The 113,096-nt window shown below is 71.1% G+C and carries 107 protein-coding genes and 7 pseudogenes (1 of these 114 running past the window's edge); 57 read left to right on the top strand and 57 right to left on the bottom strand.

The window, feature by feature from the left end:
• A protein-coding gene (locus OG294_RS00570; protein WP_327064350.1) for a DUF6479 family protein crosses the window boundary here: on the top strand, positions 1–64 show its 3' portion. Its footprint begins 218 nt before the window's first position; 64 of the gene's 282 nt are visible here — the last part of the coding sequence; its start codon lies off the left edge, out of view; its stop codon occupies positions 62–64.
• Positions 65–533: 469 nt separating this feature from the next.
• On the opposite strand, the gene OG294_RS00565 is transcribed toward OG294_RS00570, so the two are convergent.
• Both OG294_RS00565 and OG294_RS00560 read right to left on the bottom strand, forming a co-directional pair.
• Positions 534–1,064, bottom strand: coding sequence for a ferritin-like domain-containing protein (locus tag OG294_RS00565; protein ID WP_327064349.1), 531 nt, complete (start codon positions 1,062–1,064; stop codon positions 534–536).
• 60 nt (positions 1,065–1,124) lie between these two features.
• Positions 1,125–1,424 carry a WhiB family transcriptional regulator gene (locus OG294_RS00560; RefSeq protein ID WP_327064348.1) on the bottom strand — a complete coding sequence of 100 codons (300 nt, stop codon included), beginning with the start codon at positions 1,422–1,424 and terminating at the stop codon, positions 1,125–1,127.
• Positions 1,425–1,761: 337 nt separating this feature from the next.
• Between OG294_RS00560 and OG294_RS00555 the strand changes: the two genes are divergently transcribed.
• From OG294_RS00555 to OG294_RS00525, 7 genes and pseudogenes are all read left to right on the top strand, one after another.
• Positions 1,762–3,549 (top strand): thiamine pyrophosphate-requiring protein, encoded by a 1,788-nt coding sequence (locus OG294_RS00555; protein ID WP_327064347.1) that lies wholly within the window; start codon positions 1,762–1,764, stop codon positions 3,547–3,549.
• A gap of 3 nt (positions 3,550–3,552) precedes the next feature.
• Positions 3,553–3,741 (top strand): annotated as a pseudogene (locus OG294_RS00550) (hypothetical protein); the annotation flags it as partial.
• Positions 3,742–3,881: 140 nt separating this feature from the next.
• Positions 3,882–4,055 carry a CsbD family protein gene (locus tag OG294_RS00545; RefSeq protein ID WP_327064346.1) on the top strand — a complete coding sequence of 58 codons (174 nt, stop codon included), beginning with the start codon at positions 3,882–3,884 and terminating at the stop codon, positions 4,053–4,055.
• Between the two features lie 434 nt (positions 4,056–4,489).
• Entirely contained in the window at positions 4,490–5,155 is a 666-nt protein-coding gene (locus OG294_RS00540) for an ATP-binding cassette domain-containing protein (protein WP_327064345.1), read from the top strand.
• On the top strand, positions 5,152–7,095 hold the full coding sequence (locus OG294_RS00535) for a YhgE/Pip domain-containing protein (RefSeq protein WP_327064344.1): 1,944 nt from the start codon (positions 5,152–5,154) through the stop codon (positions 7,093–7,095). The genes OG294_RS00540 and OG294_RS00535 overlap by 4 nt, the downstream gene beginning before the upstream one ends.
• A gap of 300 nt (positions 7,096–7,395) precedes the next feature.
• Positions 7,396–7,602, top strand: coding sequence for a hypothetical protein (locus tag OG294_RS00530; RefSeq protein ID WP_327064343.1), 207 nt, complete (start codon positions 7,396–7,398; stop codon positions 7,600–7,602).
• A gap of 68 nt (positions 7,603–7,670) precedes the next feature.
• Complete coding sequence (locus OG294_RS00525) at positions 7,671–8,627, top strand: TIGR03557 family F420-dependent LLM class oxidoreductase (protein WP_327064342.1); 957 nt, start codon at positions 7,671–7,673, stop codon at positions 8,625–8,627.
• Positions 8,628–9,183: 556 nt separating this feature from the next.
• Here OG294_RS00525 and OG294_RS00515 read toward each other — a convergent pair.
• On the bottom strand, positions 9,184–9,393 hold the full coding sequence (locus OG294_RS00515; protein ID WP_327071816.1) for a hypothetical protein: 210 nt from the start codon (positions 9,391–9,393) through the stop codon (positions 9,184–9,186).
• Positions 9,394–9,687: 294 nt separating this feature from the next.
• The gene (locus OG294_RS00510; protein ID WP_327064341.1) at positions 9,688–10,242 is read right to left on the bottom strand and encodes a MarR family winged helix-turn-helix transcriptional regulator; all 555 of its coding nucleotides are present in this window, start codon (positions 10,240–10,242) and stop codon (positions 9,688–9,690) included.
• Positions 10,243–10,471: 229 nt separating this feature from the next.
• Between OG294_RS00510 and OG294_RS00505 the strand changes: the two genes are divergently transcribed.
• The gene (locus tag OG294_RS00505; RefSeq protein WP_327064340.1) at positions 10,472–11,446 is read left to right on the top strand and encodes an amidohydrolase family protein; all 975 of its coding nucleotides are present in this window, start codon (positions 10,472–10,474) and stop codon (positions 11,444–11,446) included.
• 144 nt (positions 11,447–11,590) lie between these two features.
• Here the strand turns inward: OG294_RS00505 and OG294_RS00500 are convergent, their stop codons facing one another.
• The 3 genes from OG294_RS00500 to OG294_RS00490 form a co-directional block, all read right to left on the bottom strand.
• A complete protein-coding gene (locus OG294_RS00500; protein WP_327064339.1) occupies positions 11,591–12,112 on the bottom strand; it encodes a DUF6328 family protein in 522 nt (173 codons plus the stop codon).
• A gap of 45 nt (positions 12,113–12,157) precedes the next feature.
• Positions 12,158–12,637, bottom strand: coding sequence for a flavin reductase family protein (locus OG294_RS00495; RefSeq protein WP_327064338.1), 480 nt, complete (start codon positions 12,635–12,637; stop codon positions 12,158–12,160).
• A 218-nt stretch (positions 12,638–12,855) separates the two neighbouring features.
• The gene (locus tag OG294_RS00490; RefSeq protein ID WP_327064337.1) at positions 12,856–13,200 is read right to left on the bottom strand and encodes a hypothetical protein; all 345 of its coding nucleotides are present in this window, start codon (positions 13,198–13,200) and stop codon (positions 12,856–12,858) included.
• A gap of 393 nt (positions 13,201–13,593) precedes the next feature.
• Here OG294_RS00490 and OG294_RS00485 point away from each other — a divergent pair, with 393 nt between their 5' ends.
• Together OG294_RS00485 and OG294_RS00480 are read left to right on the top strand one after the other, a co-directional pair.
• On the top strand, positions 13,594–14,670 hold the full coding sequence (locus OG294_RS00485) for an SDR family oxidoreductase (RefSeq protein WP_327064336.1): 1,077 nt from the start codon (positions 13,594–13,596) through the stop codon (positions 14,668–14,670).
• Position 14,671: 1 nt separating this feature from the next.
• Positions 14,672–14,995, top strand: coding sequence for a plasmid stabilization protein (locus OG294_RS00480; RefSeq protein WP_327064335.1), 324 nt, complete (start codon positions 14,672–14,674; stop codon positions 14,993–14,995).
• Positions 14,996–15,453: 458 nt separating this feature from the next.
• Here the strand turns inward: OG294_RS00480 and OG294_RS00475 are convergent, their stop codons facing one another.
• From OG294_RS00475 to OG294_RS00455, 5 genes are all read right to left on the bottom strand, one after another.
• On the bottom strand, positions 15,454–15,609 hold the full coding sequence (locus OG294_RS00475; RefSeq protein ID WP_327064334.1) for a DUF6131 family protein: 156 nt from the start codon (positions 15,607–15,609) through the stop codon (positions 15,454–15,456).
• A 187-nt stretch (positions 15,610–15,796) separates the two neighbouring features.
• Positions 15,797–15,979 carry a hypothetical protein gene (locus tag OG294_RS00470; protein WP_327064333.1) on the bottom strand — a complete coding sequence of 61 codons (183 nt, stop codon included), beginning with the start codon at positions 15,977–15,979 and terminating at the stop codon, positions 15,797–15,799.
• Positions 15,980–16,028: 49 nt separating this feature from the next.
• A complete protein-coding gene (locus tag OG294_RS00465; RefSeq protein WP_442789094.1) occupies positions 16,029–16,289 on the bottom strand; it encodes a DUF4235 domain-containing protein in 261 nt (86 codons plus the stop codon).
• A 438-nt stretch (positions 16,290–16,727) separates the two neighbouring features.
• Positions 16,728–17,756 (bottom strand): YihY/virulence factor BrkB family protein, encoded by a 1,029-nt coding sequence (locus tag OG294_RS00460; protein ID WP_327064332.1) that lies wholly within the window; start codon positions 17,754–17,756, stop codon positions 16,728–16,730.
• 159 nt (positions 17,757–17,915) lie between these two features.
• Positions 17,916–18,284 (bottom strand): PRC-barrel domain-containing protein, encoded by a 369-nt coding sequence (locus tag OG294_RS00455; protein ID WP_327064331.1) that lies wholly within the window; start codon positions 18,282–18,284, stop codon positions 17,916–17,918.
• 761 nt (positions 18,285–19,045) lie between these two features.
• On the opposite strand from OG294_RS00455, the gene OG294_RS00450 reads away from it, so the two are divergent.
• From OG294_RS00450 to OG294_RS00410, 9 genes and pseudogenes are all read left to right on the top strand, one after another.
• Positions 19,046–20,050 carry a YdcF family protein gene (locus tag OG294_RS00450; protein ID WP_327064330.1) on the top strand — a complete coding sequence of 335 codons (1,005 nt, stop codon included), beginning with the start codon at positions 19,046–19,048 and terminating at the stop codon, positions 20,048–20,050.
• A 182-nt stretch (positions 20,051–20,232) separates the two neighbouring features.
• A complete protein-coding gene (locus OG294_RS00445) occupies positions 20,233–21,441 on the top strand; it encodes a phospholipase D-like domain-containing protein (RefSeq protein WP_442789093.1) in 1,209 nt (402 codons plus the stop codon).
• Positions 21,442–21,494: 53 nt separating this feature from the next.
• Positions 21,495–21,711: pseudogene (locus OG294_RS00440) on the top strand (aldo/keto reductase); the annotation flags it as partial.
• A 402-nt stretch (positions 21,712–22,113) separates the two neighbouring features.
• The gene (locus OG294_RS00435) at positions 22,114–23,229 is read left to right on the top strand and encodes an ABC transporter substrate-binding protein (protein WP_327064329.1); all 1,116 of its coding nucleotides are present in this window, start codon (positions 22,114–22,116) and stop codon (positions 23,227–23,229) included.
• 72 nt (positions 23,230–23,301) lie between these two features.
• Positions 23,302–23,529: a hypothetical protein gene (locus OG294_RS00430; RefSeq protein WP_327064328.1), complete on the top strand. Its 228-nt coding sequence runs from the start codon at positions 23,302–23,304 to the stop codon at positions 23,527–23,529.
• Positions 23,530–23,557: 28 nt separating this feature from the next.
• Positions 23,558–25,102 carry a bifunctional phosphatase PAP2/diacylglycerol kinase family protein gene (locus tag OG294_RS00425; RefSeq protein ID WP_327064327.1) on the top strand — a complete coding sequence of 515 codons (1,545 nt, stop codon included), beginning with the start codon at positions 23,558–23,560 and terminating at the stop codon, positions 25,100–25,102.
• Positions 25,103–25,250: 148 nt separating this feature from the next.
• On the top strand, positions 25,251–25,415 hold the full coding sequence (locus OG294_RS00420) for a hypothetical protein (RefSeq protein WP_327064326.1): 165 nt from the start codon (positions 25,251–25,253) through the stop codon (positions 25,413–25,415).
• A 120-nt stretch (positions 25,416–25,535) separates the two neighbouring features.
• Positions 25,536–27,083, top strand: a complete 1,548-nt coding sequence (locus tag OG294_RS00415; RefSeq protein WP_442789092.1) for an FMN-binding glutamate synthase family protein — start codon at positions 25,536–25,538, stop codon at positions 27,081–27,083.
• 72 nt (positions 27,084–27,155) lie between these two features.
• Positions 27,156–28,883, top strand: coding sequence for a thiamine pyrophosphate-dependent enzyme (locus tag OG294_RS00410; RefSeq protein WP_327064325.1), 1,728 nt, complete (start codon positions 27,156–27,158; stop codon positions 28,881–28,883).
• 180 nt (positions 28,884–29,063) lie between these two features.
• On the opposite strand, the gene OG294_RS00405 is transcribed toward OG294_RS00410, so the two are convergent.
• From OG294_RS00405 to OG294_RS00395, 3 genes are all read right to left on the bottom strand, one after another.
• On the bottom strand, positions 29,064–29,648 hold the full coding sequence (locus OG294_RS00405; protein WP_327064324.1) for a DUF3885 domain-containing protein: 585 nt from the start codon (positions 29,646–29,648) through the stop codon (positions 29,064–29,066).
• Positions 29,649–29,789: 141 nt separating this feature from the next.
• Complete coding sequence (locus tag OG294_RS00400; protein ID WP_327064323.1) at positions 29,790–30,356, bottom strand: GNAT family N-acetyltransferase; 567 nt, start codon at positions 30,354–30,356, stop codon at positions 29,790–29,792.
• A gap of 228 nt (positions 30,357–30,584) precedes the next feature.
• Complete coding sequence (locus OG294_RS00395; RefSeq protein ID WP_327064322.1) at positions 30,585–31,103, bottom strand: DUF6480 family protein; 519 nt, start codon at positions 31,101–31,103, stop codon at positions 30,585–30,587.
• A gap of 645 nt (positions 31,104–31,748) precedes the next feature.
• Here OG294_RS00395 and OG294_RS00390 point away from each other — a divergent pair.
• The 4 genes from OG294_RS00390 to OG294_RS00375 all read left to right on the top strand — a co-directional run bounded on the left by OG294_RS00390 (position 31,749) and on the right by OG294_RS00375 (position 35,453).
• Positions 31,749–32,822 (top strand): trypsin-like serine peptidase, encoded by a 1,074-nt coding sequence (locus OG294_RS00390; RefSeq protein ID WP_327064321.1) that lies wholly within the window; start codon positions 31,749–31,751, stop codon positions 32,820–32,822.
• A 533-nt stretch (positions 32,823–33,355) separates the two neighbouring features.
• Positions 33,356–33,478: a hypothetical protein gene (locus OG294_RS00385; protein WP_327064320.1), complete on the top strand. Its 123-nt coding sequence runs from the start codon at positions 33,356–33,358 to the stop codon at positions 33,476–33,478.
• A 209-nt stretch (positions 33,479–33,687) separates the two neighbouring features.
• A complete protein-coding gene (locus tag OG294_RS00380) occupies positions 33,688–34,365 on the top strand; it encodes a DUF6585 family protein (RefSeq protein WP_327064319.1) in 678 nt (225 codons plus the stop codon).
• A gap of 743 nt (positions 34,366–35,108) precedes the next feature.
• Positions 35,109–35,453: a hypothetical protein gene (locus tag OG294_RS00375; RefSeq protein WP_327064318.1), complete on the top strand. Its 345-nt coding sequence runs from the start codon at positions 35,109–35,111 to the stop codon at positions 35,451–35,453.
• 527 nt (positions 35,454–35,980) lie between these two features.
• Here OG294_RS00375 and OG294_RS40970 read toward each other — a convergent pair.
• The 4 genes from OG294_RS40970 to OG294_RS00355 form a co-directional block, all read right to left on the bottom strand.
• Positions 35,981–36,556: a transposase gene (locus tag OG294_RS40970; RefSeq protein WP_442789091.1), complete on the bottom strand. Its 576-nt coding sequence runs from the start codon at positions 36,554–36,556 to the stop codon at positions 35,981–35,983.
• 326 nt (positions 36,557–36,882) lie between these two features.
• Entirely contained in the window at positions 36,883–37,269 is a 387-nt protein-coding gene (locus OG294_RS00365) for a barstar family protein (protein ID WP_327064317.1), read from the bottom strand.
• Positions 37,270–37,621: 352 nt separating this feature from the next.
• Positions 37,622–38,539 (bottom strand): C1 family peptidase, encoded by a 918-nt coding sequence (locus tag OG294_RS00360; protein ID WP_327064316.1) that lies wholly within the window; start codon positions 38,537–38,539, stop codon positions 37,622–37,624.
• A gap of 669 nt (positions 38,540–39,208) precedes the next feature.
• Positions 39,209–40,201: a trypsin-like serine peptidase gene (locus OG294_RS00355; protein ID WP_327064315.1), complete on the bottom strand. Its 993-nt coding sequence runs from the start codon at positions 40,199–40,201 to the stop codon at positions 39,209–39,211.
• Positions 40,202–40,455: 254 nt separating this feature from the next.
• On the opposite strand from OG294_RS00355, the gene OG294_RS00350 reads away from it, so the two are divergent.
• The gene (locus OG294_RS00350) at positions 40,456–41,142 is read left to right on the top strand and encodes a DUF6308 family protein (RefSeq protein ID WP_327064314.1); all 687 of its coding nucleotides are present in this window, start codon (positions 40,456–40,458) and stop codon (positions 41,140–41,142) included.
• A 203-nt stretch (positions 41,143–41,345) separates the two neighbouring features.
• Here the strand turns inward: OG294_RS00350 and OG294_RS00345 are convergent, their stop codons facing one another.
• From OG294_RS00345 to OG294_RS00330, 4 genes are all read right to left on the bottom strand, one after another.
• The gene (locus OG294_RS00345; RefSeq protein ID WP_327064313.1) at positions 41,346–41,741 is read right to left on the bottom strand and encodes a GGDEF domain-containing protein; all 396 of its coding nucleotides are present in this window, start codon (positions 41,739–41,741) and stop codon (positions 41,346–41,348) included.
• A gap of 540 nt (positions 41,742–42,281) precedes the next feature.
• Positions 42,282–42,626: a transcriptional regulator gene (locus OG294_RS00340; RefSeq protein WP_327064312.1), complete on the bottom strand. Its 345-nt coding sequence runs from the start codon at positions 42,624–42,626 to the stop codon at positions 42,282–42,284.
• A gap of 35 nt (positions 42,627–42,661) precedes the next feature.
• Positions 42,662–43,165: a hypothetical protein gene (locus tag OG294_RS00335; RefSeq protein WP_327064311.1), complete on the bottom strand. Its 504-nt coding sequence runs from the start codon at positions 43,163–43,165 to the stop codon at positions 42,662–42,664.
• A gap of 441 nt (positions 43,166–43,606) precedes the next feature.
• Positions 43,607–44,401 carry a TetR/AcrR family transcriptional regulator gene (locus tag OG294_RS00330; protein ID WP_327064310.1) on the bottom strand — a complete coding sequence of 265 codons (795 nt, stop codon included), beginning with the start codon at positions 44,399–44,401 and terminating at the stop codon, positions 43,607–43,609.
• 113 nt (positions 44,402–44,514) lie between these two features.
• On the opposite strand from OG294_RS00330, the gene OG294_RS00325 reads away from it, so the two are divergent.
• The gene (locus OG294_RS00325) at positions 44,515–45,759 is read left to right on the top strand and encodes an FAD-dependent oxidoreductase (protein WP_327064309.1); all 1,245 of its coding nucleotides are present in this window, start codon (positions 44,515–44,517) and stop codon (positions 45,757–45,759) included.
• Between the two features lie 146 nt (positions 45,760–45,905).
• Here the strand turns inward: OG294_RS00325 and OG294_RS00320 are convergent, their stop codons facing one another.
• From OG294_RS00320 to OG294_RS00300, 5 genes are all read right to left on the bottom strand, one after another.
• Positions 45,906–46,817, bottom strand: a complete 912-nt coding sequence (locus OG294_RS00320; RefSeq protein WP_327064308.1) for an SDR family NAD(P)-dependent oxidoreductase — start codon at positions 46,815–46,817, stop codon at positions 45,906–45,908.
• A 472-nt stretch (positions 46,818–47,289) separates the two neighbouring features.
• Positions 47,290–47,850, bottom strand: coding sequence for a hypothetical protein (locus tag OG294_RS00315; RefSeq protein WP_327064307.1), 561 nt, complete (start codon positions 47,848–47,850; stop codon positions 47,290–47,292).
• Between the two features lie 157 nt (positions 47,851–48,007).
• On the bottom strand, positions 48,008–51,559 hold the full coding sequence (locus OG294_RS00310) for an AfsR/SARP family transcriptional regulator (RefSeq protein ID WP_327064306.1): 3,552 nt from the start codon (positions 51,557–51,559) through the stop codon (positions 48,008–48,010).
• Positions 51,560–51,717: 158 nt separating this feature from the next.
• Complete coding sequence (locus OG294_RS00305) at positions 51,718–52,068, bottom strand: hypothetical protein (protein ID WP_327064305.1); 351 nt, start codon at positions 52,066–52,068, stop codon at positions 51,718–51,720.
• A gap of 163 nt (positions 52,069–52,231) precedes the next feature.
• A complete protein-coding gene (locus OG294_RS00300; protein WP_327064304.1) occupies positions 52,232–53,125 on the bottom strand; it encodes a LysR family transcriptional regulator in 894 nt (297 codons plus the stop codon).
• 102 nt (positions 53,126–53,227) lie between these two features.
• Between OG294_RS00300 and OG294_RS00295 the strand changes: the two genes are divergently transcribed.
• Positions 53,228–54,316, top strand: coding sequence for a zinc-binding alcohol dehydrogenase family protein (locus tag OG294_RS00295; protein ID WP_327064303.1), 1,089 nt, complete (start codon positions 53,228–53,230; stop codon positions 54,314–54,316).
• Between the two features lie 227 nt (positions 54,317–54,543).
• Here the strand turns inward: OG294_RS00295 and OG294_RS00290 are convergent, their stop codons facing one another.
• From OG294_RS00290 to OG294_RS00270, 5 genes and pseudogenes are all read right to left on the bottom strand, one after another.
• Positions 54,544–54,954 (bottom strand): hypothetical protein, encoded by a 411-nt coding sequence (locus OG294_RS00290; RefSeq protein WP_327064302.1) that lies wholly within the window; start codon positions 54,952–54,954, stop codon positions 54,544–54,546.
• Between the two features lie 97 nt (positions 54,955–55,051).
• A pseudogene (locus OG294_RS00285) lies at positions 55,052–55,206 on the bottom strand (IS5/IS1182 family transposase); the annotation flags it as partial.
• A 111-nt stretch (positions 55,207–55,317) separates the two neighbouring features.
• Positions 55,318–55,881 carry a dihydrofolate reductase family protein gene (locus OG294_RS00280; protein ID WP_327064301.1) on the bottom strand — a complete coding sequence of 188 codons (564 nt, stop codon included), beginning with the start codon at positions 55,879–55,881 and terminating at the stop codon, positions 55,318–55,320.
• Between the two features lie 262 nt (positions 55,882–56,143).
• On the bottom strand, positions 56,144–56,419 hold the full coding sequence (locus OG294_RS00275; RefSeq protein WP_327064300.1) for a hypothetical protein: 276 nt from the start codon (positions 56,417–56,419) through the stop codon (positions 56,144–56,146).
• Positions 56,420–56,759: 340 nt separating this feature from the next.
• Positions 56,760–57,491 carry an SDR family NAD(P)-dependent oxidoreductase gene (locus OG294_RS00270; RefSeq protein ID WP_327064299.1) on the bottom strand — a complete coding sequence of 244 codons (732 nt, stop codon included), beginning with the start codon at positions 57,489–57,491 and terminating at the stop codon, positions 56,760–56,762.
• 94 nt (positions 57,492–57,585) lie between these two features.
• Between OG294_RS00270 and OG294_RS00265 the strand changes: the two genes are divergently transcribed.
• On the top strand, positions 57,586–58,434 hold the full coding sequence (locus OG294_RS00265) for a LysR family transcriptional regulator (RefSeq protein WP_327071404.1): 849 nt from the start codon (positions 57,586–57,588) through the stop codon (positions 58,432–58,434).
• 223 nt (positions 58,435–58,657) lie between these two features.
• Here the strand turns inward: OG294_RS00265 and OG294_RS00260 are convergent, their stop codons facing one another.
• On the bottom strand, positions 58,658–60,487 hold the full coding sequence (locus tag OG294_RS00260) for an OmpL47-type beta-barrel domain-containing protein (protein ID WP_442789300.1): 1,830 nt from the start codon (positions 60,485–60,487) through the stop codon (positions 58,658–58,660).
• 642 nt (positions 60,488–61,129) lie between these two features.
• Between OG294_RS00260 and OG294_RS00255 the strand changes: the two genes are divergently transcribed.
• Together OG294_RS00255 and OG294_RS00250 are read left to right on the top strand one after the other, a co-directional pair.
• Positions 61,130–61,636 carry a hypothetical protein gene (locus OG294_RS00255; RefSeq protein WP_327064297.1) on the top strand — a complete coding sequence of 169 codons (507 nt, stop codon included), beginning with the start codon at positions 61,130–61,132 and terminating at the stop codon, positions 61,634–61,636.
• A gap of 387 nt (positions 61,637–62,023) precedes the next feature.
• Positions 62,024–62,770, top strand: coding sequence for a hypothetical protein (locus tag OG294_RS00250; RefSeq protein WP_327064296.1), 747 nt, complete (start codon positions 62,024–62,026; stop codon positions 62,768–62,770).
• A 261-nt stretch (positions 62,771–63,031) separates the two neighbouring features.
• Here OG294_RS00250 and OG294_RS00245 read toward each other — a convergent pair whose 3' ends face one another.
• The 4 genes and pseudogenes from OG294_RS00245 to OG294_RS00230 all read right to left on the bottom strand — a co-directional run bounded on the left by OG294_RS00245 (position 63,032) and on the right by OG294_RS00230 (position 65,504).
• The gene (locus OG294_RS00245; protein WP_327064295.1) at positions 63,032–63,883 is read right to left on the bottom strand and encodes an aldo/keto reductase; all 852 of its coding nucleotides are present in this window, start codon (positions 63,881–63,883) and stop codon (positions 63,032–63,034) included.
• Between the two features lie 41 nt (positions 63,884–63,924).
• Positions 63,925–64,086 (bottom strand): annotated as a pseudogene (locus OG294_RS00240) (carboxymuconolactone decarboxylase family protein); the annotation flags it as partial.
• 199 nt (positions 64,087–64,285) lie between these two features.
• Complete coding sequence (locus OG294_RS00235; protein WP_327064294.1) at positions 64,286–64,810, bottom strand: NUDIX domain-containing protein; 525 nt, start codon at positions 64,808–64,810, stop codon at positions 64,286–64,288.
• Positions 64,811–64,949: 139 nt separating this feature from the next.
• Positions 64,950–65,504 carry a PadR family transcriptional regulator gene (locus OG294_RS00230; RefSeq protein ID WP_327064293.1) on the bottom strand — a complete coding sequence of 185 codons (555 nt, stop codon included), beginning with the start codon at positions 65,502–65,504 and terminating at the stop codon, positions 64,950–64,952.
• A gap of 96 nt (positions 65,505–65,600) precedes the next feature.
• Here OG294_RS00230 and OG294_RS00225 point away from each other — a divergent pair, with 96 nt between their 5' ends.
• Positions 65,601–66,518 (top strand): alpha/beta hydrolase, encoded by a 918-nt coding sequence (locus OG294_RS00225; RefSeq protein WP_327064292.1) that lies wholly within the window; start codon positions 65,601–65,603, stop codon positions 66,516–66,518.
• 448 nt (positions 66,519–66,966) lie between these two features.
• Entirely contained in the window at positions 66,967–67,137 is a 171-nt protein-coding gene (locus tag OG294_RS00220) for a hypothetical protein (RefSeq protein ID WP_327064291.1), read from the top strand.
• A 66-nt stretch (positions 67,138–67,203) separates the two neighbouring features.
• Here the strand turns inward: OG294_RS00220 and OG294_RS00215 are convergent, their stop codons facing one another.
• Together OG294_RS00215 and OG294_RS00210 are read right to left on the bottom strand one after the other, a co-directional pair.
• Positions 67,204–68,589: a glutamate-cysteine ligase family protein gene (locus tag OG294_RS00215; RefSeq protein WP_327064290.1), complete on the bottom strand. Its 1,386-nt coding sequence runs from the start codon at positions 68,587–68,589 to the stop codon at positions 67,204–67,206.
• 41 nt (positions 68,590–68,630) lie between these two features.
• The gene (locus tag OG294_RS00210) at positions 68,631–70,163 is read right to left on the bottom strand and encodes a flavin monoamine oxidase family protein (protein ID WP_327064289.1); all 1,533 of its coding nucleotides are present in this window, start codon (positions 70,161–70,163) and stop codon (positions 68,631–68,633) included.
• Between the two features lie 235 nt (positions 70,164–70,398).
• Here OG294_RS00210 and OG294_RS00205 point away from each other — a divergent pair, with 235 nt between their 5' ends.
• The 4 genes from OG294_RS00205 (at position 70,399) to OG294_RS00195 (ending at position 74,060) form a co-directional block, all read left to right on the top strand.
• Positions 70,399–71,220 (top strand): lipase family protein, encoded by an 822-nt coding sequence (locus OG294_RS00205; protein WP_327064288.1) that lies wholly within the window; start codon positions 70,399–70,401, stop codon positions 71,218–71,220.
• Between the two features lie 890 nt (positions 71,221–72,110).
• Positions 72,111–72,356: a transposase gene (locus OG294_RS40965; protein WP_442789090.1), complete on the top strand. Its 246-nt coding sequence runs from the start codon at positions 72,111–72,113 to the stop codon at positions 72,354–72,356.
• A gap of 163 nt (positions 72,357–72,519) precedes the next feature.
• On the top strand, positions 72,520–73,338 hold the full coding sequence (locus OG294_RS00200) for a class I SAM-dependent methyltransferase (protein ID WP_327064287.1): 819 nt from the start codon (positions 72,520–72,522) through the stop codon (positions 73,336–73,338).
• A gap of 188 nt (positions 73,339–73,526) precedes the next feature.
• The gene (locus tag OG294_RS00195) at positions 73,527–74,060 is read left to right on the top strand and encodes a hypothetical protein (protein WP_327064286.1); all 534 of its coding nucleotides are present in this window, start codon (positions 73,527–73,529) and stop codon (positions 74,058–74,060) included.
• A gap of 27 nt (positions 74,061–74,087) precedes the next feature.
• On the opposite strand, the gene OG294_RS00190 is transcribed toward OG294_RS00195, so the two are convergent.
• From OG294_RS00190 to OG294_RS00155, 7 genes are all read right to left on the bottom strand, one after another.
• A complete protein-coding gene (locus OG294_RS00190; protein ID WP_327064285.1) occupies positions 74,088–74,834 on the bottom strand; it encodes a DUF6193 family natural product biosynthesis protein in 747 nt (248 codons plus the stop codon).
• A 133-nt stretch (positions 74,835–74,967) separates the two neighbouring features.
• A complete protein-coding gene (locus OG294_RS00185) occupies positions 74,968–75,282 on the bottom strand; it encodes an STAS domain-containing protein (protein WP_327064284.1) in 315 nt (104 codons plus the stop codon).
• Complete coding sequence (locus OG294_RS00180) at positions 75,282–79,439, bottom strand: SpoIIE family protein phosphatase (protein WP_327064283.1); 4,158 nt, start codon at positions 79,437–79,439, stop codon at positions 75,282–75,284. The genes OG294_RS00185 and OG294_RS00180 overlap by 1 nt, the downstream gene beginning before the upstream one ends.
• 141 nt (positions 79,440–79,580) lie before the next feature.
• Entirely contained in the window at positions 79,581–81,776 is a 2,196-nt protein-coding gene (locus OG294_RS00175; RefSeq protein WP_327064282.1) for a GAF domain-containing SpoIIE family protein phosphatase, read from the bottom strand.
• Positions 81,773–82,192 carry an STAS domain-containing protein gene (locus OG294_RS00170; protein WP_327064281.1) on the bottom strand — a complete coding sequence of 140 codons (420 nt, stop codon included), beginning with the start codon at positions 82,190–82,192 and terminating at the stop codon, positions 81,773–81,775. Before OG294_RS00170 ends, OG294_RS00175 begins: the two co-directional genes overlap by 4 nt.
• Before the next feature lie 527 nt (positions 82,193–82,719).
• On the bottom strand, positions 82,720–83,037 hold the full coding sequence (locus OG294_RS00160) for a hypothetical protein (RefSeq protein WP_327064280.1): 318 nt from the start codon (positions 83,035–83,037) through the stop codon (positions 82,720–82,722).
• A gap of 382 nt (positions 83,038–83,419) precedes the next feature.
• A complete protein-coding gene (locus tag OG294_RS00155; protein ID WP_327064279.1) occupies positions 83,420–85,846 on the bottom strand; it encodes a SpoIIE family protein phosphatase in 2,427 nt (808 codons plus the stop codon).
• 142 nt (positions 85,847–85,988) lie between these two features.
• Between OG294_RS00155 and OG294_RS00150 the strand changes: the two genes are divergently transcribed.
• From OG294_RS00150 to OG294_RS00120, 7 genes are all read left to right on the top strand, one after another.
• Positions 85,989–86,222, top strand: coding sequence for a dTMP kinase (locus tag OG294_RS00150; RefSeq protein ID WP_327064278.1), 234 nt, complete (start codon positions 85,989–85,991; stop codon positions 86,220–86,222).
• Positions 86,223–86,482: 260 nt separating this feature from the next.
• On the top strand, positions 86,483–86,764 hold the full coding sequence (locus OG294_RS00145) for a hypothetical protein (RefSeq protein ID WP_327064277.1): 282 nt from the start codon (positions 86,483–86,485) through the stop codon (positions 86,762–86,764).
• Positions 86,718–87,245: a DUF6879 family protein gene (locus OG294_RS00140; RefSeq protein ID WP_327064276.1), complete on the top strand. Its 528-nt coding sequence runs from the start codon at positions 86,718–86,720 to the stop codon at positions 87,243–87,245. Before OG294_RS00145 ends, OG294_RS00140 begins: the two co-directional genes overlap by 47 nt.
• A 38-nt stretch (positions 87,246–87,283) precedes the next feature.
• Positions 87,284–88,132 carry a helix-turn-helix domain-containing protein gene (locus tag OG294_RS00135; protein WP_327064275.1) on the top strand — a complete coding sequence of 283 codons (849 nt, stop codon included), beginning with the start codon at positions 87,284–87,286 and terminating at the stop codon, positions 88,130–88,132.
• A 264-nt stretch (positions 88,133–88,396) separates the two neighbouring features.
• A complete protein-coding gene (locus OG294_RS00130) occupies positions 88,397–88,585 on the top strand; it encodes a hypothetical protein (RefSeq protein WP_327064274.1) in 189 nt (62 codons plus the stop codon).
• 594 nt (positions 88,586–89,179) lie between these two features.
• On the top strand, positions 89,180–89,545 hold the full coding sequence (locus OG294_RS00125; protein ID WP_327064273.1) for a hypothetical protein: 366 nt from the start codon (positions 89,180–89,182) through the stop codon (positions 89,543–89,545).
• Positions 89,546–89,637: 92 nt separating this feature from the next.
• The gene (locus tag OG294_RS00120) at positions 89,638–90,825 is read left to right on the top strand and encodes a hypothetical protein (RefSeq protein ID WP_327064272.1); all 1,188 of its coding nucleotides are present in this window, start codon (positions 89,638–89,640) and stop codon (positions 90,823–90,825) included.
• 98 nt (positions 90,826–90,923) lie between these two features.
• Here OG294_RS00120 and OG294_RS00115 read toward each other — a convergent pair whose 3' ends face one another.
• Positions 90,924–91,112: a helix-turn-helix domain-containing protein gene (locus OG294_RS00115; RefSeq protein WP_327071403.1), complete on the bottom strand. Its 189-nt coding sequence runs from the start codon at positions 91,110–91,112 to the stop codon at positions 90,924–90,926.
• Between the two features lie 71 nt (positions 91,113–91,183).
• Positions 91,184–91,468: a hypothetical protein gene (locus OG294_RS00110; protein ID WP_327064271.1), complete on the bottom strand. Its 285-nt coding sequence runs from the start codon at positions 91,466–91,468 to the stop codon at positions 91,184–91,186.
• Between the two features lie 691 nt (positions 91,469–92,159).
• Here OG294_RS00110 and OG294_RS00105 point away from each other — a divergent pair.
• Positions 92,160–92,699, top strand: a complete 540-nt coding sequence (locus tag OG294_RS00105) for a hypothetical protein (RefSeq protein ID WP_327064270.1) — start codon at positions 92,160–92,162, stop codon at positions 92,697–92,699.
• Positions 92,700–92,855: 156 nt separating this feature from the next.
• Here the strand turns inward: OG294_RS00105 and OG294_RS00100 are convergent, their stop codons facing one another.
• Together OG294_RS00100 and OG294_RS00095 are read right to left on the bottom strand one after the other, a co-directional pair.
• Positions 92,856–93,956, bottom strand: coding sequence for a quinone oxidoreductase family protein (locus OG294_RS00100; protein WP_327064269.1), 1,101 nt, complete (start codon positions 93,954–93,956; stop codon positions 92,856–92,858).
• 132 nt (positions 93,957–94,088) lie between these two features.
• Positions 94,089–95,702 (bottom strand): CocE/NonD family hydrolase, encoded by a 1,614-nt coding sequence (locus OG294_RS00095; protein ID WP_327064268.1) that lies wholly within the window; start codon positions 95,700–95,702, stop codon positions 94,089–94,091.
• Positions 95,703–95,801: 99 nt separating this feature from the next.
• Between OG294_RS00095 and OG294_RS00090 the strand changes: the two genes are divergently transcribed.
• From OG294_RS00090 to OG294_RS00080, 3 genes are read left to right on the top strand one after another with little or no spacing between them, the layout of a single operon-like run.
• Positions 95,802–96,710 carry a VOC family protein gene (locus OG294_RS00090; protein ID WP_327064267.1) on the top strand — a complete coding sequence of 303 codons (909 nt, stop codon included), beginning with the start codon at positions 95,802–95,804 and terminating at the stop codon, positions 96,708–96,710.
• Positions 96,707–97,768 (top strand): alcohol dehydrogenase catalytic domain-containing protein, encoded by a 1,062-nt coding sequence (locus OG294_RS00085; RefSeq protein WP_327064266.1) that lies wholly within the window; start codon positions 96,707–96,709, stop codon positions 97,766–97,768. Before OG294_RS00090 ends, OG294_RS00085 begins: the two co-directional genes overlap by 4 nt.
• Positions 97,769–97,782: 14 nt before the next feature.
• A complete protein-coding gene (locus tag OG294_RS00080) occupies positions 97,783–98,265 on the top strand; it encodes a MarR family winged helix-turn-helix transcriptional regulator (protein WP_327064265.1) in 483 nt (160 codons plus the stop codon).
• Positions 98,266–98,341: 76 nt separating this feature from the next.
• Here OG294_RS00080 and OG294_RS00075 read toward each other — a convergent pair whose 3' ends face one another.
• Positions 98,342–99,214: an aldo/keto reductase family oxidoreductase gene (locus OG294_RS00075; RefSeq protein WP_327064264.1), complete on the bottom strand. Its 873-nt coding sequence runs from the start codon at positions 99,212–99,214 to the stop codon at positions 98,342–98,344.
• A 131-nt stretch (positions 99,215–99,345) separates the two neighbouring features.
• Here OG294_RS00075 and OG294_RS00070 point away from each other — a divergent pair, with 131 nt between their 5' ends.
• Together OG294_RS00070 and OG294_RS00065 are read left to right on the top strand one after the other, a co-directional pair.
• Positions 99,346–99,792, top strand: a complete 447-nt coding sequence (locus OG294_RS00070; RefSeq protein WP_327064263.1) for a winged helix-turn-helix transcriptional regulator — start codon at positions 99,346–99,348, stop codon at positions 99,790–99,792.
• Positions 99,793–99,861: 69 nt separating this feature from the next.
• On the top strand, positions 99,862–101,829 hold the full coding sequence (locus OG294_RS00065) for a thioester reductase domain-containing protein (protein ID WP_327064262.1): 1,968 nt from the start codon (positions 99,862–99,864) through the stop codon (positions 101,827–101,829).
• A 151-nt stretch (positions 101,830–101,980) separates the two neighbouring features.
• Here the strand turns inward: OG294_RS00065 and OG294_RS00060 are convergent, their stop codons facing one another.
• Positions 101,981–102,313, bottom strand: coding sequence for a hypothetical protein (locus OG294_RS00060; RefSeq protein WP_327064261.1), 333 nt, complete (start codon positions 102,311–102,313; stop codon positions 101,981–101,983).
• Positions 102,314–102,650: 337 nt separating this feature from the next.
• On the opposite strand from OG294_RS00060, the gene OG294_RS00055 reads away from it, so the two are divergent.
• From OG294_RS00055 to OG294_RS40960, 4 genes are all read left to right on the top strand, one after another.
• Positions 102,651–102,893: a hypothetical protein gene (locus OG294_RS00055; RefSeq protein WP_327064260.1), complete on the top strand. Its 243-nt coding sequence runs from the start codon at positions 102,651–102,653 to the stop codon at positions 102,891–102,893.
• On the top strand, positions 102,866–103,288 hold the full coding sequence (locus OG294_RS00050) for an Lrp/AsnC family transcriptional regulator (protein ID WP_327064259.1): 423 nt from the start codon (positions 102,866–102,868) through the stop codon (positions 103,286–103,288). Before OG294_RS00055 ends, OG294_RS00050 begins: the two co-directional genes overlap by 28 nt.
• A gap of 925 nt (positions 103,289–104,213) precedes the next feature.
• A complete protein-coding gene (locus tag OG294_RS00045; protein ID WP_327064258.1) occupies positions 104,214–104,597 on the top strand; it encodes a helix-turn-helix domain-containing protein in 384 nt (127 codons plus the stop codon).
• 322 nt (positions 104,598–104,919) lie between these two features.
• Complete coding sequence (locus OG294_RS40960) at positions 104,920–105,129, top strand: transposase (protein ID WP_442789299.1); 210 nt, start codon at positions 104,920–104,922, stop codon at positions 105,127–105,129.
• Positions 105,130–105,268: 139 nt separating this feature from the next.
• On the opposite strand, the pseudogene OG294_RS40955 reads toward OG294_RS40960, so the two are convergent.
• Positions 105,269–105,526 (bottom strand): annotated as a pseudogene (locus OG294_RS40955) (site-specific integrase); the annotation flags it as partial.
• A 112-nt stretch (positions 105,527–105,638) separates the two neighbouring features.
• Positions 105,639–106,214, bottom strand: a complete 576-nt coding sequence (locus tag OG294_RS00035; protein ID WP_327064257.1) for a hypothetical protein — start codon at positions 106,212–106,214, stop codon at positions 105,639–105,641.
• 279 nt (positions 106,215–106,493) lie between these two features.
• Between OG294_RS00035 and istA the strand changes: the two are divergent.
• The 4 genes and pseudogenes from istA to OG294_RS00015 form a co-directional block, all read left to right on the top strand.
• A pseudogene (istA, locus tag OG294_RS00025) lies at positions 106,494–107,760 on the top strand (IS21 family transposase).
• The gene (locus tag OG294_RS40950; RefSeq protein ID WP_442789089.1) at positions 107,760–107,984 is read left to right on the top strand and encodes a hypothetical protein; all 225 of its coding nucleotides are present in this window, start codon (positions 107,760–107,762) and stop codon (positions 107,982–107,984) included. Before istA ends, OG294_RS40950 begins: the two are co-directional and overlap by 1 nt.
• Complete coding sequence (istB, locus tag OG294_RS00020; RefSeq protein WP_442789298.1) at positions 107,947–108,591, top strand: IS21-like element helper ATPase IstB; 645 nt, start codon at positions 107,947–107,949, stop codon at positions 108,589–108,591. Before OG294_RS40950 ends, istB begins: the two co-directional genes overlap by 38 nt.
• Before the next feature lie 22 nt (positions 108,592–108,613).
• A pseudogene (locus OG294_RS00015) lies at positions 108,614–109,046 on the top strand (transposase); the annotation flags it as partial.
• A 483-nt stretch (positions 109,047–109,529) separates the two neighbouring features.
• Here the strand turns inward: OG294_RS00015 and OG294_RS00010 are convergent.
• Both OG294_RS00010 and OG294_RS00005 read right to left on the bottom strand, forming a co-directional pair.
• Positions 109,530–112,013: a DEAD/DEAH box helicase gene (locus tag OG294_RS00010; RefSeq protein WP_327064254.1), complete on the bottom strand. Its 2,484-nt coding sequence runs from the start codon at positions 112,011–112,013 to the stop codon at positions 109,530–109,532.
• A gap of 69 nt (positions 112,014–112,082) precedes the next feature.
• A complete protein-coding gene (locus OG294_RS00005) occupies positions 112,083–112,583 on the bottom strand; it encodes a hypothetical protein (RefSeq protein ID WP_327064252.1) in 501 nt (166 codons plus the stop codon).
• Positions 112,584–113,096: the final 513 nt, after the last annotated feature.

The raw sequence follows: 113,096 nt of genomic DNA, 5'->3' as shown, positions 1-113,096 counted from the left end.
CCGCGGCGGGGGACCGGGCAGGCCGAGTGCCCGCGGCGGAAGCCACCGACGCCGACCGCGGTGACCTCGCCATCTCGCGAGACGGTCGAGCGTGACAGCCGATTTTCGACCATCACGGCGACACCCGCACAGTGGTCGCGTCCCGGAGCCGTTACCCGCCGGCTCCGGGACGCGACCACTGTGTGTTGGGGGGTAACACGCAGGCGGTGCCTGCCCGGTGCGCGAGAGCGGCTCGCGCACCGGGCAGGCACCGCCCGTCTCCCGGGGCCCTTAGGCAGCCGGTCCGACCTCCTGGCCCCGTCCCCGGGGCAGCGCGCGGGCCGGCCGGTCCCGCCGCGCCCACCGTCGCCTAACCGCTGAGCAGGCGCAGCCGGGGCCGGCCCCGAAGGCGGCGCGCCCAGCCCCCGTTCCTCGAAGTGGCCGAGCAGCGGCACTCCGAGCAGCAGGGCCGGGGCACGAGCAGTGTGCGGACGATCACGAGGCCTTCCCGAGGGGCCGCCTGGTCAGGCTCCGGCCACCCCGTGCCCCCCGGGTCAGGACTCTGCTTCGAGGAAGGTGAGCATGTCCTCGGCGTGCTCCTCCTCCCGCGCCAGGATCTCCTCCAGGACGCGCCTCGTCGTCGGGTCGGCGTCGCCGAGCCAGCCGATCATCTCGGTGTAGGAGGCGACCGCGATCCGCTCCGCGACCAGGTTCTCCTGGATCATCTGCTTCAGGTCGGCGGCCGGGACGTACTCGGAGTGGGCGCGGCCCACCACCCGGCCCGGGTCCAGGTCGGGTGTGCCGCCGAGCTGCGCGATGCGGGCGGCCAGCAGGTCGGCGTGGCCCTGCTCCTCGTTGGAGTGGGCGAGGAACTCCTGGGCCACCGGCTCGGAGTTGAGGCCCTTCGCCATGAAGTGGTGCTGCCGGTAGCGCAGCGTGCAGACGATCTCGGTGGCGAGTGCGGTGTTGAGCAGCTCGATCACCTTCGGGAGGTCGGCCGCGTAGGCATCGGTGACCGGGCCCTGCATGAGGTGTGCGCGAGCCTTGTCGCGCAGGGTCTGGATGTCGGTGAGGAAGTCAGCCATGGGGGTGTCCTCCGGGGAGTCGGATGGGTGTCGAAAGCCGGCCTGGCGGCCGATGCGGTGTCAGGCGGTCGGCTGGGCCAGGCGCAGTCCGCGCGCGAGCAGCCGGTGGCGTTCGTCTTCGGTCAGGCCGCCCCACACGCCGTAGGGTTCACGGGCGGTGAGGGCGTGGCGCAGGCAGTCGAGCCGCACGGGGCAGTCGGTGCAGATGGCCTTCGCCGCCGCTTCGCGCTCGTCGTGGGCCGCGCCGCGTTCCCCGGGCGGGTGGAAGAAGAGGCTGTTCTCGGTGGCGCGGCAAGAGCCGTGCAACTGCCAGTTCCAGTGGTGCTCGTAGGCGCCGGGCAACCGGGAGACGTTCACCATCGCAGAGTCCCTTGCGTTGTCGCGGAAGGTGGCCGCACGCTCGTCTGTCCGGCTTCCCCCGGAACAATCCTCCATGTTCGGGCTTCGGCGACCACGCTCCCGCTCGGTCCGTGGCCATCCCCGAAGGCGCCCGGCCCGTCGCCGACGACCACTCGTGGTACCCACGCCGGGCGTTCGGCCTGCCTGCTCTCCGGCAGCCGTGCACGAGGTGATACCGCCGAGGTCCCCGGGGCGGTGCCACCTGTGGCCGTTTCATCGCCTTTCCAGCGGTTAGCCGTGCCTCGTGGGGCCTCTCCGGTGATCGAGAGGCCGGAGCTGTGCTGTGGAGGAGTGGGCGATGAAGGTTTCCGACCATGTCTTGGAGCGGCTGCGCGCGTGGGAGGTGGAGTACGTCTTCGCCTACCCGGGGGACGGGATCAACGGCCTGCTGGCCGCCTGGGGGCGCGCCGAGGACCGGCCGCGGTTCATCCAGGCCCGGCACGAGGAGATGGCGGCCTTCCAGGCCGTCGGCTACGCGAAGTACTCCGGTCGCACCGGGGTGTGCGCGGTGACCTCCGGGCCGGGGGCGATCCACCTGCTGAACGGCCTGTACGACGCGAAGCTCGACCACGTGCCGGTGGTGGCGATCGTCGGGCAGACCGACCGCAGCGCGATGGGCGGCTCCTACCAGCAGGAGGTGGACCTGCTCAGCCTGTACAAGGACGTGGCCTCGGAGTACTGCGAGATGGTCACCGTCCCCGCCCAGTTGCCGAACGTGCTGGACCGGGCGATGCGCATCGCGGCGACCCGCCGCACGGTGACCGCGGTGATCATCCCGGCCGATGTGCAGGAGCTCGACTACGAGCCGCCCGCGCACGCGTTCAAGCAGGTCCCCTCCAGCCTCGGCGTTCCGCACTACGCGCCGGTCCCGGCCGAGGAGGACCTCGCAAAGGCCGCGGAGATCCTCAACGCCGGCGAGAAGGTGGCGATGCTGATCGGGCAGGGCGCCCGGCATGCCCGTCCCGAGGTCGAGCAGGTCGCCGAACTCCTGGGCGCCGGCGTGGCGAAGGCGCTGCTGGGCAAGGACGCGCTGCCCGACACGCTGCCGTACGTGACCGGGTCGATCGGTCTGCTCGGGACCAGGCCGTCGTACGAGATGATGCGGGACTGCGACACCCTGCTCGTGGTGGGGTCCAGCTTCCCGTACACCCAGTTCCTGCCCGAGTTCGGGCAGGCCAGGGCTGTGCAGATCGACCTCGACCCGTCCATGGTGGGCCTGCGCTACCCGTTCGAGGTCAACCTCGTCGGGGACGCGGGCGGGACGCTGCGCCGGCTGATCCCGATGCTGGAGGCGAAGCAGGACCGGGCGTGGCGCAAGACGATCGAGGACAACGCCGCCCGCTGGTGGGAGGTCATGCAGCGCCGCGCCGAGGTGCCCGCGGACCCGGTCAACCCCGAGTACGTCGTCCACACCCTCGACGCGCTGCTGCCCGAGAACGCGATGGTGGCGGCGGACTCCGGGTCGGCGGCCAACTGGTACGCCCGCCACCTGCGGTTCCGCGGCGAGATGCGCGGTTCGCTGTCAGGGACGCTGGCGACGATGGGGCCGGGCGTGCCGTATGCGATCGGCGCGAAGTTCGCCCACCCCGACCGGCCTGCGATCGCGATCGTCGGTGACGGCGCGATGCAGATGAACGGCCTCGCCGAGCTGATCACCGCCGCGAAGTACTACCAGGAGTGGTCCGACCCGCGCCTGGTAATCGCGGTGCTGAACAACCACGACCTGAACCAGGTCACCTGGGAGATGCGCGCGATGCAGGGCGCACCGCAGTTCGAGCCCTCGCAGAGCCTGCCCGACGTCCGGTACGCCGACATCGCCCAGCTGCTCGGCCTGTACGGCAGGCGGGTCGAGCAGCCCGAGGACGTGGAGACGGCCTGGCGCCAGGCACTCGCCGCGGACCGGCCGTTCGTCATCGACTTCCGTACCGACCCGGCGGTGCCGCCGATCCCGCCGCACGCCACCTGGGACCAGATCAAGGCCGCCGCCCTGTCGGTCCTCAAGGGCGACAGCGACCGGCGATCGGTGGTCCAGCAGGGCGTGAGGGCGAAGATCCAGGAGTTCCTGCCCGGCAACGGAGGGAGCTGACCGGTGACCGGCAGCGAGCGTGTGGATCAGACCGCGCTCGAGCGGGCGCTGCGGGCCGAGGTGGACGGCGAGGTCCGCTTCGACGCGGGCAGCCGCGGGGCGTACGCGACCGACGGTTCCAACTACCGGCAGGTCCCGCTCGGCGTGGTGGTGCCGCGCACGGTGGAGGCTGGAGCAGCGGCGGAGTCCGTGAGCCCCCCGGGGAACGGGCGCCACGACAGCGCGCCCCGGACCGTCGGGTACGTATTCGGGGGATTCATCCCTTCTGGCGGGGGCAGGCGGTGGGCCAACGCAGCTTCGATGCTGTGCCGACCCAGAACCGGAGGCTCGACATGAGTGCCAGCGACAAGATCGAGAACGCCGCGGACAAGGCCAAGGGCGCGGTCAAGGAAGGCGCCGGCAAGGCCACCGGCAACGAGCGTCTGAAGGCCGAGGGCAAGGCCGACCAGGCGAAGGGCGACATCAAGCAGGCAGGCGAGCACCTCAAGGACGCCCTGGACCACTGACCCCCCTCACGCCGTGCAGCGGTGGCCCCACGGGAAACGGCGGGGCCACCGCTGCACGTGCGTGGTCGACCCCCAGCCCCGCAACAGCGCGGCCTCCAGGCCTGCGACGCCACCACGAGGACTGCTCCACGGTTCGGACCCACGAGGCCAAGCCCACCCGTGACGGGACCGCGGTCTGCGACCAGGACGGGCTGCCCCGCACCCCGGCTCCCGCGGTGAACGCCGACTCGCCGGACCGACCCGACCGGCGAGGTTACGGTGGCGTACGGCCGTGCGGGCGCCGCCGAGGCGGCCTGGACGGGAAACCGGGGGAGGAGCACGGACTGGTCCGGGAGAACCGTCGGGTGGCGACGGCCGGGTGTGGATCCGCCGAACCGGGTTACCCGTCAGTCGTGAAGACGACTGGCGACTGCGTGAATGCACGGGGAATCAGCGTGCACGGGCCCCGGGGCCCGGTGTTCGAGAACGTCGACCTCGACGTGCCCGCCGGCGGCCTGCTGGTCGCCCACGGCCCGGCAGGGTCGGGCCGTACGGCACTCCTGCTGGCGCTGGCCGCACGGATGCGGCTGACCACCGGGGTGGTGCGGGTGGGCGGAGCCACCGCGCCCGGGCGCGGTGCGCACCGGATCCGCCGACGGGTCGCCATCGCCAGGGCCGACGCCGCGCTCGAGCTGGAAGGGCGGCTGAGCGTTGCCGAGTTGGTGGCCGAGCGCCGCTGGACCGACCGCGCGGTCACGGTGCGCGGCGTGGTGACGGCGGCCCGCCTGCTGGGCCTGCGGCTACGCGGCTCGACCCTGGCCGAGGACTTGGATCCACTGGAGGCACTGCTGTTCGCAACGGCCCTCGCGTTGGCCGCCGGGCCCGCGGCACTGGTGGTGGACAACGTCGGCCGGGGCTGTCCCGATCCGGACCGCCACCGCGCCTGGCAGGCGCTGCAGGCCGTGTGCGCCACCGGGTGCACGGTGCTCTCCTCGGCCACCCAACCGCCGGAGGACCCCGCACCGGGCACCGTTCTGCTCGACCTGCCCCGGCGCAGTGCGACGCGACTGCCCGCCCCGCGCCCGGCCCGCCGCCCCCGCGATCTGGCGGCCCGCGGATGACCGCGCTCAGGCTGGCCTTCCTGGAACTGCGCCGCTTCCGCGGACCGTTGCGCCGCCTGGTGCCGCTGGTCCTCTGCCTGGTCCCGCTGCTGTACGGCGCGATGTACCTGTGGGCCAACTGGGACCCGTACGGCAAGACCGACCGGATCCCGGTGGCCGTGGTCAATCTGGACCACCCCGCGACGAGTTCCCGCGGCCAGGTGGTCGATGCGGGAGACGAGCTGGTGCAGCAGCTCAAGGCCTCCGGAACCTTCGCCTGGCGCTTCGTCGACCGGCCCACCGCCGCCGCCGGACTGCGCTCGGGCCGGTACGCCTTCACCATCGAGATCCCCACCGATTTCAGTACCCGGCTGGCCAGCGCGGGCGATTCCCAGCCTCAACCGGCCGGCTTGCGGATGGAACTCGACGACGCCAACAACTACATCGCCGGTGTGATGACCGAGACCGTCCAGTCCAAACTGGAGGCGCAGATCGACGCGGCCACCCACCAGGCCTACGTCCGCAGCCTCTACGGCCAACTGTCCGAGGTCCGGCAAAAGTTGACCACCGCCTCGACAGCCGCCCACCAGCTGGCCGGCGCCACCACCACGGCCCAGCAGGGCAGCTCGGCCCTCGCCGCCGCCGGCAGCACCACCGGCACCGCGGCGGGCCAGGTGGCCACCGGCAGTCAGCAGATCAGCCAGGCCATCAGCCAGGTCGACACTGCGGTCACCACACTGAACTCTGCTGCCACCGGCCAACTCCCCACCGTCGCCGCCTCCCTGGCGACCGCCGCCCAACTCGCCGAACAGGGCACCGGCGCGGTGCACACCGGGACCAGCCAGATCCACCGCACGACCTCGCAAGCCGTCGCCGACCTCCAGCAGTTCGCCACCGCCAACCCCCAACTCGCCCAGGACCCGGGCTTCCAGAAGGTCCTGGACGGCATCCGGCAGGCCGACGCCACCGCCGGGCAGGTGGACGGCCAGGCAGCGGCCACCGCGGACGCGGCACCGCAGGCGGTGACGGACGCCCAGCAACTCCAGAGCCAGGTCGCCACCCTCCAGCAGCGCATCGCCGCCCTCAACACCCCCCTGCGCCTGGTCGACTCCGGCAGTCGGAGCGTGGCCGCCGGTGCCGCCACCCTCACCACCGGCCTGAACAGCGCGCAACAGGCGGCGGATGCGGCCAAGAGCGCGGCCGACCAGGCCAACAGCGGCGCCACCCAGCTCTCGCAGACCGTCGACGCCGGCCTCGCCGACATCCCCGACCTCGACGACCAGCAGATCTCCGCCGCCTCCCAGGTGCTCGGCACGCCCGTCCACATCGACCGCGAGAACCTGCACCCCGCCGGGGTCTACGGGCGCGGCATGGCACCGTTCTTCTTCGGCATCGCCCTGTGGGTGTTCGGCCTCTTCGCCTACCTGCTGCTCCGGCCGACCAACCGCCGTGCACTGGCGGGACCGGCCCGCGCCCGCAGCATCGCGCTGGCGGGCTGGCTGCCGGCAGCCGCCCTGGGGGCGGTGGCCGCCCTGGTCCTCTACGGCGTGGTCGACCTGGCGCTCGGCCTCCATCCGCTCCACCCGCTGGCCACGATCGCCCTGCTGGTCCTCGCGGTGGGCTCCTTCGTGACGATCGACCACTTCCTGCGCACCACACTGGGGATCGCGGGCGACGTCCTCTCCCTGGTCCTGCTCATCCTCCAGCTCACCGCCTCGGGCGGTCTCTATCCGGTGGCCACCACGCCCGCCTTCTTCCAGGCACTGCACCCGCTGCTGCCGATGACCTACCTCATCGACGGCCTGCGGGTGACCGTCTCCGGTGGCCTGACCTCGCACCTGGTGCGCGACGCCGCCGTCCTGGCCGCCTGCGGTGTCGCCTTCCTCGCCCTCACCACCCTGGTGACCCGCCGCCGGCGCCTGTGGACCATGGCCCGCCTCCACCCGGACATCGAGCTGTGACCACGCCCCAACCGGCACCGGCGTGTCGATGCAGAGTGGCGCCTCGCGCCGGCGCGTCACCCGGGCGATGCGGCGGGCCGGGCCTCCGGGACGCCCCTACCAGGACAGCCCACAGTCCTGGATGACCGCCGAAGGCGCTCCGCCGCCGCTTGCCGCCACCCCGCCGGGCACCTCCCAGGGTCGGCCGGCCTCCTCGCTCATCGGTCCGGGCGACATGCGGCACGGCTGACCGGCCCGGGGCCCGGGGTGTCTGGCCAGGGTGGCGCTGCCGGCGTCCAGCAGCTCCAGGAGGCCGGTCCGGTGAAGATGCGCGATGCCTTCGAGAGGGTCCGGGTGGCGCAGCAGGGCGCTCACCCGTTCGGCCCAGTCCGTCGCACGGCCGACGAGGTCGTCGATCTCACCGTTCTTCTCACCGGTCTCCTGCCACGGGCGACTGCGGCGCTGAAGGGCTCGCCTCGGGCTGTGGTGCTGTCGCCGGATGCTCGAAGGATCTTCGGATTAGCGTGATGGTCAAGCGCTGCCTGGGGTAGCCGCCGTTCAGAAGTCAGGGAGACGTTTGGAGAGGAGCAGGTTCGATGACCGAGTACGGCTACTTCCTGTCGTGTGAGGAGTTCACCCCGGCGGAGCTGATCGACCAGGCCCGGCGGGCGCAGCAGGCGGGGTTCACCCGGCTGGCGATCTCCGACCACTTCCATCCGTGGAACGACGCGCAGGGCAACAGCGCGTTCGTGTGGTCGATGATCGGTGCGCTGTCGCAGGCCGTGAGCCTGCCGGTCACCACCCTGGTGACCTGTCCGACGGTGCGGCTGCACCCGGCGGTCACCGCACAGGCCGCCGCCACCTCCAGCGTCCTGCTCGGCGGACGCTTCGCCCTGGGCGTCGGCTCCGGGGAGGCACTGAACGAGCACATTCACGGCGACCGCTGGCCCTCCTTCGAGCTGCGGGCGGAGATGCTGGAAGAGGCGGTCGAGGTGATGCGCGAGCTGTTCACCGGCCGCCTGGTCAGCCACCACGGCCGGCACTACACCGTCGACAACGCCCGTCTGTACACCGCGCCCGAGCAGCCGCTGCCGGTCCTGGTGTCCGGATTCGGGCCGAAGGCCGCCGGGCTGGCCGGGCGGATCGGGGACGGCTTCGTCACCATGACCCCGGACGCCGACCTGGTGGGCGCCTTCCGGGAGGGCGGCGGCACCGGCAAGAGGGTCGTGGGCGGGGTGAAGGTGTGCTGGAGCAGCAACCGGGACCAGGCCGTCGACGTCGTGCACCGCCTGTGGCCGACCGAGCTGCTGCCCGGGGAGCTCGCCCAGATCCTGCCGACCCCGGCCCACTTCGAGCAGGCCAGCCGGCTCGTCACCCGCGACATGGTGGCCGAGGCCGTCACCTGCGGCGACAAGGTGGAGGAGCACGTCGAGACGGTGCGCGCCTATGCGCGAGCCGGCTTCGACGAGGTGTACGTCGGACAGATCGGGCCGGATCAGGAGGTGTTCTTCGACGCCTACCGCGAACTGGTCCTGCCGGCCCTGCGGTCCTGACCAGGCCGAGGAGCCGGTCACCGCCGATCCCGATCGCTGCGTGGCTGCGGGCCATCGCTGGGAAGCGCCCGACGGTGAGTGAGCCCGCCAGGCCCGGTGCCGGTGCGGAGGGCCACCGCCGGTGCGTCGCCAAGGCGTTCACACGGATGGCGGCCTGCGGGGAGCTGGACCTGCCGCTGCCCGGCGCGGGGGCGGACCCGTGCCCGTCGGGAGGCGCTCACCCGCTGGGCTCAGTGGGACCTGTCTCTGACCCGGCTTGCCGAGGGCCACACGGACGCCGTCGCGATTCTCGCCGAACTCGACGCCCCGAACGGAGAATTCCTGCCCTCAGGTGCGGACAGCGCCCGCTGGGGGGTGTGGGCGGCCGAACCGCCCGGCTGCACCCTGGAGGCACGCCGGGTACCGGGCGGACCGCGGATCGCGCCACGAGATGCGGCGGGCGCCGTCTCGCTGCCCGTTCCGGTGCCCGCACACCGAGCCGGCCCGAACACGGGATGTATTCGGGCCGGACGGTTGCCATGCTGGGGGCCGTCGCTCCCACGGCCCGCCGCGTTGGTCAGTCCTCCGTCTCGCCAGGTGCGCTCAGCGCCTTGGCGATTCGCCTTCCTGCTCCGACGGCCACGTTGACGCAGGTGACAGCGGCCAGAGCGGCGAGGAGGTAGGACTGCCGCAGCAGGGCGAGGACGGTCAGCGCGAGGCTGACGGCGGCCATGCCGACGCAGAGGGCAGCCACGAGCTGCTCACGGTGCTCCCTGAGTCTCAGCATCGTTCGGGCCAGATCAGCGGGAAGCAGACGGATTTGGGGTTGTCGCGCCCGCCATGACGAGGGCCACGACCGCGGCTGTGGACCTGCGTGATCTGCCGAGCCTGGTTGCCGTGGGCGGGAGGGCTGCCGATGAGCTGCGCCAGCTCTCTCGCGCTCTGCCAAGTGGGCCGTCTCTGGGAGGAACACGTCCTGGACGACGGTGAACAGCCACTCCTGGCCGAGGACGGAGCCGAAACGGAGATCTGACGCTGTCGCAGTTCCTCCCGATAGCTTCTCGACGGTTTCCCGACAGCGTCAAGCCCCGGCGTCGTCGCGGCGGCGCCGGACCGTCGTGGCCGAGCGGGAGGGCTGGGCCCGCATGTGGTCGCGGACCCGCGCCATGATCTCGGCCAGCTGCGGCAGGTCGTCGCCGGTCAGCGAATCGAAGAGCAGGCGGCGGGCCAGTTCCACGTACGGGGGCAGGACCTGGTCCAGCAGCGCGCGGCCGGCGTCGGTGAGGGTGACGGCGGTCGCGCGGTCGTCGTCCGGGTCCGGGCCGCGGGTGATCAGCCCGGCCTTCTCCAGCAGCCCGGCCTGATAGGTGATCCCGCTGCGGCTGTAGACCACGCCGTCCGCCATCTGGGTCATGGTCTGCGTCCCGCCCGCGTCGCGCAGCCGGACCAGGAGCTGGAACTGCACGAAACTGATGCCGGCGATCTCCCGCTCGCCAGTACCCGCGGCGACGCCACGCATACGGACCTGGTCGTGCGAGGCGGGCTCGCGCACATGGGAGAACCCGGTGCCGGGCCGATCGCCTTCGCGTGGTTCGATCAGGCGCTGGCGTCCCGGTCCTGAGACGACGGCAGCCACGTTCCCCACGCGGTGATCGCCCTGACAGGCACGCACGATCTGACACCACTTGGCTTGATGTTCAAGGTTCAAGCTCAGCCGGTGGCCAGCCGGTCCGAAGACCAGCCGGCCGCCGTCATACCCACGGCAGCGCACGGCCCGCACCGCCGCACCCGCACCCGCATCGCTCGCGTCAGACAGTGCCCTGGTAATACCTGGGTTCCGACAAGTTCTGGACAAGGATTGGAACATGACCCTCATCGCCATCGAAGAGCACTGGCTCACCCCCGATCTGACCGCCGCCCTCAAAGCTGTGCCGCGCCCGGACGAAAGTCTCGTCCTCAACGAGATGGGCGATAACCTTCAGCGCCTGGAAGACCTGGGCGCCGGGCGGATCGCCGCCATGGACGCCCAGGGGATCGACGTGTCGGTTCTCGCTCTGACGCCTCCCGGCACCCAGCCGTTGCCCCCAGAGCAGGCCGTGCGGCTCAGCCGTGCCGCGAACGACCTGGCCGCCGCGGCTGTGGCCGGCCACCCGAGGCGGTTCCGCGCGCTGTCGACGTTGCCCATGTCCGCACCGGAGCACGTCGCCGACGAGCTCGCCCGGGCCGCGGGAGCCGGGCATGTCGGCACCATGGTCTACGGCCGCTCCGGCGACCGCTTCCTGGACGACCCGGCGTACGAGGACTTCTTCGCCGCCGCGGCGGAGCTGGGACAGCCGGTGTTCATCCACCCGCAGATCCCCTCCGACGCGCTGCGTGACGCCTCCTACCGCGGCTTCGACGCTATGACCGATCTGGCGCTGGCCACGTTCGGCTGGGGCTGGCACATGGACGCCGGCACCGCGGCGCTGCGCCTGATCCTGCGCGGCACGTTCGACCGGCACCCGAAGCTCCAGGTGGTGCTCGGGCACTGGGGCGAGATGCTGCTGTTCTGGCTGGACCGGGCCAACAGCCTGTCTCGCATCGCCGGCCTCCAGCGTTCGGTGTCGGACTACATCCGGTCGAACTTCTACATCACCGCCTCCGGCATGCTGAACCCGGCGCTGTTGCGGCACGCCCTGACGGTCACCACTGTCGACCGGCTGATCTTCTCGACTGACTACCCGTTCCAGCGCCCGACCCACGACGACATCACCGCCTTCGTCGGACACTTCACCTCGGAGGAGGACCGGCGGAAGTTCAGCTGCGGCAACGCGGCGGCGCTTTACGGCATCGAGCTCTGATCAACCTCAGGCAAGGTCCGCGGCAGGCAAGGACCGTGACAGCCTGAAGTGCCCCATGATGTCGGTACTGATCGCCTGCCGTCGCTGGGCCGTTCGCCGGCTTCGGGTGTCATCGGCATCTGCCCGCACCGGGACCGCACGCGATCAGCGTTCCGTCTCCTGGCGCTGACGGGCGGCCGTTCGGCGCAGCACGACCTGGGGCAGGACCAGCCAGGCGGTGGTGAACCAGAGCAGGACGGCGGCGCTGAGGATCCACGCCACCGTCGCGTTGCCGGTGGCGGTGCGCAGCAGGAGCAGGAGCGCGGCGGCGATGGTCAGGGCCAGGGTGACGAGGCCGGTGGCGATGAGCCGGCCGGCGACGTGGACCAGTTCCGGTTTCATGCCGTGGCCGGCGAGGAAGCGGTGGAAGGCGACGGGTGCCACGAGCGCGCCGGTGGCGATGGCGCCCAGGACGACGGTGGCGTCGTAGAGGTTCTTGTCGAAGTCGGGCAGGCTCGCGAACCGGGGGGTGAAGGCGACGCTGAGGAGGAAGCCGAAGAGGATCTGTGCGCCGGTCTGGCACACGCGTACCTCTTGGAGCATTTCGCTCCACAGCCGGTCCGCCCGTTCCTGAGGTGTCTCCTGCCGGCCGGTCCCGGCCGCGTCTTCGCCGCTGGCCTGTGCCACCGTGCGCCTCCCTCGTCCTGTGCCACCCCGACAGCCCGACTCGCTCTATGCGGGGTGTCCGGCGTCGATGTCCTTGGCGTCGTGGAACGTCAGCGGCCTGCCGTTCGATGCGGTCGCGGTGTCGAGAGGTTCGAGGAGGAGGCCCAGGTGGTCGCCCCAGTCGGCCCGGTCCAGCACACGGCCGGCGAACCAGGCCATGGCGCCCGCCAGTACCGGAACTCCGTACGGACCGGCCTCCCACGACGTGGCCGCGAACTTGTCGACCTCGTCGCCCGTACGGCCGCCGAAGAGCTCGGCGAGCTCGTGTCGGTCTCCCGGGAGCAGGTGGACCACCAGCACCTGCGAGCGTGATGCGACGGCGTGGGTGCGGTTCGCCTTGGAGATCCACACAGCGAACCGGGGTGGCTCGATCGAGCACTGGCCGGCGAAGCCGACCAGGCACCCCGCGCGCTCCTGTCCGGCCGCCGCGGTGACGACGTACACCGGGTAGTCCAACAAGGCGGTGAAGGATTCGAATCGACCCATGATGCTGTTTCTTCCCTCGGATCTGGCAGCTATGGCCGGGGGCTCCGAAGCCCGTCGCCGGCTGCGGGGGACGGGTGGAGGGCGCGTCGCTGGAAGCCGCCGTGCCTACGGTGTGCGGGCCTCTGCCGTCGCCCTGCACGCCCCCGGTGGACAACCCGGCCGGCGGCTCTCCTCTCGACCCGATGCCAGGACGCGGATCGGCGAGCGGCCCTGGCTCCTCACGGCCGGTCGTCGTGGAGACCGCAGAGCCAGGCGAGCGCCTGGTAGGAGCCGAGGACGTAGCCGGCGTCGGTGCCATCGCGCAGGGCCGTGCGCAGCTTCACGGCGGCGCTCCGGCACTCGGCGAGGAGTTGATGGCGGCAGGGCCCCAAGGTCCCGGGTGACGGGACAGCGGTCAGGGGTGCTTCGGGCTGGGCTCCGGTGGCCCACTGGTAGGACGCCAGCACGCCGTGCTCGAAACCGGTGCACGGCGAAGGCCGCCGGCTGACCCCCTTGATCGCCTCGAACACCTCGTCCTGCCCGTGCGCCCCTACGGCGGGCGCAGTCGTCTCGTCTGTGGTCATGTCAGCAAAGTACGTCCGCGAGCCATCGGCCGCCTCCCCGCCCGGCCGGGCCCCGCGCGCCCCGCCCATGTCAGGCAACCGTGATCAGGCGACCGTGCCGGACGGCACCCGCCAGCGGCGCAGGCACCATGGAGGAGGACCTCCACGCCGTGCACCCCCGGCAACCGCTGCCCGCCCCGGCCCCGCGGTGCTGCGGGCCATTCCCTCAGTGTGCCAGTAGTTGGTGTCGAGCAGTGTGCCGTCGACATCGAACAGCGCTGCGGCCGGCATCACAACCTCCCTCACTCACTCACGCCCGGGACCGGGGATCCCCATCGGTTCGACGCTACGACTCGCCCCGGCGCCCCGCACGGCCACCCGTTTGCCGTACCGGATCGCGGACAGGCGGACGGCATGGACGATCGGGAAACCACACCACGCACCGTCGTGATCACCGGGGCCAGCGGCGGCATCGGCCGCGCCTGCGCGGTCGCGTTCGCCGCCCGCGGGGACCGGCTCGCACTGATCGCCCGGGGCCGGGCCGGCCTGGAGGGGGCGGTGCACGAGGCCGAGCGGGCAGGCGCCGCCAAGGTGATCGCCATCGAGACGGACGTCGCCGACGCCCAAGCGGTGGAGGCCGCCGCCGAGCAGGCCGAGGCGCAGCTCGGGCCGATCGACGTGTGGGTCAACGACGCGTTCGCCTCCGTCTTCGCGCCCTTCACCGAGATCGCCCCCGAGGAGTTCCGGCGCGTCACCGAGGCCGCCTACCTCGGCTACGTGTACGGCACCCGCGCCGCCCTGAAGCGGATGCTGCCGCGCGACGCGGGTGTGATCGTGCAGGTCGGTTCGGCGATCGCCTACCGCGGCATCCCGCTGCAGAGCGCGTACAGCGGCGCCAAGCACGCGATCCAGGGCTTCAACGAGGCGCTGCGCTGTGAACTCCTGGCCTCCGGCACCGGGGTGCGCACCACGATGGTGCAGATGCCGGCGGTCAACACCCCGCAGTTCGACCGGGTCCGCTCCCGCCTGCCCGAGCGGGCGCAGCCGGTACCGCCGATCTACCAGCCCGAGGTCGCCGCCCGCGCCGTGCTGCACGCGGCCGGTCGTCCCCGCCGGCGCGAGTACTGGGTCGGCGCCAGCACGGTGGCGACCCTGGTGGCGAACGCGATCGTGCCCGGGCTGCTGGACCGCTACCTGGCCAGGACGGGGTTCGACTCCCAGCAGGACGGCCACCGGCGCCGCGTCGGCGAGCCGGACGACCTGTTCGAACCGGTGGACGCCGGAAAGGACTTCGGGGCGCACGGCCGCTTCGACGACCGGGCCCACGCGCGAAGCCTGCAGCAGCAGGCGGCGCACGCGCCCGCCGCCGTCGCCGCCGGGCTGCGGCGGGCCGCCGGACGGGTGGGAGCGGGTTTGCCCGCCGCCGCGACCGGGTTTCTTACACGGATGCGGGGCAGAGGAGCCCTGCTGTCGTCGGAAAGGAGGGCGTGACGTGCCCAGCGGATCGAGCCCCAAGCGGGAGCGGCAGTACGAGCACATCAAGGACAGCGCACTGGACCGCGGTGCGAGCGAGAAGCGCGCGAAGGAGATCGCCGCCCGCACGGTGAACAAGGAACGCGCCCGGCACGGTGAATCGAAGACCGCCAGCCGCAGCTCGCTGCAGGACATCTCGTCCTCCCGGCGTGGCGGCCAGCGCTCGCACAGCGGCGCCCAGGGCCCCACGAAGGACCAGCTGTACAACGAGGCCAAGCAGCGCAACATCCACGGCCGCTCGAAGATGAACAAGAAGGAACTCGAAGATGCCCTCGGCCGATAGGAGCCCCACCATCATGGGCACCGTTCCCGTGCCGCCCGACCCTGATACCAGCCCGGTCCCGCCGCCCCAGCCCCCGCAACCGCCGCTACCGCCGGAACCCGTGAGGCCCCCGGGCCCGCCCGCGCCGGTGGAGCCGCCGGTGCCACCGGACCCGCCGGCGCCACCCGGCTCACCCGTACCACCGCCCGAGCCGTACCGCCCGCCCGAGCCCGGCCCGGAGCCGGCGGCCCTACCGCAGCCGGGCAGCCCCCGCCCGCCGGAGCCGCCCGACTGAACCCGGGCCGCGGCGACGCAGGCCGGTGACGCCTGGACGCGCCAGCCGTCGCCGGGCTTGGGCTGGCGGCGCGGGCGTCGACGCCGACCGCCCGTCGCCGGGCCCGGAGCGACCAAGGCGGGTGTGCCCCAGCCGTCCCGGGCCCGGCGACGATGCTGTCTCGAGGTGTGCAGCCGACCGGTGTTCACCAGTAGTGGCGGCGACCACCGACCTCGTGGCCCACTGCGCCCATGACCCACAGAAGTAGGCCGATGAGGGCCAGGACGATGCCGATGGTCCACAGGATGGAAATACCGGTGACGAATCCGATGACGAGGAGGATGACTCCGAGAGCGATCATGATGAACTCCGTTGTTGGCTCCCCCCGCCGATGCACTTCTCCGCCGGTGCGGAGAAGGATTCACTCCCTTCGCTGCCGGACCTGACTGCGCGCGGACCGCTTGCAGGCACTCGCGCTCGCGGCATGACGCGCGAACGCCCCGCTCCGCCCCGCCGCTCTTGCCATCGGGCGGCTCGACTACGGCCGATCAGTCGGCCGGGGGTTGCTGCGGCCGCCCGCCAGCATCCTGCTCAGGGGCAGGACGGTCGGCTCCAGCCTGGTCGTGCCGGGCGTGCTCGATGTGTTCCTCGTTCTTCTCGTCGACCTCGTCCTTGAGATGCGAGAGGTCCTTGGACTTCCGGTGGGCTTGCTCACGGTCGAACTCCGTCAACGGACTTGCCTTCCTGCGTCGCCGGTGGATACCTGCCGGGGCCGGGGCGTCAGTCGGGCCATGCGCCGGTCAGGCGATGGGTTCCGACCGCGCCACTGCGGTCGATCGCGGCCCTGACCAGAGCGAACACCGCCCCCTGCAGGGCGGCGGCGGTCAGGACTTCCTTCCAGGTGCGGTCCTGGTCAGTGGCTTGGGGTGCTTCCGCCTCATGTCCGAGCAGAGCCCACAGGCGCTTGAAGACCGCACCCGCGATGACCCCACCGAGGGCGCCGAACAGCAATCCGAGCGGCTTGTAAAAGATCTTCACCATAACGATCTCCCGGTACATGCGACCGCCGTGAGGACGCGGCTGCCTGGCGTCTGTCCGAAAATGGCGCGGCCAACCGCCGCCAGGGACGCAGGTTGCCTGGGGGATCAGATGGCGGGCAGGTCGGTGAGGTCGTCCACGTGCTCTTCCGCCCCGGATTAGCGTGCGCTGCGCACGCATATGGTGATAGGGTCAATGTGAAGCGTGCGCAGCGCACGCAGTTGCTGCGACGGCACGAAGTACGCCGACCGGACCATCGGCACCGCCCGCTGACCTCCGCCACTCCCCGCCGCCACACCCCGCCGTCATGGCCGGCAGCCAGGGCATCGCGGCCGCGCAAGGCCTGACGGGTCTGGCTGGCACTGCCACAACGCCGGGCCATCAGAATGTCTACGGCGAGTAAGCCTGGCCTATCGGCGGTCAACTCCCCTCCGCCACAGGTCAACCAGGCGGAGTGGGGTTGTCTCCGGCAGCGTTTGCCGAGCGGCATTCGCAGTCCCGCGTACCGGGCCCCAGGATCGGGCCGCTCCCCGCGGTCGGCCGGATCAGCTCGGCGTTGAACTTGGCTCCGATCAGGAGCACCAGGTTGCAGATCCACAGCCAGACGAGGAACACCACCAGGCCCGCAAGCGAGCCGTACAGGCGGCGGTACGTTCCCGTCTGAGATGCGTACAGAGCGAATCCGGCCGACGATGCCAGCCACAGGCCCACCGCCAACGCGCCGCCCGGCGCCATGCGCCGTACCGGCCTCGAGACTGCCGGGCCCGAGCGGTACAGGACCAGTACCAGCGTGACGGCGATGATCAGGAGAACCGGCCACCGCAGGGCATCCCAGACAGCAATCGGAGCGTTCCCCCACTCGAACAGCCGGCCCACCCGGCGGGCCAGAGTCCCGGTGAACACCAGGGCCAGCGCGCTGACCACCAGCAACAGCACCAGCACCAACGCCGTGAGGACGATCCGTGGAGCCGTTCGTCGAACGGGTCGGGCACTGTCCAATCCCTCTATGGCGTACAGAGCTCGACGGAAGACCCCGAGGTAGCTGGATCCCGACCACAGGGCCCCGGCCGTGCCGAAGAAGGTCAGCAGCCAGGCGGCCGACCGTTGCTGGGCCATCTCCTGCAGAGCGCTGCTCAGCAGCTCCCGCGACTGGACCGGCGCGGCCCCCGCGATGTGCCCGATCACGCCGGCAGTGGACGCCGGCTGGGACAGACCGAATACCGACAGGACGACGAGGAGCACCGGAAAAAGGGCCAACACGGTGTAGTACGTCAGCGCGGCTGCCCAGTCGGTGAGGTTCTCCTCCCACACAGCTACCGGTGTACGTCGCAATGCCGCCCAGTAGACGGCGGGCCAGGCGGGGGCCTCGCGGGCAGCAGACGCGGAGGCGTCTTCGCCCGGACCGTCGATCCCCGCGACCACCCCCCGCTCCGCCGCCTTCCCGCTGAGCCCGCCGACGGCGTGCGCCATGGGCTTTGGTCGTCGGTCCCACAAAGCAACTCACATCCCAGCGGTAGAGCCATCGGGCGGCAACGGACCAGCGCACGGGGTGTTTTTGGTGGCGGCATCAGAGTTGCCGCGCGTCATCCGGGCCGGTCCTGGCCCCTGCCCATCCGCGCGTGCTGCGACTCAGAACGTGAGGCCGCCGTAAAACGGGCTGTAGTAGCTGCCGTACGCTTCCCGGGACCCGGCGTCGGTGTCCTGGTGCTTGTCCTTGTCGAACTCCGGGCCGTTCTTGATCTCGTCCTTCGTCCGGTCCACGTAGATCCTCTTGTCCTCCTGGTCGACCCGCACGACGGTTCCGGCGGGCAGCAGGACGTGCTTGCCGAAGATCCACGGGCCGGTGTCGACGACGAGGTACTGGGAACCGACCTCGTCGGAGTGCTTGTCGACCTTGCCGATCGGCCCGTCGGTCGCCTCGACGTGGAAGTCCACCAGGTCGGTGCCGGGGACCTGGCCGGAGGTCGAGCGGAACTCCCAGATGTCGATGCTGCTCATGCTTGTTCCCCTTCTCATAGGTGCCCACCGAGCTGTTCTCGGCCGACGCGTCCTTGGCTGCCCCGAATGCCGCGCCTCACACCTGACGGGTCGTGAGCCGTTGCGTTGCCGGTCAGCTGGCGGGGACGGGCACAGCCGACCGGGGGATTGAACGCCGCGCCACGACGGACGTGTCACCCTCGTCCGGCCGCCCCAACCGCCCCAACCGCCTCAACCGCGCCATCCGCGCCATCCGCGCCATCCGCGCCAACCGCGCCAACCGCGCCGACGCGAGCGGCCCGCGGATCAGCAGCGGACCCACTCTCGGCACGAGGAGCAGCGCAGTGCGGGAGAAGGCGCCGAACGGGCTTCCGAGTGTTTGGCGCCGTCAAGAACGGTCAGGTGCTTGTACAACCTCAGGTGCCTGTACAACCGGTGTCCCGGTCCGTGTGCCGGGCGCCGCAATGGTCGCCGACCCGACGGGAGAACAGCATGCCCATCAATCCCGGCCCCCCGGAACCAGGGCCCGAGCGCACTGCCGACGACGAACCGCACGTCAACCCTGGTCCCCCCGAGCTGCAGCCGACGGACAGCGGCGACCGGCGGAACCGCAACCCGGGGCCGCCCGAACGCCGTTCGCACGATTCGGCCCAAGGCCCGGACGCCGGCCCCCCGCACGCCAACCCGGGGCCGGCCTGAGTGCGGCTGCTCGGGAAAGGGCCGGTCCCACAGAGTCGGCGCCGTCCTCCGTCGGCCGGTAGAACGTTCACAGGATCCCTTGAATGACCGCATACCTCCTGGCTGTACTGTTCCTCGCGCTCTTCGGTCTCCGTGTCCGTCGCGACCGGCGCCGCTTCGGCAACGGGGTTCTCCTCGGCCTCGCGTTCGCGCTCCTGACCGTCGGCCTGCTGGGCGAACTCGACCGGCTCCCGACCGCCCTGACGCGCATGGCAAGCGGCGCGCTTCCGGTCGTCGCCACGGTGGCCAGCGTGGTGACCGCGACGATCCTGGTGGCCAACGGCATCACGGTGATCCGCAAGGAGGGCGGCCAGCCGGCCAATCTGCTCTCGTTGTTGGCCGGCGTGGGCGTCTTCACCCTCATCGCTCTGGTTCTGGTTGCCGTACGAGCCCACAGCCGTCCACTGCACATTGCCACGGCAGCCGTGCTGCTGCCGGTCGGCTACCTCTCGTTCCTCCTGCTGTGCTTCGTGGGCTACTCCCTCCTCTACGGACGGCTGACCGTCCGTCGCTCGGTCGACTTCGTGGTCGTCCTGGGCTCGGGGCTGATCAACGGCTCCGAGGTACCGCCGTTGCTGGCCAGCCGACTTGACCGCGGACTCGCCGTCCACCGGTCGCAGAGCGCGCGCACAAGCTCGCCGACGATGGTCGTCTCCGGTGGCAAAGGGTCTGACGAGCGGAGGCCGGAGTCGCAGGCGATGGCCGACTATCTGATCTCACGAGGAGTGCCGCTCAAGCAGATCGTGCAGGAGGACCGGTCGACCAGCACGGAGGAGAACCTGGAGTTCAGCCGGTCCCTGATGGAACAGGTCCGGCCGGGTTACCGGTGCGTGATCGTCACCAACAACTTCCACGTGCTGCGGTCAGCACTGACCGCCCGTAGAGCAGGCGTGCGCGGTCAGGTCCTCGGCGCGCCCACGGCGGCGTACTACTGGCCCAGCGCGATGCTCCGCGAGTTCGCGGCCGTCATCCTGTCGTACCGGATGGTCAACGTCGGCATGTGTGCGCTGCTCGTCCTGCTCGGCGCGGCAGACAGCTGGCGGGCCTGAGGCGCTCCCGGGCACGCGCGTCGGAACCAGGCGCGTGCCCGGGAGCGCCTCAGGCGGCGCCGAGCGCACTCACCGGTCCGGGGGTGTACCACGGCCAGTCGGCCAGGCGGGCCGGGACAGAACACAGTTCGCGTTCCGGCCGCTGATTCGATGATGCTGCCACCACCATGTAGGGAGAACACGTGCTGCACGAGAGCGACACCCGGCCCACCGACCAGCCCTCGGAGGATCTCGCCACACGGAAGCAGGCCCTGCGGCGGCGCCTGGAGCGGCTGATAGGAATCGCCGCGACCGAGGGCAACGAGCTCGTGCCGTTGCGCAACGGGGACGAGATCTTCCCCGCGATGCTCCAGGCCATTCACGAAGCCCAGTACACCGTGGACATGACGACGTTCGTCTACTGGCGCGGCGACATCGCCCACCACTTCGCCCACGCGCTGGCCAGCAAGGCACAGCAGGGCATCCGGGTGCGACTGCTTCTGGACGGCTTCGGCAGCCGCCTGATCGAACGGGACCTCCTGGACCTGATGGACGCCGCCGGCGTCCAGGTGGCCTGGTTCCGCAGGCCGGCCTGGCTCTCCCCGTTGAAGCAGAACCACCGCTGCCACCGCAAGGTCCTCGTCATCGACGCCCGAACGGCATTCACCGGCGGCGTCGGCATCGCCGAGGAATGGTGCGGCGACGCACGCAACCCGCAGGAGTGGCGCGACACCCACGTCCAGGTCCGCGGGCCGGCGGTGGACGGCATCGCAGCCGCCTTCGCCCAGAACTGGGCCGAATGCCGCGAGGACGCGCTCTACGACGCGGCGGACCGGTTCGGCGAACACGAACAGCCGGGCGACGCCGTCGTCCAGGTCGTCCGCGGGTCGGCCAGCGTGGGCTGGCAGGACATGCAGACCCTGCTACGCGTCGTCATCACCTCCGCCCAGGAGCGGCTGCGTCTCGCAACCGCCTACTTCGCCCCCGACCACTACTTCATCGACCTGCTCTGCACAGCGGCCTCCCGGGGCGTGCAGGTGGAGATCCTGCTGCCCGGGCCGCACACCGACAAGCGCGTGTGCCAGCTCGCCGGCGAGCGCTTCTTCGAGGAACTCACTGCGTGCGGCGTGAAGATCTGGCAGTTCCAGCCAACGATGATGCACGCGAAAGTACTGACCGTGGACGGTATCGCCACCCTGGTCGGGTCGACCAACTTCAACCGCCGTTCCCTCGACCACGACGAGGAGATCATGCTCGCCGCCGTCGACGAGAGGTTCACCGCGCGCCTGGACCAGCACTTCGACGAGGACCTCGCCCGCAGCGAACCCCTCGACCCGGCGCGCTGGCGTCGCCGCTCCGCAGGCCGACGCGTGCTCGAGGCCTCCACGGCACCGATCCGACATTTCCTGTAAAAGATCCCGCTGGTAGGGGCGCCGTCGCGAGCGCCGCGAGCCTCACCGGGCGGATGCACGACGTGGTCAAGTCCGGGAAGGTCCGCTACATCGGAGCCTCCTCCATGTACGCCTGGCAGTTCGCCAAGGCCCTGTACCTGGCTGACCTGAACGGCTGGACCCGGTTCGTGTCGATGCAGGACCACTACAACCTCATCCACCGGGAAGCAGAGCGGGAGATGCTCCCGCTCTGCGCCGGCCACGCGCAGCGGAACGTGCCCGTGGGCGCCGAAGAAGCTGACGTCCACCGACCGCTCCTGAGCTGGGTCGATTGGTTGACCTGACGGCCCTCCTGCCGTACTGATCCGTGTCGCGATCTGGCTGAAGCTGGGCATGCCGAGATCGATCACTTGGTGGTCGACGACGCCGGAAGTCCTTCGGGGGTTGACGTGAGGTCAGGCACAGGCGGAGTGAGGATCGCAGGGTCGGTCCGGCGAGGTGGAGGCCGCAGGTGCAGTCAGGGGGCACCTGGAAATAATCGGTTGCCAGTTGGCGATGGTGGTGGATGCAATGTCCGGCGTGATCATTTAGGTGCGCCCGCCACGGCGAGATGAGATGAACGCGTACCACCGGGCCTTGCCGCTCTGCGCACCGGGCGGACTGCACCGACTCGTCACAAGGGAGACGCCACGCATGAGTACGCCACCATCGCCGGCTGGGGCGGAGCGGACTGACGGATCGTCCATCCGGATCGGCGCTCTCGTTCCGCTGACTCGGCCCGGCTGGGTCGAGGCGGGCCAGCACTTGCTCGCCGGACTGGAGCTGGGCGTTCGCGAAGTCAACGAAGTCGGCGGGATCAGCGGAAGACCACTTGAGCTGGTGGTCCGAGACACCGCGGCTGATCCACAGAGGGCCGCGGCGGCCGTGGACGAATTGGCCGGCCTGGGGGTGGCCGCCTTGGCGGGGGAGTACCACAGCGTCGTCGCGCGCGCCGCTGCCGGCAGGGCCGACGCCCTCGGCCTGCCGTTCCTCTGCTCTTCAGCGGTTCTCGACGCGCTCACCGAACAGCCGACGGAATGGGTCGCGCGCCTCTCCCCGCCGCAGTCCCGCGGCTGGCAGGTCTACGCGGACTTCCTCCTCGGCGCGGGCCACCGTCGCATCGCCGTAGCGGCCCAGCCGAGTGTCTACTGGGCAACCGGTACCCGCATTGTGCGGGACCACCTCGCTGCACGCGGCGGCACCGTCGTCGAACTCGACATGAGTGCGCTCACCCCCGCGGACGTGTGCGACGAACTCGCCGACAATCGGGCGACGGCCCTTCTTCTGCTGGTCGGCCACCCGGATCCGGCAGTGCCGATCGTCAAGTCCGTCCGCGGCGACCAGCGCCTCGCCGAGATCTTGATCGGTGCTCCGGCCGGGCAACCGGAGTTCGCCGAATGGGCGACATCGCTGGGCGACGACGGCGCCGGGGTCCCGTTCTTGCGCTACTTGCCGCCCGAGGGCCTCAGCCCACTCGGTGCACGAGTCGAGAAGGCCCTGCGCGAGCAATTGGGCGAAGCGCCCTCCTTCGTCGCCTTCGAGGGCTACGACACGGTCATCGTCCTCGCCGATGTGCTGCGTTCTCACGGTGCGGACCGGGCACGCATCGCCGAATCCTGGCCGCGCGTCGTGGTCGTAGGCACCCGCGGGCAGATCCAGTTCTCCCGCGCGCCGGGCACCAGCGTCTGGCAATGGGCTGGGACGCCGATCCAAGTCGTTGATCGAGATCCGGCGGAACCCGATCGCTTCCGGATCCTTCACGCCGGCTGAGCCGAGGAGAGCACGGAGGTCCGACTTCCCGGATCTGTCCAAACTCGACTCGCCAAGGCGCTGGCCTGCCAGTTGCCCGCCGAGACCGGCGTGCCGCTGTCGCGCTGGACCTGCCCGGAGTTGGCTGCCGAGCTGACCGCGCGCGGGATCACCGACACCGCCTCCGCGTCCACGGTGCGCCGCTGGTTGCGCGAGGACGCGCTCAAGCCCCGGCAGTACCGGTCCTGGTTCGGCAACGGGACCGCAGCGGGGGAGGAGTGCTGGTGGATGGGCCGGGCCCGGCCCGTCGCCGAGACCTGAGCCATCTGCGTGTCAATCAGGCGGGCTCGTGTCGCCGGTACTTGTCGGTGCGTGCATGCGGAGCGCTCAGAGGGGTAGCCGAGCACTCATGGGACGGATCGCGGAACTCGACAGCAGGCTTTTCACGCGGGTGGCGCGCGCACGACTGCGCGGCGTCGATGTCTGGTTGCCCCGGCTGAGCCGGTCTGCGAACCACGGCGTCCTGTGGACGGCCTCGGCGGGGCTGCTGGCGGCCAGTGGTGACCGCGCCGCTCGCAGGGCCGCGCTGCGCGGCGTGGGATCGCTTCTCCTGGCCTCGGCGGCGGCCAACCTGGTGGCGAAGTCCGTCACGAGACGTCAACGGCCGCTGCTCAACGACGTACCACTGGTTCGCAGGCTCGCCCGGCAGCCCTTCACCACGTCCTTCCCGTCGGGGCACTCGGCGTCGGCCGCCGCCTTCGCCACCGGTCTCGCGCTGGAGTCACCGGCGCTGGGCGCGATCGCGGCGCCCGTGGCGGGCGCGGTGATGGCCTCCCGGGTCTACGTCGGCGCGCACTATCCCAGCGACGTGATCGCGGGGGCTGCCCTCGGCGCCTCGATGGCCGCACTCACGCTGCGCTGGTGGCCTCGTCGGGCCGACAGCCCGGCCAGCGCCGCACGGCCGGGCGTCGCCGTCCCGGCGCTACCACGTGGCGAAGGACTGAGTGTGGTGGTGAACAGCAGATCGGGCAGCTCGCTCCTGCCAGGCTTTGACGCCGACCCCGACGGCGTGGTCGCCGAGCTGCGCGAGCTGTTGCCGGCGGCCGACATCCGGGTGTGCGGCCACGAGGATGACCTGGCGAAGGTGATGGCCGAAGCCGCTGAAGGCTGCCGGGCGCTGGGCGTGTGTGGCGGGGACGGGACGGTCCACCTGGCCGCCTCGATGGCGTCCGAGCGGGGCCTGCCGCTGGCGGTGTTCCCCGGGGGCACCCTCAACCACTTCGCGGTCGACCTCGGGACGCACAGCCTGCGCTCGACGGCCGAGGCGGTTGAGGCCGGCAGCGGCGCCGCCGTGGACGTGGGCCGGGTATCCCTTTCCGGGGACAGCCACCTGTTCCTCAATACCTTCAGCCTGGGCGTCTATCCTGAACTCGTCTGCATCAGAGAGAAGTTGGAGAAGCGTCTCGGCAAGTGGCCGGCGTTGGCCGTGGCACTGGTCCGCGTGCTCGCCACTGCCGAGCCTGTCCGGATGGAGGTCGCGGGAGAGCCCCGACAGGTGTGGCTACTCTTCGCGGGCAACGGATCCTACGACCCGCCGGGCCTCGCCCCCAGCCACCGCAGCGCGCTGGACGAGGGGAAGCTCGACATCCGAGTGGTGGACGGCAGTCACCCGTTCGCCCGGACCAGGCTCGTCGCCGCCTTCCTCTCCGGCACTCTCGCCCGCTCCCGGGTCTACCGCGCGGCGCGACTGTCCGCACTCGACCTCACGAGTCTTCACGACATCACCCACATGTCACTGGACGGCGAGATCGTGGAGGCCCCCGACCGCTTGCGGCTGAGTAACGCCGCCAGGGGCCTGACCGTCTACCGACCCGAGCGACCCGCCATACCGTGACCCGGGACGGGGCCCGAACCGGGTCAGGATTCGCGAGGTCGTTCTACGAGCTTTGATCTGCACCCGGGCGATCTGTCGTACCAGGGGTGTGAGCTGACCGCCCTCCTGGTCGGCGGGGTTCTGCCCGATCGGGGGCCCGGCGGTCGTCGTGCCTCCAACGGCCGTGCTGGGCAACGTGCTGACCTCGGCGATCGCGGTCCTCGTCGGAGGCGCGCTGCCAGGCCTCGCCGGCGCGCTCGTCGCGGTGCCGGCCGCGGTCGCGCTCGGCCTGGTCCTTGACGAGTACGTCTTCCCCCGCACGGACAACGCCTGACCCGACGGGCCAGGCCCGGGCCGCTTCCGGGGTCTGCGGCGCCGAAGGTGGCTTGGCCGCCGTGATTCGGGTTAGACGGTGGCTGTGCTGAAAACATTGTGGGTTGCTCTGCTGGGCTTCGTGGCCGTCGTCGCTGTCGTGGCGGCTGCGCTGGTGTCGCCGTGGTGGTGGCTGGCGGCCGGTCCGCTGGTGGCCGTGCTGCTGTTGGCGGGATGGGACCTGCTGCAACGCAGGCACGCGATCCTGCGGAACTACCCGGTGCTGGGCCATCTGCGGTTCGCCCTGGAGGGCATCCGTCCGGAGGTGCAGCAGTACTTCGTCGAGCGCAACGTCGACGGGCGACCCTTCGACCGTGACACCCGCAGCATCGTCTACGAGCGGGCCAAAGGAACCGACGCGGAGGAGCCGTTCGGCACCGAACTCGATCTGTACGAGAGCGGCCGCGAGTTCCTCCTCCCCTCCATGGCCCCGCGCGCGGTGCGCTCGGACCCGCCGCGCGTGCGGATCGGCGGCCCGCACTGCTCCCAGCCCTACGACATGGCGCTGCTCAATGTCTCGGCCATGAGCTTCGGGTCGCTGTCCGCCAACGCCGTGCTGGCCCTCAACACCGGTGCTGCGCTGGGCGGATTCGCCCACGACACCGGCGAAGGCGGGCTCTCCGAGTACCACCTGCGGCCCGGCGGCGACCTGGTGTGGGAGATCGGCACGGGCTACTTTGGCTGCCGGACCAAGGACGGCGCCTTCGACGAGAAGCAGTTCGCCGAGAAGGCCGCCCACCCGCAGGTCAAGTGCGTGTCACTGAAGCTCAGCCAGGGCGCCAAGCCCGGCATCGGCGGAGTCCTGCCCGGCGCGAAGGTCAATGCCGAGATCGCCGAGGTCCGCGGCGTCCCGCAGGGCAGGACGGTCGTCTCGCCGCCGTACCACAAGGCCTTCTCGACACCGCGCGAGCTGGTCCGCTTCATCGCGCGGATGCGCGAACTGGCCGAGGGCAAGCCCACCGGCTTCAAGCTCTGCGTCGGCTCCCGCCGCCAGTTCCTCGCCGTCTGCAAGGCCATGCTGGAGGAGGACGTCACCCCGGACTTCATCATCGTCGACGGCGCCGAGGGCGGCACCGGCGCGGCCCCGCTGGAGTTCGCCGACCACATGGGCATGCCCCTGACCGAGGGCCTGATGACCGTCCACAATGCTCTGCTGGGGGCCGGACTGCGGGACCGGATCCGGATCGGCGCCAGCGGCAAGGTCGCCACCGGCGGCGACGTGGTCAAGCGGCTGCTCCAAGGCGCCGACTACACCAACGCCGCCCGGGCCATGATGTTCGCCGTCGGCTGCATCCAGGCCCAGCGCTGCCACACCAACACCTGCCCGACCGGCGTGACCACGCAGGACCCGCGCCGGGCCCGGGCGCTGGACGTCGGCGACAAGTCGCAGCGCGTCGAGCGCTTCCAGGCGGCGACGGTCAAGAGCGCCCTGCAGATCATGGCGGCCATGGGCGTGGACGAACCGTCCCAGCTGCGCCCGCACATGCTTCGGCGCAGGATCGACCCGCAGACCATCCGCTCCTACGCCGAGCTGTACCCGCAGCTCGCCCCAGGGCAACTCATCAACGACGCCCCCGAAGCCTGGGCCCAGGACTGGCACGCCGCGCACCCCGACCACTTCACCGCGTGACTGGGCGACCTGCCCGAATGAGAAGCGTGAACACGAGGCCGTGCTTCACCGAATGAACCGGAGGACCCGCCCATGGCACGCACCGTTGCCCAAGTGATCGTCGACGCCCTGCAGGAACTGGGCGTTCGCCATGTGTTCGGCGTCGTCGGCGACGCGCTGAACCCGCTCACCGACGCCATCCGCACCACCGACGGCGTCGCCTGGGTCGGCTGCCGCCACGAGGAGGCCGCCGCGTTCGCGGCCGGCGCGCAGTCCCAACTGTCCGGACGCCTGGGCGTGTGCATGGGCACCGTCGGCCCGGGCTCCGTGCACCTGCTCAACGGCCTCTACGACGCGGCCAAGAGCCGCACCCCGGTCCTCGCCATCGCCGGACAGGTGCCCCTGGCCGAGCTGGGCAGCGACTACTTCCAGGAGGTCGACAACGACCTGCTCTTCCGCGACGTCGCCGTCTACCGCAACACCGTCACCTCCCCGGACCAGATGCCGCGCATGCTGGAGGCCGCCGTCCGCGCCGCGATCAGCGAAGGCGGCGTGGCCGTCCTGACGGTGCCCGGGGACCTCGGCGACCAGGAGCTGACCGACGACCGCCCCGCACGGTTCCCCTGTACCCGTCCCGTCACCCGCCCGGATGAGCCGGGTATCCGCGAGGCGGCCGAGATCGTCAATGCGGGCTCCAAGGCCACCCTGCTGGTCGGGCGCGGCGCCCGCGACGCACGCGAGGAGGTCCTGGCGCTGGCCGAACGGCTGGCCGCGCCGATGGTCCTCACCCTCAAGGCCAAGGAGGGCTTCGAGGGCGAGAACCCGTACCAGGTCGGCCAGACCGGACTGATCGGCAATCCCGCCGCCGCTTACGCCCTCGACACCTGCGACACCCTGATCATGCTCGGCACCGACTTCCCCTACCGCGACTGGTACCCCACCGACTGCAAAGTCGTCCAGATCGACCTTCAGGAAAGCAACCTGGGACGACGGATCCCGGTCGACGCGGGCCTGGCCGGCGACGTCGGCGCCACCCTGCGGGCACTGCTCCCGCACCTGGACGCCGCCAAGGACCGCTCCCACCTGGAGTCCACCCGGGAGCGATTCGACAGCTGGCGCGCCTCGCAGCAGCGCCTCGCCGACCCCGGCCACGACAGGCACCTGCTCGGACGGCTGCGCAGCGCGCTGGACAACCGCAGCCACGAGATCCGTCCCGAGGCGCTGGCCGCCGCCGTGGACGCCTGCGCGAGCGCGGACGCGATCTTCACCTCCGACACCGGCATGGCCACCGTCTGGCTCTCCCGGTTCGTCACGATGCACGGGCAGCGGCGCCTGCTGGGTTCCTTCAATCTCGGCTCGATGGCCAACGCCATGCCGCAGGCCCTCGGGGCCCAGCTGTGGGCGCCGGACCGCCAGGTCGTCGCGTTCTGCGGGGACGGCGGCCTGAGCATGCTGCTCGGCGACCTCATGACGATCAGGACCTACCAGCTGCCGGTGAAGCTCGTGGTCTTCGACAACCGCCGCCTGGGCATGGTCAAACTCGAGCAGGAACAGGCCGGACTGACCGAGTTCGGCACCGAGCTGGACAACCCGGACTTCGCCGCGGTCGCCACCGCCCTGGGGCTCACCGGCATTCGCGTCACCGACCCCGCCGAACTCCAGGACAGCGTCCGCCGGGCCTTCGACACCCCAGGGCCGGTCCTGCTGGACGTCCTGACCAATCCTCAGGAGCTGGCCGTCCCCGGAAAGCCGACGGTGCAGCAGGGCTGGGGCTTCGCCATCGCCAAGGTCAAGGAGATGCTGCAGAGCAACGAGGACTGAGCGGACCAGGCGCGTCGACGCCTCGACCACGGCGATGTCCAGGAACGGCATTGCCTCGCGGACCGTGCGGCCCAGGTGCATCTCGATATCCGTCGACGCGCTCCACCGAGCAACTGCCGGTGGCCATAGCCCTCCGGCCGCCCACCGCGTCCCTCCAGCCACCCAGGGACCGGCATCGCCTCAGAGCGATCTCAGTAGCGTCTCGCATGCGTGGCAGCGTCGGTCGGACAGTCCTGGCGGATACCAGGGCTCGCCCGGTCGAGCCGGCCGGTAGTGGGCGTGCTCCATCGGCTCGGTTTCGAGCCCGCAGAGAGTGCGCGGAAGCGGATCCTCGGGCACGTCCGGGTCGGCACCCGCTGCGTGCACTGCGATCACCACCGGCTCCACACCATCCGGACCAAGAGCCTGATCCTGCTCCAGCTCAAGCAGCACGACGATTGTTGCCATGCTTCGAGAGTCGAGCACACCGACGATGCCCACACTCGGGGTGAGCTTTCCGTGGCGCGGCCGAGGAGGGGTGGCATCGAACTCGAAGGAAGCGACCGGGCCGAGCGAACGCAAGGCCGAGCACTTCCTCGCCTTCGCCGGTATCGCGGCGATGTGCATCTGTGTCCGCAGGCCGGCCGGCTGGACCGGGCCCGGCGTGTTGTAGCGGTCCAGGACGATGGCGTACTCGTGATCGTCCTGCGCGTACCGCTTCGACTCGGGAAGGCTGTGAAAACGCACCCACACCTCCCGGTACGGGCCGCGGAGCTGGTGAGCCACGGGGGGACAGTCGGCCCACCGCGGCTGCCACAGCTCCGTCAGCGGGGTTCGCCCGATCTCGGACACCTGCAGAACACGTTCTCGCCTTGCCCTGCGACCGTCGACCATGATGCCCGATGCATCCAGCCAGAAGGAACGTCGTCATGAACCCGCCGACAGCCGCCACTCCCGCCTGATCAGCCCGTAGACCCACGAGTCGGAGACGTCGCCGTTGACGACGCAGTCCTCCCGCAACGTCCCTTCCCGCACGAAACCGAGTTTCTCCAGCACGCGGGCAGATGCCACGTTGCGCGTATCGGCCTCGGCTTGGACGCGATTGAGGTCCAGCGTGTCGAATGCCCACCGCAGTAGGGCGCGCGCGGCCTCGGTCGCGTAGCCGTGGCCCCAGGCCGCATCGTCGAAGCAGTAGCCGAGCGACGCGCTGCGGTAGTCCGGATTCCACCTGCTCAGGCTGCACCAGCCGATGAACGCCCCGTCGGAGACACGATCCACGGCCAGCCGCGCCCCGGTGCCCTCCTGTGCCATCTGCCGGCAAGCCGTGATGAACTGCTCGGCGCGCACGCGTTCGCTCCACGGTGGCGCGTCCCAGTAGCGCAGCACGTAGGCGCTGCTGTGCAGTGCGAAGAGGTCGTTCGCATCCGCGTCTTCGAAGGCACGCAGTCGGAGGCGAGCGGTGTGCAACGAAGGGGCGGGAAGCGACCTACGCATGTTCAGTCTCCTGATCGGTGGCCGACCAATCAGACATCCGATACGGGGCACTCGCAAGGGGTTTTCTCGGCGGGCCGGCAGAACGCCGTGTCCGCTCATCGTGCGACCGAGAGTGCGCAAAGGGTGATGGGCGAAAACATGCATGATTGTGTCGCAATACGCGATTTCACGCGCGAATCTCTCTCGAGCCGACTTCATCGCAAGCGTCGTTCGGCGGGCTCGCCCACCTCACCAGGCGAAGATGCGAGCGACCAGGAAGACGACCACGCAGAGCACCAGCAAGCCGATGACCACCAGCGGCCACGGCCCCCACGCCTGCCGCAGCTCCACCGGCTCGGGCACCGAGATCCCGGCCGTGGTGCTCCCCTCCGCCGGCGGGGTCTCGGTCGGTGCAGGCCCGGCCCGCCGCCCTCGCCCGCCTGCCGCCTGCCCGCTGTCGGTCCCGGCCGCCGTGCCGTCCTCCTCCAACGCGTCCAGTACCTCTGCCAGCAGCAGCTCCAGCCGGCCGCTGCCTGCGCCCAGTGCCCGCCCGTAGGCGAACTCCCCGTCGTGGGAGAAGAGCGCGACCAGGGTTCGTCCTGGCCGGGTCAGCCGCAGCCGGCCGCCCGCACCGCCGTTCCGGCCTTCGGGCTCCCACACCATGTGCCAGCCCCGCGCTGCTGCTCGGCTCCTGACCAGGGTCTGATCAGTGCTCCACCGTGGCTCCATCCCCGCACCGTGCGGGGCCGGTATCCCGTTCTCTGCCATGACTGCTCCTGCGGCCGGACCGGAGGGTGCAGCGCCGCACCCTCATGGCGCGTGGACTCACCCGCCGTGGACCCTGCGCATACCCGGCGATCGCGCTTCACACGCGCCGCGAGCAGCTGTCATCGCCCCGGCCTGCGCAGCGGCCGATACCGCGACTGACGGCCGCAATCGCCAGGCGCCCGAAACAAGCGAGCACGGGACAGCACGGAGCGGCGGCGACGCGGCCGCTGCAGCTCCACGGGGTGGTTGGGGCGGACCGGGCGAGCGGGACCTCGGGGAGATCGCGACGCCGCCGCCCAACCCCGACGCGGCAGGCGTCGCCGCTATGCCGCATTGCCCGACGGTGTTGGCCGGTTGCGGCCCCACGCCGCCGCCGCATGCGGCGAACGCGACCATGCCGATCCACCTCATCAGCAGCGCGTCACCCGGGGAATGGGCGTCGCCCTGTCGCATCGTCACCACGCCCGCCGCGGTCGGCGTGCAGTGGCCGAGCCCGAGTGCCGGTTCGGTTGCCAACCCTACTGGACCAGCTGAACCGGCCCCGGGCCCGGCCCACCCTCTAGCGTGGCCGTCAGTGGGGGAGACCACTGACTCTTCTGGAGGTGGGCCGTGCGCCCCGAGTTGACATGGCGTCAATCCGATCCGGTGTCCGAGGACGGCCCGGCGGAGCGCTGTCTCCCGCGACCGGGCGCCGTGCTCTCGCTGGCCGCGGCGGCCGTCCTGCTGTTCGCCGGTGCCGGGAGTGCCGCAGCCAAGCCGACGGGCGGTCCCGCCGTGTTGTCGGTGAGCAGCTCCGCGTCGGCCGCCCGGCAGAGCGCGACCACCAGCAGCAGTTCCCCGGCGAGGCTGTCCGACGGGACCATCGTCGACTCGCCGGCCGCCGCGGGCAAGGTGCAGGACTACTGGACGTCCGAACGGATGAAGAACGCGATCCCGCGCGACGTGCCGGAGCCCGGCACACCGCCCGCCGGCAGCGCCGCCCCCGCTGCCGTGCCGACCGGCGAGGCGGGCAGGATCGAACCGGTCACGCCGACCGTCCCGAGCCGGGCCGGGACGAGGGCCCCGCTGATCACCGAGTCCGCCGAGGTCGGCAAGGTGTTCTTCACCGACCCGAGTGACGGGAAGGACTATGTCTGCAGCGGCAGCGCGCTCAACAGCCCCTCCAAGCAGATGGTGGTCACGGCCGGCTCCTGCGTGCACGGCGGCCAGGGCAGGACCTGGATGACCAACTGGACCTACGCACCCCGATACCGCTCCGGGGACCGTCCGTTCGGCACGTTCGCGGCCAAGCAGTTCCGCACTTTCAACGCCTGGATGGACAGCAGTGCCCCCGGCCGTGACGTGGGCCTGGTGACCACCTGGCCGCTGAACGGCACCCGCCTGGTGGACGCCACCGGCGGCCAGGGCCTTGCCTGGAACTACCCGCAGAAGGTGGACGTCACCATCCTCGACTACTCGACCGACCGAAGCGGCGGCGAGATCCAGCAGTGGTGCACCGGCCCCACCGCGCAGGGCTACTTCAGCGGGACCATCGGGATCTACTGCATGTTCGGCGGCAGGGCGAGCGGCGGACCCTGGCTGCAGCAGTTCGACGACTCCAGTGGCATCGGCTATGTCAACGGTGTGATGTCCGCCATCGACTGCTCCGGCTGGAACCAGAGCCCGTACTTCGACAGCGCGGTGAAGTCGATGGTCGACGCGCAGGGCAGCGTCACCTGACGCCGCACCGGCCACCCGCACCGCGGCCGCCCGGCGCAGCCTCGCCCCCGGGCGGCCCGTGCGTATCCTCACTGCCGCGAGGAGCACCGAGTCGAGTACGAATGCCAGCGCGCCCCGGCAGACCGCCGCTGAATCGCCCGGTTGCGCAGCAGCAAGGCCCGGCGTTGCCGACCGGCTGATCTTCCGCTGGGCACGCCGACCGACGTCCGAAGCCTGAGACCCCGACGTCACAGGACAGCCCTCAGGAGGGGGAGTCATGTCAGGCGGTTGACGCGCTGCCCGCGCGCGTGCGCAGCCAGGCGTCGACAGGGTCGGCGGCTCCGAGGAGCGCTCGGCGAGCGCGGCCCGGGCCCTGCGGATGTGTCCCCGCGCCACAGCGGCCCAGACCCGGTCACGGCCAGGGTGGCCGCGCCGAGGAACGGGGCCAGCGTCACCGCCTGGTGGGCGCTGTCGAGGAGCGCCTGGATCCCGGGCAGCGGGGCGGTCCTCATGCCGGCACCGGCTGGAGCCAGAGGCGGTCGGGGATGTGGAGCATGGTGACCTCCTGGTCGAGGACGGCGGAAGACCTCTTCACCCACGCCAAGCCGGAGCGCGGGGCCGGTTCGGACATCGCCGACCAAGGCTTTGCCAATCCGTCACCCAATCGCGTGTGGTGACGGCGGATCAGCAGGTGAAGTCCAGCCAGCTCTGTCCGGTCTCGGCGACCGGGCCCATCGGCGGCCAAGGCGGCGGACACAACGCCTCTGAGAAGGGAGAGCGGACGGCTACAGCACCGCCCTGGTCACGACGGCCCGAGTCCGGGGGGCTATCGGCCGCGGCGGGGCTTGAACTACCTTGATCCGTAGTCGAATCAGGGGGTCACCACATGGACGAGGTCTTCGCCGAGCAGCCGAGCACGTCCGCCGCCGTGCTCGCCGGGCGCCGCGGTCTGGGCGAATGGGTCAGGACGTTCGCTTCGAAGCAGGGCTGGAAGCAGCGCAAGTGGCAGGCGTGGCGGCTCTACGTCTACACCGGCGGCCTGGTGGTGAGCAGCTTCGACGGCTTCGAGGCCGCGTACGACTGGGGGACGACACGGGCGCTGCGGTACTACCGCAGCGTCAACGGCGGCCTGGTGGACGCCCGCTACACCCTGATCGACCCGAGCGGCAACGCGCTGAACATCGGGCTGGGCACCCGGACCCTCCTCAAGCGGCACAAGGAGCAGTTCGGCATCACCGAACTGGTGAGCGGCGCGCCGTTCCAGTACCCGGGCGACTGGGGTGACTACCTGCTGCGCGGCATCACCCGGGCGCAACTGCCCGGGGTGCTCACCCGCATCGCGCGGGGCGAGACCGTGGACTTCGGCCCTTTCACAGCCGACCGCCACGGCCTGACGGACCACAAGCGCACGGCGGCCTGGTCGGACATCGTCAAGATCAGGACGAACGACGGCCGCGTGTCGTTCGACGGCATCAACAAGCTGCTCGCCGTGGGGCCCGGCTCGGCGGCGGACATCCCCAACGTCGATCTCTTCCTCAACCTGTGCCACGAGCTGAAGGGCTGAGCCCTACCCGCGTGACGCCCCGAGCGACACGACACGCTCCCTCGGCGGCGGGGAACCCGGCCGGCCGTCCCTGCGGTAGCGCGCCGAGAGGCAGGATCTGATCTGACCTGTCATCTGGGACGGCCGCGACCCGCGGTGATGAGCGCGTGTCCGGGCGACTTGTCGGCGGGCTCGTCCGGTCGATCTGTCAGATTCCTCTTCATGTTCCTGACCGGACGGCCGTGCTGACGGTGACTTTCCAGAAGCCGTTGCTGTACCGATCTCGCTGTACATGAGTTCAGTTGTGGCGGCTCGAAGAGGTGATCCTTCGACACCGCAAACCCGTGACATGCGGGTTCGACCGTGAAGTGCCGCTGACCAGGCGAAACCACTTTCGGTGGTTCGCGCCGGTCGGTGGCACTTCTGGCTCTCGAGTGCCCCCCAGGTGTGCCCTGCAACGCGCTCATGCTGGTCAAGGACTCGTATCGCTGTGGACATCGTCCGACCGGGCGGCCGGTCCGACAACAACGGCTGTCCCCGCGCCCACCGCGGCTCAGGCAACAGCACGGTCGGACCAACGATCCAGTGATTGGGAGAAACGGCCCGGCCTGGTGGGTCTGTGAGGACCCGAGAGTATGGACGCCCGCCACTTGGCGGATTCGGCGTGACCCAAACGAGCGACAGAGCAACGTACGGGCTCTGAGAGCTCGCCGAACAGGACACCTTGGGAGGAAAGCCCCACTCCCAACTCCAAGGATGCCTCCATGCGTTTCCGTACTTCTCTCGCCGTTGCCCTGGGCGCGCTCACGCTCGCCGTCAGCCTGCCGACCTCGGCCCACGCCGCGACCGGCCAGTTCTTCTTCACGTACAACCGCGACGGCAAGACCCTCGAAGGCTACCTGCGCGACCCGAGGGCGCGTTATTGCATCACTCTGGAAGAGGTCGCCAAGCCGGACTCGACGCCCGCATACTCCCCTCGCAACCGGACCAACTCGATCGCGACGGTGTACACCGACGTCGACTGCGAGGGCGAGTCCTTCCCCCTGAAGTCGGGCGGCGGCCACGGCGGCGCAAATGTGAAGTTCCGCTCCGTCGTCTTCAACCAGTAGGCGGCGCCTGACCGCGTGCGCTCGCAGCACGGTCCACCACACGCCAACTCCTTCGAAGGGGTAGCGCCGGCCGGCCGGGAGTCTCGATCGGGTGAGTGTGGCGACAACCGTGCATGAGAGCAGGGCCTCTTGGTAGCTCGAACGGTGTCGAAGCCGACGAGCCCTCCAGGAGGCCCTGGTGTCGCACGCGTACGGCATCACCGGGGTGGAGTCCACTTCGGCAACTCTCGCGTGTGACTCCGGTTCGGGAACGCCGGCGACCACGGGGTAGGTGGGCGCCGCTGTCCGACGGACATGTCGGATGCGGAGTGGGTGATGGTCCGGCCCCTGCCCGGCCACGACCAACTCGGCCTGGAAACGGTCTGCCTCCTTCCGCAGTGCTGCGACACGACGGCGAGCGGTCAGCTCATGCTCTTCCAGCAGCCCCACGACCGCCGGCATCTCCGGCCTCCACCAGAGCGACGACACGACACGTCACCACTCCCCGGGGCCGCCGCTCCCACGCCTGAACAGCGGAAACAAAGCCCTCAAGCCCGGAAGGACAAGAGCCTGGACCGGGCTTGTTCTGCGCACCCACACCCCCAGCCCGGAGTACTGGAACTGCCTCCACGTCCGGGACACTTCGGGCGCCGACGACGCCCCGCTGATCCAGCACCCTGGCAACCTGGCCGGAACGCTGTCCGGTGACGGCATACCCGGACGGAGAAGGCGGTTTGGATCCCGCGCTGTCGGCGCGGATGAGGACCGGGGGTGCCGTGGCGGTCGGCGTTGGGGATCTGCGCGAGGGCTTGACCAAGAAAACTGATGTGGTCGGCCGGGGTGTTCGCCCCGGCGTTGCCCGGTCGCAGGATGCCGGCGAGGGCCGCGCCGGTGCTGTCGAGGAAGCAGAGCATCGGGTGATAGCCGAAGCCGCGTTTGTAGACGGCGGCGCACTGCTCCCCCTCGGAGTGGCAGGTGACAAGGGTGCCATCGATGTCCAGGACCAGGCCCGGTCGTTCACGCCCTCCGGTGCGCGATGCGGGTATGCGGCCTCCGGTCTCGTCGGCTTGCAGCCAGGCGGTCGGGGCGGAGGGAGACGGGGCCGAACACGTCGCGCTGGTCACGCACACGGCCCGGTCTGCGGTCGCTTCGCTGTGGCACGCCTCGTCGACCTGGGGTGGGAACAGGTCGACGGGCAGCCGGGGTTCGAGGAGGTCACGGACCGCCCGCTGTGCCGGGTGGGCTGCGGGCGCCGCGGCGCTTGACGGGGACGCGGTGGGAGCGACGATGGCCGTCAGGAACAGGGGGCGGCGGCCAGGCGCCGCAGACTTCTGTGTCCGGTCATGTGAGGTGAACGAGGGGGGTGGACCTCCCAGATACGCGAAATACACCTGCACGGTGCAGCGTGAGGGCCGGAAGTCGGCGCCCGGTCCGCCGCCGCGGCCGCAGGTCAGCGCAGTTGGAGGGCGCTGGGGGCGTGGTCCTCGATGATCTGGACCAGCCAGTCGAATACGGTCGGGCCTTGTCCGGCCCTGGCGGCCCGCAGTTCGTCGGCGACCTGCGGGCGGTTCGAGGGATGACAGCGGGCCAGGCGCAGTTCCAGCTGGCGGGCCGTCTCCGCGTACCCCAGGGCACCTCGGGAGACCTGGTGGTCACGCCACTCGATGCGGAAGTCACCGTCATCGGGGGTGCCGAACCCCCCGAAGAGGCAGTCCGCGAACGCATCGAGGTTTCGCCCGAAGTAGCCGCCCGGCCCGTTCACGGCCGCACCGATCTCGGACCAGAAGTCTTCGAGGGTGTGGATCCGGGTCCCGTCCAGCAGATAGGTCGTTGTCACGGAGCCGAGCCTAGACCGACCGGCACATGATGGGCGGAGGAAGAAGCGGCGTCCGGGCCGAGTCTGGGCAGTGCTGACGAAGAAGTCCATGCATGTGGTCGGTGACCGACCAGCCGAGCACCCTGCGGCTGAAGCCGGCCGGCACCGTGGCCAGGTGGAGGAACTGTCCACCTGGCCACGGTGCCGGCCGGCTTCATCACCACGCTGCACGTCGTCGGCTGGTTCACCCCTCTCGGGGTGACCGCCTGCATCCCGGGTGTGCGGCACGCCGGGGAACTTCAGCGGCCCGCTTCACCCGGGAACCCGCGGGTCTGTCCCACCGCGTGGGTGGTGGGGCAGACCCGCGGGTGCGTCAGGCGACGAGCTTGCCCATGGCGTGGGCCTCGTCGACCACGCCCGCGTTGAAGAAGCTCCACGGGAGGTTGGCGAAGCCGCCGTTGCCCCAGCTGCTGGTGCCCCAGCTGTTCTCGATCGTCACACCCTGGTCGTTGTAGGCGACGATGGTGATCTCGTGGCCGCCGACCACCGGGTCGCTGCTGGTGTCGCCGGGCGTGTAGCTGTAGTCCGACGCCGTCTGGGAGTTGAGGTCCATGAAGCTCTGCTGGACCGAGAAGCCGATCGGCACCGGCTCGCCCTGGGAGATCGCGTCCTCGATCGCGGTGCGTGCCGCGTCGCCACTGGTGGGCAGCTCGACGAAGCCCGAGAGCTTGTAATTGGCCGCGTTGGCCGTCTCGTTGGCATCCGGCTGGGTGGTGAAGTCGGTGGTGCCCTGCCAGTAGTCGGACTGGGTGTCGATGCCCTGCTGCTGCTCCATCGGCAGCGCGACGCTCGCGTAGGTACCGGTGTCGTTGCCCTGGGCGATCTGCGAGTAGATGTACATCGGGGCCATCGGTGCGCCACTGATGCCCTGCTCGTTCATCAGGACGCCGTAGCCGGTGTAGCCGGTGGCCCAGGTGACGCAGGAGCCGACCTGGCCCTGGTCGCCGGGGGAGAGCGCGTACTGGGTCAGGTCGGCGCTGGCGGGCGCGGCGCCCGAGCGGGCGAACGGCGCGATCGCGCTCAGGCTCTGGGCGGTGGCCGTAGCGGGGCGCATCATGTGCTGGTGGGCCTTGAGAGCCGTCAGGTCGAGGCCGGTGGCGAAGTGCTTGTGGTGGACGTGGTGTCCGGCCGGCCGCGCGTTGGGGGTCACGGCGGTGGCGGTGCCGGCCAGGGCCAGGCAGGACGACAGTGCCAGGGTGCCGGCGATGCCGATGGCTATGCGGGAACGCATTGATGAGCTCCTTGTGGGGGCGCCGGCTGTTGGATTGCCGGCATGCCGCACCGCGCCGCGTGTGGGGGCGGCTCGGTACGGTGAGCGAAAAGTGGGGGTTCGTTCGCTCCGGTTGACGCGACGTCAGTCGGAGCGCTGCTCACCGTAGGGCCCGGAGCCCCTGCCTGTCATGGGCAGAACATGAAAATGGCGGGAAGTGGACAGGATTCTCTCAGGGTTTGACAGCAAACTCACAGGAAGTTAGATTCCGGTTCTGGCCGTCCGCCCGCGACAGTGACGAAGCGTCAGCTCAGGGCTGGTCGGGAGCCTTGCGGCCGGTCCCAGGGGCGCCCGCTCCACACGCCGCATCGGGTGCGCCGCTCGGGTGCCGGTCGGTATCGCGTCGGCGTCGGAGAAGAAAGCGCTGACTGCGCCATCGAATTGGTGCGTCAACCGGCCACGAGGGGCTTCAAGAAGAGCGGTGCGGCAAGGATCTGACGACCCGGATCTCTGCCACTCCTGCTCCTGTTGCCCGCGCCCGGTGGCGAGAATGCGCCGGCGGACGCAGTCCGTGATCGCCGGGGCGCCGTCCAGCTGATGCGAGACGGTGGGAGGCCGGCCCGTACGGGTCGGCCTCCCACCGTGCTCCGCGATTCCGGTGGCGGACCGCCGGGGATGCCCGGGTGGGGCTCAGGAGGTCGGGCCCGCCGGGGGTGCGCCGGTGGTCGCGGCTTCGTACAGGGCCCGGGTGGCGGAGCCGAAGTAGGCGCTGTAGGACACCTGGGGGGTGTTGCCGCCGGTGTGGTAGCCGCCGATGAGTCCGACCACCGCCCATCCGCCCGGCCACGGCACCAGCATGGGGCCGCCCGAAGTCCCGCCCACGAAGCCGTCGCACGCGATGCGTTCGAAGGTGCCGGGATCCGCGGGGTCGTCGCTGACCCACCGGGTGGTCCAGCTCAGGCACTCCAGGGGCTTCTGCGCGCCGGCCGGGTACCCGATCATCCGTACCGGAGCGTGCTGGTAGCCGGTGCCGGTGAGCAACTCGACTGAGCCGGCCGCGTCCTGGATGCGTACGCCGTCCTGGTTGGGCTCGGTCACCGCGAAGGCGAAGTCGTACGCGGCCCCGGCATGCTCACCCTGGTCGTAGTACTCCTGCGAGATGTAGACGCCGTCGTCCTTGACCGGGAAGATGCCGAGCGGCGTGAGCCCGTCGTGGTACTGCGGAACGAATCCCAGGTGCCGCTTGGGGGAGGCGCCGGAGGATCCCGTGAGGCAGTGTCCGGCGCTCAGCACCAGGTCGTGTCCGGGGCTGCGGACCACGGAGCCGCTGCAGGTGCGGCCGGTGCCGCCGGCGTCGGTCCAGAAGAACGTGCCGGCTTGCGGGATGCCGTCGAAGCTCCTGCTCGGAGGGATGAACTCGCCGGGCTGCGGCCCGTCCGATGCGGGCGCCGCGGCCACTGCGGCGGGTTCGGTCCGGTCGGGCAGCGCGGCCGTCATCCGGGCCGCGGTCCAGTACGTGCTGAGCTGCTCCGCATCCGAGCTGCCCGCGCTGGGCGTTGCGGCGGAGGCCGCCGGCGCGAGCCCGGCGCCCAGCAGCAGGGCGGACGCGACTGCCGCGGCACGCCTGACGGCTCGCGTCCTCTTCGGTGACGGGGTGACATGACGGGCGGGAAACTTTGTCATGTCCGCAGTATCGGGTCCGGGCACGGTCCGGCGGGCGTCTTTCGCGATCGCCACGCGAATTCCTGAACGGCATGGGTGAGTGCGGCCGTTGCCGTACACCCCGCCCGGCCCGGGGGCCGGGATCCGCCGGCCGGTGACCGGGGCTTCGGCCGGGAACTCCGCCGCCGGCTGACGGCCGCTCAGCACGGCCGCCCGGCGGATAGCCTGGGGCCCGCGGGCCGTGCGGCCCCTCGACGACGAAGGACGGACACCCCGTGGCCTCTCCCGCCGGTTTCTCCGTCGCGTCGCTGTCCCCGCTGGGGCAGCGGCTGCGTGTGCTGCTCGGCGCCGATCGCGTCGTGGACGACCTGCGCCGGTACTTCGGGGTCGGCCTGCCACCGGGCGCGGCACCGTTCACGGGCAGCCGGTTCGAGCACCTGGGCGGCGGGGGAGACCGGCCCGGGACCGCCGACCGGATCACGGCGGAGGACCTGGTCGCGGTGCAGACCCTGTCCGTCACCGTTCCGGCGCCGGTCGCGCTCGACCTCCTGGAGGGTTCCCTCGGCGTGCGGCTGTCCGCTCTGCTGCGGGCCATTCCAAGGGAGCAGGAGATGACCGGAACCGATCCGTCCGACCTGGCCCCCGGTTCACCGGCGGACCGGGCCTGGCACCTGCTTCGTGACCGGCCCGATGTCGGATGGGTCATCGCAGGGAAGCTGCTGGCCCGGAAGCGTCCGCGCCTGCTCCCGGTCTACGACCGAGTGGTGCGGTGCGCGCTGGGCCGCCCGCCGTCCTTCTGGCTGTCCCTTCGGACCGCGTTGTCCGAGGACGACGGTTCGCTGCACCGGAGCCTGCTCGACCTGAGGCAGGCCGCGGGTCTGCCACGGACGGTCAGCGCGCTGCGCGTGTGCGACGTGGCGGTGTGGATGGGCCACCGCGCCCTCGGCCACGCCTGCCGCTGACGGTCCGTCAACGGATCACCGCGCGCCGGCCCCGGGCCGGGTCCCTCGCCGCCACCGATCGATCTGCCGGGCGGCTCAGGCGCCGATGGTCCCCAGGTCGTCGAGCGCCTGGCTGCCGGGCAGTTGCTTGTCGTAGCGGGGGTGGCGCCTGTCGTGGCGCTGGTGGCGCCGGGAGGAGCGCAGCCGGCTCAGGTCCGGCTGGCTCAGGCCCAGCCGCTCGAGGAAGCGGTGGACGGCGGAGCAGGCGATGCCCTCCTCGTGGTGGCGCCGCTGCCACCGGTAGGTGTCGGTCCTCTTGGTACGGCCTCGGCGGCCTCGGCCCTTGCCTCGTACATCTTCTGGTCCGCCCGGCCCAGTGCCGCGGACAGGTCGTGGGATCGTGTCACCCGGGCCGTTCCCAGCGACGCCCCGACCGTGAGGGACACGCCCTGGTGGGTGACGGGAGCGCAGATGGTGGTGCGCAGCGCGGTCAGCCGGTCCTGCAGGTGTGGGTCCCGCCGTGCGAGGACCACGAACTCGTCGCCGCCGAGCCGTGCGGCCACCTCCTCGGGTGCGGTCCAGAGGGCGATCCGCTGCCCCACTGCGGTCGTGGAGCTCACGTAGGCCATGGTTGGTTGTTCCACCTCTCCTGACATGGAGTGAGGGTCTGTCCGGGGGTCGACGTCCGGGTGGATGCGCAGCCGCTCCCCGGGGTGCGACCTGCGTCATCGGCTTCACCTGCGCGACCTGCGTGCCTGCCGCGCCGACGGCAACTCGTGCCGGTACCAAGGGAGCGGGGCGGACGGCTCACGAGCGTGCACGGCAGCCGAACCGCTCCGGGCAGCGGTGAGCGACGCCGGGTCGACCTGCGGCCTCGGTTGTGGCGCTGCACGGTGGACGGCCGCTCTGCAGGGTTGACGTCCGGGGTGCGGCGGTCCGGTAGCTGGCCTGTACGCGGATGCGGTTCCCGGGTGCATTGATCGGCGGTGTTCAGCGCGGCCGGGACGCTGCCGGTGTGTCCACCTGCGGGGTCCCGGTCGCGGGCGGCGCGCGCCGGGTGCCACTGGGTGCCGGGGCTCAGGCCGCCGAGGCGACGGAGCGCAGCCGGGCGGCGGAGCGGGCGAGGCGGAGCGCGGCGATGAGGGTCGGGCGGCATGGGGTCACTGCGGGTCGGCACCGGGGCCCACGCCCGTGTCGGCGTCGTCGTCGGGGTGGTTCGCGGCGGCCTGCTCGGCGCGGTCTGCTATCTGCTGGAGCGCGGCCACGTGTGCGCGCAGCCGGTCCCGGCCGCCGGCGGTGGCCCGCACCCAGGTGCAGCGCCGCTTTCCGACGTAGCCCTTGCGGATCTCGACGAGGTCGGCGCCGCTGAGCGTGGTGAGCTGCTTGGACAGCGCCGAGTCGCTCAGCCCGGCATGGTCGCGGACGAAGGCGAACTCGCACCAGGTGGTCGCGGACACCAGCGAGACGATGGTCAACCTGGTCGGATCCAGGAGGAGCTGATCCAAGCCGGGGACGATGCCGGCGGCCGGTCCGGTCGCGCTCATCGGGTCGCCGCGCGGCGGGCCAGCCGCCGCAGTACCGCGCTGATCAGCAGGCCCACGGCAACGCTGAGGAGGGCGTACGGAAGCGCCACGGTGGTGTACGGGTGCTCGCGGATCCAGGCGGGCATGCCGGAGCCGGTCAGCATGCGGTAGACGGCGGGGCCGGCGAAGTGCTCGACGACGACAACGATGAGGCCCACCAGTACGACGGGCAGCCAGGCGTACCCGGGAAGGGCACTGCGGTGCAGGGTGCCGGAGGCAGCGGCCACGCGCGGGCTGCGCCGCCCGGCGACGACCCAGGCGACGGCCAGGGCACCGAAGCCGAGATTTGCGACCACCACGGCGGCGGAGCCGAAGTCGTTGGCGGCGAGGACCGGGGCCACGACAGCGCCGGCCGCCGCCCACAGCCACCAGGGCGTGCGCAGCGATTGGGCGGCGTCGAGTCGGACCTCGCGGACACGGGCCAGCGCTTCGCGGGCCTCGGCGGGGCTGGGCGTACTCATGCTCTTCTCCCCTCGGCGATGACTTTCCTATGGGGAAAGTAGCGCTCACTTTCCCCTCAGGCAAGTAGGCGGCGAAGGACACGCCCGCTGGCGCTGCAGGTGCTACCCCCCCCACGTGGCAGGTCGGTTTCAGTGGGCGGTGAAGGGCGCAGGCCGCCGTGAGGGGTGCAGGCCCGGCCGGGCACAGGTGGCTGACGGTGGCCCCGGCGACCCCTCGGTCGTGCCTCGTCGACCGGCCCGCCACGGGCCCGCAAGCAGCGCGCCGCCCGTCAGGGGGCGCGCGCCGTGCACCACGCGCCCTGCTGTCGGCGAACGCGGCCTTCGCGGCGGTGTGTCCGATCCGGCGCCGGTGCCCGCCTCGGCACGGGCCGCAGCGGCAGAACGCCGGGTGGGCGGGACCCGCCGCGCCCGGGCGCTACTGCACTCAGTAGCGCCCGGGCGCTACTGCACCTGCGCGAGGGCGCGCAGGTAGGTCTCGGTGAAGAGTTCGCAGACCTCCTCCACCGGCGGCAGGTCGCTGCCCATGGTGGGTCCGATGACGGGCCGCAGCAGCAGGTGGGCGAGGATCGGTCCCAGCAGCAGGTGCGTCAGGAGCGGCAGCGGCATCTCGCGCAGCCGGCCCGCCGTCACGTGGGGGAGCAGCAGCCGGTCGAGGCAGTGGTACAGGCGCGGGTAGTAGCCCCGCATGGCGTGGGCGGCGGGTCCGTCCGGCCGGCTGAAGAGGTCCGCGAAGAGGGCCGGGATGACCCGGGGCTCACGCTGGAACGCCGTGACCACGGCGTGGCAGAGCTCCCGCACGGTGTCCTCCAGCTGCTCGGGCGGGTCGGCGGCGAGCGCTTCCAGCTCGGTCAGGGGGCCGAACCGCTCGTAGACCGCCGCGAGCAGGCCGTCCCGGCCCTCGAACACCGTGTGCAGGCTGGGCAGTGAGCACCCGGCCCGCTCCGCGACGGCGTCCAGGGTCACCGCGCCCAGGCCGAGCTCGGCCGCCAGGTGGGCCGTCGCCTCGATCGCGCGCTCGCGCACCGGCGGCCGGCCGCCAGGATCGACGCCGGACTGTCGCACCGCCTCGTCCAGCGCGCCCCGGGAGCCGCCGAGCCTGCGCAGCAGCGTGCTGCGCGAGACTCCGGCGGCCGTGGCGATCGCCGTCAGCGGGAGGTCCGCGACGTCCGTGCCGCGCTTGCGCGCCTCCGCGAGGGCGGCAGCCACCAGGTCCTGCAGCTGATCATGCTTCGACATGTGGACCATGGTACTGCTTGACGCCTGACACTGTTCCAGAGACACTGTCTAAGAAAGTTCCAGGCGGAATCCCGCTCCTGGACCGATGCACTCGCAAACGATGGGAGGGAGCCATGACTGTCGTCATCTCGGGGGGTGGACCGGCCGGCATGATGCTGGGCCTGCTGCTGGCACGGGCCCACGTCGAGGTCACGGTGCTGGAGAAGCACGCCGACTTCCTGCGCGACTTCCGCGGCGACACCGTCCACGCCTCCACCGTGCGCTTAATGGACGAACTCGGCCTGGGCCGGGAGTTCGCCGCGCTGCCGCAGAGCAGGCTCGGCGACATGGAGCTGCCCGTCTCGGACGGCCGACGCGTGCGGATGACCGACTTCGCGCGCCTGCCCGCGCCGTACAACTACATCGCGATGGTCCCGCAGTGGGACCTGCTCAACCTCCTCGCCGAAACGGCCCGCCGCGAACCCGCCTTCACCCTGCGGATGAACACCGAGGCGACCGGACTGCTCCGGCAGGGCGGCAAGGTCGTCGGCGTCCGCTACCGCACCCGCGACGGAGAGGAGGGCGAGCTCCGGGCCGACCTCACCGTCGCCGCCGACGGCCGCCACTCCGCGCTGCGGCAGGACGCCGGCCTGGTGCCGGAGGAGCTCCCGGTCCCCTTCGACACCTGGTGGCTGCGGCTGCCCAGGCACCCCGAGGAGCAGGCCGAGGAGAGCAGGCTGATCCCCTCCTTCGGGACCGGAGCCTTCGCGCTGAGCCTCACCAGGAACGACTACTTCCAGATCTCCTACTCCACCGCGAAGGGGTCCGACGCCCGCCTGCGCGCCGAAGGCATCGAACGGTTCCGGGCGCGGATCGCCGAGTTGATGCCCCGCTACGCGGACCGGGTCGACCACCTGTCGAGCATGGACGACGTCCACCTGCTGGAGGTCCGGCTCAACCGGCTGCGCCGCTGGTACACCGACGGCCTGCTGCTCATCGGCGACGCTGCGCACGCGATGTCCCCGGCCGGCGGAGTGGGGATCAACCTCGCGATCCAGGACGCCGTCGCAACGGCCGCCCTGCTCGCCGAGCCGCTGCGACGCGGCCGGCTGACCACCGCCGACCTGGCCAGGGTCCAGCGCCGGCGCCGGGGACCGATGATGATCATGCAGCGGCTGCAGCTGATGCTGCAGCAGTCCTTCTTCGTCCCGGTGCTGCGGGGCAGCCGTACTACTGCGCCCGGCCCGGTGGTCCTGGCCGCCCGCCACCTGCCCGCCTTCCGCCACCTCGTCTCGCGGCTGATCGCCGTGGGGCCGCGACCGGAACACGCCCCGGCCTTCGCCCGACGCTCCCCGGTGGGGGCAGAGGCGGCGCAGTAGCCGATGCGGTGGCCGGGCGGCGTTCGCCGGGGAGGGCCGCTGCTGCGGCCTGGTTCCTGCCGCCCCCACTCCCGCCCCCCGCCTACGAGCCGGACTCGGCCAACCGCGCGACGATCCCGGTGGGTTGTCGGCGTGCTCCCTCGGGGTCAGGAGGAGAGTGTGTCGCGCACGCGGGTCCGTTCGGCTCGCGAGACGGCGGCGGGGCGCCCGGCCGTCATGCCACCGTCGACCGCGAGGTCCTGCCCGGTGACCAGACGGCTGGCGTCGCCGGCGAACCACAGTGCCGCAGCGGCCACGTCGTCGGTCCGGACGGTGCCGGGGATCGGTTGGCTGGAGTCCAGCAGTGGCTTGAACGCCTCGGCTACCGAAGCGGCCGTGGCGTCAGCAGCCGATGCGTCGGCTCCGGCGCCCTTGGCGAAGATGCCGGTCGGCACGAAACCGGGGGACACGCTGTTCACGCGAACCTCGTGCTCACCCAGGTCCACCGCCGCGCACCGGGTCAGGTGGAGCACCGCGGCCTTGGCGGTCGAGTAGTCCAGGCCGGACCAGCCGGCGATCTTTCCCGCCAGGCTCGCCACATTGATGATGCTTCCCGAGCGCTGGGCGGCCATCTGCCGTCCGGCGTGCTTGATGCCCAGCATGACGCCCGTGACATGGACCGCCAGCGTCCGTGCGAACACGGCCGGGTCGAAGTCGGTGACCGACGCCATGTTCCCTGGCCCGCCTGCATTGTTGACCATGATGTCGAGCCGCCCGTAGCGCTCGACGGCGTGGGCGACCAGTGCCTCCACGTCCGCCTCCACCGACACGTCGCAGCGCACGAAGGTCGCCGACTCGCCCAGTGCCGCGGCCCGCTGCTGTCCCTCCCGCTCGCGGCGCCCGGCGAGGACGACGTGGGCGCCCTCGGCGGCGAACACCTCCGCAATACGGGCTCCAATGCCGCTTGTCGCCCCGGTGACGATGGCGACCTTGCGGTGCAGACTCTTCAAAACGCAACTCCGGTGTCGGGTCCGAGGCGCAGGCAACAGGACCGGGTAACGGCAAGGGTTGATCATCATGATCGGCCATCAGGGATCCCTGAACAAGTCAGCGCCATCCGGCGATCGGGATCGGTCGCCGGATGGCGCCGCCGCCCCTGCTCGCCGGACCCGGTCGCTGATCACCCGGTCGCTCGGGTCGGACCCGCCCGTCGGCCCCTGCGGATCGGGCCGGTGAGAACCGGTGGCGGCGGCGGCGACGGTTGCTGGTGGGCCCTCCTGGCTCACGGGGGCCGGCGTCAGGTGGGACCCGGAAGGACCCGCGCCGTCTGTCACGGAGTCAGGAAGAGAATCGCCGTCATGGTGCCGCGCGGTGTGGGTGGGGAGCCCGCCGCGCTGATCCACTTCTCCATGCGGGCAGTGAGGCCGCCCGAGGCACGCGCACCACCGGGGCAACCGCGCAGCCAGAGGTTGCCCTCGCCGCATGAGTTTGCCCCCCGGTGGCAGCGGTGCGTGCACCTGCTGCTCTCTCGCCGAGCACGAGGAGGAGCACTCAGAGCATGGGGGGCCAGTGCATGGTGTTGAGGTTCCGCGTCAGGAGGCGTTCCTGTGCGTCGATGTCGTCGAGGATGGCCCGTCCGGCGGCGACCAGGGCGGGGAAGGCGGGCTCGTCGGAGTGCAGATGGGGAGCCACTTCGCTGACGGGGATGCGCTGGAAGGCGAGCAGTGCCGCGCCCTGGAGGGCGGCGATGAGGTGCGTGTCCTTGCTGTGGGCGAGGATCCATCCGTCCGGGCAGCTGGAGAGCCAGAACGTGCGGCCGCTGTGATGGACGGACACGCCGTGGGGACGGTCGCCGTCGACGACCTGGTCAACGAGTTCGAGGGGTCGTTCGGCGGCGAGCTCCGCGAGGGTGCGAGGGTGTTCGAGGCCGGCGTCGATGAGGGTGCGGATGGTGTCGGCACGGGACTTGCCAGCAGCTCCGGCCCGGTCGTCGAGGCGCCGGAGAGTGTCGAGCGGGAGGCGAACATCGATCTTGGGGCCGACTTCGGGGCGGCCGCCGGGATTTGTCGGCGGGATGGGGCCCATCGTGTCCCTCGGGATAGGTTTCCGCATGCGTCAACCATACGGGGGTTTCCGCATGCGTCAACCCCCGTGAGTGACGATGCGCCACTCAGCACCACCCGAACACATCGATCCCAAGCCGTTGACCCGCAGAAGAAGATGGGAAGCAGCGTCTGAGCGAGGCAGAGCCGGTGGAGGTGACCAGGGGTCAGCCGCGTTCGCTGTCGCAGCCCTCCAGGTGCGCCCCGATCCGGGCGGCATCGGGCGTGCCCAGCGGTTCGGCGAGCCGCAGGGCCTCGCGCAGCCGGGCGTGACCGCGGTCGGCGTCGCCGAGGTGGCACAGGCAAGCACCGATGCCCTCCAGCGCGAGCACCTGCTGCAGCGGAAAGGCCATGGGCCGGACGATCTCCAGCGCCCGCTCGTGGTGAGCCAACGCCTGCTCGGCGGCCCCGACCGCTGCCCCGGCCCCTTCCCCGGCCTGCCCACCGGCCGGCGCACCGACGATCGTCGGCCCGCCGTCCGTCGGCCTGCCGTCGAGGGCCATCAGCAGCGCCACCCGGCCGATCTGGTTGAGGACCTCCGCCTCGGCCGGACCGGCCAGCTCGCGCGAGACCGGCAGCGCCCGGTCCAGCGCGTCCGCGGCACCCGCGTGGTCACCCGTCGCGTGCCGCGCGAGGGCCAGGCAGGCCAGTGCCCGGGCGTGGCCGAGGTTGTGCTCGCTCTCCTCGAAACCGGTCACCGCCTTCTCCGCGTACTCGACGGCGGTCCCGGCGCGTCCGGTCTCCAGCAGGAGATGGCCCAGCTGCAGCAGTGCGTTCAACTCCCCGCGGACCAGGCCGTGTTCCCGGTCGAGGTGCAGCGCCTCGCGCAACGCGGCCTCGGCCTGCTCGTAACGACCCGTCACGCGCAGGACGTAGCCCAGGTTGATGAGCGTGTTCGCCAACCCGTTCTGGTAGCCCATTTCGCGGTAGATCTCCCCGGCCGCCTGCTGGTGCTCGGCGGACAGCGCGTACTGCCCCGTGAACTGTTCCACCGTGCCGAGGCTGAACAGCGTGTTCGCCTGGCCGAAGCGGTTGCCCAGCCCCTGGAAGAGGGCGAACGCCGCACGGTGGCCGGCGGCGGACTCCTCGTACTGACCGAGGATCTCCTGGACCGCCGACAGGGCGCTGAGGCTGTTGGCCTCCCCGAGCCGGTAGCCGAGGACACGGAACAGCTCCAGCGCGGGTCGCAGGTGCGTCACCGCCTGGTCGTACTGGGTCAGCAGGTAGTGGACGTACCCCAGGTTCAGACCGGCGGTGGCCTCACCCCGCCGGTTGCCGAGCGCCCGGTAGCGTTCGAGCGACTGCTCGTTGCTGCGTGCGGACTCCTCGCACCGGTTCTGGAGGTACAGCACGTCGCCGAGGAGGCCGAGCACGCGCGCCTCGCCGAGCCCCTCGCCCGTCTCCAGGTACAGCGCGAGGGCCTCCCGGTAGCGCTCCTCCGCCAGCGTCAACTCGCAGGACAGTGAGTCCAGTACGCCCAGATTGGTGAGCGCGTCCGCCCGCCCGGTCCGGTCGCCGGTGCGGTCGGCGACCTCGAGGGCGATGCCGTGCAGCACGCGCGACTGGTGCCAGCGGCCCTGACCGCGCAGGAACTCGTGCATCGCCACCGGCAGGGCGATGGCGTGCTCGGGGCGCCCGTGGGCGGCGGCGTACTCGACGGCCGCGTGCAGGTTGACGCGCTCCGCCCGGAGCCAGGCGTCCGCCTGCGCCAGGTCCGCGAAGTCCGGGACGGTGTCCGGGCGGGCGCCCAGGGAGCCCCGCGGCACCGGGTGGTGGCGGGCGATGTGCTGGTCGGCGGCCTGCGCGCCGGCCAGGTAGTGGTCCAGCAGCCGGTCCACGGCCGCCGCGCGTGCGCCCGGCCCCTCGCCTCCGCTTCCGCTCCCGTCCCCGTCCCCGTCCCGGCCCCCGTTCTCGGCGAGGTCGCGGGCGTGCTCGCGGATCAGGTCGTGCATCCGGTAGCGGCCGCGCACCGGCTCCTCGATCAGGTGGTGGTCCTCCAACTCCTCCAGCAGCCGGCGGGCCGTACGCAGATCGGTGCCGGCGAGGGCGGCCGCGGCCCGGGCATCGATGTCGTCGCCGACGTGCAGGCCAAGGCTCCGGAGCAGGCCGCGCTGATCGGGGGCCAGGTCGCGGTAGGAGAGGTCGAAGGCGGCGGCCACCGACAGGCCCTCGGCGCGCAGGACGGACAGCCGGCCGCTGGTCGCCCCCAGGTCCGCGAGCAGGTCGGCCACCGTCCAGCTCCGGTGGTGGCGCAGCCGGGCCGCGGTCAGGGCCAGCGCCAGCGGCAGGTACCCGCACAGGCGCACCAGCTCACGGACCGCCGCGTCCTGGGCCGTCAGCTCGGGGCGCCCGGCCTTCGCGATGAACAGGGCGGCGGCCTCGTCCGCCGGCAGCACGTCGAGGGTGACGGGCACGGCGTCCGGCAGCGCGGGCAGCCGCCGTCGGCTGGTGACCAGCACCAGACTCCCGGGGGTGCCGGGCAGCAGCGGAGCGACCTGCCTGCTGCTGCGGGCGTCGTCGAGGACCAGCAGGATCCGCTTGCCGGCCAGTCGGCTGCGCCACAGGCTCGCCCGGGCGTCCAGACCGGCGGGTATCTGCCCGGGCCCGATGCCCATCGACAGCAGCAGGCCGAGCAGCGCGTCGGCGGGTTCGACGGCCGGAGTCCCGGGCGTGTGGGCGTGCAGCGGCAGGAAGATCTGGCCGTCCGGGAACCCGGCGGCCAGCCGGTGCGCGGCGTGCACCGCCAGGGCGCTCTTGCCGACGCCGGGCATGCCGTCCACCGCGTGGATCCCGATGACGCCGGCCTCGTGGGTGATGCTGGCCTGGCAGGCCTCGAGCAGGTGGTGCAGCTCGGCCGAGCGGCCGGTGAAGGAGGCCACGTCCCGGGGGAGCCCCGAGATCGCCGTGGCGGAGGTCGCCGGTGCTCCACCGGCCGCTCGACCGAGAGGACCGCCGCGTTGCGGGGCGGCACCGCCGAGGACTTCCTGGTGGGCGGCCTGCACGGCCCGGCCCGGTTCCAGCCCCAGCTCCTCGACCAGGGCCTCGCGCAGTCGGCGGTGGACGTCCAGGGCTTCCGCCGTCCGCGCGCTGCGGTGCAGGGCGAGCATGAGCTGGCGGTGGAACGCCTCGCGCAGCGGGTGCTCGGCGGCCGCCCGGGTCAGTTCGGGGATCAGGCCCTGGTGGCGGCCGAGCTGCAGTTCCGCCTCGAAGTGCCACTCCAGGGCCTGCTGGTGCGACAGGGTGAGCTCGTGGATCCGCGCCGTCGACGCGTCGGCCAGTGTGGGCAGGTCGACGAGCGGGGTGCCCCGCCAGAGCGCGAGCGCCGCGGCCGCCTCCGCGCCGGCCCTCGCCCAGTCCCCGTCGGCCACCGCGGCCCCGGCCGTGTCGAGCCGGCGGGTGAAGACCGCGGCGTCCAGCTCGCCGTCCCGCACCTCCAGCAGGTAGCCGGGCGCGGCGGTGCGCAGCCGCGACGGCTCGCCGGGTGCGCAGGCCGCCGCCAGGACCCGGCGCACCTGCACGACCTGGTTGTTCAGCGCGGTGCTCGCCGTCGCGGGCGGATCCTCTCCCCACAGCGCCGCCACCAACCGGTCCCGGGACACCGCCTCGTTGGGCTGCAGGAGGAGCATCGCGAGCAGCAGCCGAGCCTTCGGCGAGGAGAGCGGGAGCGCCAGGCCGGCGCTGTCCTGGACGGTGAGCGGGCCCAGCAGGCTGAAGTGCATCCGAGCATCCTAGGCACGCTGCCGGCACCGTCCTCGCCCACCCCACCGGTGGCAGCGCAGCGTCGAAGGTGATGTCGACGCTGCGGTGGCGTCCGAGGCGCTACACCGGCACCGGACCCTCCCTCGACCTCCCACCACCGACACGTGAAGCGCCGATGTCAGTAGTCCTGGCCGGCCTCGCGCAGCAACTCGCGGAAGCCCGCCGTGGTCCGGTCGCGGAAGCCGATGAAGAACTTGTTCGCCAAGGGGACGGCCCACCTGCTGCCCCGACCGGCCACGTTGAAGACTCGATGCGTGACCCGGGTGCGCCCGGCCTCCTCGGTGACCTCGTACTCCCCGCGATACCACCAGCCGCCCTGATAGGCGAAGCGCCCGTGCTCCCGGTCGATCTCGACCCGGGCCGGATCCAGCCCCACGACTCCGCCGAACCGGCGTGCAATGAGGTCCAACACACGGTCGGCCGAAGCGTCCACAGTGTCGGTGAGCACGATCATCAGCTTCCCCGTCATGGTGCCAGTCTGCCAGGACCGCCTCTCCACGCGTGGTGCCGCTGGTGGACCGGTGGAGATGCCCGCACGTCCCGGCATACCGACACGAGCTCCTGCACCTCAGTGACGACCGTGCCGGGTTCAGTTCGCCCACCGCCACCGCCACCGCCACCGCCACCGGGTATCAGGCGGACGAGACGATTGCCCGGGTGACGGCGGTGATCGCCGGGGCCGGGCGGCCGGGGAGCCGTGCCACCAGAACCCGGCGGATCTCGGGAGCTGCGCCTTCGACGTGCAGCAGGCTCACCCCGGGCGGCAGCACCGGCGAGAGCCGGGTGGGCACCGTTGTCACCCCGAAGCCGCTGGCGACCAGCTGAAGCTTCGTCAGCCAGTCACGCGCACTGTGGACGATGCGCGGCCGTCCGGGCAGGCCGGGCCAGACGCCGAGCAGCGGCTCGGAGTTCGACGCCGGGGTGGCGATCCACGGCGCGTCGACCAGTTCGTCGACGTGCACCGCGGTGCGGCCGGCGAACTCTCCGGTCGAAGGCACCGCCACGACGAGTTCGGTGTCCACCACGGTCTCGACGTGCAGGCGCGGCGACTCGCCGTCCAGGGGCCGGTGGGGCGGGCGGGACGTCAGGACGGCGAGGTCGATCGAACCCGCGCGAAGCGCCCGGACCAGGGCGGGCGTGGTGCCCTCGCTGGTCGTGACCGTGATCTGCGGGTCGGTCGCCGCAAGGCGGGCGAGCGAGGGAGGCAGGATGGCCGCGCCCGCGCTCAGGAACAGTCCGAGCCGCACCAGTTCGGTCCGCGGGACGGCGCCGGTGAGGTCGCGCTCGGCCTCCGTCAGGCAGTCCAGGATCGTGCGGGCGTGCCGCAGCAGGGTCAGACCCGCGGGGGTGAGCCGCACACCGTCGGGGCGGCGCTCGAACAGGGCGGTGGCCGCGCTTCGTTCGAGGGAGGCGGCCTGGCGTGAGACCGCCGACTGGGTGTAGCCGAGCCGGGTGGCCGCCGCGGTGAAGCTGCCGGACTCGGCGATCTGCCGCAGGACCCGCAGGCCTGTGCTGGAGATGTCCATGCGGTATACGCATACCACAGATGCTTGATCGTCGCTTCCCGCATGCCTGCCGGACTCCTAGTGTCGATGGCGACGAACACGGACGAACACGGAGGCCAGCACGTGCGAGCAGCAGTTCTGACGCAGTTCGGCGCCCCGCTCACGGTGCGGGAGGTGCCCGACCCCGAGGCCGGCGGCGGCGAGGTGGTGGTCGAGGTGCTCGCCACCTGTGTGGCCCCGTACGCGGCCGAGGTCTTCAGCGGCAAGCGGAACTACCCCCTGGTCCCTCCCGTCGTGCCCGGGATCGGCGGCGTGGGACGGATCGTCCACGTGGGCCCGGACGCCACCCGGCTGCGCCCCGGCGACCTGGTGTGGTGCGACTGCACCGTGCGCTCGCGCGACGACGCCCTGACGCCCGACATCACGCTCCAGGGCTGGAGCTCCCGCGGCGAGGGCGGCGCGCGGCTCGCCCGCCACCTGCACGACGGATCGTTCGCCGAGCTCATGCGGGTCCCGACGGAGAACGTCTTCCCGCTGCCCGCAGCAGCGGGGGAGGACCCGGCCCGCTGGGCCGCGCTCGGCGTGCACGTCATCCCGTACGGCGGGCTGCTGGCCGGCGCGCTCGCCGCCGGTGAGACGCTGCTCGTCAGCGGGGCCACCGGCAACCTCGGCAGCAGCGCGGTCGCGGTCGCGCTCGCCATGGGAGCGGGCCGCGTGGTGGCCCCGGGCCGCAACCGGGCCGCGCTCGACCTCCTCGCCGACCGATTCGGCCCACGCGTGCGCCCGGTCCCGCTGACCGGGGACGAGGCCGGCGACCGCGCGGCGATGTCCGCGGCGGGCGACGGCCCGATCGACCTGGTGATCGACCTGCTCCCGCCGAGCGCACCCAGCTCGGCGACGCGCACGGCGGCCATGACCGTGCGCGAGTACGGCCGCATCGTTCTCATGGGAGGCGTCGGCATGCTCGGCGGCGACGACCTCGCACTCCCGTACCCATGGATCATGCGCAACTCGATCACGGTGCGCGGCCAGTGGATGTACCCCCGTACGGCGAACGTCGGCATCATCCGGCTCCTCGCCTCGGGCGCGCTGGACCTCGCCCCCGAACGGGTCCGGTCGTTCGGCCTCACCGCCGTGAACGACGCCGTCACCTACGCCGCCTCGCATGCTGGCCCGTTCGACCGCACCATCCTCACCCCACCGGCTCGCTGACAGGACCCAGCGATCTCCCCGGTTCAGCGGCCGCGGCCCACCGCCCCCAGGCGCGCAGGCCCACTGGATGCGAACCGATCGGACACGCCGGGCCAGATCACCGGACGGGTGGGGAGATCCCCCGTCCCGGGGGCATCCGCCTGAAGGGCGTGGGCACCTGTTCCGATGCCGGACCGGACGAGGCGAGGCACTGATATGCAGTCAGATGCGACGCTCACCGGGGCTGGTCAGTGGTAGATCCGCGCTGCCCGCACCGAATCCTGAGCAATGTTGGCGATGAAGAGGCCGAAGTCGAAGTCTTCGGCCTCGACGAACGGGGTCAGGTCGTTCCCCAGGTCATCCCACTCCTGCGGGGCAGGGTAGTGAAGCTTCAGCTCGTGACTGATGGTCAGGAGGCATGTGGTGGCGACGACCCGATGCTCGATCTTCGTGGAGCCATCGAGTTCGACCCGCAGGGCGCCCATCCGTAGCCAGAGCACCTCCGCTGCCCGGTACAGCACTGTTCGATGGCCACTCAAGGTGCCGTAGTGGCCCTGGGGCGGCTCCCCGGACCCGAGGGCTCGCTCGGGGCCGAGCTCACCGGTCTCCGGGTCGAACCGGGCTCCCGACCCGAAGTCGTCGTAACGGGCGACCAGCATCGTTACCTCTTTCCTGGACGTGACCCGAGGCCCTGGCCACCAGTCCGTGTCGCACTGATCATTTCCAGATTCGGTTGCCGTTGTCGCGGACGCAGGCGAGCCGGTCGGACTCGATCAGGGTGCCGTCCGGGATCACGTGGGTCATGGCCTCGCGTCGGCACCGGTCCAGGGCCTCGTGCAGGTCCGGGGCTTGGCAGGCGAGATGTCGATGCCCTCGTGGAGGTAGCGGTAGCCGGCGGCCTGGGAGATGCCGGGCGTGGCGACACAGGTGACCGATGTGAAGCCGCTGGTGGTTGCGGGCGTCACCGGCCGGCCCGTTCTTCCGAGGCTCGGCGGGCTCGGCGGGCTCGGTGGACGAGCCGGCTAACGCGCCACGCGGTGGCGGAGGTAGACGACTCTCGAGCTGAAGGTGCGGGTCTCGACGAGTTCGAGATCCACCCGGCGCTGGCCCTGGGGAAAGAACGGAATGCCACCGCCGACCAGCACCGGGTGGACCATGGCCCGGTACTCGTCGATCAGATCCGACGCAGCCGCCTCGGCGGCGAGAGTCGCGCCGCCGATCGCGATGTCACCCTCTCCCGGCTCGGCCCGCAACCGCTCGATCTCCTCCGCCACGCTGCCGGAGGCCAGGCGGGCACGGCCCTGCACCGCCGACAGCGTGGTCGAGAACACCACCTTCGGGAGCGGCTTCCAGAGCGCGGCCCACTCGCGCATCGAGTCGTCGAGCGATGGATCCTGGTCGGCGGTCTCCCAGTACAGCATCGTCTCGTACAGCCGTCGCCCCAACAGGTGGACGCCGACCTCTCGAATCTCGTCGATCCAGAAGCGGAAGACCTCCTCGTCGGGCGGCGACCAGTCGAAGCCGCCGTCCGGCCCGACGATGTAGCCGTCAAGTGAGACGCCCATCGAATAGGTCACACTGCGCATCAGAAGTCCTCCTCGGTAACGGGTTCGACTGTACGACCGCCGGACGTCGCAGCCGCATCGCGGCTCGCGGGACCTCCCTGGGCCGAGTCACCTCACGGGATCATTTCGTTGGGAAAACCTCAGTCGACACTCGAACCCAGGAGATGCTGCGCTGCCGGGGACGGGAGCGGGCCCGACGATCAGAGCACCCGTCCCCTGCTGATCATCGACACCTGGTCCGTCCGCATGGCGGCCGGTGATCGAAATCAGTGGTGAACGAAGATCAAAACGGAACCGGCAGCCCAGCCTCGCGCAGCTTGGACAGGGCGGCGGACATGCACTGCTGCACACTCCTCCCATCAGCACGCAGGCCATGCGCCAAGGGGCCCCCACTGGCGGCGAACGTCCATGCCGGCGCGTTGTCGGCCACCCTCTCGGCGTCCACCCTGATCAGGGCATTCACGCCCTGCTCGCCCAGCCATTCCAGGATGAGTAGCGTCACGTCCTCGACGCCACGATCCTGGTCGATCTTTGGCCAGCGGCCCCGGTTGCCTGTCATTGCCCAGACTCTACCGAGGGCCCCGCAGCAGTCGGCGCGACCAGTGGCCAAGGCCGGAGGATCAGTGCCCGACTTCCAGCATGACGAAGACCTGCGGTGGCTGGAGTGCCCGTGACTGGGAAGGCGAGTGGGCCCAAGAGGCCATCCAGCGGATCACCACCGAGAACGCCACCCTCAAGCAGCGCATCCGCCAACTCACCGCCGACAAGCGGTCCTTAGCGGTGCGGCGTGCTGCCCCGGGCGCCGAAGCGTTCGCCGGGACGGCCCGCCGAAGTCGAGGGACCTGTTCAGGCCCGCAGGTGAACCCGCCTCACCCGGTGGGTGATCGCCGCCGTGCAGATCACCAGGGAACGACGCCGGCGTCGTCGAAGAACTGGCCGGTCGGGCCGTCGTCGGGCAGGGTCGCGAGCTTGATGGCGATCGCCGCGCCCTGTTCGGGGGTGCGCACGCCGCGGAAGCCGTTGAGGTCGGTGGCGACGTAGCCGGGGCAGCCGACGTTGATCAGGATGTTCGTACCACTCAACTCCCGGACGTACTGGAGGGTGACGGCGTTCAGGAACGTTTTTGACGGTGCGTACGCCACGGACACCGGACCTGCCGTCTGCTCGGCAGCGGGTCCTGACTGCCGGGTGAGGGAGCCGACGCTGCTGGACATGTTCACGATCCGCGGTGAGGCGGAGCGGCGGAGCAGCGGCAGCATCGCGTTGGTGACGCGGATGACGCCGATCACGTTGGTCTCCACGACCGTTCGGATGGTGGCGGGATCGACCCGGGTGGGTTCCTGGGGCATGCCGCCGGTGATGGCGGCGTTGTTGACGAGCACGTCGAGGCGTCCGGCCTGTTCCTCGATCAGCCGTGCGGCGGCGGTCGCGCTCGCGTCGTCGGTCACGTCCAGGGGGACGCCGAACGCGTCGGCGCCGGCTGCGCGCAGTCGCTCCACCGCGGCTTTACGGCGCTCATCGTCGCGGGCGCCGACGCCGACGCTCCAGCCGAGGGCGCCCAGGCCCGCGGCGATCTCGTAGCCGATTCCCTTGTTGGCGCCGGTGACCAGCGCAATCGTTCGTTCGCTCATGGGCACCATGCTGCTCTCCGGCCCCGGCGGAGTCCAAGACCGATCGGGTGGGCAACGATACCGTCCAGGTATTGATCCGGGATACCGTGGCGGTATGGAGACCCGGGAACTGCGATATTTCGTCGCTGTCGCTGAAGAGCTGCACTTCGGGCGCGCCGCGCAGCGGCTCGGGATCGCGCAGCCGCCCTTGTCGCGGGCGATCCAGCAGCTCGAACGCCGGCTCGGGGCAGCGCTGCTGGATCGGACCAGTCGCACGGTCACGCTGACCGAGGCCGGCGCGGTGCTGTTGGTCGAGGGCCGGGCGGCGCTCGACGCGGTCGACGCCGCCGAGCGCCGGACCCGCCGCGCCGCCCTCTCCGTGACCGGCCCTCCCGGCTTGGTCCTCGTCACGAAGGCCAGCGCGTCCAGAGAACTGCTGGCGAGACTGCTCGACGCGTACGCCGCCGAACCCGGCGCGGTTCCCGTCGACGTCATCCTGTGCGGTCCGGCCGAACAGGAACGACTCCTGCGCGAAGGCCGGGCCGATGTGGCGCTGCTGCACCGGCCGTTCGACTCGACGGCCGGTTTCGACACCGAGGTGCTCGGCACGGAGGGCCAGGTCGCGGTCCTGCCGGCCGGGCACCCGCTCACCGTCCGGGCCCACGTGCAGATGGCCGACGTCACCGGGCTGCCGGACCTGCCCCTGCCACGCTGGCCCGACCCCGACGGCACCTACCCGCCCGGCCCCGGCCCGCAGGTCCGCGACCACGCACAGTTGTTGCAGCTTGTCGCGCTCGGCCGCGCGTGCGCGGTCTCACCGGAGTCGTGCCGAGCACAACTGCCCGGTGACCTCGCCGCCGTGCCCGTGCTGGACGCGCCGACAGTCACCACCGTGATCGCCTGGCCACCGCACAGCCGGTCCAGAGCCGTCGCCGACCTTGTCCGGACTGCGACATGTCTCTAGCTCGTGCGTTGACCACGAACGTTGCCGGGGTTGTTCAGCCGGCGCTCGTGGGCGGATCCAGCGCCTGGCCCGGGGCACCGTCCAGGACACGGCAGTGCCCGGCCGCCTGGGCCCGCCGAAACCCCGCTCCGCTCCGCGGGAGGGCGGCGGCTGGAGCGGGGCTGGTCGAGGGGCCGGTCGGACCCGGGCGGTGCGGTTCAGCCGGTGGCTGCCGTCGTCACGCTCACGAGTCCTGGCCCGACGGGTGGCTGTGGTCGTGGTCGTGGCCGTGCTCGCAGTCGATGCGCAGGGTCAGGGACTGGTCGGCCTCCTGGTTCTGCGCGAAGTCGATCGAGCGGTACAGCAGTTCGTGCCGGCCGTCCGTGGTCAGCGCGATCGGGCCGGTGTAGTCCGTCCAGCCGGCGCCGTCGAGGTTGTACTCGGTCCGGCTCACGCCCGAGATGTCGTCCGTGGCGCTGAGGGTGACGGTCACGTCCGTCGTGAAGTAGTCCTTTCGGCCGTCGGCCGGGTCGGTGGTGGCGGTGGTGACCGGCGGCGTGGTGTCCAGCGGCAGGACGCCCTCCTCCTGCTCCATGGTCGGCTCGTTGTTCGGGGTCGGCGGGTCCGGGAGAAGGGGGGCGCTGGGCAGGCCGATCCCGCCGGCGCGCAGCCGCAGGGCGCTCCAGTCGTCGTGGCCGGAGAGCCGGGTCTTCTGCCCGTCACCGTTGACGTCGGCAGTGACCACGCCGCGGTTCTGGACGCCGTTGCAGTTCCAGTCCACCCAGCCCTTGCTCCGCGGTGTGGTGATGTACGGGCCCTTCGGGTCGTTCTGGCAGTAGTGGACGACGTCGTAGTCCTTGCTGCTGAACGGGTAGGTGTTCTCGTCGATGAACACCTCGTTCAGGCTTCGGGCGTCGCGGGAGTAGTCGGCGATGCCGGTGGTCGTTCCGGCGGTCAGGCCTCGAACGGAGTACGAGTAGTTCATCACGCTGAAGTACTGCGGCTTGTTGTTCGGGAGGTCCGCGTCACCACCGTGCCGCAGGTCCAGGTTGTGGCCCAGTTCGTGCATGAAGTCGACAGCCTGTGCGGCGATCTGGGGGACGTCGGGGGAGAGGGCACCCAGGCTGAGGATGAAGTCACTGCCCGGGAGTTCGGCGATGCCGAGGGTGGTCCAGCCGGGCGCCAGGTGGTCGGCCGAGATCGCGTAGTGGAAGATCGGGACCCGGCCGGAGCTGACGAAGCCGCCCTTCTCCGCCTTGATCGTGTCGAAGGCGTCCCACAGGTAGTTGCCGTTGCCGTCCACGGTGCCGAGGTTGGTCGTCTCGGTCAGTTGCCGCGCCTTGCTGAGCTCGCCCCAGGTGGCGTTGGTGTCGAAGTTGAGGATGCTGTCCGGCCCGGCGTCGATGTGCAGGTTGATGCCGGTGGTCGGCGAGTGCTTGTTGTACGGGGAGTTCTTGAACGCCTCGACCACCTGGCGGATGGCCTGCGGGTCGAGTGCGTGGCTGTGGGTCTCGTCGGCCATCCAGTCGAGCTGGACGAAGATGTCCGGCTTGTTCACGGTGGCGCCCATCTTGGGCAGGTCGATGAACTGCGGGGCGCTGCCGTCGCTGGGAGTGATGGTGACGCCGTTGCGCTTCCAGTCGTCGGGGATCCCGTCGCAGGTGGTCGAGTTGCAGTCGAAGGTGAACTGGACCGTCGGGTTCGAGCCCCCGCCGCCGCTGTGGCTGATGACGTAGCCGCCCGGTGCCGTCTGGGTGTAGCTGTTCGCGCCGGTGGTCGGGCTGTCCCAGCTCACCTGCACCGTGCCGACGGTCTCCCCGGCGACCCGGAAGGAGGCGTTGCCCGCGCTGCCGTTCGAGCCGAGGCAGGGCTCGGACGACCAGCTGGCTGAGGTGCCCGCGGCGATCTCGCTCGGCTGACTGCCGATCAGGCAGCCCCTGGTCATGGTGAACGTCGCGAGTGACAGGGCGCGGTCGCTGTTGTTGGTGAAGTTCACCGTCACGCTGCCGCCCTCGCGCCGCGTGGCGGCGGCCGGCGAGATGACGGCGGCGAAGGTGAGCATGGCCAGCGCCATCACCAGCACGGCAGAGAGCCTGGTCCGCGGTGCGCGGCCGGGTCTGCCTGCCCTGCCCGGTTCCCCGGCTACGGAGCGTGCATATTCTGTATCCATACCGTCACGCTAGGGTGCGCGCTGACAGCGGACTGGCACGACCTGACGGGTTGTCACCCTCTCGGACGCGCTCCGCTTGCCATCCGGGCCGGGTGAGAGCACACCGGGTGGCGCTCTGCTCGATAGGGATCAAGGCGGGGATCGCGACGGCGGCGACCCGCGAACCGACTGCGGCCGGCCGACGCATTCCGCGCGTGACGGCGGCCGACCGCCGCGAGCAACGGACCGCCGCCGGCAACGGACCGCCGCCGGCAACGGACCGCCGCCGGCAACGGACCGCTCGACGGGCCGGTTGCCGGGCCGGAGCGCGGGTGGGCGCGCCACATCGGAATCCGACCGACGCGAGGTGATCGACATGACCGGGCTGGACGGCCTGACCGTCGCGTTCCTGGTGGCCGCCTCCAGAGCCGGCTCGCTCTGGAGGCGGGCCGGTCCGTCCGCCGCTGCGCCCTGGCCGTCGCCCGGTTCGCTGAAGTGCTCGGGCAGGGTACGGATGACCGGACTGTGTCGCCGATCGGGTGGTGCCGATTCTGGCAAGATGGCCCCGTGTTCGATTTCGACATTGCGCGATACCAACCACAGTGGTTGAACGGCCGTGACGCCGTGACGCGCCTGCACGGGCGTCGTCTGGGTGCTCTGCGCGGTCGCACGTTGACTCGGGTCTGGATGGCCTGGGACCTGCAGGATGATGAGTGGTTCTGCGACTGCCCCGTGCTGCTCGACTTCGAGGGTGAGCAAGTCGAGATCAATCACTGCAAGTTCGACGACATCGCCCTCAGCTGGGCGACGATCGACCCTCACCGTCCGGTGCGCTGGCCAGGATTCGAGCTGGCCTGGCGTCCGGAGCCGCTGGCCGAGCTTCGGGCACTGCGAGGCCTGACCCTCCGGAGCGTCGAACTGCTCGAATGGACCGGCGACGATGTGGCCCAAGGGAGCGTGGATGTGAGCTTCGTCTTCCACGGCGGTCGGGTGACCGTCTTCAACGCCCTCGACGAGAACGGTCTGAACTTCACTGCGCCCGTGCCGCAACAACGGCTGCACGCTCTCCGCTGACTCAGGCGCCGGGGCAACGGGCATGGCCGGTGTCACACACTCAGCGCCAGGGCCCTTTCTTGACCCTGGCAGTGGCTCCGTGTCGGCCACTCGGATCTCCGGCTCGCAGTAGCGCCGGTTCAGGGAGCCCGTGCCGGTGTCTCGGCCGGAGGAATGCGACGCGAGAGGCTCAGTCGGCATAACGAGCGGTCCGTACCCGGCGGGCCGCAACATCGTGCACGCTACGAGGATGGAGGCGATGAGCGCGGCATCAACGGTCGGGGGCAGCCCGGCCTTCGGCCGCGAGGCTTGACGGCTCCGCTCGTGCGAGTCGTTTCTTCCGCCGACGGGTGCGTGCCCGACAATCAGGTACCACTCCGGTGCGCACGACTGAGCAGGGGATACGACATGAACAGGGCCGATCTCGCCGCGAAGTACACCTTCCTGGAGACCGCGGACCTCGACCACCTCGACGGTAAATCAGACAGTGAGCAGGATGCGTACGCGTTTGCCCGGCTACAAGCGATGCTCAGCGGGCCGCAATACTGCCTGGGTCCCGGCGGGGCACACATGCCCATCGGCACGCTGCGCTTGGACGACCTCGCCGGCAAGACCTACGTCTACCGGTGCGGCCCGGGACTGCTTGGGACGGTCGACTGGATCAACACCGGAGAGAAGGCCGGGCAGGGGCCGTATCGTGGTGTCCGTGATCCGGCATCGGACTTCACCATCCACAAGGGCGACAACGGCAATTTCTCCCGCGTGAAAGCGGCACTCACGGGCCAGGTCGGCTGGGACGGGCAGTACCAGAAGCTGACTGTCACCTTCGAGGCGATTCCGCAGTACTGGAACGAACTCCTGTGGGAGGAAGAGGGCCACAAGGGGATTGTCACTGCGCTGAGCATCACCCTCTCCATCACCGGGCCGGGCGGCTCCGTCGTCACGTCCGAACCAATCACCCACAACCAGAGCGGCACGGGCGATCCGATCAAGTTCACCATCACCCGCGAATTCAAGAATCTCCCAGTGGGTGACTATCGACTCGCCGTGTCAGGCCAGAAGACCGGCGGGCGGCGGACCAGAGTCAACAGCAAGGAGACCGGTCGGGTGGCGATCCAGGAGCACGTGGTGTCGTGCACCATCGGGCGTGAGTAGCGCGGCATCAGCGGAACGCCGGGGCGCTACGGGCTCGGTGGGCCCGCAGCTCCCCGGTCGGGGTGCCGGTCATGGCGTCGGCAAGCGGGGCCGCGCGCGGGATGGTGCGTCGGCCCGGCGGTGCGTTGCGGCGCCGGGATTGCGATCACGGTAGGGGCTCCCAGGCGGATCGGCTGCAGGGGGCGGCGCTGGGCGGACGCCCGGCGCCGTGTGCCGGAGCATCCGAGGCCGGCCCGGGCGCGGCGGGTGCTGCCGTTCCGTTCAGCTGTCCAGGCGGCGCTTGCTGAGCCAGGCGACCATCTCGGGGTCGTGGTGGTCGAAGAACAGGGTCTTGCCGGTGTCGAGGGCGGCGATGGCGGCCATCTGGTCATCGGTCAGTTCGAAGTCGAGAACGTCGATGTTCTGTGCCATCCGCTCGGGGTCGACCGACTTGGGAATGGTGACGATGTCGCGTCGGATCAGCCAGCGCAGCACGACCTGGGCCACGGACTTGCTGTGGGCGTCGCCGACCCTGCTGAGGACGGGGTGGGTGAACAGCTCGTTCCTGCCTTCGGCGAAGCCGCCCCACGCCTGGTGCTGGACGCCGTGCTCGCGCATCAGGTCGTGGTCGGCGGTGCGCTGGAAGAAGGGGTGGGTCTCGATCTGGTTGACCTGCGGGGTGATCTCGTTGTTGAGGATCAGGTCCAGGAGGCGGTCGGGGTAGAAGTTGGCGACGCCGATCGCCTTGGCCAGGCCCTCGCGGTTGGCGGCCTCCATGGCGCGCCACTGGCCGTACACGTCACCGAAGGGCTGGTGCATCAGGTACAGGTCGACGTGGTCGAGGCCGAGCTTGGCCAGGGAGGTCTCCAGAGCGCGCCGGGTGTTGTCCTGGGCGGGCGCGTCCTGGACCCAGAGCTTGGTGGTGACGAACAGCTCCTCGCGGGGGATGCCGCTGTTCTTGATGGCGTGGCCGACAGCCTCCTCGTTGCCGTAGGCGGCGGCGGTGTCCAGCAGCCGGTAGCCGGCGGCGAGGGCGTCGGCGACGGCCTGCTCGGTCTTCTCCGCCGGGATCTGGCAGACGCCGAAGCCGAGGATCGGCATCCGGACGCCGTTGTTCAAGGTGACGTGCTGCACGGGACTCTCCAGGGGGGCTGGTAGCGGAAGGTGACGGTCGGTCAGCCGATGGGTTCGGTGACCGTGGCCGGGAAGCCGGTGGCGCTCATGGCGGCGGGCCAGCCGGCGTAGCAGGCCGGGTGGGTGATCGCCTCGGCGGGTTCGTCCGGGGCGAGGCCGTTGTCGAGGGCGCGGCGCAGATGGCCGGTCGGCCGGGCGTCGCGGCCGAGGGCGACCGTCGGCCGAGACGCTGTCGGCGGTGATCACGCCATTGCCCACACCGCCCATTACTCACCGGAAGGAACGGCCGCACCCGCTCCCCGTCCGACGGATCGCCGCGTTCCCAACGCCCCATGCCCGGAACAGCGAGCTGATCAGCGACGGTCACATGATCGGCCGGGCAACTCCTGGGCGCGGCCACACTCACCAGGCAGGGGAACCCGATCTCAGAAGCGTCACGTACTGTCGAATGCGCAGCGCGTCATCGGGGAAGCAGCTGTCCCAGCCCTGGTCCAGCCGCATCCAGGCCGCGGGCTGCCCGTCCTCCGCGATCAGTGGCTGTTCCGGGTCGCCGATCGCGGCATAGGAGAGGGACAGCGTCTCCGGCAGATCCGGGCCGAATGACCGCACCGCCACCGCGGCGGGCCGCTCCAACAACCGCGGCCGTAGCCCAGTCTCCTCGGCCAGTTCCCGGGCCGCGCCATCACGCGGACACTCTCCGGGCTCAACCTTGCCACCTGGCGGGACCAGCCCGCGCCACGGATGCCTGACCAGCACGATCTGCTCCAGGGCTGTGTCCAGGACCCACACCTCGGCGCCCAACGGCTCCACGGCGCCAACCAGCGCAGAGCGCAACCAGGCCCTGGCCCGGTCGAACTCCAGCGTCGCGCTCCCGGCGTCAGCGACGGCAGCATCAAGCGGACGCTGCTCAAACACGCTACGGATCATTGCGACAGGCTATAGACCGTCACCGACACCACCGGGCTGCCGCGGTGGGCCGCAGCAACGGCCGTCGCCGCGGCGGCCGCGCAGACCGCCACGCCACATCGAACAGTCTCCGACACCGATCACAACTCCGGACCAGACCCTAGGAGGGCGGTTCGCCGGTCCCGTCCGGATCGGCCGCCAGTGCCTCCCAGAACGTCACATAGCTCTGCTCGTGAGCGATTCCGAGTGTGATCAGCCGGGTGCGGGCCGGGGTGTCCGGGGCGTGGGGGTCGAGGTGGTCGCGGAGTTCCTGGTACGTGTCGCGCCACTGCCGGTGCTGCGCTGCCTGGGCCGCCGCCAGCTCTGCGACCTGGCCGGGCGCGCCCAGGTCGGCGAAGGTCAGCTTGAGCAGGGCGGGGTTGCGGGTCTCGGGCTCGGGTGTCGCGGGGTCGGCGAGCCAGTGCCGCAGGGCATGCCGGCCGGCGTCGGTGAGGTGGAACACCCGGCGCCTGCGGCCGTGCTCCTCCGCCTCCTCGCGCAGCAGCCCCAGCTCGGCCAGGCGGGGTGGGTCGCGGTAGAGCTGGGCGTGCGGGAGCGGCCAGTAGTGGCCGACGGAGCTCTCGGCCTTGGCCTTCAGGTCGTACGGCGTCATCGGCCCGTTCCGGGCGATCAGCCCGAGCACGACGAGCTGCGACGGCGTCAGATCCTTCGCCACGGCGTTTCCTCTCTCATTTTTATCCATTGACACCGTATCAATGAGATCATTACCTTCATCGTGCTGCAACCATATCAATGAGACCATGGAGCCTCGATGCGCCTGCACCCCGAGATAGCCGGTGTCCTGGACGGTGTCCCGCCCTTCGACCCGCTGGCCGACCCGCCAGCCACCCGGGCGTACCTGCGGTCGCTGCTGGCCGCGAAGCCCCCGGCGGACGACCCGCGCATCGCCGTGCGCCACACCGTGATTCCGGGCCCGGCAGGCGACCTCACCGTCCGCATCTACCGCCCGACCGGGGCGAGGGGCGCGTGCCCCGGCGTCCTCTACTTCCACGGCGGCGCCTTCATCGCCGGCGACCTCGACACCGGCGACGGCAACTGCCGCGACCTCTGCCTGGCGGCCGGGGCCGTGGTCGTCTCCGTCGACTACCGGCTGGCCCCGGAACACCCGTACCCCGCCGCCTTCGACGACTGCTACGCGGCCCTGTGCTGGACCGCCGACAACGCCGCTCGCCTGGACGTTGACCCCACCCGCCTCGCCGTCGCCGGCCGCTCCGCCGGCGGCGCCCTTGCGGCGGCCCTCGCCCTCGCCGCCCGCGACCGAGGCGGCCCGACCCTCGCGTTCCAGCTCCTGCTCGTCCCGGCCCTGGACGACCGCTGCGCCCTCCCGTCCATCGACGAGTGCGCTGACAACCGGATCGTCGACGGCCGCGTCGTACGCGGCATGTGGAAGCCCTACCTGGCCTCCACCGAAGCCGACCCCTACGCCGCCCCCGCCCGCGCCGAGGACCTCAGCGCCCTGCCACCTGCCTACCTGGAGATCTGCCAGGCCGACGCCCTCCGCGACGAGGCCCTCAGCTACGCGAACCGCCTGATCGCGGCCGGCGTCCACACCGAACTCCACGTGGTCCCCGGCGCCTTCCACCTCTTCGAGGGCTACGCCCCGACCAGCCGCCTGGCCCGCCGCGCCACAGCCACGTGGACGTCGGCGGTAGCGGCAGCGCTGACCTGAACCATCGACGCCGGCTGCCCCGCACGCACGCACGACCTGGCCCGAGCACGGCCGCACGTGGCCACCGCGGCCCTCGCCCAGGCGCCGGGGCCCGGCGGAAGCAGCACGACTTCGTCGAACGGCGGGCGGCCCCGGGCAGGCAGGGCGGTGCGACCAGGGCCTGCGGCGACCCGACGATGGCCTCCCCGGTCGCCGCCGCCGCATTCGACATGGCCGACCGCTTCTCCCTGGGCCCCGTGGCGGCGCCGGGTGAAGGCCGGATACCGGCGAAGGGGATGAGGAGCAGGGGAGCCGGCGCGCGGACGGGATCCCGGCAACCTGATGCTGCGCGCCGACGTGGCGGGTCATCCGCTGCCCGGCGGCCCGGCGGCCCGGCGGCCCCGCTGCGCGGTGCGACGGCCTCGTCGCCCTGCTGGCGGCCTCGCAGATCTCCCTGCGCGAGCACGTCGTGGCCTGTGAACTACCCCGCGCACTGGACGAGTTCGCAGCCGATGCGGGGCTGCGGCACGACATCGGACGCTGGACGCTCCAGCTCGAACGCATCGTGGCGGGCAGCCTGCGCCGGCATCAGCAGACGCACCGCTACCACGATGTCGAGCTGTGGCGCCCGTCCTCCTGAGGCTCCCGGGCCTCCGATCCTCGCCGGCCGGAGCCCAGTGGCCGCGCCGCGCCGCGGACTTGTCCATTACCGAAGTGGTCGAGCCCGCACGCGGAATGCCTCGACGTACCTGCGGGGGTCACGGCGCAGGTCGCTCTCCCAGCGCGCCGTGCACTGCTCGGCGAACGTCCGCCCGGTGGCGAGGACTTCGTCGAGCGGGTCGAGGTAGTCCAGCACCCGCCGGGGCTCAAGTCCGGCCTGAACGCGGGCGGTCAGGCCGGCGCGGGCGAGGCGGAGCAGCTCGGTGGCGAGGTCGCTGACGCGGTCGCCGCCGAGCGTGGTGCGCAGGCCCTGGCTCGGCAGGGCGTCGAGGGCGCCGCGACGCTCACGCAGGGTGTAGCGGCCGAGCAGGTCCCAGGCGGCTTCGCGTGACGGGGGGTGGTAGCTGAGGCCCACCCACAGCGCCGGGATCGAGGGAATGTGCTCGTAGGGCGGCCCGTCGGCGCTGCGCAGTTCGAGGGTCCGGCGCACCCGGACGTCCGTCCAGATCTGCGACATGTGGGAGGCCCAGTGGTCGAACGTCGCCATCGTGCCGTCGTCGAAACCCTGTTCCAGGAGCGCGGCGAACGGCCGGTCGGGGGCGGGCCGGTAGCGTCCGTCCGCGGTCCGGTAGTAGATCATGGGGATCCGCAGGGCCCAGTCGATGACGTCGTCGGCGCCGACGTCGGGCCGCAGCGCGGGTGGCAGGATGCCGCAGCGGCGCGGGTCCATCCGCAGCCAGGCGCGCGAGCGGTGCGACAGCAGTCCGTTCGCACGTCCGCCCTGTAGCGGTGAGTTGACGAGCAGTGCGGCGACGACCGGGGAGGCGGCCACCTGCATCCGCAGCTTCTGGGTGAAGTCCTCGGGGGAGAGGTAGTCCAGGTGCACCTGGGTGGAGAGGGACATCGACATGATCTCCGTGCCCCGGCTGCCGGCTTCGCCGATGCGGGCGAAGAAGTCCCGCATGATGGCGCCGCGGGTCATCGGGACCCAGGAGACGGTGTCCAGGCGGTCGAAGGGGAGGGCGGAGCCCGGCAGCAGGGCCAGGCCGAAGCGGCCCACGAGTTCGGCCAGGCGCTGCAAGGCGGCGCCCGCGTCGTCCACGGCGAGGGCCAGACCGTCGGCGGGCGCGGACGAGTACTCGAGCTGGCCGCCGTGTTCGAGGGTGATCTGGCTCCCGTCCGCCAGCAGGACGCCGGTCAGCCGGCCGGCGTCCTGCTGGCGCTCGCCGCCCCACTCGGCGAGCACCGCCTCCAGGACGGCCAGCACGCCGTTCTCGCCCAGGTAAGGGGCGGCGCGCCCGGTCTGCGGGTCGACCAGGCCACTCTCGATCTCCAGCCCGACCCGCTCGCGGGCCCCGGCGCGCGGGACGAATAGCGACCGCAGGTCCTCGCGCTCCAGCCGGGAGGCCCCGCTCGCGCGGCTCCCGTTCACGCGGCTCCCGTTCGCGCGGCTCCCGTTCACGCGGCTCCCGTTCACGCGGCTCCCACCCGCGCGGCGACCTCGGCGTGCCGGCTGCGGTCGAGCAGCAGGCCGACCGCGCCGAGGGCGGACTGGGCGGCGCCCTGGCACCACGCGTGCGCCCCGGAGAGGTGCTCGCCGGCGAAGAAGATCCGCGGGTCGCCGACCGGGTGCGGGGAGCCGAGCACGGTCAGGTAGCGGGTGTGCTCGCCGGGCGGCAGGTGCGCGAAGGCGCCGCCGCCCATGCCGACCTGTTCGTCCCAGTTCCAGTGCACGATGTCGTCCACGTCGTCGCCGATGCCGGGGTGGAGCTGTTCCAGGCAGGCCAGCACCAGCCGGTCGCGGTCGGCCGGCGGCAGCGCGGCGGCGCGGCGGGCGTTGGCCCCCCAGAGGTAGGCGCCGAGCAGCACCGACGGCTCCTCGGACCGCCGCGGGTCCTGGGCGACCCACCGGAGGGTGGCGCTGCCGTCGGCCCCGTCCCGGACGGGACGGGCGTTGTCCGACGGGTACCAGCACTGCTGGATCGGCAGGTCGGTGAAGCTGCCGCCGCCGAAGATCCCGTCCTGCGACTCCCACCTGCGGCGCGTCAGGTGCAGCAGCGACTTTGAGCTGCTGGCGTAGCTGATGCCGCGAACGGCGTGGCGCTGGGGGTGGGGCAGACCGGGCAGGAAGGTGATCTGGTCCAGCGCGGGCGCCGGCACGCAGCAGACCACGAAGTCGACCTGCTCGGTGGTCGGATGGTCCATCCGCCTGCCCCGGACCAGCACTCCCTCGCCGGTCAGCACGAGTTCGCTGATGTTCGTGGAGAGTTGCAGGGTCCTGGGCCGCAGCGCGCGGACGAAGGCGCGGGTCAGGGAGTCCATCCCGTCGACCAGCTCCAGCTGGCCGGCGTGGAACAGGCCGAAGTAGTCGACCAGGACCTCCAGCAGGGAGGACTGCTCGTAGTGGGCCAAGCCGCTGGCATGGCCCACCAGGTCCCAGGCGTCCTGCGACAGGTTCTCGTGGACGAACTGCCACAGCGACACCGAGATCAGCCGGTCGAGCGCCGGGTCGTCCCAATGGCCCTCCAGCACGCGGCGCTTCTGCCCGGTGGTCAGCGTCTCCCACACCGCGCCCAGGAGGCGGTCCAGCAGCCGGGTCGGAGCCTGTTTCTCCGCGTCCCGAAGCGCGAACTCCGGGAACAGCGCATGCACGTCCCGGGCTCGCACCCGGTGGCCGCGCAGGTGGTAGTAGGCACTCGGATTGGCGTTGACGAACGGCCGGGTCCGCAGGCCGAACCGGGAGACGTAGTGCAGGACGCAGTGGTGGTTGCCCGGGATGCGCATGGCGCCCAGGTCCGCGTGCGTGCCGTCCCAGAAGCGGTGGGTCCGCACCCGCCCGCCCGGCTGGCGCGAGCGCTCGTACAGGACCACCTGGAAGCCGCAGCGCTGGAGCTCGTACGCGCAGACGAGGCCCGCGACACCGGCCCCGATCACGGCGACCCGTCCGGAGGAGCCGCCGACCCGGTTCACCAGGGCGGGCGGAAAGGCAAAGCTCTCGTCGAACATCTGCGCCCTTCCCGTCGGCTCGGTGCTGGGTCACGGCTCAGCCTGGACCAGCCCGCTGCCGCGAGCCAGCGGACCGCACCCGTCCGGAGAACGGCACGGCGTCGGGCGGTCCCACCGGGCGGCCTGCGGCGCGGCGGCAGCCCTTGAGCGGCTGGTGCGTGTACGACGGGGGCGAGCGCCGCACGCGACCTGCCTGCACCGGGCGCGACCCGTCGAAGACCGGAGAGGTTCCTCCATGCCCGTACCGTCCACGATCGACCATGGCGCCAAGGGGTACAGCGTTCCCCATGCCTACTGGCTGGCCAGGGCCTGTGACCTGGCCTACAAGGACCGGGCCACCATCGAGGAGCAGGCGGCGTCCTGGGGCTTCGGCCAGGTACGCCACCACGAGACCCGCTTCACGCCGCCGTTCCCGTTGCAGGACACCCAGGCGTACACCATGGCCGGCGACCGCATGATCATCACCGCGTTCCGCGGCACCCAGCCGGCGGAGATCCGCGACTGGCTCTCGGACGCCGAGACGCCGCCGTGGCCCGGCCCGGCGAAGACCGGATACGTGCACTACGGCTTCGCCGAAGCACTGGAGTCGATCTTCCCGTCCGTCCGGGACGCCCTGGCGGAGCTGCGCACCGAAGGGCAGAGCGTGTGGTTCACCGGCCACAGCCTCGGCGGCGCGCTGGCCATGCTCGCCGGCGCCCGGATGTCCCTGGAGGAGCCCCGCCTGCAGGCGGACGGCGTCTACACCTTCGGCCAGCCCCGCACCTGCGACCGGATCCTCGCCGCCGCCTTCAACAAGGGCTTCAAGGACCGCATGTACCGCTTCGTCAACAACAACGACATCGTGCCGCAGCTGCCACCCGAGCCCGTCTACACCCACGTGGACAACCTGCGCTACATCGACTCGGCCGGCCGGATCCACGACTCCATGACCCTGCAGGCCGGCCTGGCGGACCGGGCCAAGGGCCTGACCGCGGACGCCTTCGCCCCCGCCAGCGCCGGCATCCGCGACCACTTCATGCACAACTACCTCGCCGCGCTGGAGAAGAACCTCCCCTGACCGACACCCCCCACTGCCCCCCACCGCCCTCGGCCGCGCGAAACCTCGGTCCCCGGGTGCTGCGAGGACGACAGGCCCGGCCTGGCCGCGGACCTGGTCGGACCTGCCCGTCGTCCCGCGTCTGGGCATCGGCACTGCCGCCTCAGCCGCGCCGGGTGACAATATCGGTCACGTCGATTGGAACAACCATGCGGCCGTCACCGGCGACGGAGGCGGCAGGGCCTTCCAGGGTGGCTCGCAGTTCTCCGCCGAGGGCGCCGTGGGCTGCTGCGGCTGACAGCCGCTCCGGCCCCCGGCCGGGGCAGAGTCCACGTTGAGCTCCTCGCGCCACCGCAAGCAGCTCCTGCCCGTCTAGAACGCCCTTGGTCGTCCGCTTAGGTGAATTCTCGTCCGCAGCCCCCTCTTCGGTAAAGCGGGGAGCCTTGTGGCGGGCCCCTGCGACGCGGGCAACGCCAATTGGCGTTCGTACGCGCGCCCTGCGCCAGGAGCAACAGCCACGTTCGACAGGGAAAGCTCCGTGAAGGGCGGTCCAGATGCCTGCATCAACAGCGACCAGCAAGGAAGAACAAACCTCCAGTCGGGCTTGCAACGGGGGCGACGCTCAGCGATGGCTACTGCAACCTGATGCGGCGGTGTCGGGTCCAGCGGACTGCATACAGCGTTTGGGGCGGTGCGCTCAGTTCTGGGTCGCCGCGCCGGAATGCCCGCCCTGGGGGGACCAGTGAGCATCACTGAATGTAGTCGAGTTCGCGGCTAGGGACTGATCTGAATTCAGATCATGATTGGGCCGGTTCGGGTTCCTCGGCGGGGTGGCGGCTGGTAGAACGAGTGCATGACGCGCGGGAATCTGACGGACAGTGAGTGGGAGTTGGTCGAGCCGTTTCCTGCCGATGGCGGCGACGGGGCCGATCCCGGACCTGCGGCGGCAGTTCGATGCGATCATGTGGCGGTTCCGGGTGAGCATTCCCTGGCGGGACGTCCCCGAGCGGTACGGCAACTGGTCGACGTCATCCTCGTCGGGATACCGATTCCGGGCACGCGCCGCACATGACCGGCCGGCGGCGCTTCGGCCGTTCCGGCGGCGGCCGCACCGCGCTGGACGACGACCGGGTCGGGCGGCTGGTGCTCCGGCGTGATCGCGCCGGGCGGCACGCGGGGCTGAAGTGCCCGGGGCCGGGGGTGATCAGTGTCGCCGTCCGGGGCGCGGGTGTGCGGTGTGCGGTTCACCGGGAAGGATGTGGCCGTGGTAGGGCGGGTCGGCGACCGCTTCGGGGAAATCTCGCCGTAGGCTGTGGCATTGTGCATGAACAGTCGAAGAAGCGTGAGGCCGCGATGCGGCTCAGGCTTCGTGGGACATTCGATGCCGATGCCGGCGCCTACCATCGCGGACGCCCCGGTTATCCGGCGCGGGTCTATGAGATTCTCTCTGAACGTTGCGGCTTGGGGCCGGGCTGTCACGTACTGGAAGTCGGACCGGGAACCGGCCAGGCGACTGGGGAGCTCTTGGCCCGGGGCGCCCGAATCCACGCGGTGGAATTCGGTGAACAAATGGCCCGTCAGCTGCGAGGGGCTTTCCATGGGAAGCCGTTGAGCATTGCCGAGGGCGACTTCGACCTTGTGCCGATTCAGCCCGCCACCTATGACCTCGCCGTGGCGGCAACGTCCCTGCACTGGCTCGATCCCTGTACTGCGGTACCCAAGATCGCGGATGCGCTCAAGCCGGAGGGCTGGCTGGCCGCCTGGTGGACGGCCTTCGGCGATCCCGAGCGCCCGACGGCATTTCGTGCCCACGTGGAACGCATCCATGCCCGGCACCTGCCGGAGAAGGAACGCGGGACCGGTCACCTTCCCTATGCCCTGCGTATCCAGGACCGCGTCGCGGACCTTCGCGCCGCCGACAGATTCGGCCCCGTGGAGGTGACGACCCTCAGGTGGGAGGCGGTGTTCAACCCCGCACAGATTCGCCGGTTGTTCGCGACCTTCTCCCACCTCCTCGATCTGCCGCCCCATCGACGGGAGATGGTCCTGGACAAGATCGCACAGGCTGCGGAGAGCCTCGGCGAACCTGTCGTCGAGCCCTGCGTCACGACTCTCTTCTTGACCCGTCGGACCGTTTAGCTCGGTTGGGGAGTGCCATCCTCGACCCTGCTGAACCCACCCTGCTGAACCCACCCTGCTGAACCCACCCTGCTGAACCCACCCTGCTGAACCCGCACACCCCGCACTGCGGCCGGCATGCTGCCTCGGCGGCATGCCCGTCCCGCACACCCAGGACGCCCACGCCCTGACGGGTCGCCATACCGGATGTGCTGCGAGGGCTGGCCGCCGCGGAGGACTACCCGGAGGCTCGCCAGTGGGGCGACCGCCTGTTCGACCTGGTCTTCCACAGTCGCTCCGGCAGCTACCTGCTCCCGGCCGCGCCGGTGGTGCCGCTCTTGGTGCGGCTCAGCTGCTCGGAACGGGCGGGGGTGCAGGCGGTGGCTCTGGGGTTCCTGGTGCACCTGGGCACCAGCGAGAGGTCCCGGGCGGAGCGCTGTTCGGCGGGCGAGGACCTCGAACGGCGTGTCTCGGCCGCGGTCCAGGCGGGCATGCCCACGTACTACGCGCAGTTGGAGGCGCACGACGCGTGGGTGCGTTCGGCGGCGTTCGTGCTGATCACCGTCCTGGAGCACGCGGCCTTGCTGCGGTTCACCCTCGCCGCCGTCAGCGCCGGCCTGACACTGCCGTGGAGCTCCGGCGTCGTCGAGGGCCACGTCGACCGAATCAACATGATCAACGCCAGATGTACGGCCGGGCCGGTTTTGGGTCTGTTGCGGAAACGGGTCCTGCTGGCGTCCTGACCACCTTCCGGGTCGATGGTGGCGCTGTCAGGAGTCTCGTGCAGGCTGATCGGACGACGTCCGGAGCAGGTCGGCGGGGATCCGGTCGACGGCGATGGCGATGGCTTCGGCGGCTGTGGCGGCATGGTGGAGGTCGGGGCCGTTCCACCACTCTCTGATGGTGTAGTCGCCGGTTCCCCAGGGTGAGCCGATCGAGACGAAGGACGGGGTGGAGTACGGGACGTCGGGCTTCTCGGCGAAACCCAGTGCCCAGTGGCTGGTGTAGGGGTAGAGCCTGCGGAGCTTCGGTTCGGCATGGGCGGACTCGATGAGGGCCTGGTACTGCGGCCAGTCGGCGCGATCGGCGTCCTTCAGCAGCCACTGCCACTCCGAGGCGATGACGTCGGCGGGGTTGTTGTCGGGGACCTCGAAACGGCCGGTCAGAAGGTCGAAGGTCGCGGTCCTCCTGATCTCGTCGAGGCCGGCCCCCTCGGCCCAGCCGCGGATCACTTGGGGAAGCTCGCGTATGTCCTTGGTGCTGCCGCAGATCATGAGCCTGTTGTTGGACGAGCCCCAGAAGGTCCAGTTCCGCTCGTGATGCCATGCCGCGACGTAGGACGAGTGGCGATGCGGTACGACACTGGTGATCGTGGCATGACGCAGCGGATCGGACGGGGTGACGGCCAGGGGAAGGGACATGCCTTGGGCCGCGGCTTCGCTTCGGAGTGCTGCAGCGAGGCTGCCGTGGGCGGCCACATCCGGGTAGAGGACGGCTGGGTCCGGTTCGCGACTCATGATGTTCCGATCCTCATGCCGGTGTGGTGCGCGGGGTCGGCCATCAGAGGTGGCCAGAGGGGGAGGCGGAAGGCGGGATCTGCCAGTCACCGTCTGCCCCGCACCGCCCCCGCGCGATTCGCCGAGGTGGTGCTCAGCGCGTGGGTTCGTCGCCGAGGCCGTGGACGGTGGTCAGTTGCGTCAGACCGGAGATGGCGAGCAGGGGTGCCAGGAGCGGGCCGGTGATCAGGTGGATCTGGTGCGCACGGGCGAACAGGACGGTCAGGCCGGCGCTGTCCAGGTACTCGACCGCACGGAGGTCGACGACGAGCGGGGTGGCGGCTGCGACCTGCTCGTCGATGGCGGCGGCAAGTGTGTCGACGTTGCTCATGTCGATCTCGCCGACGGCGCGCAGCACGGTCGAGCCGTCGGGGTCACGGCCGGGGGTCAGGGTGAGTGCGGTGGTCATCAGGAGATCCTCGTGTGCATGTCGACGACGGTGCCGGCGATGCCGGGGGTGATGGTGACCTGCTGCATCAGGGCGTTCATCAGGGCAACGCCGCGGCCGCGGTGGGCGTTGGCTTCGGGCTGGGGCACTTTCCAGGTGCCGGTGTCGGCGACGGTCAGCCGCAGATCGGCGGCGGTGGCGGCGGCGCGCAGGTGGATCCGGGCGCCGGGAGCATGGCGGTGGCCGTGCTCGATGGCGTTGGCGCAGGCCTCGCCGGCCGCGACCAGGACGTTCTGCACGGTGTGGGTGGGCAGCCCGCACTGGTCCAGCCAGGTCCGCAGCGCCTTGCGCACGGGGGCGAGTTGCCCGGACTCGGCCGGGAAGGAGACGTCCAGGGGGGCCGGGTGCCGGTACAGCAGCAGAGCGACGTCGTCGTCGAATCCGCCGGCGGGGGCGAGGGTGCTCATGATGGCGGTGGCGAGGTCCTCCACCGGGGTGGCACGCCCCTCCTGGACGGCGGTGCTCGCCTGATCGATGCCCTCGTTCAGGGGGCGGCGGCGCCGCTCCACCAGGCCGTCGGTGTAGAGCAGCAGGGTGGAGCGGGGCGGCATGGCGCAGTGGGCCTCGGGCCGGTTCTGGCCGACCCTGACGGCCAGCGGAAGGGCCCGGCCGTCCTGCAGGAGCCGGGTGGTGCCGTCGGGGTGGGCGAGGATGCCGGGCGGGTGGCCGGCGCTGGAGTAGACCAGGTGGCCGGTCGCGGGGTCGAGGATGCCGCAGAAGATGGTGGTGCAGATGGCGCCGGGGACGTCGGCGGCGAAGCGGTCCAGGGCGGTGAGGGTCCGTGCGGGTGAGGGGTCCTGGAGCAGCAGGGCGCGGCAGGCGCTGCGGAGTTGGCCCATGACGGTGGCGGCCTTCAGGCCGCGGCCGACGCAGTCGCCGACCACGATGCCGATGCGGCCCCCCGGAAGGGCGACGGTGTCGTACCAGTCGCCGCCGACCTCCAGCGGGCGGGCGGCCGGCTCGTAGCGTACGGCGAAGCCCTGGGGCAGGAGGGAGGGGCCGAGGATCGAGCGTTGCAGGGCGATCGCGGTCTCACGCTGCTGGTCGATCTGGTGGGCCCGGGTGAGTCCCTGAGCGAGCCGTCCGGCCAGCAGGGAGAGCAGCAGCAGGTCCTGCTCGGTGAAGGACCGCCGTTCGCCCTGATCGATCCACAGCACCAGCGGCCCCTGCGGGTGTTCGAGGACGATTCCGGCGCCGCCCGCCGGGCCGGCGCTCGGGGCGAGCGGGGGTTGCTCGCGCAGTGCGGCCAGGGTGTCGCGGCGTGCCGCCGACAGGTCGCGCCATGCCAGTTGCGGGTCGGTCGCGGTCAGGACCGGCTCGCCGCCCTCGGGGAAGACCGCGGCGAGGACCTCGTCGGCCTGCCACACGTGCCGCAGTTCGGCCAGGGCCGCGTCGAGGGCGTCGGGCAGGTTGGCGGCTTCCGCCAGTCGCGTGCTGAGTGCGGCGAGGGCCAGCTCCCGCCGGGTCGCCTGGCGCTCGGAGGTGACGTCGCGGAAGGTTCCGACGATGACGCGGCGGCTCGTGTCGGGGTCCTGGACCTGGTTGAAGGCGGCCGTCACCCACAGCCGACGGCCGTCGCGGTGGGTGACGGGGATGGTGCAGCTGCCGCGTTCCTGGCCGACGAGTCGGGCGAACGCGTCCTCCACCTGCCGATGGCCCTCGGGGTCGACGCCGGGGTCGGGCCACCAGGGGTGGCGCCGGCGGTAGGGCAGCCCCTGGGGTCCGTAACCGAGGATGTCGGTGAACGCGGAGTTGATCTCGATGACGTCGCCCTGCTCGTCGCAGACGAAGAACGCCTCCTGCAGGGAGTCGACCAGGGCCGTGCGCCAGCGCGCGTGGCGGTTGCGCAGCCTGGCCATGTCGATGTTGGTGCGCACCCGGGCCAGCAGTTCCGCGGCGCTGAACGGCTTGACGAGGTAGTCGTCGGCGCCGGCGTCGAGGCCCTCGATGGAGGACTCCTGGCCGGCGCGGGCAGACAGCAGCAGGACGGGCACGGCCGCGGTGCGGGTGTCCGCGCGCAGGGCCGCGACCAGTTGCAGGCCGTCCAGCCGGGGCATCATGACGTCGCTGATCAGGAGGTCGGGCGCCCGGGTGCGGATGGCCTCCAGGGCGGCCTGGCCGTCCGGGACGGGCTCGACGTGGTAGCCGGCGCCCCGCAGGAGGCGGCCGAGGTACTCGCGCATGTCGGCGTTGTCGTCGGCCACCAGCACGCGCGCGGGGGCGGCCGGTTCGGACGGCTGTCCGCCCGGTGCGTCGGTCGTGCCCTCGGTGGCGCCGGCAGAATCGTCCCCCGGCAGCCAGCGCAGAGCCTCGGCGATGTACGGGGCGGCGGCCGACCCCTCGGAGCGCCCGGCCGGGACGAGCGCGTCGGCGGGCAGGTGGGCGTGGCCCAGCGCCAGACGGATGGTGAAGGCCGTGCCCTGTCCCTCCGTGCTGCGGGCGGTGATCGTCCCGCCGTGCAGCTCGACGAGTTCCTGCACCAGGGCCAGCCCGATGCCGCTGCCCTCGTTGGAGCGCGAGCGCGCGTTCTCGATGCGGTGGAAGCGCTCGAACAGGCGCGGCATCTCGCCTTCGGACACTCCGATGCCGGTGTCGGCGATCGTGACGACCGCGTGCTCCCCCTCGCGGCGCAGGGCGACGCGGATCGAGCCTTCGAAGGTGAACTTGAGGGCGTTGCTGAGCAGGTTGAGGACGATCTTCTCCCACATACCCCGGTCGATGTGCACCGGCTCGGCCAGGGGCGGGCAGTCCACCTCGAAGGCCAGGCCGGCCCTGGTGACGGCGGAGCGGAAGACGCTGGCCAGCTCGGCGGTCACCGCGGCCAGGTCGACGGGCTCGAAGGCGGCCTGCATCCGGCCGGCCTCGATGCGGGAGAAGTCCAGCAGCGTGTTGACGAGCTTGCCCAGGCGCAGGCCGTTGCGGTGCATCGCGTCCAACTCGGCCCGCAGCTGCGGGTCGACCGGGGAGAGCCGGCCACGCAGTTCCTCCAGCGGACCCATCATCAGGGTCAGCGGCGTGCGGAACTCATGGCTGATGTTGGAGAAGAACGCGGTCTTGGCCCGGTCGAGCTCGGCGAGTTCGTCGGCACGCTTCTGCTGGGCCTGGTAGCTGCGGGCGCTGCCGATACCGGCCGCGACGTGCCCGGCGGCGAGTTCGAGGAATCCGCGGTACCCCTCGTCCAGCGCCCGGTAACGGTTGAGTGCGGCCACCAGGAAGCCGTACGGCGCGCCGCCCTGCTGCAGCAAGGGCAGGACAAGCGCCTGGGTGGGCGCCTCCGTCCAGCCGCCGGTGGGCAGGTCGGCGAACGCGGGGCCGCCGAGCGTCAGCAGGACCGGCTCTCCGCGGCGTACCGCCGCCAAGGGCCACAGCGTCGCCGGGCCGTCGGCCGGCAGGACCGCAGGGGCGATGGTGTGGCCCGCTGGGATTCCCGTCGTACTGGAGAGGCGGGCGGAGCCGTCGCCCTGGGACAGGTAGGTCAGGGTGAAGGGAAGGTCGTACGGGTTGCGGTCCAGCTGCCGGGCGGTGAAGGCGAGCATCTGCTGCTCGGTGCGAACGACGCTGGGGTCGGACCCGAGGTCGCGCAGGGTCGCCATGCGCCGCTCGCCGATGACCCGTTCGGTGTCCTCGCTGACCACGCACAGCATGCCGACCACGCGGTCGTCGTCGTTGCGCAGCGGACTGTAGGAGAACGTGTGGTAGCTCTCCTCCGGATATCCCGAGCGTTCCAGGAACAGCCGCAGTGCCTCGTCCCAGGTCGCCTGTCCCGTGGTCAGAACGGTGTCGATGCGCGGACCGATGTCGCTCCAGATCTCCGCCCACACCTGGCTGGCCGGCCGGCCCAGCGCCCAGGGGTACTTGTGGCCCAGGGTGTCGCGCCGGTAGGCGCTGTTGCAGAAGAACGTCAGCTCCTCTCCCCAGGCCATCCACATCGGGAACCGGGAGGAGAGCAGGATGCTGACCGCCGTGCGCAGGCTCTGCGGCCAGCCGGACGGGACGCCCAGCGCGGTCGCGGCCCAGTCCACCCTGGCGAGATCACGGCCGACCTCGTGGTCACCGTCGAACACATCGACCCCGGCCACCGCCGGTGCTCGGTGCTCCGCGCCCTCAGGCTGCCCCATCCGATCCCGTCCTCTCCCTCGAGCGGCCACTGCCCATCGGCACCTGAAGCACACCCGTTCGAACTCTACGGTGCCGACGTCGGACGCACCGCGATCCCTGTGACGCACGGACCCCGCCGGCTGCGGCCGACGGGGCGCCCCTCACTCGGCGGTGATGACGAGCACTGCCTGGTCGTCGTCCTCGGCTGCGGTGTCGCTGAAGGCCCGCATCGCCGAGACCAGGCTCTCCAGGACGACGTCGGCGCCGGCGCCGGGAGGGGCGGCGGCCACCGCGGCGGCGAGGCGTTGCTCGCCGAAGAGCACCCCGTGCTCGGAGCGGGCCTCGGTGATCCCGTCGGTGACCGTCACGAGGCTCTCGCCCGGCTGCAGGCGCAACTGCGCGGCCTGGAGCCGCAGGCCGGCATCGACTCCGAGGAGCATCCCCTCGCTCTGGACCTCCTCGACCCGGGCGCCGGTGCGCAGATGGAGCGGGGCGACGTGACCGGCACGGACGAGGCTGACGGCGAGGCCGTCGCCGGCCGGCCGCAGCTCGCCGTAGACCAGGGTCACGAAGCCGGTGCCATGGCTGCGGGGGCGCTCCAGGAGGGCGGTGTTCACCGCGGACACCACAGCGGGCGGGTCCGGCACGAGGCGGGCGACGGCACGGGCGGTGTTGCGAACCAGCGCGGTCGTGGTGGCGGCCAGCGCCCCGCGCCCGCAGACGTCGCCGATCATGAAGGCCCACCGGCCGTCGGCGATCGGGAAGACGTCGTAGAAGTCCCCGCCCACGTCGAGGCCCTCGCCGGCGGGACGGTAGTGGGTGGCGATCCGGGCGCCCGGCACGTCCGGCGGGTCGGGCAGCAGGAGTCCGGCCTGCAGGTCGCGCGAGAGCTGCACCCGGGCGGTGTACTGGCGGGCGTTGCGGGCTGCCAGGGAGGCGCGGCGGGTGAGCTCCTCGGCGAGGGCCACCGTGTGTCCGTCGAGGGTGTAGTGATTGTTCGTCAGCAGGGTGAGGGCGCCGAAGGGGCGCCCGCGGTCCAGCAGCGGGACGCACAGGTAGCCAGTGACCGCGAGATCGCTCCAGGGACCAGGGCCGGTCGGCGGACGGCGGGCGACCTCGGTGGTGCCCGAGGCCAGGACCCGCGCCACGGTGTTCTCGGCGTCGTACACGGGCGTGTGCGAGGCCAGGACCCGCTCGCCGGCTGCGTCCACGCCGGCGGTGGCGATCCGCCGCAGCCGCCCCTGGTCGACCACGTCGATCGCGCAGAGCGGGGCGAGCACCGGGACGCACAGGCGCGCCAGCCGCTGCAGGCTCTGGGTGAAGTCGAGGTCCTGGGACACGGCGGTGCCGGCGTCGAGCAGGAAGGCGAGACCGTCGCGGGCCGCCTTCTCGCTGGCTTCCGCCGCCGAGCGGGCCACCTCGGCGCGATGGCGCTCCACGGCCAGAGCCGCGGTGCCCGCGAACACGGCGCTCAGCGCCAGGTCCGCCTCCTGAGGAGCCCGCGGCGAGCGGTGGTACATGGCGAAGGTGCCGAGCAGTTCGCCGTCGCGCCCCATGATCGGGGTCGACCAGCAGGCCGCGAGGCAGGCCTTGGCCGCCAGGTCCCGGAAGTCGTCCCAGAACGGGTGGGTGGCGATGTCGGTCACGATGACCGGCTCGCGCCGGTGCGCGGCCGTTCCGCACGACCCGACGCCCTCACCGGTGGCGATCCCGTCGATGGCCTCGTTGTAGAAGGCCGGCAGGCTGGGCGCGGCACCGTGCCGCAGGCGGCGGCCGTCCGGATCCGCGAGGAGCACGGAGACCAGGACACCCGGCGTCGACTCCTCGATCGCCCGGGCCATGCCGTCCAGGACCTGCTCCACCGGAGCGTCCCGGGCGATCTGCTCCAGCAGGGCCCGGTGCTCGGCGGCCAGCCGCTGCGCGTGCTTGACCTGGGTGATGTCCACACCGACGACGGTGACTCCGACGACGTTGCCGCCACTGTCGCGGCGCGGCTCGTAGGTGAAGTCGAAATACCGTTCCCGGACTTCTCCTTCGGGGCCCAGGAGGATGCGGGCATCGCGCTCGGTATGGGCCCTGCCGGTGCGGTAGACGGAGTTGAGCAAGGCGATCAAGCCCTGGTCGGCGAGCTCCGGCACCAGGTCAGCGATGGCGATGCCGGTGCGGCGGCGCGCGTCGCCCCCGATCGCGTCGAAGAAGGCGGCATTCGCGCTCTCCAGCACGTGGGCCGGACCGGCGAGGGAGGCGAAGGCGGCAATCGACTCGCCGAACAGCCCTCGGAGATCCCGCTGCCCTCCCGCAGGACCCCCGCGGTGGTGGACCGCCGAACGATGGGGTGCCTCGTCGCTCGCGGTCATCGCCACTGCCCTTCCTCGGTCAGCTCCGACGGCACGGCGGCGCCGGCCTCGTCCGACCCGTCCCCGGCCTGCGCGGCGACGTCCTTCAGCGCGGCGGCGACGGTGTCATGGCAGGTGAAGAGCGAGCTCAGGCCGGTGATCTCGAACATCCGGCCCAAGTTCGCGGGAATCTCGGCGATGCGGAACGACCCGCCGGCCCCCTGGACCGCCGTATAGCACCGGATCAGGGCCGAGACGCCGGTGGAGTCGCAGTAGTCCAGCGCGGCGCAGTCGGCGATGAGCACGTTGACCGGGCCGTCCTCCTGCACCGCGGCAAGGGCCTCGTCGACCTGCACGACACTGTGGTAGTCCAACTCGCCCTCCAGCGCCAGCACGACGACGCCCAGCCCGACCCTGCCCATGTGCGCGTTGAACACCGACACTCTCCTTCTCGTTCCGTGACCGGCCGCGCGGGCGGCCTGCACTCATCGTAGAAGCACCGGAGGCGCCGGCGGAGACGAGCAGGGATTTCAGGACCAGGTCTGCTCGTTGAGGCGTGGTCGCGCCAGTCCGAAGGCTGCCAGGTCCGCCGGAGGAGGTCGGGATCGAGCCTCACGTCCGGCACCTTGAGGAGGGCAAGCTCCTCCGCGCTGCCCCAGTGGCACTCGCAGTTGGCCTCCTCGGGGTGAGCGGTCACCCCGCGGAAGACTGCGAGGCCCTCCATGGCCGCGTCGAGGCGAGCCTTCGCACGTAGAGCGTGCATGTCGGTCATCGGCGTCTGCCTTCGAGGATTCCGCAGGAGCGCACCCGGCGAAGATCCCCACGCTACCGGCCACCGGACCGGTGCGATCCAGCGGGGACGCCCTCTTCTGCAGTCGGCTCACCGCCGCTGCTTGCGGCAGACAGTGTCAGTCAGTGGTGGCGCGTCGGGGGCCTCGGCCCGCGGGGCCGGCTGTGTCTGCCGTCAGGCCCCGGACGAGGAGATCACGGTCAGGCTGATCGAACGGCCCAGACGGAAGCGCGAATCCCGCAGGCCGACGCTCCGTGCCAGCAGCTGGTGGCGACTGCCGGGCGGCACGTCGAGGACCAGCGGGGCGCTGCCGATCCCGCCCCACCAGGAGAGTCGCACCAGGTGGGTCCCGGGCGCGACCGGGAATTCCACCCGTGTTCCGACGCGGATCCTGCCCGCGACCGCGCCGTCGATCAGCACCCTGAGGGCGGACATCGATCCTTCCAGCTGCTCCACCATGCGGTAGAGGCTGATGATCCCGTAGGTGGACACGAGCCGACTCCTCGCTGCGGACCTCTTCCCCGGCGACATACCGGGCATGACTTTATCCGCCCTGCCGCGCCGTCATCCAGCAGCTTGTTCGTTGCCGCGCCAGCAGCTGGCGCGTGCTGTGCCCTGGAGGGGATGGGTGCCTTCCCCTGCGCGTGGCGGGGCTGCTGCAGCTGAGCGTGAGAGGAAGCCGTCGTCACCGTCTCGTCGCGCGGTGACCTGCGACGTTTTGCTGTCGCAGGTCACGAGACGGCCCAGTACCGGCTGTGACGCAACCGCCGCTGCGGGCGGGCGCCGCCTGCCTGCGTTGCGCCATCGTGCCCGGCTGTTGTCGGCCATGAGAGCAGAGGCGCGGGCGGACCAGGAAGGAAGCGCTGACACCATGTCAGTGGGGGAGCCGCTGTTCGAACCACACGATTTTGCCGCCGCCCAGGCGGGTGGAGCCCCAGGAGTCGGCGCATTTGGCGACCAGTTCGAGGCCGCGCCCGCGTTCCTCGTCCGGGCCGATCCTGCGGCGGCGGGGCAGTTGGGGGCTGTCGTCGCCGATTTCGCAGCGCAGCACCAAGGTGCGGACCAGACGCAGGGTGATGGGCTTCTTGGCGTGCTGGACGGCGTTGGTGACCAGCTCGCTGATCATCAGCTCGGTGTCCTCGGCCAGCTCGTCTAGCCCCCAGCGGCGCAGCGCGCGGCCAGCCAGCCGGCGGGCCCGGCCCGGGGTCTCGTTGCGCGGCTGGAGGTACCAGTAGGCGACGTCGTTGGCCGGGATCCCGTCGAAGGCTGCGGCGAGCAGGGCGATGTCGTCGCCGCGGTCGCTGGACTGCAGGATCTGCAGCGCCTCGTGGCAGAGTCGCTCGGGAGTGAGCTGATTCGCCCCGGAGAGCCGGTCCCGTAACCGCTTCAGACCGACCGAGAGCGGCTGATCTTGGGTCTCCACCAGCCCGTCGGTGTAAAGCAGCAGCGCCGAGCCGGGCGGTGTCTCCAGCTCCTGGGAGACGAAGTCCACCCCGCCGACCCCGATCGGCGCGCCCGCAGGGAGCTGTTCGAGCAGCTCGGCCCGTCCGTCGGGATGGATCAGCACGGGCGGCATGTGCCCGGCGTTGGCCAACACGATCCGGTTGGCGATCGGGTCGTAGACGGCGAACACGCAGGTGGCCAGGTGGTGCTCCCGGCCGAGACTCTGGGCCAGCTCATCCAGGTGGTAGAGCACTTCGTGTGGCGGCAGGTCGAGGGCGGCCAGGGTCCTCGCGCTGGTCCGCAGCTGGCCCATCACAGCCACCGAGGTCAGCGAGTGGCCCATCACGTCGCCGACGAAGAGTGCCACCCGGTTGCCGGGCAGCGGGACCGCGTCGTACCAGTCGCCGCCCACAATCTCTTCTGACTGGCCAGGAAGGTACTGGTGAGCCAAACGCACGCCGCTGGGCTGGGGCAGCCACAAGGGCAATAGCGCGCGCTGGTATTCACCGATGATCTGCCCCCGCTGCTCCGCAGCGCGGAATTCTGCGGAGCCGGCGAGGTAGAGCCGAGCATTGTCCAACGAGAGCGCGGCACGATCGGCCGCTTCCCGCAGGAGCGAGACATCCGGCTGTGCGAAGGGAGCCTTGCCAGGAAGCCGCAGGAGATGCACGACGCCGAGCATGATGCCGCGGGCGGAAAGCGGCAGCGCCACGACCGAGCAGCCAGCCACAAGGGGGACCAGACTGGTGTCGCCGCCGAGCGCGACCGCGTAATCCTCCGCCAGGTCCTCGCTGATCACTGGGACCAGCGCCTCCTGGCCGCTCCGCAGGGCCAGACCGATCGCCGTACTCGCGGGCACCAAGGGAAGCGTGCCGTTCTGCAGGACCTCGCCCCAGTTTCCGGACTTGGTATCCCAGGTATAGGACATCCGCCTCAGCAGCGAGTCGCTGTCCGGCGGGTCGGTGGGCAGGTTCGACTCCCAGAAGAGCCGTTCCAGCAGGTCGACGCAGACGAGGTCAGCGAGGGAGAGCAGCATCTCGCTCAGCTCACGGGCAGTGGCACCCAGATCCAAGGTGGTGCCGACCCTGCCGCCCACATCGCTGAGCAGTGCCAGACGAGTCAGTGCGGCGTCAGAGATCTGACCTTCGGCCCAACTCGCACGCTGCGCATCAAATTCAGCCTCCAACCCCAGCAACTGCTCCTCGAGGCGCAGGCACCTGTCCTCGCTCTGGCCCTTCAGGTCCCGGGCACGCGCCAGCTCCTCACGGAGCCCCTCCACCTCGGACAGCAGCCCAGACAACTCGTCGCGCAGCCCGCCGGCTGCCCCTGACAGCTGGACGCGCTCGATGACAACCAGGCTGTCGGGCTGACCAACGGCCAGGTCAGCCTCCAACTGCCGGTACCGCTGCTCCGCTCGGTAGGCCTGCTGCTCCGCGTCCTGCAACGCCTTCAACAACGTCCGCTCCCGCAGGCCCGCCCGGGCAAGCTCGCGCTCAGCCGCACCCAGCCGCTCGCGGAGCACCTCAACCTCGTGTCCCGACTTGCTCCGAACGGACAGAGCCGCCATCCGCAGTCGGTACGCCTGTTCCTGAACCTCGGGCGTCACCGGTCGCCCGTATTTCTCGGCGACATGGCGCAGGAGATCATCGACGAAATCCCGAGGCGCGATGCGTTGGCCACTCAGATAGCGCGAGACCGAGCCCTTGTCGCGGTTGCAGCGCGCTGCGTACCGGGTGATCGATGTCGGCGCGAGGGCTCGCAACAGCTCGCTCAGGAACTGGGTGAACGCCTCGACTGCCGGTTCGAGAGCTTGCCCCGGCTCCACCGGTTCCGGTGGCGGTAGCCACTTCTCTAACAAGATCACTCCCTGTGGCTGCCCACGCGTTGCCGCCACTTGGCAACGCGTGCCGCCACTCGGCAACCCGTACCACCGTGCGCAACGCCACTCCCTACTGGGAGCCTAGGGGAAGGCCCAACGACCCCGCAGCGAAAGGCAGAAGATGTACCACGCACTCACCCGCCACCTGGCGGCCTGTCAGCGGACCGTTCTCGTCGCACTCGCCCTGTGCCCGATGATCCTGGTCACCATGGCTGTCGTGCCCGCCCTCATGGTCCTGCCGTTTTTGGCCAACGGTCACCAGCGCGCCACCGAGATCATCTTCCAGCTTCGGCGATGGACCCGCATCGCCCTCGACCACAGCCGCACCTCCCCGACGACCAATGAGACTCAGTAGTGGATCCGCACCGACGCCGGCCTCAGCCAAGGGGGGCTTCTCGTTCATTCCGCTCGCACAGCGGGCCTTGGAACGGTCCATCGCCCTTCCCGCCAGGTAGACACCCGATCCGACCCGTGGGCCCGGGGCCGGAAGTTCTTACCCCGGGGGACGTGGGGCCCGGGCCGCCCGGCTGCGCCCGCGTGCTCTTGACGGTGCGTCAGCCGAGCGGAACGGTGGAGGCGCAAGGATCCGCAACCGGCTTGGCACAAGGAGCGGTCATGGCACTACGGTTCAGGGGCATCGACCCGGACACGCCCAACGGTGGGTCTCCGACCGTGTGGTTGGAGGACGAGAAGGCGGAGATCGTCATTCCGGGCTGGCTGCCCGAGATGGAGATGTACCGCGTGATCAGCGAAACCGAGTGGGTGGAGGGCCACCTCACCGGCGTCCCGGACTACGAAGGCGTCATCCGGATCCCGGTCCGAATGATCCCGTTCCTGCGAAAGGTGCGCGATGAAGCCGAGCGTTCCGGACTTTGGCGCCCTGCTGAGGAGCGCTGAGCGCTCCGCCTGCCACCTGGAGATGCGCGACACCTACATGGACGACCCGGTGTTCGCCGACTGGCGAGCCGGCCTCCCGGTGGACCGGCCCGAGGCGTATGACCTGCCGGAGGAGTACACCTCCTGGGCTGCCCTGGTGCAGGAGACGGTCGGCCGCGGGGTGGTGATGCGCCGGGCTCGGATCGTCTCGGAGCCGGTGACCGCCTACATCCGGTGGGAGCACGCGATCACCGAGCGGCACAACGTCGCGCTCGGTGAACAGGTCCGCTGGCTGCCCAGGTCGAAGGCCTCCGACCTCGCGCTGCCGGGCAACGACCTGTGGCTGGTCGACGGGGGCCTGGTTCTGTTCCACTGGTTCACCGGTGACGGCCAGTGGGCCGGTCACGAGGTCACCGCGGATCCGGCCGTGGTGAAGATGGTGACCGGCGCCTTCGAGGCGGTCTGGGACCGGGCTGTCCCGCACGCCCGGTACGCCGTCTGATCAACCCGTCCACCACCACCCCCCGGGCAGCCAGCACCATGTCGTCGTCCCCGTCGTCCAGCGTCATCGAGGCGCGCAAGGCGCTCGCCAACCGCCTGGTCGGCCTGCGCAAGGACGCAGGCCTGACCGGTGACGAGCTGTCCGCCCGCTGCGGGTGGCACCCTGCCAAGACCTCCCGGATCCAGAGCGGCAAGTCCGCCCCGTCCGAGGACGACCTGCGCGCCTGGTGCATCGCCTGCGGTGCCGGCGACCAGGTCCCCGACCTGATCGCCGCCGCCCGCGCGGTCGACTCCATGTACACCGAGTGGCGCCGCATGGAGAGCAGCGGGCTGCGCGCCGCCCAGGAGTTCGTGGCCGCCCTCTACCGCCGCACCGGCTTGTTCCGCGTCTACGCCAGCCGCGTCATGCCGGGCATGGTGCAGACCCCCGAATACACCACCGCAGTCCTGCGCTCGATCCTTCGCGCCCGCGTCGAAGTCGACGACGTCGCCGACGCGATGGAGGCCCGGCTGGAGCGCCAGCGGATGCTGTTCTCCGGCCGGCACCGCTTCGGCCTGCTGATCGAGGAGTGGGTGCTGCGCGCCGCGGTGTGCGACTCGGAGACGATGGCGGCTCAGCTCGGCCAGCTGCTAGCCGTCTCTTCCAGCCCGTTCGTCAGCGTCGGCGTCATCCCGACCGGGCCCGACCGGCCGCACCTGCCGGTCGAGGACTTCTACCTGTTCGACGAGGCGGAGGCGGCCGTCGAGCTGACCTCCGGCTATCTGCGGATCACCCAGCCGCGCGAGATCGCCGACTACGTGCGCACCTTCACCGACCTGGCGTCCATGGCCGTCCACGGAGCCGGGGCCCGTCATCTGATCACAGCGGCGATAGCCACTCTCGGGTGACTTCGCGCAAGATGGCGCAACCTCGTTGAAGGCCCCCGCCGCTACTCCCTACCGTCGAACCGTCGCCCGCCGTGACGGACCGGACCCCCGGACCCCGGCGGGCGAGTTGGGGCCGCTGCGCCCGCCTGCCCCCCCGTCGGGTGGGCGCAGCCGTCACCGCCGACGAGAGAGCGGAGTACCCGCCGTGGCCGCGCACCCCATACCTCGCCCACCGGTTCCGGCTGCGGCCGCGCCGGGGCGGCGCCGGCGGGTGCGAGGCGCCCGGTGACCACGACCGTCGAGACCCCGACGCGGCCCCCGGTCGCCGACGCCGCCAGGGCGCTGCTGCTGTACGAGCCGCAGTCCGCTTCGGCTGCCCGGCGCCTGGTGCGCACCGCGCTGCGCGGGTGGGGGCTGGAGGACCGCGGCCCGACCGTCACCCGCGAACCGGGGCCCGGCGGAGTGGACCCGTGAGCGGCTCCTTCGCCGTCGAAGAGCCGGCCCCTGTCGGCCCGGTCGTTGAGGCCGATCTGCAGCACCGTCGGCGGTTGGAGGAGAGCGACGAGGCCCGCCGCCGCCGGCAGCAGGAGCAGGGGGAGGGGGAGGGGGAGGAGGAGGGGGAGGAGCGGCCGCCCTGGACCGTGCCCGGGAGGAAGGGCAGCCCGCCGCTGAGGCGGTCGGCCTGTCGCTGGACCTCGGTGTGCGTGACGGCGAGTGAGTGCGGCGCGGTCTGCCCCGTGCTGCTGGCCGTCGAGCAGTCCTACGCCGAGCTGGACACTGGAGCGCCCGGGCACGGGGGAGCCTGGACCTCCTTGCTGGAGAAGTTCGGCGGGGTGTACCGGCTGCTGCCCCAGGGGCCCACCCACCGCCGGACCGATCGGCTGACCCCGTCCCGCCCCAGGGGCCCGCGCCTTCGTCTCCGGGGGTGCGGGCCCCTGTCATGTGCGAACACTTGTCCAAATGTGCAGGTCAGGGTCCAACTCACTTCAACGCAGCCGTAGTTGTCAGTGGTGGGTGCTGTACTCGGCGGTTGTGCGGGGAGCACTCAACAACCCTCCTGGGGGAGTCATGACCAAGACCGTTCCTGTTCGCGGCCACCGCAGGGCCGATGGCACGTACGTGCGGGCCCATACCCGGAAGGTCAACGGCAGGACCGCTGCAGTCGGTGGCCGCGCCACTGCCGCCGACGGCGCCTTCACCGTTCCCGTTCGCAGCCACACCCGGGCCGATGGCACGTACGTGCGGGCCCACACCCGGCAGATCAGCGGCACGACGGTCGCCGTTGCCGGCGGTGGCGGCGGGGTGGCCCTGTTGATCCTGTTGCTGCTGTTCGGCGTCGGCAGCCACGGCTCCGGTACCACTACCAGCAATCCCAGCCCCGTGATGACCAGCACCGTCCAGAGTGTCCGGGTCGGAGCCGCCCACACGCCCTGACCCTCGCCTTCAGGCCAGGGTCCGGACCGTCCGCACGGTCCGGACCCTGGCCGTTTGCGCCGCCCGGCACAGGCCGGCGCTACTGTGCCGGTATGACGATCACCGGGGAGGACCAGGAAGTGCGGGGCCAGGTGCTGCTACTGGCCGCAGCCCCCCAGCGCAGCCGCCGACGGCTGCTCGACCCCGAACCGGGCGCGATCGCGATGGCGAACGTGCCCGTGCGCAGCCTGCTGCCCCACTGGCGCGGGCCCGCCGACCTGGTCCAACTCCTCGACCCGGCCGAGCCGCAGGCCGTCCTGGCCCGCCTGCGAAGCGCTGCCGCCGTCCGGGGCCCGCTGCTGCTCTACATCTGCGGCCAGCTCACCCGCGACCACCGCCAGCATCTGGTGCACCTTGCCCTGGCCCGCACCACCGAGACCACGATCCGCTGCACCGCCCTGCCCTGGGCCTGGATCGCCCGCGAGCTCGCCGACCGCCGGCCCGCCACCACCACGGTGATCCTCGACCTGGTGGCCGATCCCTCCTGCCTGCCGATGTGCGACGCCGACCTCGCCCTGCCTGCGCACGTCGCCCGATGGGGGGCCGTCGCCCCGCCGATCAAACGCGGCCCGCGCCAGGCGCCCGCCTACACCCGAGCCCTGAGCGAGCTGCTTCGCAACACCCCCGACCGCCAGCACCTGGCCCACCTGCACCCGCTGGCTGCGGGCCAGGCCCGGCTGGAACGCGGCACCGTGCTGCTCACCCCGGCCGAGCCCGTCGCCGTCGAACTGCCCCGGCCCCGGCCGGCCGCGGCGGCGCCCACCGCGCCGCCAGCGCCGAGCGGCGAGCCGGTGGACGATCCGCGGCCCGCGATCGCCCGCGCGCTGCGCGCCGGCCACCACCACACCGCCGCCGAGCTCGCGGCCCACTGGGAACACGCTGTTCTGCGCTCGCAGGGGCGCGCCACCCCGTCGATGGGGGACGTGCTGGAGGTCCAGGCCACTGTCGCGACTGCCGCCGGTGGCGGCGCCCGCGCCGCCGACCGGTGGCTGGCCACCTGCGAGCACCGCCTGCAGTGGACAAGCCCGCGCCAGGAGACGGTCAGACTCGCCGCCCGCAACGCACTGGCCTGCTGGCAGGCCCTGGAGGACGGCGAGCCGCACCTGGGCGAACTGGGCCGGCGCCTGGCCATCGTCCTGCGCACGGTCGGTGCCCAGCACCCGGCCGGTGCTGTCGAAGCCCGCCTGGCCGAACTGCAGGAAACCGTCGTCTACAGCCCGCCACCAGGATGGAACCGGTAGCTCGGGCCGACACGGCCGTCCGCCGCCGACGGGTGCGGGAACCCGCGGGGTCTGCGACCGTGTCACAGGCCGCAGACCCCGCGGGGCGCTCGGTGCCGTCAGGTCGTGAGCCGGGCGGTGTCCCTGACGGCGGCGTAGTCGAGCACGGCCTGTGCGGGCACCCGTAACGCCCGGCCGACCCGGACGGCCGGCAGCTCACCGCTGTGGATGAGGCGGTACACCGTCATCTGGACCACGTCCCGCGTGCTGTCCCGGTCGCCGGTCAGCACCTCCGTGTCGGCCAGCACCTCCGTGTACGTGGCCCTGAACAGCACCGAGACCGCCTCGCTGACGTCCGCCGCAATACGCCTGGTCACTGTCACTCGTGCGCCCCCTCACCCGCAGCCGGTGTGCCGCTGGTCGGCTCTGTGCCGACCTGGACCCGCCGTCCGGGCCCGCCCATCCCGCTCTCCTGTTCCACGACGGTGCCGAGCGTCGACCGTTCGACCAGCGCGACCAGGGTGCGGCGGCGCTGCCATTCGGCCAACTGCCGCACCACCACGGCCAGTACCCCGGGAAGGACCAGCATGATCCACGACGGGTGGCCCAGTGCCACGAACGGCACTGCCGGGGTCCACCCGGGGAGTTGGGATTGATGCCTCATGCCCAGAAGTCGAATGGCGGCGCCAAACGTCTACATCGGAGAGAAAAAATGTCACGAGCCGTCAGAATCCCGGTATGCACGCTGGTCAGGCAGCTGCCAACCGGGGCTGCTCGCTTGCCGGCAGTCCGCGGTTGTCCAGCAGCCAGGCCCGGTGGGCCGAAGACGAGGACCGTGCGCCGGCCGAGTGGAAGCAGGATCTCCTCGGTGGCAAGGATCCCTCCGGCCGGGCTCTGGATCTGGATCAGCTGGTCCCGGCGGAGGGGGTCCGGACACCCTTACGGCGTCGGCTGCGCAACCGGGGCGAAGGGGGGCCGGGAAGCAACGGGCCGAGTGCTCTCCCGGGCTGCACCATCGGGACGTCAGCTGGCCTTGAGTTCTTTTCGCCATCTGCTGGGACCCGTAGATGATGCTGCGTGAGAAGGGCCAGCTCATCGGAGTGAGGGTTTGCACCCCTCCTGGAGGGCTGTCTGGGTGTGTTGCAGTGGGCGCGTTGCACTCTGAACGGCCCGGTGTCCAGCGCGGGGTGGATCCGGTTTGCGGCCCCTTACCAGTTCAGGGCCGCTGGCGCACGGCACGGAAGCGTCGGATAACCGTTCGATCAACTTTATGGACTGAACGCCCTGTCGATCACCAGGATTCCTACTGGCCCGCAACCCAGCAGAGGCTCATTCATACCCAAGGGGGACCTTCTATGCGAATTCGCACCATCGCCACCGCCGCAGCGGCAGCCCTGACCATGGGCGTCGGAACGGCAGGCACCGCCAACGCCGCGGCTCTTGCCACCACCTCCTGCAACGCAGAGCAGGTCGGCGACTCCCAGAACTACACGGCTTACGGCATGACGGCCGGAAACATCTCCCAGATCTACAACGGCTGCGGGGACGTGCTGGCGGAGTGGATCTGGAACTACTCGTTCGTCAAGGCGCACCCCAACTCGGTCGTCCGGGTCGCGATCGCCTCCGCGGGGTACCAAGGTGGCGCTCCGGTCGACCCGCTCAGCTTCTCGACTGCGTACACCACCGCCACCCAGGGCTACGTGGTGGACTCAATCCTGGTGCCCATTCACAATGCCAGCCCGGACTCGTGGCGTGCGGGTGCTGAGCTCGACTACAGCGGATGCGCCGCGTGGTCTTCGCAGCACTACTACGGCAACGGCTCGGAGACTGCTGGTCCCTACGCTGGGTGCAACGATTGGCCGAACGTGAACCAGATCCCGTGGACCCGGCCGTAAGGGTTCAACACGCAGCACACGGGACCTGATCGGGGCCAGCGGCGACACCGGAGCCCTGAGCAAGCCCGGCTGAGCCCGTGCCAGGACGTCAGGACGTCAGGACGGCGCCGCCGCGGTGGCCGGCGCAGCCCCGGCTCCTGCACTTCCCGCAGAGCGTCACGACCCCGGCTTGAGGACGACCCGGCCCACGAGGTCGGTGCTGTTCTCCAGCAGCGCGTGTGCCCGGTTGGCCTGGGACAGAGGAAAGCGTGCGGCGATCCGGATGCCGATCAGCCCCCGGGCCAGCAGATCCAGGACTTCGAGGGCATCGCGATGGCGGGCACCGCGCACACCGACGACCGTCATCTCCAGGCGGGTGAGATCGCTCATCGTGAGCGGCAGGTACCCGCCCGTGCGCTGGTTGCCGGCCGCCGGACAGACCGTGCCGCCCAACCGCAAGGCGTCGACCGCCAGTCGGAAGAGGTCCGCGTCACCGGTGAAGTCGACGGCGTGGTCGAACCCGGTCCCGGCGGTCCAGTCCCGCAGCTCGGCCGCAGCCGCCGCCCGATCGGCGGTGACCACCACGTGGTCCGCGCCCATCTCCTTCAAGAGACCGGCCTTGTCGGCATGCCGGGTCGTCACGGCGACCCGGGCGCCGGCCATCCGGGCCAGGCGGACGGTGGCTTCCCCCATCCCTCCGGAGGCGCCGCACACCAGCACGGTCTCACCGAGCCGCACGCGCAGCCGGTCCAGAACGAGGCGGTGCGAGGTCGCGTACGGCCAGAGCAGCACCGCCGCCTGCTCCAGGTCGACGTGTGCCGGCAGCGGCAGCCAGAGCCGCTGATCACGCACCAGGTACTGCGCGTACGAGCCGAGACCGGCGTGGCCGGGCACGTCGACTCCGGTCGACAGGTTGCCCAGGCCCCGGTAGGTCTGCGACGCGTACGGATTCTCCGGGTGCACCACACCGACGACGGGATCCCCCGGCCGGAACCCGGCCACCTCGTCTCCCACCGCCACGACGGTGCCCGCGGCCTCGCGGCCGAGTTGCTGGGGCATCGGCAGCGCGCGCCGGCCGGGCAGCCGCTCCCCGGACAGCTGCCCCGAGCGGTACTTCAGGTCCCAGCCCGAGACCGAGGCGGTGTCGACGGCGACCATGACATCGCGGGGGCCCAGTGGCGGGAGCGGGTAGTCGGCATGGACCAACTGCTCGGGTCCGCCGTGTTCGAAGACCCGAACCGCCTTCGTGGTGGTGGGCAACTGGCTGTCGGTGGTCATGAGCGGGCCTTTCCGATGTTCCGATGGAGGGACCGGCCGGTACTCGGCCTGGAGGTTGCTCTGCGCGAGGCGCTCGGCCGTGCCGACCGTGCGGTCGAGCGCCTCGGCAGGTTCAGGGGTCGTTCCGCAGGCTCAGGATTCCTTCGGCGGGATCACCGGCACCAGCAGGTACGAGGGGTACCGGCCGCCGGTGTGCACCGTGTTGGTACCCGTGAAGGGAGCGCGGTCGACGGGGTTGTTGTGCCGGAACCGGGTGGGATCGGTGCGGTCGGCGGCCTGGATCACCAGCCCCAGTCGGTGGCCCGCCGCGAAGACCCTGCTGGTGGGCAGGATTTCGACCGCCGCCTCGACCGGGACCCCGGCCGTCAGCGGGCTGCGGGTGTCGTGGGGGTGCACCGGACGGTAGGGCTTGGACCGGGCCTCGTCGAGCTCGCGGTGCGAGACCCGCAGCCAGCCCTTCACCACCGGGCCGCGGTTCCCGATGCCCGACGCGTCCTCGAAGGTCACCTCCTTGCCCTCGGAGTCGATGTCGATCAGCGTCACGAACAGGTCCATGTCCTCGGTGTCCGCGCTGACCCACACGTGCAGTGCGGAGGGGCCGGTGAGTTCGACGTCCTCGATGAACGGGGCGGTGAACAGCGTGACACCGCCTGCGGGCGCCGGATAGTCCACGCGTGCCTCGGTGCCGGGTGCCTCGGCGCCCAGCGCGCCGCGCTCCGCGTCCAGGTACAGGCGGGTCCAGGCGGTGCGCGCGATCGGCCACTCGGATTCGGCGCGCACGAAGGACCCGCGCGGGTCACGGATGGTCAGGCGCACCGGCGGCTCGTCCTGCCAGGCCGTTTCGTCGCCGGCGACGAAACGGTCCAGGAAGCGCTTCTGGTAGAGCCGGCTCTCCTCGGTGTAGAAGGGCGTGAAGTGGTTGCCCTCGTGGATCTCCAGCCACTTGTGCTCGGAGCCCGCGCCGAGGTAGCCCTCGACGTTGCCCCGCAGGTGCAGTTGGTAGCTGGTCCAGTTGCCCGACGACAGCACCGGCACGGTGATCTTCGAGAGGTCGACCTCGCGGGCCAGGTAGTACGTCTTCCGTAACGCGTGCTCGCGGAGTTCGGTCGGCAGCTCGGCGTTGCCCTCCACGGCACGCTGTGGGTTGGGCGCACCGGCGGGCAGGGCGCTCTGGTTGCCGGTGATCTGACGGGTCCACCACTCGTCGGTGAACTGGTTGCTCAGGATGCCGCCGTGGTGCGACCAGTCGCGGTAGATGTCGATCGCGCCCTCCCACGGCACGATCGCGGCCAGGTGCGGCGGCTGCAGCGCCGCGACGTGCCACTGCCCGATGGCGTAGTAGGAGATGCCCAGCAGCCCCACCTTGCCGGTGCTCCACTCCTGCACCCCGGCCCATTCGATCGCGTCGTAGTAGTCCTCCCATTCGGTGGGCGAGAACAGCGCCATCCTCCCCTCGGAGTGCCCGGTGCCGCGCTGGTCGACCCGGACCACGGCGTAGCCGCGGGGCACCCACCACTCGGGGTTCGGCGTCTCCCAGGTCATCTGGGGTCCGTGCTCGTCGATCAGGTCGTAGGCGTGCGCGTTGAAGTCGGCGAAGTGGATGTCCTTGCCGTACGGGCCGTGCACCATCAGGACCGGATGCGGGCCCGGCTGCGCCGGACGGAACACGTCGGCGCGCAGCACGGTGCCGTCGCGGGTGGGGACCGGCACGTCCTTCTCGATCGTCATCTGGGCTGCAGCGGACATCGGGGCCTCCTCGGTTCTTGCCAGAATATCAACTGCTTTATAAAGTACTTTACATCCAATAGGAGCGCAACGACCGGGAACGCAACGAGGAGAACCGTCGTGACAGGCATCACCCATCTGCGCAGCATCGACATCGCGGCCACGGACCCCGCCGCGTTGTTGCCCTTCTACGAGCGGACCTGGGGCCTCGAACAGGTCCCCGACCCGACCGCCCCGGCCGGAGGGATCGCGCTGCGGGCCCGCGGCGCCGAACACCACGTGCTGCGGCTGGTTCCGGGCGCCGGGCGCGCGCTGGAGCGGATCGCGCTCGGCGCGGCGAGCCCCGCCGACGTCGACGCGATCGCGGCGAAGGTCCGCGCGGCCGGCGCGTTCGTGCTCACCGGGCCCGGCGTGCGGGCCGACGGCGGCTACACGGTCGAATTCACCGATCCGGAGGGCCGGGTGCTGGAGGTCGGCGCGGGCCTGCCGGAGCACCGCGAGCCCGCGAGCCGGGACTTCGGCCCGGACCGGCTCAGCCACGTCGTGCTGAACTCGCCGGACCTGGCCGCCGCCAAGGCCTTCTACGTCGACGTGCTGGGCTTCGCGGTCTCCGACACCTACGAGAACGACCTGATGGTCTTCCTGCGCTGCAACTCCCAGCACCACTGCGTGGTCCTGGCGCCGGGGGAGTGGGCCACGCTGAACCACGTCGCCTTCGAGGTCCGCGACACGGACGAGGTGATGCGCTCGCTGGGCCGGATGCGCAAGGCAGGGGTCGACACCATCTGGGGCCCTGGCCGCCACGGCCCGGGCGGAAACGTCTTCTGCTACTTCCAGGATCCGGTCGGCAACGTCATCGAGTACACCTCGGACCTGATCGAGGTCGGCCCCGACTGGCAGGCACAGGCCTGGCCGCGCACCCAGGAGAACGCGGACGTGTGGGGTACCAGCGGCGGCATCACCCCGGGCGTCGCCCACGCGATGGCCAACCCCCCGATGGCCAACCCCCCGATGGGAGAGCAGCGATGAAGGCGATCGTGATCGACCGGTTCGGCGCGCCCGAGGTGCTGCGCACCACGCAACTGCCCGACCCCGAGCCCGGCCCCGGCGAGGTGCGCGTGCGGGTCGGCGCGGCGACGGTCTCCCGCACGAAGGACGTCGCCGCGCGGGCCGGCCGGCCGCCCTTCGCCGAGCAGATCCGCACCTTCCCGCACGTGTTCGGCACCGAGCACGCCGGCCTCGTCGACGCGGTCGGCGAGGGGGTGGACACCGCCCTGCTCGGCGCCCGGGTCGCGGTCACGTCGGCGCTGACCTGCGGGCAATGCCGGTACTGCGCGCAAGGCCGCGAGGAGGCGTGCCCCGAGATCCGCCTGCTCGGCATCCACCGCCCCGGGAGCTACGCCGAGTTCACCGTCGTACCGGCGGTGAACGTCCAGGTGATCCCGGAGGGGATCACCCTGGCCCAGGCGGCCTCGCTGGCCGTCAACGGCGGCGTCGCCGCGGCGCAGCTGGCCGCGGGCGGCGCCGGGCCGGACACGACGGTGCTGGTGCTCGGGGCCGGCGGCGCGCTCGGGTCGACCGTCGCGGCGCTGGCCGCCTTCCGCGGCAGTCGGGTGATCGCGGTCGTACGGGACCCGGGCCGACTGGCCGGTCTGCCGCTGACCGCGGCGATCGACTCCGGCACGGACGACCTGGCCGGGCGGCTGCGATCCGCCGCCGGGGACGACGGGATCGACTGTGTCATCGACAACCTCGGAGTCCCGGCGCTGTGGGACGCCTACCTGCCCGCGCTGGCGCGGGCCACGGTGGTCGTCGTCTCCGGCGCGATCACCGATGACCCGGTGCCACTGCGGTTCCGGCAGCTGTACCTGCACAGCCACTCGATCGTCGGCGTGCGCACCGGCAACCGCAAGCATCGCGATAACCTCTGGGCCGAGGTGTCCGCCGGCTTCCGGCCGCCGGAGAACTTCATCCGACCGACCCCCTGGGACCAGGTCGTCGACGCCCACGCCCGAATCGAGGCCGGGCGAGCCGGCGGCCAGATCGTGCTCGAGTTCCCGGGGGTCACCGAAAGGCCGCGCCGATGACCCAGAGAGGCACCGTGTCCCGCCAAGAAGCGCACCCCGTCGCACCCCAGTCCCGCATCGCCTTTCTGGTCCGGCTGCTGTCCAACACGCTCAGCCAGCAGGTAGAGCGCGCCCTGAAACCGCTGTCGCTGACCCAGGCCCAGCTCGCGGCTCTGGCCCAGCTCACCTTCGCCGACGAGGGATGGCTGTCGGGCGCCGAGCTGGGCCGCCGGGCCGGGGTCACGGCGCAGGCCATGTCCGGCGCGGTCACCGAGCTGGAGCGGCGCGGCCTGGTGCGCCGCAGCCCGCATCCCACCCAGGGGCGCATCCAGCGGGTCCACATCACGGAGGACGGAGCGCAACTGCTCGACCGGGCACAGCAGCTGACCGAGCCCGTCGACGCCCGCGCGCTGGCCCTGCTCACCGAATCCGAGCGCGAGCAGTTCCGCGGCCTGCTGCTGCGTGTCATGACCGGCGCCGGGTGCGCGCTCCCGCCGCAGGAGCCGCCGGGCGGGTGAGCTCAGCGGGCCGGAGTCCGGCCGGGCGCTGTCCGGCCATCCGCTGTCCGACCGGTCGCTGGGAAGCGCCCTGGGGTCAGCGGCCGATCCTGTCCAACGCGGCGAGATCCTCGTCGGAGAGCGGGACTCCCGCGCCCGCGATGTTCTCGCGCAGGTGCGCCACCGACGAGGTGCCGGGGATCAGCAGGATGTTCGGCGACCGCTGCAACAGCCAGGCCAGGGCGACCGACATCGGCGTCGCGTCGAGCCGGTCGGCCACGGCCGTGAGCGCCGAGGACTGCAGCGGGCTGAAGCCACCGAGGGGAAAGAACGGCACGTACGCGATGCCCTGCTCGGCGAGCTCGTCGATCAGCTCGTCGTCGTGGCGGTGGGCGAGGTTGTACAGGTTCTGCACGCACACGATCGGCGCGATCGCCTGCGCCTCGGCGATCTGTTCCACCGTCGCGTTGCTCACGCCGAGGTGCCGGATCAGACCCTGCTGCTGGAGTTCGGCCAGTGCCCCGAACGCCTCCGTGAGCGAACCGGCCACGGGGCCCTGGGCGTCGCCGAGCCGGAGGTTGACCACCTCCAGCGTGTCGAGGCCGAGGTTCTCCAGGTTCTCCTGGACGGACCGGCGCAGCTCTTCGGGGCGCCGGGCCGGGGGCCAGCCTCCCTTCTCGTCCCGGGTCGCGCCGACCTTGGTCACGATGTGCAGCGAGTCACGGTACGGGTGCAGCGCTTCGCGGATCAGCTGGTTGGTGACGTGCGGTCCGTAGGCGTCGGAGGTGTCGATGTGGGTGATGCCGCGGTCGACGGCCTCGCGCAGGACGGCGAGTGCGCCGTCGCGGTCGGCCGGCGGGCCCATGACCCAGGGGCCGGCGAGCTGCATGGCGCCGTAGCCGAACCGGGTGACGGTCAGGTCGCCCAGGGTCCAGGTGCCGCCGGGAAGGGAGGCGGAGGGGGTGCCCATGGTGTGCCTTTCGTAGGGGGCCAGGGGTGGTGCCTGGCAGCGCTCCCGCACCATCATGGGGATGTAGCTTCCCAGCGGGAAGTAGGCACTTCGGAGTGCGTAAGGAACCCGCGGGTGAACAGGAGTGGTCCATGGCGACGATGACGGCGGCCCAGCAGAGGGCCGAGGCCAAGGCGGGGTACGACGCCTTCCTGGCGGTCTGCCCCAGCCGTAAGCTGCTCGACCGGCTCTCCGACAAGTGGGTCACGCTGATCCTGGCCGCGCTCGGCAGCGGCGGCGGCTCGCACCGGCCGGGCGCCGACTGTGCCGGCGAGCCCCGGTCGATGCGTTACTCGGAGCTGCTGCGCCTGTTGGTCGGCGTCAGTCAGAAGATGCTCACCCAGACGCTGCGCTCCCTGGAGCGCGACGGTCTGGTCACCCGCACCGTGACGCCGACCGTGCCGGTCACGGTCACCTACGAGCTGACCGATCTCGGCCTGTCGCTGCACGAAATGATGCGCGGCCTCAAGGCCTGGGCCGAGGAGCACATGGATGATGTGCTTGCCAACCGCGAGACCTACGACACGCGTGTCACCTGAACCACATGAGCAATCTCGGGCCGTCGTTGCCGTTGGTCCAGCGTCATCAAGCTGTCCCAGGGCGAGTTCGTGGCGACCTCCCCACTGGAAGCCCTCTTCACCGGCAGTCCGCTCGTCCGGCAGGTCTTCGTCTACGGCAACAGCGCTCGCGGCTACCTGCTCGCGGTCATCGTCCCCACCCAGGAGGCGCTCGACCGCACCGGCGAGGACACCGGCCGCCTCAGGTCGATGCTGCGCGAGTCCCTGCACCAGCTCGCCACCGAGGCGAGCCTCAACGCGTACGAGCTCCCACAAGCGTTCCTCATCGAGCCCGAGCCGTTCAGCCAGCAGAACGGGCTGCTCTCCGGCGTGCGCAAGCTGCTGCGGCCCGCGTTGACCCAGCGCTACGGGGAGCGACTCGAAGCGCTGTACACCGAACTGACCGAGCGCGAGAACGACGAACTCCAGGCCCTGCGCCGGACCGGGACGGACCGGCCGGTACGGGAGACCGTGCTCCGGTCCGCCCGAGCGGTCCTCGGACTCCGACAGGACGAGGTGAGCCCCGCCACGCGCTTCCTCGATCTCGGCGGTGACAGCCTCTCCGCGCTGACCTTCTCCCAGCTGCTGGAGGAGGTCTTCCACGTCGACGTCCCCGTCGACGTCGTCCTCAACCCGGTCAACACGCTGCAGCAGGTGGCCGATCACATCGAGCGGCCCCTGACCTCGGGCCACCGGCGCCCCAGTGCCGACACCGTCCACGGACCGGGCGCCACGCACCTGCTCGCGGATCACCTGACGCTGCGGGCGTTCCTCGATCCGCAGGCCACGGCGAGTGGCGGCAACCTCGTCGGTGGTGGGCCCGACGGCCGGCTGCCCGAGGTGCGGACCGTCCTGCTGACCGGCGCCAACGGCTTCCTGGGCCGCTTCCTGTGCCTCGCCTGGCTGGAGCGCGTCGCGCAACGCGGCGGCACCGTGGTGTGCGTGGTCCGCGGCAGCACCGACGAGCTGGCCCGGGCCCGGCTCGACGCGGCCTTCGACACCGGCGACCCGGAGCTCCTGAAGCACTACCGCGCCCTGGCCGCCGAGCACCTGGAGGTGGTCGCCGGCGACATCGGGGAGGCCGACCTCGGGCTCGACCCGAAGACCTGGCAGCGGCTGGCCGACACCGTGGACCTGATCGTCCACCCGGCGGCACTCGTCAACCACGTCCTGCCGTACGACCAGCTGTTCGGCCCCAACGTGCTCGGCACGGCCGAACTGATCAGGCTCGCGGTCACCTCCCGGACCAAGCAGTTCACCTACCTGTCGACGATCACCGCAGTCTCCGGCGCCGCGGCCGACGAGGCAGCCGACATCCGCACGGCCTGCGCCGCGCGCGACCTCACCGGCGACTACGCGGACGGCTACGCGGCCAGCAAGTGGGCCGGCGAAGTGCTGCTGCGCGAGGCGCACGACACCTTCGGCCTGCCGGTCGCCGTGTTCCGCTCGAACCTGATCCTCGCCCACCCGCGCTACCGGGGTCAGCTGAACATCCCGGACGTGGTCACCCGCCTCCTGCTGAGCCTGCTGGCGACGGGCATCGCCCCCGGCAGCTTCTACGCCCGGGGCACCGGTGACGGCACCGGCCACTTCGACGCGCTCCCCGTGCACTTCACGGCGCGGGCCATCGCCTCGCTGGGCGAGGACGCCCGGGAGGGGTACTGGACCTTCAATGTGGTGAACCCGCACGAGGACGGCATCTCACTCGACACCTTCGTCGACTGGCTGGCGGCCGCCGGACACCCCCTGACGCGCATCGACGACCACGAGGAGTGGTTCGACCGCTTCGAGACCGCCCTGCGAGCGCTGCCCGACCGCCAGCGGCAGCACTCGCTGCTTCCCCTGCTGCACGCCTTCGCGAAGCCGCAGCAGCCCCTGCCCGGCTCCGCCCTCCCGGCCGACCGGTTCCGCGCGGCCGTGCGGGCCGCCGCCCTCGACGAGGAGAACGACATCCCGCACCTGTCGCCGGACCTGATCACCAAGTACGTGGCAGACCTCCGGGCACAGCACCTGCTGTAACGGGCCACGGCGGCCCGGGCCCTGACGCGCCGCACGGCCAGTCCCGGTGCTCCGGTACGGCAGAGGAACAAGGAGCTCTGCCGTACCGCCGTTGCTGCCCGGCCACACAGCGCCGGGCGTCAGGCGGGACGGGCGTCAGGCGGATCGTGCGTCACGCGGGCCGGGCGGCCGCCGACCGCGGGAGGCCCAAGCGCAGCAGTCGGTCGCCGGTCAGCAGGGCGGTCAGGGCGAGTGCGAAGGCGGCGGCCGGGCCGAGCGGGACCGGGGCGAAGCAGAGCACCAGTTGGAAGCCGAGCGTGCCGGCGGCGGAGGTCAGCGCACCGCGCATCAGCTCGGCGGCGGCCGGGGCGCCGGCTGTTCGGTGCACCGAGGTGCCCATGATCGAGAGCAGCACCGGGAGCGCCGACAGGACGCCGCCGACGAAGGGCCCCAGGGCAGCGGCGGCGGCCAGCGCGCCCGCCACGGTCACACCGGACAGGGCCATCCGCACCGGTATCTCCCAGCCCCGGGCGGCAGTCGGCTGCCGGTGGTCGGCCAGGTCAGCAGACCGGCCACGATCATGGCCGAGGTCAGCGCGGCGGACAGCCAGACCTCGTCGAGCCCGGCCCCGACCAGCCCTGCCCCGGCCGCGCAGAGCAGGGCGAGGGCGAGCGTGCGCCCCGGCGGGCGGGTCGGGGCGAGTCGCGCGTGGGCCAGGCAGAAGCACGCGACGACAGTGTCCCGGTGACCGTGCCGTGCGCGGCCGACGCCGCCCGCTCCGGTCCGGAGGCCAGCCAGGTCAGTGCCAGGAACGGGCCGGTGGTCGTCGGCGCGCCCAGCAGTTGGCCGCCCCGGCATGGCCCCAAGCGGCGCGCGACGACGGAGGCCAGCAGGACGAGGGAGGGGGCGAGGGCAACGCGGAGCAGCAGCAGTTCCATGCCTGCGATTCTCACGTCGATCCGGCCGATTTTGGCTCGGACTACCGGCTGCTGACACTGATTCACCGCTGGATCGTCGCTGATATCGGTGATCGGCCGAGTATTCGTACCATGGTGTCGTGGACCGCATCGATCGACACCTCCTGACCCTCCTTCTGCAGGACGGCCGGGCCACCTACCAGGAGCTGGGCCGCCAGGTCCGGCTGTCCGCGAACACGGTGGCCGACCGGGTCCGCCGGCTCCAGGCCGAGCTGGACCTGGCGGCGTTCGGCCGCGGCATGCAGATGATCAGCGACATCCGACTGCGCGACGACACGGACCGCCGCGCCTTCGAGCGGCAACTCGCCGACGTGCCCCAGGTGGTCAGCGCGATGCGCCTCACCGGCGACTACGACTTCCAGGTCCGGCTGGCCTGCACCGACGCGCGCGAGTTCGAGACCGTCATCGACCGACTCAAGGCCGAACTGGGCGTCCGGGAGGTGCGCAGCCGACTCGTCCTGCACGAGGTCTCGCTCGGCCTCGACCGCATTCTTGAGCCCTGACCTCAGCGAAGAGTGTCACGCTCCGGGAATCGCATGACATCTGCCGGGAGCAGTCCGTACGCTAGCCTCAGCGTGTCGGCGGCCGCCTTTGTCTGTTCCCCCTCCGCGGGGCGGCCGTGTGCGGCTGACCCGGCGGCGGGCTGGTGAGATGCGGTGGACATGGTCTACCCGCAGGGCGCACAGCGACCTGGGTCAGAAACGGGCAGCAGTTGGGCGGGACGTCGGGACGCGGGCACGGACTGTGGCCGCCGGGTGCCAAGCCGGCTGCGGCGGGTGCAGCGGGGCCGCAAGATCGCCGGCAGGCGTCGCCCCGTCAATGCCGTCATCTGGTCGCGCTTCCCTCGTTCGGGTTGTCGCAGCACCCGAGCCCGACCTGGTCCGGCCACCAGTCGTCGGCAGGGGACCGGCCAACCAAGCCGACACCGTGGCTCCCTGCTGCGTTACTCGGCTGGTCGAGGCGGTGAACGCGGGAACCCGACAGCGGCAGCTCGTGGCGAGGGTGACCAGTTCGGCAGCGTACGGGCGGGAGCGTGGGGCCGACCGGCGGGTGCCGCGGCAACGGGCAGGATGCTCGTCGCATGAAGTGCGGGCGGCGGTGCCGTTCGGCAAAAAGATGATCTTGACCATCTTCGTTCTCGTCTTTCGTTCTCGTCTCCGCAGACATCCCGCACCAGGAGGAATCCAGTGTCATCCCCGCAAGCGACCCCTCGTAGAGCTCGTAGCCCATGGAGCCGGGTCGCAGTCGGAGCCAACTCGCCATCCGGCGGGTGACGTCGAGGAACCCCTCACGGCTCACCCCAGGGTGCAGCCTCAAAATCACGATCTGAACGCTCGGCTGGTCGTCAGGCACCGGGCCTTCCCGGTAATGCGGCGTGAACTGTGTTGATTCTACAAATCCCGCCGCACCGAATGAGCGACGTGCATCGTGAAGTCGCCGGTCTACACCCTGAACCTGAGCGCTGCCCAGCGCAGCGTCCTGGAGTGGCTGACTGCCCAGGGTGCGGTGTTCGAACTGATCACCGCCGATGTGGAGGAAATCGCGCACGACTGCGGGACGTCCACCTCGACGGTCTACGACGCCCTCGCCCGTCTGGAGACCCTCCGCCTGGTGGAGAACCCCGACCCGACCCGCTACCGGATCAACCCCCGCTACTTCTTCGCCTCCAACCCGGAGATCCGCCGCCTGGTCGCAGAGGCACTGGAGGCCCCGGAGGTCACGCCTGACGCGCGTGCCGAGGCACCGCGCAAGGTGGGGAACGTGGATGCTAGGCGTCGACGCACCATCAAGGCTGTCCGGGACGAGGAATAGGCGCGGCGCAACCGTCTCCCGTCACGCGGCGCCGCCGGACCGCGTGACGGGAGACGGTTGCGCCCGGGCCGCACACGATGGTTCACCCGGCTGGGGGAAGGTCGGGATCTCCGGAGCTAGCGTCTGGTTTTCCCGCCCTTAGGACGGGCCGGCCCCCTGTTTGGTTGAGGTTCCCCCGAGGTACGGAAGGTTACCGACACGCCCTGATAGGTCGTGATAGGGGGCTTTCTGCCATGGTTGCATCGATGAAATATCCATTCGAGTTGGGCAGCGAGCCGTTGCCGTGTACCGAGCCGCCGACCCGAAGCCGGTAATCCGATAGCTGGCTCGGGGCCTGGGGGTGCACTACGAGGCTCTGTGCAACTGGATCCGCCAGGGCGAGGCCGACCGTGGTGAGCGCGACGATCGGCTGAACGCCACCGAGAAGGAGGAACTGGCGAGGCTGCGTCGGGAGAACCGCCAGCTGCGCGGTGGCTTGTCCTTGATGTGCCGCCCCGCCGGCCCTGGGGTCCCCCGTGGAGTGGCTTGGTAGGAGCGTGCTCTCGGCCCGCTGATCGGCCCGCCCCCGCGGCGGCCCTCTGGCCGGCCCGGATCCCCGCGTCCTCGACGTGGGATTGCTCAACATGCACGTAGATCATGGTGGTGTTGAGCCACTCGTGGCCGAGGATCTCCTGGATAGCCACGACGTCCATGCCGTTCCGATAGAGGTCAGAGGCCGCGAAGTGCCGCAGAACGTGTGGCGTCAACTGGCCTATCTGGTGCGGAAGATGGCGTGCAACCGCCTCGGCGAGCCCCGACCGCAACGCGTCGTCGGTCACCGCCCGACTGGATCCGTCGCCGTACCGGCGCTCAGACGGAAACAGCGGTGCCAAAGGGTCCTCCGCCCTGCCGTCGAACTCCCAGCGAGGGCCGGTGACCCACCACTCCAGCAGGTCCCGAGCCCCGTTGATCAGCGGGACGAGCCGCTCCTTCTTCCCCCGGCCGACGCTTCCCTTGCCCTTGAACAGGATCTTGCCGAACCGTCCGAGGTCCCACCGGACGTCACCGATCCCGCAGCAGGCACAGCTCCGAAATTCGCGGGCCGATCAGGCTGGTCAGACGGGCGGCGGTGTAATTCCGCGCGGCCGGCGCGTACTTTCGCGCGGCCTCCATGTCCTCCCGCCAGCCCGAGAACAGCCTCGCCGCCTCCTCGGCCGAGGGCGGGATCCGAAGGCGAGACGCGGTGCCGCCGCGGGGCCGGTTGACCTCATCGAGTGGCGACTCGACCACCACGCCGGTGGCCGCGTGGATCGTCGCCTTGTGCCTCAGCTCCAGGAACTCGAAGTAGACGGCGAACGCAGCGGCCGGGCGGACCTTCGTGCCCGGTGCCGAGCCGCGGCGATGCCGGCCGAAGTACCGGTCCAGGTCCTGCGGCTGCATCTCCCACAACGGTCGGCCGAACCACTCCCGCAGCCCGAGGACCCCGCCGACGTCCGCACGGATCGTGTCGTCCAACACCCCGGCGGAAGCGCGGGCGAGCACGAACTCCGCCAGCAGATCCTGCTCGAACGCGGCGACTTCTTCAGCGGACTCCAGCCGCAGATCGGGCCGCAGGTCGCGCACTACAGCCAGCGCCATCCGTCCTCCCCTTCAGCTTTCCGGCGGCATCACCATGACAGCTGAGGATACTTCAGAGATCCTGAAGAATCGGCGGCATTCGCCACAGCGGGCGGCATCTCGGCAGACCTGCAGATCAGGCATCCGCCGAGGCCGTCAGGGAGCTTGGCTGGCTCAATGAACCCACGGGTGTCGGCAACGGGTGAAACGAGGACCACGGACGGCGGATCAAAAAGCGGGCCACTCTGCGATCTCTTGATCATTCTGACTTCATGGGTCTGGAGTCAGGAGGAGGAGAGGGTGATCTGCGTGGAGGACTGGGCCGAGATTCGCCGGCTGTATCGGGCTGAGGGGCTGTCGGCCCGGGCAGTGGCCCGGCAGCTGGGGATCTCCAGAGGCACCGTGTCGCGGGCCCTGGCCTCGGATCGGCCGCCGGTCTACCAGCGTCCGCTGAAGGGCTCGGCGGTGGATGCGGTCGAGCCTGCGATCCGCGAGTTGCTCAAGGCGACTCCCACGATGCCGGTCACCGTCATCGCCGAGCGGATCGGCTGGCAGCGCGGGATGACGATCCTGCGTGAGCGGGTGCGCGAGCTGCGGCCGGCCTATCTGCCGGTCGATCCGGTCTCGCGGACGGTCTACCAGCCCGGTGAGCTCGCCCAGTGCGACCTGTGGTTCCCGCCGTGGACATCCCGCTCGGCTACGGCCAGTCCGGTCGCCCGCCTGTCCTCGTGATCGTCTCCGGGTATTCACGGGTGATCACCGCCCGGATGCTGCCCTCCCGGCAGACGGGCGACCTGATCGACGGCCACTGGCGCCTGCTGGCTGACGGCTGGGGCGCCGTCCCGAAGATGCTGGTCTGGGACAACGAGGCGGGCGTCGGCAAAGGCAGGCTGACCAGCGAGTTCGCCGCGTTCGCGGGCCTGCTCGCCGTCAAGGTCCACCTCTGCCGGCCCCGCGACCCGGAGGCGAAGGGCCTGGTCGAACGCGCGAACGGCTATCTGGAGACCAGCTTCCTGCCGGGCCGCACCTTCACCGGCCCCGACGACTTCAACAACCAGCTGACCGCGTGGCTGCAGATCGCCAACCGGCGCCAGCACCGGATCATCGGCGCCCGGCCGGTGGACCGCTGGGAGGCCGACCGGGCCGCGATGCTGTCGATCCCGCCCGTCGCCCCGCCGCACTGGTGGCGCTTCCACACCCGCATCGGCCGCGACCACTACATCCGCGTCGACACCAACGACTACTCCGTCCACCCGCGCGCGATCGGACGCACCGTCATGGTCCGCGCCGACAACGAGGAGGTCACCGTCATCGCCGGCAACGACATCGTGGCCGACACACCCGCTGCTGGGCCAGGCACCAGAGCATCACCGACCCCGAGCACGCCACCGCGGCCGAGGTCCTGCGCGGCGAGGTCATCCACCAGCAGGCCGCCCGCGCGGCCACCGCCCATGCCGCCCTGCTGGCGCCCGACAGCCTGGGCATCGACGTCGAGCAACGTGAACTGGGCACTTACGACCGCATGTTCACCCTCATCGAGGGCGGCGCCGGGAAGGAGGACACCTGATGGCCCGCACCGCCTCCACACCCTCCGGCACGGCGAAGGCGGACGGCCAGGCTTCCCGCACGGGCCGGCAGACCGCCGCCGACCTGGCCTTCCTCGCCCGCGCGATGAAGGCCCCCGCCTTGCTGGACGCCGCCGAGCGTCTGGCCGAACGCGCCCAGGCCGAGTCCTGGACCCCACCTCGAGTACCTGGTCGCCTGCCTGCAGCGCGAGGTCTCCGCCCGTGACAGCCACGGCGGCGAGGGCCGCATCCGAGCCGCCCGCTTCCCCGCGATCAAGACCATCGAAGAGCTGGACGTCACCCACCTGCGCGGTCTGACGCGCCAACAACTGTCCCATCTGGGAACATTGGACTTCATAGCCGCCCGGGAGAACGCGATCTTCCTGGGGCCGCCGGGCACCGGCAAGACCCACCTCGCCACCGGACTCGCGGTTCGGGCCTGCCAGGCAGGCCACCGGGTCGCCTTCGCCACCGCCGCCCAGTGGGTCGACCGCCTCGCCGCCGCCCACCAGGCCGGCCGCCTCCAGGACGAACTCGTCAAGCTCGGCCGCTACCCGCTGATCGTGATCGACGAGGTCGGCTACATCCCGTTCGAATCAGAGGCCGCGAACCTGTTCTTCCAGCTGATCTCGAACAGATACGAGAGGGCCAGCGTGATCGTCACCTCGAACAAACCCTTCGGACGCTGGGGAGAGACCTTCGGCGACGAGACCGTCGCTGCCGCCATGATCGACCGACTCGTCCACCACGCCGAGGTCCACTCCCTCAAAGGCGAGTCCTACCGCATGCGCGGCCGCGAACTCGGCCGCACCCGCACCACCGACAACGACTGAACAGACCGCACGATGGCCCACGATTGAACCGATCAAACCGGCCCGATTTCAGCCGTTGCCGACAGTCCGAGGGGTCGCCGAGCGGATGCTCCAAGAGCTCATCGAGGCCGAGGCGAGGATCGGCGCCCGGTGGAACGAGCACACCGAGACCCGCACCGCGTTCCGCAACGGGCACCGCGACAAGATCCTGAGTACCGCGGCCGGCGACCTGGACCTGGTCATCCCCGAGCTACGCGCGGGAAGCTTCTTCCCCGCCCTGCTGGAGCGCCGCCGCCGCATCGACCAGGCCCTCTACACGGTCATCATGGAGGCCTGCGTCCACGGCGTCTCCACCCGCCCCGTCGACGACCCGGTCAAGGCCCCCGGGTGCCGACACCGGCATCTCCAGGAGTGAGGTCTTCAGGATCTGCCAGGACCTCGACGGCCAGCTGGCCGCGTTCCGCGGCCGGGCCCTGTGCACCACGGGCACGGATGGCGGGGAGGGTATCGCGCCGACAGGCGAGTGACTCGACACCTCAATGCCTGTGGTCCGCATCGGCCGGCCGCAGGCATCGCAGTAGTCATCGGTCGGCGACTCGTGGCCCTGCGGGCAGATCGGCATCGGCCCCCCTCCGCCGGCGATGGTGTCGCCCTCGGTATACGGCGAGCCCCCGGAACGGTACTGAACGACAAGCTACTCGGAAATTGCCGCGTGACGATCCAACTTCGCTGTCACGAGCTGCGTTCGGTGGGACTTCCCTGTCGATCAGTCAAGGTTCCGTGTCACCGGACAGCTTTGACGTGGCCGACGCCGGTCGCGCGCACCCCAGCCGCCGACTGCTACACAGGGGTGCAACGCGGGCCTCGTGTTGCACCCCTGACCTGGCCTTTCCCTCCTCAGACGGGCCGGGTGTTGCCGTGTTGCACCCATGGCGGCCCGGCCCGTGTTCGGTGCCCGGCTATTCCCAGCGCATGCCGAGTTCGGTGAGGCGTGTGGCGCGGTGGGTGGGGATGTCGGCGCGCCTGCTGCGGCTGTTGGCGATGAACAGGCCGAGGCTGATCAGTACGGTGGCGCCATCTTCGGCGCCGTCGTCCACGACCAGGGGTTCCTTGTATATGCGGGGGACGTTGAGGTGTCCTTCGCGGGCGCGGTACTGGGCGGCGGCGGCGAGGTTGCGAGCCTCCTTCTCCGCGTGCGTCACCTTCGCGGCCGGCTTCTGCTCCGGTGCCAGGGGTTCGAGTCCAAGGACGTGCTCCAGCGCCCAGTGCTGGGCCGGGCCGAGCTTGTCCCAGCCGCTCTGCTGGGCGCGGCCCCATCCGGCGAGGTCCTCGCCCTGGACGACGATGCTGCCCGGCTCGGCTCCGGCGAGTGTGCCGCCGGCCTTGACGTGGCGCCAGGCCAGGGCGAAGCAGCGCTGCCACTCCACCGTGTGCCCGCGGGGGCACCACGCCGGGTCGATCGCGTCGAGGGCGGCCCTGCGGCCGGCGGTCAGCGCCCCCGTCCAGTCAAGGCCCTGTTCGCCGGCCTCGGCCCGGCGCTCCAGCGCCTCCGTGCGCCGCTGCGCCGTGCGCAGGTTCTTGAGGATGGTCCCGACCGGCCGCCCGCCCCACACCGCCTCGTTCGGCGGGCAGGCGTGCCCGTGCTCGGCGGCGTACCCGGCGACCGCGGTGAGGTTGTCGGTGAAGGCCGTGTCGAACACCGACCACACCATCCCGAGCTCGTCCAGCTCCTTGACCCGCTCGGCGTCCAGCACATCGGCCGCCTTGTAGCGGCGTTGGTCGGCCACCCACGAGCCCAGCCGGTGCCCGGACGGGGCGACATAGGCGTAGGCGACCTTCACGTCGCCGAACGACTTCTTGTAGGCGAGCAGTTCCTCCAGGCCCCGTCGGTACTCGGCCCGCTCCGGCTCCAGTACCCGGGTCCGCACGAACGCCGCGATCAGCGCCGGGTCGCGCTGGGTGGAGAACTGCAGCAGCTGCTCCCCGGCTTCGCCTGAGCGGCGTTCGTCGGGGTCGCCGGCGTGCCTGGGCTCACGCGGGGGCCGGGTCTCGGACTGCGGCATCGCCAGGCGCTCGACGGCGGCGGCGTCGTGCGAGCGGAGCGCCATCAACAGTTTGGCGAGCCCGTCGAACGTCTTCGAGCTGAGCAGTTCCGTGCCGCTCTCCCCGGGCCCGAGGATGACCGGCACGACGATGGTGGCGACCTTCCCGCTGCCCGGGTGCATCCGCAGCGCCCGGCCAACAGCCTGCACCAGGTCGACCATCGAGCCGCGCACGTCCGCGAAGAACACGCTGTCGCAGTCGAACGTGTCCACGCCCTCGCTCAAGACCTTGACCGAGGAGAGCACGTAGCGCAGCAGCCGCAGCCCGTCGTCGGCGAGCAGCGAGGAGAAGTCGCCGAGTGCCTTGCGCCGCTCGGCGGTGGTGTGCTCGGACTCCAGCCAGCTCGTGCCGATCAGCTCCGGGGCCGCGTGCAGCGCCGGGTCCTGCTCCCACAGCACCTTCGCCACATCCCGGAGCCCGGTGCTGAGCGCCCGCGCCTCCGCAACCATGTGATGGAACGACAGCACCCGGGCCAGGTCCCACTCGGCGGCAGCGGTCAGCAGAGCCGTCTGCAGGGCCGCCAGCCGCGCGCCCCGGTACTCCACCGACATCTCGCTCGCACCACGCTGCTCCAGCCCCTGGAGGACCGGGTCCGAGACGTCGACGCACACGATGCGGTAGGGGGCGATCACGCCATCCGACACTGCCTGCCCGAGCGGATAGTCATGGGCGATGGGGCCGAAGGCAGCCAGGCTCTCGTCGTCCATGCTCGCGATCAGCTCGGCCGCCCCGATGCCGGCCGCCGCCGCCCGCTCCCGATCCCGCTCCTTGACGGCCCACAACCTCGGCGTGGCCGTCATGAACAACCGCCGGTCACACGGGATCCGGGTGTTGTCCAGGATCGCCGCCCACGGCTTCCCAGCCTGGCCACTGACACGGTGAGCCTCATCAACTACCGCCAGCGAAAACGGCTCCAAACCCTCCTGATGCGCCTTCTCCAAGTGGCCGAGGCCCAGGCTGGCGTACGTGGCGAACACCGTCACCCGCTCCGGCCCGGCCGTCCAGCGGATCAACTCCACCGGATCGGTGGTGCACGCGATCCCCGGCTGCTCGCTGCCCTTGAGGGAGCAGAGCCCCACCATCCGCCCGCCGTGCCCCTCCCGCTTCCACACGGCCACCGTCTGCTCCAGCAGCGGCAACGACGGCACCAGCACCAGCGTCCGCTCCGAGCGCAGCCGCCCGGCCACGTGCACGGCCGTCAGCGACTTGCCCGAGCCCGTCGCGGCCCGGACCTGACACCGCAGCCCCTCCGGCGGCACCAGACCCGATGCCGGAAGCGTCAGAAGTCGTACCGAAGCGTCACACGCCTCTTCCTGATTAGGACGAAGCTTCTTAGACATGACGGGCAATTCCTTCCAGCTGGAATTCGGGTGACGTGGGAGTAGGACCAGTACGGGTAATTCAGCTATTCACGGCGAAGGGGAAACCCGAACTCCGGGCACGCGGACCAAGCCCTCACCGGTGCTCTCGACGTTCTCCGCCAAGACCTCCAGCACCCGCTCCGCAGACACCCCCAACCCAGCCGCCAGCGCCACCAGGCGCTGCTCCGCCTTGGCGGACAGCTCCACCGCCAGCTGCTGCCCGGCCTCCACCCGGCGGGTGCGGCGAAGCCGCTGCGTCCCCTCTTGCTGTGCCGCTACAAGGTCCCGGTACTCCGCGTCCCAAACCTGGGCCTGCTCGTCGTGGGCCGCGTCGTAGGCAGCCAGCCCCTCGGCGCGGACGAGCTCGGCAATCCGCTCCCACTCGTCAGCCTCTTCCTTCGCGGAGGGCCCGTAGTCCAGCAGGCCGGCCTCCCGCTCCCACCAGCGAGCCTGTCCCACCTGGTTGGCGAGATACTCCGGAGATTTCCCCTGGGCCTTATGGCGCACAGCGGACCGAGCGAGATAGATTCCGTAGGAGCTTTCAGCCACTGTATTTCTCCTCTACTGAAACCGCGCCGTTCCAGCGGGCTGAAGGCCCTACCGAAGCCCAGCTAACAGCACAGAGTCTAGCGGGCTGCTGTCTTTGATGCACGAGGGAGAAGCCCGCCCCTCCACCACCCCAACGAGTGACCCCACCACATGACCACCCGTCACCCAACCACCCCCAAGGTGCGAAGCGCCCCACCCGCCACCACAGCCAGCCCGGGCGAAGCCCGGCATCCACCCCCACCCCGCCGAGGGCCGAAGGCCGACCCTGACACCCACCCAACTCCGCAGCGAAGCGCGGAGTTGACCCACCACCAGCCAAGCCCGCGCAGCGCCCGCCATCCCTCCCGATCGGGCGCAGCCCGATCCGGCCGGCGCAGCCGGCCCGCTGCCCGCGCACCGCGCGGGCCAGCCCTCGGCGAAGCCGAGGGCCCCGGCCAAAGGCCGGGGCAGTACCGGCGCCGAAGGCGCCGCGCAGCGCCGAAGGCGCAAACAACCCGGGCCGAAGGCCCGTGG

The organism is Kitasatospora sp. NBC_01302, from assembly GCF_035976515.1.
Classification (GTDB): domain Bacteria; phylum Actinomycetota; class Actinomycetes; order Streptomycetales; family Streptomycetaceae; genus Kitasatospora.
Note: the sequence above shows the minus strand (reverse complement) of the source record. Positions and strands in the feature narration are given on the sequence as shown.

Bases quoted from the DNA above. Each gene is read 5' to 3' on its own strand.
- OG294_RS40950 (WP_442789089.1), top strand. From the start codon at position 107,760: ATGGCCCGCACCGCCTCCACACCCTCCGGCACGGCGAAGGCGGACGGC.
- OG294_RS00235 (WP_327064294.1), bottom strand. From the start codon at position 64,810: ATGATCCGTAGCGTGTTTGAGCAGCGTCCGCTTGATGCTGCCGTCGCT.
- OG294_RS00490 (WP_327064337.1), bottom strand. From the start codon at position 13,200: ATGACCACAGACGAGACGACTGCGCCCGCCGTAGGGGCGCACGGGCAG.
- OG294_RS00305 (WP_327064305.1), bottom strand. From the start codon at position 52,068: ATGACGGGGAAGCTGATGATCGTGCTCACCGACACTGTGGACGCTTCG.
- OG294_RS00505 (WP_327064340.1), top strand. From the start codon at position 10,472: ATGACCCTCATCGCCATCGAAGAGCACTGGCTCACCCCCGATCTGACC.
- OG294_RS00360 (WP_327064316.1), bottom strand. From the start codon at position 38,539: ATGCGTTCCCGCATAGCCATCGGCATCGCCGGCACCCTGGCACTGTCG.
- OG294_RS00485 (WP_327064336.1), top strand. From the start codon at position 13,594: ATGGACGATCGGGAAACCACACCACGCACCGTCGTGATCACCGGGGCC.
- OG294_RS00260 (WP_442789300.1), bottom strand. From the start codon at position 60,487: ATGGCGCTGGCCATGCTCACCTTCGCCGCCGTCATCTCGCCGGCCGCC.
- OG294_RS00250 (WP_327064296.1), top strand. From the start codon at position 62,024: ATGAACAGGGCCGATCTCGCCGCGAAGTACACCTTCCTGGAGACCGCG.
- OG294_RS00460 (WP_327064332.1), bottom strand. From the start codon at position 17,756: ATGGCGCACGCCGTCGGCGGGCTCAGCGGGAAGGCGGCGGAGCGGGGG.
- OG294_RS00515 (WP_327071816.1), bottom strand. From the start codon at position 9,393: ATGCTGAGACTCAGGGAGCACCGTGAGCAGCTCGTGGCTGCCCTCTGC.
- OG294_RS00315 (WP_327064307.1), bottom strand. From the start codon at position 47,850: ATGCGGAAACCTATCCCGAGGGACACGATGGGCCCCATCCCGCCGACA.
- OG294_RS00035 (WP_327064257.1), bottom strand. From the start codon at position 106,214: ATGGCGCTGGCTGTAGTGCGCGACCTGCGGCCCGATCTGCGGCTGGAG.
- OG294_RS00320 (WP_327064308.1), bottom strand. From the start codon at position 46,817: ATGATGATCAACCCTTGCCGTTACCCGGTCCTGTTGCCTGCGCCTCGG.
- OG294_RS00280 (WP_327064301.1), bottom strand. From the start codon at position 55,881: ATGCGCAGTGTGACCTATTCGATGGGCGTCTCACTTGACGGCTACATC.
- OG294_RS00110 (WP_327064271.1), bottom strand. From the start codon at position 91,468: ATGAGGCATCAATCCCAACTCCCCGGGTGGACCCCGGCAGTGCCGTTC.
- OG294_RS00465 (WP_442789094.1), bottom strand. From the start codon at position 16,289: ATGGTGAAGATCTTTTACAAGCCGCTCGGATTGCTGTTCGGCGCCCTC.
- OG294_RS00270 (WP_327064299.1), bottom strand. From the start codon at position 57,491: ATGAGCGAACGAACGATTGCGCTGGTCACCGGCGCCAACAAGGGAATC.
- OG294_RS00475 (WP_327064334.1), bottom strand. From the start codon at position 15,609: ATGATCGCTCTCGGAGTCATCCTCCTCGTCATCGGATTCGTCACCGGT.
- OG294_RS00545 (WP_327064346.1), top strand. From the start codon at position 3,882: ATGAGTGCCAGCGACAAGATCGAGAACGCCGCGGACAAGGCCAAGGGC.
- OG294_RS00060 (WP_327064261.1), bottom strand. From the start codon at position 102,313: ATGGCCCTGTCCGGTGTGACCGTGGCGGGCGCGCTGGCCGCCGCCGCT.
- OG294_RS00525 (WP_327064342.1), top strand. From the start codon at position 7,671: ATGACCGAGTACGGCTACTTCCTGTCGTGTGAGGAGTTCACCCCGGCG.
- OG294_RS40965 (WP_442789090.1), top strand. From the start codon at position 72,111: ATGGCGGCGACGGGGCCGATCCCGGACCTGCGGCGGCAGTTCGATGCG.
- OG294_RS00495 (WP_327064338.1), bottom strand. From the start codon at position 12,637: ATGGGTCGATTCGAATCCTTCACCGCCTTGTTGGACTACCCGGTGTAC.
- OG294_RS00400 (WP_327064323.1), bottom strand. From the start codon at position 30,356: ATGCGTAGGTCGCTTCCCGCCCCTTCGTTGCACACCGCTCGCCTCCGA.
- OG294_RS00330 (WP_327064310.1), bottom strand. From the start codon at position 44,401: ATGTCGAAGCATGATCAGCTGCAGGACCTGGTGGCTGCCGCCCTCGCG.
- OG294_RS00535 (WP_327064344.1), top strand. From the start codon at position 5,152: ATGACCGCGCTCAGGCTGGCCTTCCTGGAACTGCGCCGCTTCCGCGGA.
- OG294_RS00210 (WP_327064289.1), bottom strand. From the start codon at position 70,163: ATGTTCGACGAGAGCTTTGCCTTTCCGCCCGCCCTGGTGAACCGGGTC.
- OG294_RS00410 (WP_327064325.1), top strand. From the start codon at position 27,156: ATGGCACGCACCGTTGCCCAAGTGATCGTCGACGCCCTGCAGGAACTG.
- OG294_RS00455 (WP_327064331.1), bottom strand. From the start codon at position 18,284: ATGAGCAGCATCGACATCTGGGAGTTCCGCTCGACCTCCGGCCAGGTC.
- OG294_RS00175 (WP_327064282.1), bottom strand. From the start codon at position 81,776: ATGACCGCGAGCGACGAGGCACCCCATCGTTCGGCGGTCCACCACCGC.
- OG294_RS00325 (WP_327064309.1), top strand. From the start codon at position 44,515: ATGACTGTCGTCATCTCGGGGGGTGGACCGGCCGGCATGATGCTGGGC.
- OG294_RS00070 (WP_327064263.1), top strand. From the start codon at position 99,346: ATGGCGACGATGACGGCGGCCCAGCAGAGGGCCGAGGCCAAGGCGGGG.
- OG294_RS00185 (WP_327064284.1), bottom strand. From the start codon at position 75,282: ATGACCACCGCACTCACCCTGACCCCCGGCCGTGACCCCGACGGCTCG.
- OG294_RS00565 (WP_327064349.1), bottom strand. From the start codon at position 1,064: ATGGCTGACTTCCTCACCGACATCCAGACCCTGCGCGACAAGGCTCGC.
- OG294_RS00095 (WP_327064268.1), bottom strand. From the start codon at position 95,702: ATGTCCGCTGCAGCCCAGATGACGATCGAGAAGGACGTGCCGGTCCCC.
- OG294_RS00560 (WP_327064348.1), bottom strand. From the start codon at position 1,424: ATGGTGAACGTCTCCCGGTTGCCCGGCGCCTACGAGCACCACTGGAAC.
- OG294_RS00310 (WP_327064306.1), bottom strand. From the start codon at position 51,559: ATGCACTTCAGCCTGCTGGGCCCGCTCACCGTCCAGGACAGCGCCGGC.
- OG294_RS00180 (WP_327064283.1), bottom strand. From the start codon at position 79,439: ATGGGGCAGCCTGAGGGCGCGGAGCACCGAGCACCGGCGGTGGCCGGG.
- OG294_RS00265 (WP_327071404.1), top strand. From the start codon at position 57,586: ATGGAGACCCGGGAACTGCGATATTTCGTCGCTGTCGCTGAAGAGCTG.
- OG294_RS00145 (WP_327064277.1), top strand. From the start codon at position 86,483: ATGGCACTACGGTTCAGGGGCATCGACCCGGACACGCCCAACGGTGGG.
- OG294_RS00375 (WP_327064318.1), top strand. From the start codon at position 35,109: ATGCGTTTCCGTACTTCTCTCGCCGTTGCCCTGGGCGCGCTCACGCTC.
- OG294_RS00075 (WP_327064264.1), bottom strand. From the start codon at position 99,214: ATGGGCACCCCCTCCGCCTCCCTTCCCGGCGGCACCTGGACCCTGGGC.
- OG294_RS00120 (WP_327064272.1), top strand. From the start codon at position 89,638: ATGACGATCACCGGGGAGGACCAGGAAGTGCGGGGCCAGGTGCTGCTA.
- OG294_RS00150 (WP_327064278.1), top strand. From the start codon at position 85,989: ATGTACCACGCACTCACCCGCCACCTGGCGGCCTGTCAGCGGACCGTT.
- OG294_RS00275 (WP_327064300.1), bottom strand. From the start codon at position 56,419: ATGACAGGCAACCGGGGCCGCTGGCCAAAGATCGACCAGGATCGTGGC.
- OG294_RS00555 (WP_327064347.1), top strand. From the start codon at position 1,762: ATGAAGGTTTCCGACCATGTCTTGGAGCGGCTGCGCGCGTGGGAGGTG.
- OG294_RS00335 (WP_327064311.1), bottom strand. From the start codon at position 43,165: ATGAGTACGCCCAGCCCCGCCGAGGCCCGCGAAGCGCTGGCCCGTGTC.
- OG294_RS00300 (WP_327064304.1), bottom strand. From the start codon at position 53,125: ATGGACATCTCCAGCACAGGCCTGCGGGTCCTGCGGCAGATCGCCGAG.
- OG294_RS00105 (WP_327064270.1), top strand. From the start codon at position 92,160: ATGCGAATTCGCACCATCGCCACCGCCGCAGCGGCAGCCCTGACCATG.
- OG294_RS00450 (WP_327064330.1), top strand. From the start codon at position 19,046: ATGACCGCATACCTCCTGGCTGTACTGTTCCTCGCGCTCTTCGGTCTC.
- OG294_RS00355 (WP_327064315.1), bottom strand. From the start codon at position 40,201: ATGACAAAGTTTCCCGCCCGTCATGTCACCCCGTCACCGAAGAGGACG.
- OG294_RS00010 (WP_327064254.1), bottom strand. From the start codon at position 112,013: ATGTCTAAGAAGCTTCGTCCTAATCAGGAAGAGGCGTGTGACGCTTCG.
- OG294_RS00290 (WP_327064302.1), bottom strand. From the start codon at position 54,954: ATGCTGGTCGCCCGTTACGACGACTTCGGGTCGGGAGCCCGGTTCGAC.
- OG294_RS00140 (WP_327064276.1), top strand. From the start codon at position 86,718: ATGAAGCCGAGCGTTCCGGACTTTGGCGCCCTGCTGAGGAGCGCTGAG.
- OG294_RS00085 (WP_327064266.1), top strand. From the start codon at position 96,707: ATGAAGGCGATCGTGATCGACCGGTTCGGCGCGCCCGAGGTGCTGCGC.
- OG294_RS00395 (WP_327064322.1), bottom strand. From the start codon at position 31,103: ATGGCAGAGAACGGGATACCGGCCCCGCACGGTGCGGGGATGGAGCCA.
- OG294_RS00205 (WP_327064288.1), top strand. From the start codon at position 70,399: ATGCCCGTACCGTCCACGATCGACCATGGCGCCAAGGGGTACAGCGTT.
- OG294_RS00135 (WP_327064275.1), top strand. From the start codon at position 87,284: ATGTCGTCGTCCCCGTCGTCCAGCGTCATCGAGGCGCGCAAGGCGCTC.
- OG294_RS00125 (WP_327064273.1), top strand. From the start codon at position 89,180: ATGACCAAGACCGTTCCTGTTCGCGGCCACCGCAGGGCCGATGGCACG.
- OG294_RS00100 (WP_327064269.1), bottom strand. From the start codon at position 93,956: ATGACCACCGACAGCCAGTTGCCCACCACCACGAAGGCGGTTCGGGTC.
- OG294_RS00435 (WP_327064329.1), top strand. From the start codon at position 22,114: ATGAGTACGCCACCATCGCCGGCTGGGGCGGAGCGGACTGACGGATCG.
- OG294_RS00380 (WP_327064319.1), top strand. From the start codon at position 33,688: ATGGACGAGGTCTTCGCCGAGCAGCCGAGCACGTCCGCCGCCGTGCTC.
- OG294_RS00190 (WP_327064285.1), bottom strand. From the start codon at position 74,834: ATGAGTCGCGAACCGGACCCAGCCGTCCTCTACCCGGATGTGGCCGCC.
- OG294_RS00225 (WP_327064292.1), top strand. From the start codon at position 65,601: ATGCGCCTGCACCCCGAGATAGCCGGTGTCCTGGACGGTGTCCCGCCC.
- OG294_RS00385 (WP_327064320.1), top strand. From the start codon at position 33,356: ATGGTGACCTCCTGGTCGAGGACGGCGGAAGACCTCTTCACCCACGCC.